This window comes from Peristeroidobacter soli, from assembly GCF_004138485.1.
Taxonomy (GTDB): domain Bacteria; phylum Pseudomonadota; class Gammaproteobacteria; order Steroidobacterales; family Steroidobacteraceae; genus Steroidobacter; species Steroidobacter soli.
This window is the reverse complement of record NZ_RYEV01000005.1, coordinates 516,491-631,833: the sequence shown is the minus strand read 5'-3', so window position 1 is coordinate 631,833 and position 115,343 is coordinate 516,491. Positions and strand designations below refer to the sequence as shown.

The 115,343-nt window shown below is 63.3% G+C and carries 88 protein-coding genes and 1 tRNA gene (1 of these 89 cut by a window edge); 16 read left to right on the top strand and 73 right to left on the bottom strand.

Annotation, left to right across the window (positions count from 1 at the left end; translation table 11 throughout):
* Window positions 1–532, bottom strand: partial view of a VPLPA-CTERM-specific exosortase XrtD gene (gene xrtD, locus EKO19_RS24260; RefSeq protein WP_129779404.1) — the start only. 1,070 nt of this gene lie to the left of the window's left edge; only the first 532 of its 1,602 coding nucleotides appear in the window; the start codon lies at window positions 530–532; its stop codon lies off the left edge, out of view.
* Between the two features lie 149 nt (window positions 533–681).
* Between xrtD and EKO19_RS24255 the strand changes: the two genes are divergently transcribed.
* Window positions 682–1,857 carry an acyltransferase family protein gene (locus EKO19_RS24255; RefSeq protein ID WP_129779402.1) on the top strand — a complete coding sequence of 392 codons (1,176 nt, stop codon included), beginning with the start codon at window positions 682–684 and terminating at the stop codon, window positions 1,855–1,857.
* Window positions 1,854–3,065, top strand: a complete 1,212-nt coding sequence (locus EKO19_RS24250) for an acyltransferase family protein (RefSeq protein ID WP_129779400.1) — start codon at window positions 1,854–1,856, stop codon at window positions 3,063–3,065. Before EKO19_RS24255 ends, EKO19_RS24250 begins: the two co-directional genes overlap by 4 nt.
* Here EKO19_RS24250 and EKO19_RS24245 read toward each other — a convergent pair.
* Window positions 3,013–4,899: an HAD-IIIC family phosphatase gene (locus EKO19_RS24245; protein ID WP_129779398.1), complete on the bottom strand. Its 1,887-nt coding sequence runs from the start codon at window positions 4,897–4,899 to the stop codon at window positions 3,013–3,015. The genes EKO19_RS24250 and EKO19_RS24245 overlap by 53 nt on opposite strands.
* Window positions 4,900–5,008: 109 nt before the next feature.
* Here EKO19_RS24245 and EKO19_RS24240 point away from each other — a divergent pair, with 109 nt between their 5' ends.
* Window positions 5,009–5,764 carry a polysaccharide deacetylase family protein gene (locus EKO19_RS24240; RefSeq protein ID WP_129779396.1) on the top strand — a complete coding sequence of 252 codons (756 nt, stop codon included), beginning with the start codon at window positions 5,009–5,011 and terminating at the stop codon, window positions 5,762–5,764.
* On the opposite strand, the gene EKO19_RS24235 is transcribed toward EKO19_RS24240, so the two are convergent.
* From EKO19_RS24235 to EKO19_RS24210, 6 genes are read right to left on the bottom strand one after another with little or no spacing between them, the layout of a single operon-like run.
* Window positions 5,759–7,249 carry a lipopolysaccharide biosynthesis protein gene (locus EKO19_RS24235; protein WP_129779394.1) on the bottom strand — a complete coding sequence of 497 codons (1,491 nt, stop codon included), beginning with the start codon at window positions 7,247–7,249 and terminating at the stop codon, window positions 5,759–5,761. The two genes, EKO19_RS24240 and EKO19_RS24235, sit on opposite strands and share 6 nt — an antisense overlap.
* Before the next feature lie 5 nt (window positions 7,250–7,254).
* Window positions 7,255–8,454, bottom strand: coding sequence for a glycosyltransferase (locus EKO19_RS24230; RefSeq protein WP_129779392.1), 1,200 nt, complete (start codon window positions 8,452–8,454; stop codon window positions 7,255–7,257).
* Window positions 8,432–9,598 carry a glycosyltransferase family 4 protein gene (locus EKO19_RS24225; protein ID WP_129779391.1) on the bottom strand — a complete coding sequence of 389 codons (1,167 nt, stop codon included), beginning with the start codon at window positions 9,596–9,598 and terminating at the stop codon, window positions 8,432–8,434. The genes EKO19_RS24230 and EKO19_RS24225 overlap by 23 nt, the downstream gene beginning before the upstream one ends.
* A gap of 1 nt (window position 9,599) precedes the next feature.
* Window positions 9,600–11,009: a BNR-4 repeat-containing protein gene (locus EKO19_RS24220; RefSeq protein WP_129779389.1), complete on the bottom strand. Its 1,410-nt coding sequence runs from the start codon at window positions 11,007–11,009 to the stop codon at window positions 9,600–9,602.
* A gap of 8 nt (window positions 11,010–11,017) precedes the next feature.
* Window positions 11,018–12,295 (bottom strand): O-antigen ligase family protein, encoded by a 1,278-nt coding sequence (locus tag EKO19_RS24215; RefSeq protein WP_129779387.1) that lies wholly within the window; start codon window positions 12,293–12,295, stop codon window positions 11,018–11,020.
* Window positions 12,296–12,323: 28 nt separating this feature from the next.
* Window positions 12,324–13,259 (bottom strand): glycosyltransferase family 2 protein, encoded by a 936-nt coding sequence (locus EKO19_RS24210; RefSeq protein WP_129779385.1) that lies wholly within the window; start codon window positions 13,257–13,259, stop codon window positions 12,324–12,326.
* A 178-nt stretch (window positions 13,260–13,437) separates the two neighbouring features.
* On the opposite strand from EKO19_RS24210, the gene EKO19_RS24205 reads away from it, so the two are divergent.
* Window positions 13,438–14,895, top strand: coding sequence for a hypothetical protein (locus EKO19_RS24205; RefSeq protein WP_129779383.1), 1,458 nt, complete (start codon window positions 13,438–13,440; stop codon window positions 14,893–14,895).
* Window positions 14,896–14,907: 12 nt separating this feature from the next.
* On the opposite strand, the gene EKO19_RS24200 is transcribed toward EKO19_RS24205, so the two are convergent.
* The 10 genes from EKO19_RS24200 to EKO19_RS24155 all read right to left on the bottom strand — a co-directional run bounded on the left by EKO19_RS24200 (window position 14,908) and on the right by EKO19_RS24155 (window position 24,329).
* Window positions 14,908–16,185, bottom strand: a complete 1,278-nt coding sequence (locus tag EKO19_RS24200) for a glycosyltransferase family 4 protein (RefSeq protein WP_129779381.1) — start codon at window positions 16,183–16,185, stop codon at window positions 14,908–14,910.
* Between the two features lie 6 nt (window positions 16,186–16,191).
* Window positions 16,192–16,917, bottom strand: coding sequence for an FkbM family methyltransferase (locus EKO19_RS24195; RefSeq protein WP_129779379.1), 726 nt, complete (start codon window positions 16,915–16,917; stop codon window positions 16,192–16,194).
* Window positions 16,914–17,711, bottom strand: a complete 798-nt coding sequence (locus EKO19_RS24190) for a WecB/TagA/CpsF family glycosyltransferase (protein WP_129779377.1) — start codon at window positions 17,709–17,711, stop codon at window positions 16,914–16,916. The genes EKO19_RS24195 and EKO19_RS24190 overlap by 4 nt, the downstream gene beginning before the upstream one ends.
* 97 nt (window positions 17,712–17,808) lie before the next feature.
* On the bottom strand, window positions 17,809–18,639 hold the full coding sequence (locus EKO19_RS24185) for a CpsD/CapB family tyrosine-protein kinase (protein WP_129779375.1): 831 nt from the start codon (window positions 18,637–18,639) through the stop codon (window positions 17,809–17,811).
* A 10-nt stretch (window positions 18,640–18,649) separates the two neighbouring features.
* The gene (locus EKO19_RS24180; protein ID WP_129779373.1) at window positions 18,650–20,332 is read right to left on the bottom strand and encodes a GumC family protein; all 1,683 of its coding nucleotides are present in this window, start codon (window positions 20,330–20,332) and stop codon (window positions 18,650–18,652) included.
* 53 nt (window positions 20,333–20,385) lie between these two features.
* Complete coding sequence (locus EKO19_RS24175) at window positions 20,386–21,525, bottom strand: hypothetical protein (protein WP_129779371.1); 1,140 nt, start codon at window positions 21,523–21,525, stop codon at window positions 20,386–20,388.
* A gap of 35 nt (window positions 21,526–21,560) precedes the next feature.
* Entirely contained in the window at window positions 21,561–22,142 is a 582-nt protein-coding gene (locus tag EKO19_RS24170) for a polysaccharide biosynthesis/export family protein (protein ID WP_129779369.1), read from the bottom strand.
* A 103-nt stretch (window positions 22,143–22,245) separates the two neighbouring features.
* Entirely contained in the window at window positions 22,246–22,785 is a 540-nt protein-coding gene (locus tag EKO19_RS24165; protein ID WP_129779367.1) for a VPLPA-CTERM sorting domain-containing protein, read from the bottom strand.
* A gap of 5 nt (window positions 22,786–22,790) precedes the next feature.
* Window positions 22,791–23,333: a ribbon-helix-helix domain-containing protein gene (locus EKO19_RS24160; protein ID WP_129779365.1), complete on the bottom strand. Its 543-nt coding sequence runs from the start codon at window positions 23,331–23,333 to the stop codon at window positions 22,791–22,793.
* A 243-nt stretch (window positions 23,334–23,576) separates the two neighbouring features.
* Entirely contained in the window at window positions 23,577–24,329 is a 753-nt protein-coding gene (locus tag EKO19_RS24155; RefSeq protein WP_129779363.1) for a DUF4114 domain-containing protein, read from the bottom strand.
* Between the two features lie 350 nt (window positions 24,330–24,679).
* Between EKO19_RS24155 and EKO19_RS24150 the strand changes: the two genes are divergently transcribed.
* Together EKO19_RS24150 and EKO19_RS24145 are read left to right on the top strand one after the other, a co-directional pair.
* Complete coding sequence (locus tag EKO19_RS24150) at window positions 24,680–25,345, top strand: lamin tail domain-containing protein (RefSeq protein ID WP_217705546.1); 666 nt, start codon at window positions 24,680–24,682, stop codon at window positions 25,343–25,345.
* Window positions 25,346–25,372: 27 nt separating this feature from the next.
* Complete coding sequence (locus EKO19_RS24145) at window positions 25,373–26,269, top strand: SdiA-regulated domain-containing protein (protein WP_129779360.1); 897 nt, start codon at window positions 25,373–25,375, stop codon at window positions 26,267–26,269.
* A 107-nt stretch (window positions 26,270–26,376) separates the two neighbouring features.
* Here EKO19_RS24145 and EKO19_RS24140 read toward each other — a convergent pair whose 3' ends face one another.
* The 21 genes from EKO19_RS24140 to EKO19_RS24040 all read right to left on the bottom strand — a co-directional run bounded on the left by EKO19_RS24140 (window position 26,377) and on the right by EKO19_RS24040 (window position 62,244).
* Window positions 26,377–26,637 carry a hypothetical protein gene (locus EKO19_RS24140; protein ID WP_129779358.1) on the bottom strand — a complete coding sequence of 87 codons (261 nt, stop codon included), beginning with the start codon at window positions 26,635–26,637 and terminating at the stop codon, window positions 26,377–26,379.
* 163 nt (window positions 26,638–26,800) lie between these two features.
* A complete protein-coding gene (locus tag EKO19_RS24135; RefSeq protein ID WP_129779356.1) occupies window positions 26,801–28,429 on the bottom strand; it encodes a hypothetical protein in 1,629 nt (542 codons plus the stop codon).
* 94 nt (window positions 28,430–28,523) lie between these two features.
* Window positions 28,524–29,336 carry a VPLPA-CTERM sorting domain-containing protein gene (locus EKO19_RS24130; RefSeq protein ID WP_129779354.1) on the bottom strand — a complete coding sequence of 271 codons (813 nt, stop codon included), beginning with the start codon at window positions 29,334–29,336 and terminating at the stop codon, window positions 28,524–28,526.
* 447 nt (window positions 29,337–29,783) lie between these two features.
* Window positions 29,784–30,515, bottom strand: coding sequence for a DsbC family protein (locus tag EKO19_RS24125; protein ID WP_129779352.1), 732 nt, complete (start codon window positions 30,513–30,515; stop codon window positions 29,784–29,786).
* 5 nt (window positions 30,516–30,520) lie between these two features.
* Window positions 30,521–32,944 (bottom strand): tetratricopeptide repeat protein, encoded by a 2,424-nt coding sequence (locus EKO19_RS24120; RefSeq protein WP_129779350.1) that lies wholly within the window; start codon window positions 32,942–32,944, stop codon window positions 30,521–30,523.
* Between the two features lie 11 nt (window positions 32,945–32,955).
* Entirely contained in the window at window positions 32,956–33,600 is a 645-nt protein-coding gene (locus EKO19_RS24115) for a hypothetical protein (RefSeq protein WP_129779348.1), read from the bottom strand.
* 24 nt (window positions 33,601–33,624) lie between these two features.
* A complete protein-coding gene (locus EKO19_RS24110; protein WP_157995414.1) occupies window positions 33,625–35,292 on the bottom strand; it encodes a putative porin in 1,668 nt (555 codons plus the stop codon).
* Window positions 35,293–35,330: 38 nt separating this feature from the next.
* The gene (locus EKO19_RS24105; RefSeq protein ID WP_129779344.1) at window positions 35,331–35,960 is read right to left on the bottom strand and encodes a TonB C-terminal domain-containing protein; all 630 of its coding nucleotides are present in this window, start codon (window positions 35,958–35,960) and stop codon (window positions 35,331–35,333) included.
* Window positions 35,961–35,973: 13 nt separating this feature from the next.
* Entirely contained in the window at window positions 35,974–36,381 is a 408-nt protein-coding gene (locus EKO19_RS24100) for an ExbD/TolR family protein (protein ID WP_129779342.1), read from the bottom strand.
* Entirely contained in the window at window positions 36,381–38,195 is a 1,815-nt protein-coding gene (locus EKO19_RS24095; protein ID WP_129779340.1) for a DUF2341 domain-containing protein, read from the bottom strand. The genes EKO19_RS24100 and EKO19_RS24095 overlap by 1 nt, the downstream gene beginning before the upstream one ends.
* Window positions 38,196–38,354: 159 nt before the next feature.
* The gene (locus EKO19_RS24090) at window positions 38,355–38,948 is read right to left on the bottom strand and encodes a hypothetical protein (RefSeq protein WP_129779338.1); all 594 of its coding nucleotides are present in this window, start codon (window positions 38,946–38,948) and stop codon (window positions 38,355–38,357) included.
* Complete coding sequence (locus EKO19_RS24085; RefSeq protein ID WP_175597166.1) at window positions 38,921–49,294, bottom strand: filamentous haemagglutinin family protein; 10,374 nt, start codon at window positions 49,292–49,294, stop codon at window positions 38,921–38,923. The genes EKO19_RS24090 and EKO19_RS24085 overlap by 28 nt, the downstream gene beginning before the upstream one ends.
* Before the next feature lie 17 nt (window positions 49,295–49,311).
* The gene (locus EKO19_RS24080) at window positions 49,312–50,916 is read right to left on the bottom strand and encodes a ShlB/FhaC/HecB family hemolysin secretion/activation protein (RefSeq protein WP_175597165.1); all 1,605 of its coding nucleotides are present in this window, start codon (window positions 50,914–50,916) and stop codon (window positions 49,312–49,314) included.
* Window positions 50,917–51,114: 198 nt separating this feature from the next.
* The gene (locus EKO19_RS24075) at window positions 51,115–52,173 is read right to left on the bottom strand and encodes a CorA family divalent cation transporter (protein WP_129779332.1); all 1,059 of its coding nucleotides are present in this window, start codon (window positions 52,171–52,173) and stop codon (window positions 51,115–51,117) included.
* Window positions 52,174–52,300: 127 nt separating this feature from the next.
* Complete coding sequence (locus tag EKO19_RS24070) at window positions 52,301–54,112, bottom strand: bifunctional metallophosphatase/5'-nucleotidase (RefSeq protein ID WP_129779330.1); 1,812 nt, start codon at window positions 54,110–54,112, stop codon at window positions 52,301–52,303.
* Window positions 54,113–54,344: 232 nt separating this feature from the next.
* Window positions 54,345–55,763, bottom strand: coding sequence for an FAD-binding oxidoreductase (locus EKO19_RS24065; RefSeq protein ID WP_129779328.1), 1,419 nt, complete (start codon window positions 55,761–55,763; stop codon window positions 54,345–54,347).
* 50 nt (window positions 55,764–55,813) lie between these two features.
* Window positions 55,814–56,560, bottom strand: coding sequence for a response regulator (locus tag EKO19_RS24060; protein WP_129779326.1), 747 nt, complete (start codon window positions 56,558–56,560; stop codon window positions 55,814–55,816).
* On the bottom strand, window positions 56,557–59,082 hold the full coding sequence (locus tag EKO19_RS24055) for a PAS domain-containing hybrid sensor histidine kinase/response regulator (RefSeq protein ID WP_129779324.1): 2,526 nt from the start codon (window positions 59,080–59,082) through the stop codon (window positions 56,557–56,559). The genes EKO19_RS24060 and EKO19_RS24055 overlap by 4 nt, the downstream gene beginning before the upstream one ends.
* Window positions 59,079–59,885: an ADYC domain-containing protein gene (locus EKO19_RS24050; RefSeq protein ID WP_129779322.1), complete on the bottom strand. Its 807-nt coding sequence runs from the start codon at window positions 59,883–59,885 to the stop codon at window positions 59,079–59,081. The genes EKO19_RS24055 and EKO19_RS24050 overlap by 4 nt, the downstream gene beginning before the upstream one ends.
* A 90-nt stretch (window positions 59,886–59,975) precedes the next feature.
* On the bottom strand, window positions 59,976–60,236 hold the full coding sequence (locus EKO19_RS24045; protein WP_129779320.1) for a hypothetical protein: 261 nt from the start codon (window positions 60,234–60,236) through the stop codon (window positions 59,976–59,978).
* Between the two features lie 121 nt (window positions 60,237–60,357).
* Window positions 60,358–62,244, bottom strand: a complete 1,887-nt coding sequence (locus EKO19_RS24040; protein WP_129779318.1) for a mechanosensitive ion channel family protein — start codon at window positions 62,242–62,244, stop codon at window positions 60,358–60,360.
* A gap of 282 nt (window positions 62,245–62,526) precedes the next feature.
* Between EKO19_RS24040 and EKO19_RS24035 the strand changes: the two genes are divergently transcribed.
* Complete coding sequence (locus tag EKO19_RS24035) at window positions 62,527–63,552, top strand: acyltransferase family protein (RefSeq protein WP_129779316.1); 1,026 nt, start codon at window positions 62,527–62,529, stop codon at window positions 63,550–63,552.
* Window positions 63,553–63,575: 23 nt separating this feature from the next.
* Here EKO19_RS24035 and EKO19_RS24030 read toward each other — a convergent pair.
* Together EKO19_RS24030 and EKO19_RS24025 are read right to left on the bottom strand one after the other, a co-directional pair.
* Window positions 63,576–63,651, bottom strand: a tRNA-Ala gene (locus EKO19_RS24030).
* 44 nt (window positions 63,652–63,695) lie between these two features.
* On the bottom strand, window positions 63,696–64,250 hold the full coding sequence (locus tag EKO19_RS24025) for a SixA phosphatase family protein (RefSeq protein ID WP_129779314.1): 555 nt from the start codon (window positions 64,248–64,250) through the stop codon (window positions 63,696–63,698).
* A gap of 174 nt (window positions 64,251–64,424) precedes the next feature.
* Here EKO19_RS24025 and atzF point away from each other — a divergent pair, with 174 nt between their 5' ends.
* Window positions 64,425–66,236 (top strand): allophanate hydrolase, encoded by a 1,812-nt coding sequence (gene atzF, locus EKO19_RS24020; protein WP_129779312.1) that lies wholly within the window; start codon window positions 64,425–64,427, stop codon window positions 66,234–66,236.
* Here the strand turns inward: atzF and EKO19_RS24015 are convergent.
* The 6 genes from EKO19_RS24015 to EKO19_RS23990 form a co-directional block, all read right to left on the bottom strand.
* Window positions 66,219–66,872, bottom strand: coding sequence for a YkgJ family cysteine cluster protein (locus EKO19_RS24015; protein WP_129779310.1), 654 nt, complete (start codon window positions 66,870–66,872; stop codon window positions 66,219–66,221). The genes atzF and EKO19_RS24015 overlap by 18 nt on opposite strands.
* A gap of 261 nt (window positions 66,873–67,133) precedes the next feature.
* A complete protein-coding gene (locus EKO19_RS24010) occupies window positions 67,134–68,027 on the bottom strand; it encodes a MurR/RpiR family transcriptional regulator (protein WP_129779308.1) in 894 nt (297 codons plus the stop codon).
* A gap of 12 nt (window positions 68,028–68,039) precedes the next feature.
* Window positions 68,040–69,044 carry an N-acetyltransferase DgcN gene (dgcN, locus tag EKO19_RS24005; RefSeq protein ID WP_129780253.1) on the bottom strand — a complete coding sequence of 335 codons (1,005 nt, stop codon included), beginning with the start codon at window positions 69,042–69,044 and terminating at the stop codon, window positions 68,040–68,042.
* Window positions 69,044–70,606, bottom strand: coding sequence for an N-acyl-D-amino-acid deacylase family protein (locus EKO19_RS24000; protein WP_217705545.1), 1,563 nt, complete (start codon window positions 70,604–70,606; stop codon window positions 69,044–69,046). The genes dgcN and EKO19_RS24000 overlap by 1 nt, the downstream gene beginning before the upstream one ends.
* 32 nt (window positions 70,607–70,638) lie before the next feature.
* A complete protein-coding gene (locus tag EKO19_RS23995) occupies window positions 70,639–72,048 on the bottom strand; it encodes a serine hydrolase domain-containing protein (RefSeq protein ID WP_129779306.1) in 1,410 nt (469 codons plus the stop codon).
* A gap of 126 nt (window positions 72,049–72,174) precedes the next feature.
* Window positions 72,175–73,278 (bottom strand): DUF3187 family protein, encoded by a 1,104-nt coding sequence (locus EKO19_RS23990; protein WP_157995413.1) that lies wholly within the window; start codon window positions 73,276–73,278, stop codon window positions 72,175–72,177.
* A 397-nt stretch (window positions 73,279–73,675) separates the two neighbouring features.
* Here EKO19_RS23990 and EKO19_RS23985 point away from each other — a divergent pair, with 397 nt between their 5' ends.
* Entirely contained in the window at window positions 73,676–74,632 is a 957-nt protein-coding gene (locus EKO19_RS23985; RefSeq protein WP_129779302.1) for a hypothetical protein, read from the top strand.
* On the opposite strand, the gene EKO19_RS23980 is transcribed toward EKO19_RS23985, so the two are convergent.
* Window positions 74,626–74,943 carry a DUF6356 family protein gene (locus tag EKO19_RS23980; protein WP_217705544.1) on the bottom strand — a complete coding sequence of 106 codons (318 nt, stop codon included), beginning with the start codon at window positions 74,941–74,943 and terminating at the stop codon, window positions 74,626–74,628. The genes EKO19_RS23985 and EKO19_RS23980 overlap by 7 nt on opposite strands.
* Window positions 74,944–74,969: 26 nt before the next feature.
* Here EKO19_RS23980 and EKO19_RS23975 point away from each other — a divergent pair, with 26 nt between their 5' ends.
* Together EKO19_RS23975 and EKO19_RS23970 are read left to right on the top strand one after the other, a co-directional pair.
* Window positions 74,970–75,440 carry an Lrp/AsnC family transcriptional regulator gene (locus tag EKO19_RS23975; RefSeq protein ID WP_129779300.1) on the top strand — a complete coding sequence of 157 codons (471 nt, stop codon included), beginning with the start codon at window positions 74,970–74,972 and terminating at the stop codon, window positions 75,438–75,440.
* Between the two features lie 9 nt (window positions 75,441–75,449).
* Window positions 75,450–76,904 carry a flavin-containing monooxygenase gene (locus EKO19_RS23970; protein ID WP_129779298.1) on the top strand — a complete coding sequence of 485 codons (1,455 nt, stop codon included), beginning with the start codon at window positions 75,450–75,452 and terminating at the stop codon, window positions 76,902–76,904.
* 265 nt (window positions 76,905–77,169) lie between these two features.
* On the opposite strand, the gene paaZ is transcribed toward EKO19_RS23970, so the two are convergent.
* Genes paaZ through paaA form a run of 7 tightly spaced genes read right to left on the bottom strand, consistent with a single transcriptional unit; the run spans window position 77,170 to window position 83,731 of the window.
* Entirely contained in the window at window positions 77,170–79,197 is a 2,028-nt protein-coding gene (gene paaZ / locus EKO19_RS23965; protein WP_129779296.1) for a phenylacetic acid degradation bifunctional protein PaaZ, read from the bottom strand.
* An 8-nt stretch (window positions 79,198–79,205) separates the two neighbouring features.
* The gene (paaG, locus tag EKO19_RS23960) at window positions 79,206–79,997 is read right to left on the bottom strand and encodes a 2-(1,2-epoxy-1,2-dihydrophenyl)acetyl-CoA isomerase PaaG (RefSeq protein WP_129779294.1); all 792 of its coding nucleotides are present in this window, start codon (window positions 79,995–79,997) and stop codon (window positions 79,206–79,208) included.
* Between the two features lies 1 nt (window position 79,998).
* Window positions 79,999–81,087, bottom strand: a complete 1,089-nt coding sequence (gene paaE / locus EKO19_RS23955; protein WP_129779292.1) for a 1,2-phenylacetyl-CoA epoxidase subunit PaaE — start codon at window positions 81,085–81,087, stop codon at window positions 79,999–80,001.
* A 22-nt stretch (window positions 81,088–81,109) separates the two neighbouring features.
* A complete protein-coding gene (gene paaD / locus EKO19_RS23950; RefSeq protein WP_129779290.1) occupies window positions 81,110–81,634 on the bottom strand; it encodes a 1,2-phenylacetyl-CoA epoxidase subunit PaaD in 525 nt (174 codons plus the stop codon).
* A gap of 2 nt (window positions 81,635–81,636) precedes the next feature.
* Window positions 81,637–82,419, bottom strand: coding sequence for a 1,2-phenylacetyl-CoA epoxidase subunit PaaC (paaC, locus tag EKO19_RS23945; protein ID WP_129779288.1), 783 nt, complete (start codon window positions 82,417–82,419; stop codon window positions 81,637–81,639).
* Window positions 82,416–82,709, bottom strand: a complete 294-nt coding sequence (gene paaB / locus EKO19_RS23940) for a 1,2-phenylacetyl-CoA epoxidase subunit PaaB (protein ID WP_129779286.1) — start codon at window positions 82,707–82,709, stop codon at window positions 82,416–82,418. The genes paaC and paaB overlap by 4 nt, the downstream gene beginning before the upstream one ends.
* Before the next feature lie 26 nt (window positions 82,710–82,735).
* Complete coding sequence (paaA, locus tag EKO19_RS23935; protein ID WP_129779284.1) at window positions 82,736–83,731, bottom strand: 1,2-phenylacetyl-CoA epoxidase subunit PaaA; 996 nt, start codon at window positions 83,729–83,731, stop codon at window positions 82,736–82,738.
* Between the two features lie 104 nt (window positions 83,732–83,835).
* On the opposite strand from paaA, the gene paaX reads away from it, so the two are divergent.
* Window positions 83,836–84,807, top strand: a complete 972-nt coding sequence (gene paaX / locus EKO19_RS23930; protein WP_129779282.1) for a phenylacetic acid degradation operon negative regulatory protein PaaX — start codon at window positions 83,836–83,838, stop codon at window positions 84,805–84,807.
* Here the strand turns inward: paaX and EKO19_RS23925 are convergent.
* Together EKO19_RS23925 and EKO19_RS23920 are read right to left on the bottom strand one after the other, a co-directional pair.
* Entirely contained in the window at window positions 84,804–86,063 is a 1,260-nt protein-coding gene (locus tag EKO19_RS23925; RefSeq protein ID WP_129779280.1) for a dihydrolipoamide acetyltransferase family protein, read from the bottom strand. The genes paaX and EKO19_RS23925 overlap by 4 nt on opposite strands.
* Window positions 86,064–86,077: 14 nt before the next feature.
* Window positions 86,078–88,195 (bottom strand): transketolase C-terminal domain-containing protein, encoded by a 2,118-nt coding sequence (locus EKO19_RS23920; protein WP_129779278.1) that lies wholly within the window; start codon window positions 88,193–88,195, stop codon window positions 86,078–86,080.
* 161 nt (window positions 88,196–88,356) lie between these two features.
* Between EKO19_RS23920 and EKO19_RS23915 the strand changes: the two genes are divergently transcribed.
* From EKO19_RS23915 to EKO19_RS23905, 3 genes are all read left to right on the top strand, one after another.
* The gene (locus EKO19_RS23915; protein WP_129779276.1) at window positions 88,357–88,830 is read left to right on the top strand and encodes an Lrp/AsnC family transcriptional regulator; all 474 of its coding nucleotides are present in this window, start codon (window positions 88,357–88,359) and stop codon (window positions 88,828–88,830) included.
* 7 nt (window positions 88,831–88,837) lie between these two features.
* Window positions 88,838–89,638 (top strand): DUF72 domain-containing protein, encoded by an 801-nt coding sequence (locus tag EKO19_RS23910; protein ID WP_129779274.1) that lies wholly within the window; start codon window positions 88,838–88,840, stop codon window positions 89,636–89,638.
* A 74-nt stretch (window positions 89,639–89,712) separates the two neighbouring features.
* Window positions 89,713–90,474 carry a DUF899 domain-containing protein gene (locus EKO19_RS23905; protein WP_129779272.1) on the top strand — a complete coding sequence of 254 codons (762 nt, stop codon included), beginning with the start codon at window positions 89,713–89,715 and terminating at the stop codon, window positions 90,472–90,474.
* On the opposite strand, the gene EKO19_RS23900 is transcribed toward EKO19_RS23905, so the two are convergent.
* From EKO19_RS23900 to EKO19_RS23860, 9 genes are all read right to left on the bottom strand, one after another.
* Window positions 90,475–91,452 (bottom strand): FHA domain-containing protein, encoded by a 978-nt coding sequence (locus EKO19_RS23900; RefSeq protein ID WP_129779270.1) that lies wholly within the window; start codon window positions 91,450–91,452, stop codon window positions 90,475–90,477.
* Window positions 91,442–92,272, bottom strand: coding sequence for a PP2C family protein-serine/threonine phosphatase (locus EKO19_RS23895; protein ID WP_129779269.1), 831 nt, complete (start codon window positions 92,270–92,272; stop codon window positions 91,442–91,444). The genes EKO19_RS23900 and EKO19_RS23895 overlap by 11 nt, the downstream gene beginning before the upstream one ends.
* A 12-nt stretch (window positions 92,273–92,284) precedes the next feature.
* The gene (locus EKO19_RS23890; RefSeq protein WP_129779267.1) at window positions 92,285–93,583 is read right to left on the bottom strand and encodes a multiheme c-type cytochrome; all 1,299 of its coding nucleotides are present in this window, start codon (window positions 93,581–93,583) and stop codon (window positions 92,285–92,287) included.
* A gap of 118 nt (window positions 93,584–93,701) precedes the next feature.
* Entirely contained in the window at window positions 93,702–97,445 is a 3,744-nt protein-coding gene (locus EKO19_RS23885; RefSeq protein ID WP_157995412.1) for an LVIVD repeat-containing protein, read from the bottom strand.
* Between the two features lie 24 nt (window positions 97,446–97,469).
* A complete protein-coding gene (locus EKO19_RS23880) occupies window positions 97,470–99,389 on the bottom strand; it encodes a hypothetical protein (RefSeq protein WP_129779263.1) in 1,920 nt (639 codons plus the stop codon).
* Between the two features lies 1 nt (window position 99,390).
* A complete protein-coding gene (locus EKO19_RS23875) occupies window positions 99,391–101,445 on the bottom strand; it encodes a heme-binding protein (protein WP_129779261.1) in 2,055 nt (684 codons plus the stop codon).
* The gene (locus EKO19_RS23870; RefSeq protein ID WP_129779259.1) at window positions 101,442–103,283 is read right to left on the bottom strand and encodes an FHA domain-containing protein; all 1,842 of its coding nucleotides are present in this window, start codon (window positions 103,281–103,283) and stop codon (window positions 101,442–101,444) included. Before EKO19_RS23870 ends, EKO19_RS23875 begins: the two co-directional genes overlap by 4 nt.
* Window positions 103,284–103,289: 6 nt before the next feature.
* Window positions 103,290–104,162, bottom strand: coding sequence for a hypothetical protein (locus tag EKO19_RS23865; RefSeq protein ID WP_129779257.1), 873 nt, complete (start codon window positions 104,160–104,162; stop codon window positions 103,290–103,292).
* Window positions 104,159–106,690: a cyclic nucleotide-binding domain-containing protein gene (locus EKO19_RS23860; RefSeq protein ID WP_129779255.1), complete on the bottom strand. Its 2,532-nt coding sequence runs from the start codon at window positions 106,688–106,690 to the stop codon at window positions 104,159–104,161. Before EKO19_RS23860 ends, EKO19_RS23865 begins: the two co-directional genes overlap by 4 nt.
* Window positions 106,691–107,002: 312 nt before the next feature.
* Here EKO19_RS23860 and EKO19_RS23855 point away from each other — a divergent pair, with 312 nt between their 5' ends.
* Window positions 107,003–108,976 carry a S8 family peptidase gene (locus EKO19_RS23855; RefSeq protein WP_157995411.1) on the top strand — a complete coding sequence of 658 codons (1,974 nt, stop codon included), beginning with the start codon at window positions 107,003–107,005 and terminating at the stop codon, window positions 108,974–108,976.
* Here EKO19_RS23855 and gabT read toward each other — a convergent pair.
* The 7 genes from gabT to rpsA form a co-directional block, all read right to left on the bottom strand.
* Window positions 108,926–110,236, bottom strand: a complete 1,311-nt coding sequence (gabT, locus tag EKO19_RS23850) for a 4-aminobutyrate--2-oxoglutarate transaminase (protein ID WP_129779251.1) — start codon at window positions 110,234–110,236, stop codon at window positions 108,926–108,928. The two genes, EKO19_RS23855 and gabT, sit on opposite strands and share 51 nt — an antisense overlap.
* Window positions 110,237–110,257: 21 nt before the next feature.
* Entirely contained in the window at window positions 110,258–111,151 is an 894-nt protein-coding gene (gene galU, locus EKO19_RS23845; protein WP_129779249.1) for a UTP--glucose-1-phosphate uridylyltransferase GalU, read from the bottom strand.
* A gap of 121 nt (window positions 111,152–111,272) precedes the next feature.
* Window positions 111,273–111,572: a ComEA family DNA-binding protein gene (locus EKO19_RS23840; RefSeq protein ID WP_129779247.1), complete on the bottom strand. Its 300-nt coding sequence runs from the start codon at window positions 111,570–111,572 to the stop codon at window positions 111,273–111,275.
* A gap of 126 nt (window positions 111,573–111,698) precedes the next feature.
* Window positions 111,699–112,889, bottom strand: a complete 1,191-nt coding sequence (locus tag EKO19_RS23835) for a tetratricopeptide repeat protein (RefSeq protein WP_129779245.1) — start codon at window positions 112,887–112,889, stop codon at window positions 111,699–111,701.
* Complete coding sequence (locus tag EKO19_RS23830; protein ID WP_129779243.1) at window positions 112,879–113,169, bottom strand: LapA family protein; 291 nt, start codon at window positions 113,167–113,169, stop codon at window positions 112,879–112,881. Before EKO19_RS23830 ends, EKO19_RS23835 begins: the two co-directional genes overlap by 11 nt.
* A gap of 29 nt (window positions 113,170–113,198) precedes the next feature.
* A complete protein-coding gene (locus EKO19_RS23825; RefSeq protein ID WP_281281112.1) occupies window positions 113,199–113,603 on the bottom strand; it encodes an integration host factor subunit beta in 405 nt (134 codons plus the stop codon).
* On the bottom strand, window positions 113,599–115,278 hold the full coding sequence (gene rpsA, locus EKO19_RS23820; RefSeq protein WP_129779241.1) for a 30S ribosomal protein S1: 1,680 nt from the start codon (window positions 115,276–115,278) through the stop codon (window positions 113,599–113,601). Before rpsA ends, EKO19_RS23825 begins: the two co-directional genes overlap by 5 nt.
* Window positions 115,279–115,343: the final 65 nt, after the last annotated feature.

The window sequence follows — 115,343 nt, the reverse complement described above, 5'->3', positions numbered from 1 at the left end:
TGATGCCGAACAGGCGGATGAACCACACGCCGATCTGGGAAGAAATCAACTGCAGTTGCGCGGAGAAGTTGCCCAGCAGGAATTGCGGCAACGGAATCATCAACGCGAGCAGCAACAGCGGCGCCCACAGATCTGCCGACGGACGCACCCCGATCAGCGCGATCACCAGTCCATAGATCGCGATCAGCAAGCCGTACTGCTGCACGACCTCGACCGTGGCCAGGACGCCGACGATCTGCATCAGCGCGCCCACCAGCACGATGGCCACGCCCACCCACGAACCTTTCAGCTCGAGCCGCACCAGCTGCGCCCGCTGTTGCCACAGCAAATAGGCCGAGATCACGGGAATCATCAAGGCATGGCTGTACTCTTCCCGGTGCAGCCACGTGTCGATCATGCTGGCGACGCCGGACTGCATCGCGGCCGCCGCCACCACGGCGGCGACGGCGAGCGCCGCCCAGGCGTACAGCCGGATATTGTTATTGCCGCCGGGCCGCTCCGGTCCCGCCGACGCTCGAAGTACTGTGCTCATCTACCCGCTCGGCCGCCGACTGTTGTGAATCTCCACGGGGAACGCGGAGGTTATGGCGACTGTGTGACAGTGCGAAGACTAAGCAGGCCGGAGTTGCCTGTAACAAAGCTGTGACAGGCTGTCGCGACCCCTCGACAGTGGCCGCCCTCGTGACCGATTCGCATCGCCCGCCGGATGACACTCCGCTCTCGCAAGCGCTGAATGCCATGCGCTGGATGGCGGCGCTCGCGGTGGTCGTGACCCATCTGGACAACCGCATTTTCGAGCCCCACGCCGCCCCGGGTGGCCTGTCGGGCTACTACCTGTGGCTGTTCAGTGTCGGCTTCGCGCACAAGGCCGTCATTCTGTTCTTCGTCATGAGCGGCTGGCTGGTCGGCGGCAAGATTCTCAAGGAAGCGATCAGTGGTGGGAACGTGGATCTGCCGCGCTACTTCTTCGACCGGCTGTCGCGCTTGTGGATCGTGCTGCTGCCCGCGGTTGCGCTCACATACGTGCTGGATGGCTTGGGTTACGGGCTCGCCGCCGGCCCCGCGATATATGAGAACGCCGAGCCGAACCGGACGCCCGCAGTGCTCGCGTGCAATGTTCTGTTCCTGCAGACCGTCACCTGTCCCGAGATCGGAACCAACGGGGCGCTGTGGTCGCTCGCCAATGAATTCTGGTACTACGTGCTGTGGCCGTTGCTGCTCGCGCCGCTCATGAGATTCAAGGGCGCACGGTTTCGATGGGGCCTGTTTCTGGTCGGCGGCGCGCTATGTGCCGCCCTGTTGTTCCAGCGCTTCGGCACTTACAACGTCGTGCCCTACTTCACGATCTGGGCCATCGGCGCGTTCGCTCGCGTGTTGCCCGTGCCGATGATGCGATCGCCTGCGATTCCAGCGGGCCTGCTCGTTGCTTTTCTGGTGGGCACCAGGGTGCTGGTTCGCAGCGAAATGCTGGATACGCCGCTGCGGACTTTCCTGTTCGACCTCGTGACCGCACTGCTCACAGCCAATGTGCTGGTGACATTGAATCATTGGAAAGGAACGTTGCCGCGGATCTTCCGGCTGCGCGTTCATCAGTTCCTCGCGGAACGTTCCTACTCCCTCTACGCGATCCACACGCCGCTCATCATGTTCGCCTGCGCGTTGCTGCAATCTCAGTTCGGCCTGGGTTGGAAGATGGAACAGGACGATCCGCGAGTGTGGGCAGTGCTAGCTGGAGTTCTGATGTTCGTGGTGCTCTCTACGTGGGCATTCGCGGCCATGACCGAGGTACGAACGGCTCAAATCAAACGTTCCCTGAGAGGAATGTGGCCCGCTCCCAGGGAGATCGCGCGAGCATGACGCCTCACTCGACGGAACGCGGCGCGCTTTCCCCCAGCCTGGATGCGATCCGTTGGATAGCCGCTCTGACGGTGATGGTGGCCCATCTGGATGCGCGTCTCATCAAGCCCGAGACGGTGTTCAGCATGCAGGCGCCGGCCGATCACCTCTCGCTGCTGGGCCACTACGGCTGGATATTCTTCGTCGGCTTCGCCCACAAGGCCGTGATGGTGTTCTTCGTGATGAGTGGCTGGCTGGTGGGCGGCAAGGTGCTGAAACAAGTCCTGGAGCACGGCGAGTTGGACCTCGGCCGTTATTATCTCGACCGGCTCTCCCGGCTTTGGATCGTGCTGCTGCCGGCGCTGGCACTGACGTATCTGCTGGATGACATGGGCTCGGCAATGGCGGCCGGCCAGGAGATCTACGTCAGCTTCGAGCCGAATCGAACTCCCGCCGCTCTCGCCTGCAACGCCTTCTTCCTGCAGATGGTCCGGTGCCACGAGCTCGGCTCGAATGTCGCGCTCTGGTCGCTCGCGAATGAGTTCTGGTACTACGTGCTCTGGCCGTTGCTGCTCGCACCGCTGGCGAAGCGCTGGTCACCCGGCAGGCGCTGGACGCTTTTCTCACTGGGCTGCGCGCTCGCCGCTTTGCTGGCATTCCAGCGTTATGGCGATTATCAGGTGCTGCCCTACTTCGCGATATGGGCCGTGGGCGCGGCAGCCCGGCTGTTGTCCGCGCCGCTCGTCAAGTCGCCCCTGCATGCGCTCGTCGTGCTCGCTGCGGTTCTGTTTGCCGCGCGCATCGGCGATGGAACGCAGCTCGTTTCGATCACAGGATGGTTCCTGGTCACGGATCTGTGCGTCGCGCTCAGCCTCGCGAATCTGCTGGTGTCATTGGCCCATTGGAATGGAGCCGTGCCACGCGTACTCGAACTGCCAATGAACCGCTTTCTCGCGGACCGGTCGTATTCGCTCTACGCCGTGCACGTTCCGATCATCATGATCGTCTGCGCACTACTGCAGTCGCGCTTCGGGCTCGGCTGGCAAATGAGCCGGTTTGAGTCCACGACCTGGCTGCTTCTGCCGTGCATCGCCATCTTCACGTGGCTGTGCACGGCCTTGTTCGCTCAGGTCACGGAAATGCGGACTGCCGCCATCAAGCGATGGCTGACCTCCATCATCCCGAGGCCACGTCTGCCGGCCGCGACCGATCCAGATACTCGAGCCTGACGACATCACCATCCGCCACCGGTGTGGCGCAGGTGAGCATCAACTGCTCCCGGGCCTGAGCGCCGCTGCCCGTGAATCCCACCTCATCCAGGCTCTTGCGCATGATGCCGTTGCGCTCCGAAGCAACGAAGTCGAGCGCCAGCTGAGTGACTGCCCGGCGCTTGCAAGCGGTGCGAACGAATTCGAAGATCGCGTTCTCCACTTTCTTCTGCGCCACCCGGCAGGAAAGCACGAAATCGGTGACGGTGGCAGACGTATCGGTCGAGCGGATCGACAGAAATCCCACGATTCCATAGTCGCCGAACTTGTCCGCGCACGAAACCGCCAGGCACCAGCAATCCGGTGCCGCGAGTCGCTCCAGGAATTGTTCCTGCGAGTAACGGATGCCCGACGTATTGAGCTGGTTGGTGCGCTGGATTAGCTCCAGGCAGCGTCCAACCTCATCGGCGCCCTGCGGCTCGAACACCCGCGCGCGCATTTCGCAGCTGCGCAGAAATTCCAGATAGCGACCGCCAAAGGACTGTTCCGACTGACGCCGCTGCTCCTCGGTACGATACATTTCCCGGCGACGCGCGCCCTCCTTGCTGGTCGGCACATCGAGGCACGGCTGATCCAGCAGCGACTCGATTTCGGCCACGTCGAAGACTCGCACCTGAGGCAGCGCGTCGGCGACTTCCTGCCGCTCGAAGGCAGAGTCGTCGATGAAGGCAAACGTATCGACATTGATGTTCAGATTCTCCGCGATGGCGCGCAGGCTGCCGCTCTTCTCCTGCCAATGAATCTGCGGATACAGGAAATACTGGTCGAGGCCGCATTCCTGCAGCTTGCCCCAGGCGTCGGCATGATCGTTCTTGCTGGCCACGCTCTGCAGGATGCCGCGGCGGTCGAGTTCCTTGATCACGTCGATGCAGCGTTGATCGAGCACCACACCGGCATGCCCGAGCTCACCGAGCACGCCCCGCCAAAGCGTATTGTCCAGATCCCACACCACGCATTTGACCTTCGCGGCCGGTGCCGGCGCGGCGACCACGAGCTGAGGTTTCGCGGGTGCAAGCTGCCTGGATCGAACGTCCGGCTTGTAAGCCACCAGCGCGAGCCAGCGAAACACCAGCGTCACTTGCGCATCGCCCGCCGGATACACACGCAGCAACGTCCCGGGACGCAACAGTTCTTCGAGGCGGGTGCCGAGCGCTTCGAAAGGAATTCTCGCGAGCTTGTTGCCGGGCTCGAGGGCCAAGCTGGTGCGATAACGCGCGCTGGCATCGACGATCAGCTCGACGATCAGGCTGCACGACTGTCCCTTGGGGGCGAAGACCTCGATGACCAGCTCATCCGGGGTGCGCGTGCCCTGCGAGCGCCGGCGGCGCCCGTCGAGCTGATGCCGACGCCATTTCCCATGCAGCGCGAACAGATTGAGGCGCGGGCTCGGCAACGCCTTGTTCCAGAGCGGGGCGACCTGACTCACCGCCCGTCCCGAGCGCCGGTCCAACTCGCTGATCCGCACGAACTCGGACAGCGTCGTTTCGAAGCTCCACTTCAGGTTGGCCTCGAGCTTGCCCCAGCGCTTGAACCCGACTTGCGCGCCGTGCGGCAGCTGTCCCGGAAAGGCCGGACTGGGCACGATGCCATTGACGAATCGGGCGCACTGCAGATCGGCACGGCGCGCATAGAGCGAGCACGTCGAATAACAATGAGGCATGGCGCACTCCACACAGTGCTCCTCCCACCTCATGAACCAGATCGCCTCGATCTCATCGCGATCGACGGCCGAAGGCTGGACGTCCTCCGCGGCGCCGAGTCCGGCGTTACCGTCGCTGAATTCCAGTTGGAACATGGCCGTGCCTGAAGTGCATTTCAGCAGGACACGGTAGAACGGCACTATTTCGGCGCGATGACACCGGCATGTTCATCCGGTTGAAACGCGGTGGCGACCATAATTCGGGATGATCATCCTGACTTACCACAACGTGGACGCGGCGCCCGCCGGCGTAGGTCAGCCGTGGCTGTATGTTTCGCCGGAGGCGTTTGCGGAACAGATGCGGCTGCTCGACAAGCTCGGGTTCCGCGGGGTCTCGGTCACCGAAGGGCTGCGACTGCTGCATTCCGGCCAGGCGGATCGCAGCGTGATCATCACGTTCGATGACGGTTATGTAGACAACCTCATCCACGCGGCGCCGGCGCTGGCGCGCCATGGATTCAGCGCCACGTGCTACGTGGTGAGCGGCAGTGTCGGCTCATACAACGCCTGGGACGCCGACGCGCTTGGAGCGAAAAAGCCGCTCATGGACCGTGCACAGCTTGGTGCGTGGCTCGATCATGGCATGGAAATCGGCTCGCACTCGCGCTCCCATTGCCGGCTCGACTTGCTGCCACCGGCGGCGGCACGCGAAGAAATCTCGGTCAGCCGAGACCAGCTGCGTTCGATCACCGGGAGGGAGATCGAGCACTTCTGTTATCCCTATGGCGGCTTCAACGAAACCACCGCGACGCTGGCACGAGAGGCAGGCTACAAATCCGCGGTCACGACCATGCCCGGCCGGGCTCGCAGCGCCAACGATCTGCATACACTGCCGAGAATCGCGCCACGCGGTGATGAATCGAATTGGATATTCGCTCTGCAATCCGTCGTGCCCGGTGGCTGGTTCCTCAACCATTCGATGGGCCGCGTGCGCCGCAGGCTCGCGTCGCTGGCCTCATAGACCCAGCACTCGCCGAGCGATCCGGCCGGCTCGATTCGATGGCATCCGTTCACGGATGACGGTGCGCAGCTCCGGTCCGAACAAAGCCCCGCGCGAGGCGAACACGGCCAGCATCGCCAGGCCACCAACGAAGACCAGCCGCAGCAAGGCGGCGGTCGACACCTCACTGGCCTGAGGCATCCAGGCACTGAATTCCCAGGCGAGCACGACCACGCCCGCCAAGGCGATACCTCCCAGCAGCGCGCGAAATGTTCTTACGTGCGACAGCCCGATGCGACGTGACAACATCAGATAAGTCGCCGCCGCTCGTAGCATATAAACGGCGGGCACGATCCAGATGGCGGTCGCGAGCGGCAATCCGCCCAGCACGACGAAGCCCGCCAGCAGCGCCCCCGCCAGCATCAGCTGCGAAATTGCCTCTCGCCCCGCCGCTCCGGTCGCCAGCAGGAAAGTGCCCGTGCTGGCTGCCATGACATAGAACGGAACAGAGACCGAGCACGCCGTCAGCAGCGGAACCGCCGCGTTCCAACGATCGCCGTAGAGCAGAAGAACGAGTGGCTGCGCGGCGACGGCAAACAACGAGAATAGTGGCAGCAGTATGAGCGCCAGTCCGCCCATGACGATGCAATAGGCACGACGCAATCGTTCCGGATCGTCCTGCAAGCGTGAGGCCATCGGCAGAGCCACCGACTGCACCGAAAAGGTCAGCAGCGTCGCCGGTGCTCGCGCCAGTCCTTGAGCGATGGAGTACGCGCCCAGCGATGCAACTCCCCACACGCGACCGATCACCACGCGCTCCAGATTGTCCGCCGCCCACGCCGCGAGCGCGCTGCCCAGGACTTTCATTCCGAAGCTGCGCAAGTCGGCACTCATCCGGAACAGCGGCCGCAATGGATGTCGAACGAGCCGGTAGGCCGCGAGCCAGGTAATCAACGATTGCGTGGCAAAGCCCGCGACCAGCGACCACACTCCGGCGCCAAGTCCGGCAAGCGCGATGCCGACGCCACCGAACGCCACCACATAGGCCGTGACTTGAATGAAGTACCAGCGCTTCATATCGAACTGACGGCGCATGAGGCTGAAGGAGATGTTGCCCATCACCTGCAGGAAGACCAGCCCCGCGCACGCCCGCAGCGGACCGGTCAGTCCCGGCTCATCGAACAGCGCGGCAAGGTGAGGCGCCCCGAAGAACAGCACCACCGCAACCACCGCGCCTTGCATCAGCACGCCGCCCAGCGCCTGACGAATCACATCGTTGGTGAGTTCTTTCACCTGCACCAGCGCGACGCCCATGCCACTCTCGGCGATGTACCAACCGAGCCCCATCACGGCCAGCACGATCGTGAACTGGCCATAGACATGCGGCCCGAGCATGCGGGCGAGCACGATCTGCACGCCCAATTGAGCGAACGCGCGGGCAAACCCGCCCGCGTAGCTCCACATGACAGCGGCGAAGCTCCGTTCGCTCAGAGAGGCCGCGCTCATCGCACTCAACCCTGAGCGTGCGCGAGCTGTTCGGGCAGCGACGCACGCTGGTAGATCTGTACCAAGGCTTGAAAGCTCGCCTCGGCCGAGTAGCGAGCTTCGAACTCCTCGCGAGCGTTCTTGCGCATTTGTTTCAACGCATCGGGCGCATCGAACATCGCGCGTACCGCGGTACTCAATGCCTGCGGATCTCCGGCAGTGAAAAGTCTGCCGTTGATTCCCTCTCGAACGATCTCCGCGAGCGAACCGAGACGCGAGGCAACGACCGGCGTCCCGCAAGCAAATGCCTCGACGACCACCATGGGAAAGCCTTCGAACCACCGCGACGGCACGATCGCCATCGAAGCCTCGCCGACCACGTTTGCAACGTGCGACCTTTCCAGGCGTCCCAGGAATTCAACATTCAAACCGCGCTGGCTGGCTTTCGCTTCGAGCTCCGCGCGCAGCGGTCCGTCCCCGGCGACTTTCAAACGAACATCTGGGAGCGCTTGCCAGGCTTCCAGCAGCGTATGCACGCCCTTTTCAGTGCTGAGGCGGCCCACGAACACGGCGTATCCGCCCTGCCCCGCGCCTGCTGGCGGCGATACCGTCAATGCATTCGGCTTCACCTCGATGCGATCCGAGGGCAACCCGCCCGCGATGAATCGCTCGCGCGCGAACTCAGTCAGTGCCACATAGCGTTGCACGAGCGACGAATAAGTCCCGCGCCGGCGGTTGTTCCACAGCATGTTCACGACGCTCGCCGTCGCCGGCAAGGAATGCCGATAGCAGCGATGCCGAAGCGCCGGCAGCAGCGATTTGCCAACGCAGTCCTCGCAAGGCACGCCCTCGCGATAGAGCATCGCGCCCGGGCAGATCAGCCGATAGTTATGGAGCGTTTGCACGACCGGAACGCCGGCCGCGACACAGGCGCCATAGGCGCTCGGTGAGATCAACGGAAAGGTGTTGTGGAAATGCGCGACATCCGGCCGCGTGCGTCCGATCAGACCGGACAGCTCACGAGCGGCCGCCACCGACCAGCTTGCATCCAACGCCGAACGCGCGAGCTTCAGTACGCCGGCCGCGTCGAGATCGTCGCTTTGCCGTTCGTACGGAATCACCTCGACGCCATTGCGTTCGAGCAGCGCACGCTCTTCCTTGTAAACCGTGTCTTCACCGCTCGGCGCGGTGGAGCGATAGAAATTATGGGCGAGCAGGACCCGCATCGGCGCGCGCTCCCCGGGTGGATTCTTTCAAACAACGCTCCACGCCGCCGGCGAAATGGGTCACCATCGCCGACAACGAATATTTTCGGGCGCTCTCGTCACAGCCGGCCTTCAATCCGTCGAGGGTCCGCGGCTGTTGCAAATGCTGAGCTACCGAGCGCGCATAGCTGTCCACATCATCGGCCGTCATGCAGCCGTTGTAACCAGAGCGCAGATAGGCAATCTCTGGACCGTGATAAGCAAGCTCGGTCGTGAACAACGGACAGCGGCCGATGAAACTATCGACCGCCACCAGCCCGATCGCTCCAGGCATCAGCAGCAGCTTCGCGGCGTGAAAGTACCGGGCACGGGCTTCTCCCATCTGTGCGCCGGCATAGTGAATCCAGGGCAGGCGCTGCCTCGCCTCCTCGACACGCGCTCGTTCCGGCCCGTCGCCGACGATCAGCAGCTCGAAATCCGGCACCAGTGCACGCACGCGTTGGGCCGCGCTCAGTACGAAGTCGATGCGCTTTTCGCGGTTCAGCCCACCGCAGAAGAGCGCCACGTTGCCTCCCTTGCAACCGAGCGTGCGCGCCATCTCCAGCGGCTCGATGCCACCGCAAGCGTGCATGCCCCGGCGCAGCTCTTCGTCGTCGACCGCGTTGTTGACGACGGTGACACGCTCGTCCGGAAAGCCGCTGCGCAGGACGGTATCGCGAGACAGCTCCGTGTAGGCGAACCACCAGTCGACATGACGTGCGAGCGAGCTCTTGAAACGTTCGCGCAGACCCCGCGGACTTCTGCTCTGCATGTTTCGACCGTGTCCCCAGAAGGCGAACAACGGCCGCGACACCGTGCGCCGGAGCTGCAACCAATAGTTGAGCAGGAGTCGGTTCGATTGCTCGACGATGACGAGATCGCTGTCGTGCAGTTTGGAAAGGCACGGCTGCCACACCACCTCCGTGCCACCGACGGTGAGGTAGCGATTGTCGATCTGGTGTGCCCAGGGCGTTTGCAATGGGCTCGTACGCGGCACCGTTCCCGGCAACTCCTGTCCGTACACGAGCTCGAGCTCGATACCACGCATCGCGAGCTGCTCATGCAGCTGCTGCGCGAAGGAGCTTCGGTAGTGCGGCAAGATCCGCTGGACGATCGTGACTTTCATATTATCGATCGACCAGCTCGATCACCCGCGAGGTGCGCCAGTCGCAGCGGGTGACATGCAGGAAGCGGCGCTTCACGCCGAGCACGTGCAACGGCTTGGGATCGCAATAACCCTCCTGCTCGAACACCAGCTTCCAGCGGGTCTCCAGATTCTTGCGCCTGAAAACGCGCGGCCCCGACGCGTAGGCCCAGCAGGTGCCGTCGTCTTCGCAAATCACCGAGGGCGCTCCATAGGGAGAGCGTTCCGCGACCCGCCAGCGCTTGGCTTTCGTGTCATAGGTCACGATCGTGCGAGGCGTCTTGTCATTGGATTCCAGCACCACCAGCGGCGTGCCGCGCGCGTCAGTAGTAATGGATGTGCCGGCCTGATATGCATGGCCAGGCTCGAACGCGTCGATCTCACCTACGGTGGAGAGCCGGATGGGCAGCTCGTAGGAAGAGCCGTCCGCGCGCTGGAACGGAGCTTGCGGATCGGGTCGCATGGCGAAGCTCGGATGTGCCGTATCGAGGCCGGCTTGTTCCTTTCGCCACATCCACGTTACATACATCGCATTGTTACGATCGAACCACAGGCGCGAATGGTAGACCGTCCAGCCCGGCTCCCAGGCAAAGGGACGGGAAGCCGTATCGGCAGCGGCGGGCTGCGCGTCGCGGCTGGTCAGTGGTACCTCGCCACCAACGGCGGACCATTGTTGTGTGCCGGTGTCGAAACGGGCGATGCCGCTGCCGAAAGCGCGCTCCAGCCACGTGCGAGCCGGTCGAACCGCGAATCGATACGTGACATACAGCTCCCCATTGCGATCGTTGAAGAACCCCGGATAGGTGATCTGATTGCCGGGAATGGCGGCCGCGCCGGCGTCACCCCAGGGCGAACGGTTCTCCTCGAAGGCCGTGTGCAGGTCCGCGTCGCTCATCGGCCTGCCCCGAAACTCGAAGTCGTCGATGCTGCAAGGCATGCGAGACAGACCGTACTGCCACGGCATGTTGTGCATGTTGTAAGCAACGTGGACATGCTGCCTGGAGTCGATGCCCACCGAGGGCTGCGTGTGCCAGGTGTCGGGCAACGTTCTTTCCTCGAGCACGGTGCGCTGCCATTGCCAGCGCCCGTCCTGCGGTTCGCCGAGCCGGACCACGGTCGTCAGGCGATTGGCGAAGCGCGATCCGTCCTCGACCGCGGCGACGACGAGCTTGTCGCCGCACAGCCCGACCGGAGTAGAAAACAAATTGCGCGCCTGTGGCGAGACGGGAACGTCGGGCAGCACCACGACCGCTTCGAGGCGGGCGCCCGGCGTCACTCTGCCTTCGGTGATGATGACAGGCGCCGACGGCGTGGCGGCGGCAAGCACCGGGATCGGTGCAACCATGCCCGTTGCGACCAGCAATCCTCCAAAGACGCCCGCATGATTCGACATGGCTTCGCTCAACGCATCAGGTTGGGAAACGCGACGCGACCGCCAATGGGATGACCGCGAGAGCGAACCCTTGCGTCGTCCGGCCTCGCCGCCTGCTGAAGAACTCCATCCTTTTCCGCCACGATGGCTGAGATCAGAAACAGCAGCCACACGATGTTCACGGGCCGCATGAGCGTCGCTTCAGCCACTTCGAATGCCATGTCGCCCACGAGGAACATCAGCCAGAAGGCAGCTTGCGGCATACGCGCCGTCAACTTCATGAGCCGATAGATCGCGCGCACCAGCACGACCAGATACAGAGCGACCGCGACGATGCCGCCGCGTACCAGCAGATCGAGATAGCCATCGTGCATGTGGCCCAGCTTGCCGAACTCGCCGATGACGGACGCGAGCGAATCGAATCCGTAGCCGAACCAGGGGCGCTGCTGAAACAGATTCCAGCCGTAGGCCCAGATATAGGTGCGACCGGTCAACGTGCCGTCTTTGCCGAGCATGCCCAGCCAGGTGCCCGCCTCGAACGCCTGCGGCATGAACGTGATCGCGACGATCGCGATCAGGAACACGATGACCACTGCGGTGGCCACGCGGGTCGCTATGCCGGTGTTGGTGATGTTTCTGCCGAATTGGAACCACACGACACCCGCCGTCAGCACCAGCCCGAAGATCAGCGACGTGGCGCTGCCACTGCCCCGCAATGCCAGCGCTGCGGCAACGCCAAGCACAGCGCTGCCGAGCCGGACGAACCATGCGCCGGGCGCGAGGAAGATATTTGCAGCGGCGCCGAGGACGATGGCACTCGTGAAGCCTAGAGCGTTGGCGTTGCCGGCAATCCCCGCCCACCGACCGGATTCAGCATCCAGAGAATTCGGCCAGCCGAGCCTGACGGCGATCACTGAGACCACGACAGTGCTGCCGAGTACGGTAACCAGCAACATCACCAGTCGGCGCAGGTCATCTCGTACGGCGCACACGGCTGCGAGCGCGACCAGTGTTTCGCCGGCGTAGTGACCGCAATTGATGAAGACCTTGAAGGGAATCGGCGACCACAGCATGGAGGCCGCCGCATAGGCCACCAGCACCCATAGCAACCAGATGCGTTGCGCGAGCTTTACGACATCCGAGAACCGGGACAGCAACCACACCAGCGCCCAGACATAGGCGAGTCCGAAAATGATCAGGCGCCGCGGATCTTCGGTGAAGCCACGACCGGACGCAGCAGCGCCGCCGCTGATTGCAACCTCGCCGAACATTCCGGCGAGACCGCACGCGACAACGAATATGGCCATGGGCCCGAGGCCCCACCAGCTGCGTAGGTCATCCCGCATGAGCCACCCGCCTTTGCTGTTTGCCGCTGGCCGAGCCAGCAAACAAACCCCAAAGCCCGACGCTGCGCCCCCAATGCCGGGAGCTGCGACAGAGCGTGCGTGCGATGCCGGTCATTCCGCCAAAGGCACTCACAGGAACGAGCAGCAGAAAGCTCGCCGAAATGCCCGCGTACTTCAGCGCTCGCGTGGCGTGCCACCACGAGTTCTGCTCCTTATCGAAGATGCGCGCGAAACAATGCCCACCGATGAACGAGCGACGCATCAGCCAGCGGATCTTCAACCGATGCGGCTGCACGTATTCGTGCGCCTCTGCCTCATCACACCAGACAGCATTGACGCCCGCGGCGGCGAGACGCTGGAAGAAGTCCGTGTCTTCACCGCCCCAGATCCCATACGAGGCATCGAACAGCACGCGAGTCCGACTCACTTCGTGCAGATCCAGAAGCACATTGCCGGTGCCGCCGGCCCCAGGATTCGCGATGGTTCCGGTCACACGCCGGGGCCGGTCGAAAAAGCGGCCGGCAATCACCCAGCGAGGCGTGTCCACCGGCAGCAACGGCATTACGGGCCCCACTACGACCGATGCCCGGTACTGCTCCCGAGCGCGGAGCAACGTCGCCAGCCATTGCGGACTGGCCACTTCATCGTCGTCGATGAAAGCGGCATAGCGCGAGCGAGCTTCCGCAAGCGCCCGGTTGCGGGCCTTGGCGATGTTCGCTTCGGTTTCGCACACATAGCGGACCGCGCCGAACTCGGCCTGGAATCGACTCACCGTCGCCCGCGCCGATTGCGCGGCATCGTTGTCGATCACGATTATGTTCATCCCATACCCGGGCGGCAGCTGCTGCCGGGCCAGGCTGTCGAGCGTGTCGGCAAGCAGCGCGGGCCGCTTGTAGGTCAGTACCAACACGTCGACGTCGATCATGATGAACAGGCAGAAAGGGTGTTGGCGGCACTGTATGGCGTGTTTGTTACAGTGGCGCGTTGGTTGGAGATATTACGAAGCGATGACATCCGGCTGACGGCTGTCGGCTGCCCTCTTAACGGCCGCGCAATACCTGCCGGCGATGCTGGCGATCGGATGTGTTACTAAGGAAGGTAACGTGCGAGCTGTTTGCTATCGGATTATTGCGCTCATCCTGGGATTGACGATCTACGCCGTCGCGTCGGCCGCGGACTTCCACGTTCGACCGGCGACTGAATGCGCCAACAATGGCGACGGCACCACCGCCGCCTGTGCGGCTGACGGAGGCATGGCCGGCGCATTCAGGGGCTTCACGTCGATCAACTGGTCCGCTCTCCAGCCCGGCGACTCGCTGTACATCGTCGGGCAACACAATGCCGGCCTGGTCGTCGGCCGCAGCGGCACCTCGGCACGACGCATCACGATTCGAGGCGACAAGGCCGGCGCGGAACGAGGCATCATCGATGGCGGCGGCACGCTCGACGTGTGTCTGACCGACAACAACCATAGTTACCTGTCGATCCTGAACCTCGAGGTGGGTCACTGCCTCAATCGCGGCCTGCAGTTCGACAACGGCCGTGGCGTGGATCGGGCGCCGATGGGCGGCGCCTTCGTCAACAACGTGTTCGTGCACGACATCGCCGGCGGCGGCAGCTATCCGACCTGCATCTGGGGCTACGGCCACCAGGCCGTCATCGAAAACTCCAGGATCCAGAACTGCGGCGACGATGGCCTCTGGTGGGTGGGCGATTCGGTCGGTATCCGCAACAACGCCATCGCCGGGGTCGGCATCGGGCCGGTGGAGACCGGCGATTGTATTCAGCTGGCCGGCGTCTCCCGACAGTTCAATATTTCCAGGAATCGCTGCGATCACCTCGCCGCCAATGAGAAACATTGCATCATCGTCGCGCCTCCCGACGGCACCGTGTTCGACGCCACGGCCGGCGGCCGCATCGAGGAGAACACCTGCTTCATGCCGCCGTATGACGGCCTGGATACCAAAGGCATCACCGTCGCCGAGCCCAACGTGCTCATAGCCAGAAACTTCGTCACCGGTGCCCGCATCGGCATCGCCGCCGCCGGCCCTTATATCGTCGCCAACGTGGTGACCCAGTTTCACGACGTCGGCATTCTGGCCACCGGACAGCCCGGCCCCTGGGCCCTGGTGGCGAGCAATACCATCGTGGCGGTCGCGGGAGAGAACGGCCAGGTCGCGCCGGCCTACTGCCTGGCTGCGTACGAAACGAGCGGTGAATTCGTCAACAACATCGTGTCCGGCTGCAACGTCGGCATGGCGGGGTATGGCTACCATCCCAACAACGTCTGGGACACCAACCTGAGCTGGCGCAATGCCAGCACATATGAGTTCGGACAGCCGGCGCTGAACACGACCCTCAACACCTTGACCGCGAATCCCAACTTCGCAGGCACCGATCCGCGCAGCGCCCGATCATGGGCGGTATTGACGGCGGTCGCCGGCAAGAGTCTCTCGGGCTACATCGAACCGAACGTCGGCACGCCTTTCGTCTTCGATTTCCTCAAGAATCTCCGGCCCGAAACACCCGCCGTGGGAGCCTACGAACCCGATAGCAAATAAACCTCGAGTCGATCAGCCCGCAGATACCCGGTTCACACGTGACTGCCGACTCTCGATCGCCTCGCGATACCAGGCATCCGCCGCGTCGCCCTTGGCAGACCACGCGAGTCGTGGCGCGCCTTGGGCCGCGGCGATCGAACAGGCCCGCAGCCGTTCGGGCTCGCGCGATAAAGAGACGAGCGCCTCCGCGAATGCCTCGACGCTTCGTGGCGGATCTGTGACTGGCACACCAACCCCCACCTCCTCCGTCACGATGTCGCCGTGTCCACAGGTGTCGTGACAGAGCACCGGCAAACCGGTTGCCAACGCTTCCGGCACGGTCGCCGACGTTGCTTCCTTCAGGCTCGGGAACAACAGCACGTGGGAAGAGCGCATCCGATCGATGACCGCGACGCGTGGCACCTGCCCATGAAAATGACAAAGCCCGTCGATGCCGAGCTGCTGTGCCAACGCGCGAGCGAACGGTTGTTGAGGCCCATCGCCGCACAGATGAAATTCGATCGGAATCGTCCGGCTGGCACGCGCGACGGCACGCACCGCCACGCCCACCGCCTTGCTCGGAACCATGCGTCCGCACCAGAGGACCCGCAGCGGCTCGCCCTGCGCAATCGTGCGGACGATCGGCTCGGGGTCCGGGGCCGTGCCGGTCTCATGCACGACCGGCGCCTGCCGACCATACAACTTCGCGATCGCGACCCGATCCACGGACGTTGCGGCAATCAATACATCGCTGGCCTGCATCGCCGTGCGCACTCGCTGACTGAGCCGCATCTGCATTTCATTGGCCACGTTACGCAGGCCGAGCGATACCGCGCCCGACGTCCCCATTGCATGCAGGTATCGCCAGGGCATCTGCGCAAAGCCGCCGATCGGCCCCCAGACAAACGGCACATCCAGCGACCCCAGGAACCCGGGCTCGCGATAGCCGATCATGTTCAGCTGATGGACCACGTCGAAGCCCACCTGACGATGCAGCTCGCGGGCGCGCGCGAGCGCGGCGCGCTGCCATTTCTCGTACGTGTGGTAATAAGCGAGCGCTTTCAACCAGCGCTCGGCGCGCCGTTCGCGTGGCACACCGATCACCTTCACGGCGTCGCGCAGTTGTGGATCCGTCTGAATGGCGCTCTCAGTGGCGGGCGCGAATCGCTGCGCTTCGGTCAGCAGCCACACGTCGTGATGACGAGCGATCTCTTTCAGCCAGTTCCAACCGACGCCCGGCTCGGAGCCCTGCTCAGGATGACAGGCATAAGCGGACACCAGCACTTTCAAGCGCCGTGTAGTGCTGACCACGAGCGCTCACTCCCCGTGCAGGAACGTATAGTTGCTGCGTCCTTCCTGCGCGACCAGCTGGTACCCCTGGCTGAGCAACGCTTCGGCCGTCGCGGCAATTCGCTGCTTTCTTTCCGGCGTCCATTCCAGAGTCGCCTCATCGAACTCGACACAGAGCACTTTGACGATCAAGCCATCCTTCAGCATGGCCGCGAGCACGTGCTGCTCGGCGCCCTCGATGTCGAGCTTCAGCAGATCGATGCGCGCATGGCCGAACTCATTCATCAGCGATGGCAGGGAACGACACGGCGCTTCGAAGAAAGAATCCGTCTGCTGCAGATTCATCACGGAATGCGACACGTGCGTGGGATCGCTCGGCGCGTAGAAACGCAGTTGCTCATCCCGTTCCCAGAGACCGACCGGATGGAAATGGAAGCCGCGCACATCGGCGACGGTCCGGCGCACGAACTCGATGGCCCGCGGCGTGGGATCGAACGCGTGCACTTCACATCCAAAACGTTCCATCAGCGCGAGGTCGAAAGAAATATCCTCGCCCACGCCCGCGCAGTAGCACACCGAATGCGGATTGATCGCCGACGACGGCACGATCCAGCCACCGTAGCCCGAGCCGAGTCGCACCAGATCGTGACGGGATTGAATCCGCAGCCCGGTGAGCGCATCCCGGCCCATGGCCCGACTGGTATCGCGCTGGAGTCGATGCAGGGCCCGTTTCATCGTGGAGGCGGCATTCATTCGCACGCTACCCTTTCTTTTTGTCCACCCGCCTGCAACCGTTCGCGCAACAGCAGCCAGGCGAACTGCGGCCCCGAAACCAGGGTTCGACGCCACAGCCGGCGCGGCTCCCCCAGCAATCGATACAGCCACTCGAAACCGAGCTTGCAGATCCACTGCGGCGCCCGACGCACCGTGCCCGCGTAGTAGTCGAACACCGCGCCGATCGCGCCGACCACCGGCACGCCGCATTCTTCGACATGCGCGTGGATCCACTTTTCCTGTTTGGGCGCAGTCATGCCCACCCAGAGCACGCCGGGCTTCGCAGCACGAATCCGCTGCATGACCTCGGCCTGCTGCTCGGCCGACCAGATGCCGAACGGCGGCGACAATGTTTCCACCGTCACGCGAGGAAACTCTCGCGCCACGCGTTGTTTGACCAGCTCCAGCACGGGATCCACCGATCCCAGAAAGAAAGCCTTGCCGCCGACCCGATCGAGCCGTTGCATCGTGCCCAGGAAAAAATCCGTCCCGGTGATGCGCGGCCCCACTTCCAGCTTCAGCAAGCGGGCGGCCAATGTCACACCCGAGCCGTCGGCCACTACCGCCGAGCACGCCTGCAGCGCGCGGCGAAATGTTTCATCCTGTTGTGCGACCACCAGCGAATGCGGATTGGCGCAAGCGACGGTGAACGGGCCCGTGCCGGTCTGCACGGCATGACTCACCGAATCCAGCAGCGAGTCCAGGCTGTCGACGCCGATGGAGATGCCCAGCATCCGCCGCGCGGGCAATCGCGTTTCAGAAACGACAGCCATCGTGATCTTCCGGCACCGTGAGGCCCGTCACGGTATCCAGGCGGAATGACGCTGATGTGACGTGTATGTCATACGCGTGAATGGCATCGTCGCTCGGTCAGTAAGGCGTGCGCACCGGCTCGCGCGATCCGTTGAGGACCGTGCCGACGAACGGCAGATCGTGCAGCAACTGGAACGTGCGAGTAACGTCGTCACGGCGCGTCTTGCCCTCACCGATCACCAGCAGCCCCGCCTGCATGTAGCGCGCGAACGCCAGCGCATCGTCGGCCATCAACACCGGCGGCACATCGAAAATGATGATGCGATTGGCGTAGCGCATCCGCATCTCGTTGATGACATCGGCCATCGCCGGCGACGACAGCAGCTCCGAGGAATGCTCGACCCGCTCGCGCGCCGGCAGGATGGTCAAGCGATCGTAGCCCGCAACCTTGAACATCGCTTCCTGCACCGGACGGCGCTGACGCAGGCAATCATCCACGCCCACCGCGGGCTCATAACAGAAGCGCCGGGCCACGTTGGGATTGCGCAGATCGAAATCCACCAGCAACACGGTGCGTGCCGGATCCGCCGAGATGGCGATCGCGAGATTGATCGCGGTCAACGTCTTGCCTTCGGAGGACTGCGCGCTCATCACCCCGAGCGAGTTCGCGCCTAATTGATCCAGCTTGCGCAGCACCTGGGTGCGCAGCATCTTATAAGCGGCGCCATGCGGCCCGGTCGCTCCGGGCGGCAGAATGCGTGCGTTCTCGCGGTCTTGCCCGTCGAACTGGACGAGCGGCGAGCTGAATTTGATGGTATCGGTGAAGTCGACGTTGTTCTCGGTCGCGACCGCGCGCGGCGGCACGACCGACACCGGCGCTTCGGCGCGCGCTTCGCGGTGAGCGAACGTCGTCAGATCAACAGCTCGGGGAGTAGTCGTACGTTCCACGTCATCACCTTCAACCGAAAAAGCGGCGCCAGGCCACGGCCCAGAGCACGTCCAGCGGACGATATAAGAAGTGCACCATCACCACCGCAGCCACGACGCTGGTCGCCGCGCCCGCCAGCGACAGACGACGGATCCTGGATCTGGCGGCACGATCCGCCGGCGTTTCGATCCAGGGCAGCACCGCCAGCGGCGGCACCGAGACCAGGGCCTCGATGTCACGCCGGCCACGGATGCTGGTATCGAGAGCTTCGAGCAACAACACCATGCCGAGCGCCGCGCCCAATGACAGCACCACGCCGAGCGCGACGATGGCCTTGCGATTCGGGCTGGCCGGCTGCTCAGGCGCCATCGGCGGCTCGATCAAGGTGAAGCGCTCGCCCTTGCGCTCGGTCTCCAGATTCTTGGCCAGTGTGGCTTCCATTTGTTTCTGGCGTACTTCGCTGTACTTCAATTGCGCGTTCTCGAGCTCTCGCATGATGCTGCTGTACTCGCGTGCAACTTCCGGGGAGGCCGACAGCCGGCGCTCGTAGTCGGCGATCCGTTCGCGCAACAACCCGGTTTTTTTCTGTAGCGCCGCGCGCTCGTTGGCCGACGCCTCACGCTGAGCGCTCACTTGTATGTAAGCGGGATTGTCCGGATCGGCACGCACCGCCTCGGAGGTCAGCGGCGCATTGCGCATCGTCGTTTCCAGCGAAGCCACCAGACGCTCCAGTTGCTGAACGTCCGGATGGTCCGATGCATATTTCTCGCGAGCCGCGGCGAGCTGGCTCTTGGCATCGTCCAGCTGCCGAACCAGATCGTTGGCGGTATCGACGCGGCCCACCTGCTTCTCCAAACCGTCGATCTCACGCTTCATGCGCAGGATGTCGGGGTGCGTCGGCGCGTAGATCGCCGTCGCGCGCGCGTATTCCGACTTCAGCGTCTTGAGACGGTCGGCCGGCGACAGGATGCGCTGCCCGGTTTCCGTGTAGAGCTGCTCCGTCGGTGTCAGTTGCGCCAGCTGCGCATCGAGATAGACGATCTGCTGATCCAGCGAGCGCACGCGCGTGTCGGTCTCGCGCAATTCCTCTTCGGCGCGATTCATCAGTTGCATGTTGAGCTGCGACAGCTCGGGCAGATTGTTGATGTTCTGTTCCTTGAAGACCGCGAGCTTGCCGCCCAGCTCGTCGATCTGTTTGCTCAGCCGGTCGCCTTCGGCGGTCAGGAACGTGGCGGTGTCGTCGGCGGTCTGCCGCCGGCTGGTGAGGTTTTCGTTCAAATACAACGTGGCGAGCTCGTTCGCGACCTTGGCGGCCAGCACCGGCGAGGGGCTGTCGTAGCTCACCGAGAACGCGATGGTCGCCTTGGTGGGACGGCCCATGCGAGGGTCGACGACGTCGGCGCTGATCATCGAGAAATGCACGTCGTCGCGCATGCGACTGAGCAGCACTTCGCGCGGATCCTTGCGTCGACGATCCGGATACAGCTCATAGCGATCGATGATGCGCATCAGGTTTTCGGAGGTCATGACGCGTTGACTGATCACCTGCAGACGCTGGTCGGCATAGCTCGACACCATCGAGCGCACCAGATCGACCGGCACTTCCTGCTGTTCGATCAGGATGGTGCCGGTGGAGCGATAGGTCGCCGGCCACAGCATCGCCGCCGCCACCGCGACCATCAATATCGATGCCGCCGCGATGATCGCGGGCACACGCCGGCGCCGGACCGCCAGGAGATAGTCCGCCAGCGACCGCGACGGCGGATTCACAGGGATTGAGGTTGACCGTTCCATAGGACGTTGAATGAAGCTCGATAGCCATTGGCCCGCTCGGTAGCGAGCTCGAAATCTTGTGTGTTACCCGTCAGCTGCAACGACAGGCTCCAGTCCCGCGACAGACGCCAGCTCGTGGCCATGCTCAGTTGGGCGAAATCCGCTTGATACGCCTTGACCCTGCCCTGCTGCGGCAGCAAGTCCTCGCTGCGAATCCAGCGCGCCGCGATGCTCGCACTCAAGCGCTCGGTCAGCGCGCGATCGAAACTCAACTTCGCTTCGTCACGACGCGTGAGTACGCCGCGACCGGTCGGCGATTGGTTGCGACTCGCTGCCGCCGTCAGCGACCAGCGATCGCCCAGTCGTTTGATTTCGCCATCGAACACCCAGCCGGTATCGTTGGCGAGAGCCGTTTCGACGGTCGACGGACCGGCCGACAGCGACGCCGACCACAGCAGCCAGGGCTGAAAACTCCAGCCCAGCCGCAAGGTGCCGTCCCGCGTCTCCTGTGCGAAAAGGCCCTCGGTCGTCAGCCGGCCGGCTTGCGCGGTGACCGTCAGGGAGCTGCCCGCGTCAGTCAAGACGATCGAGGAGAACAGCGACAGCGCGCCGTACCGGTAATTGACCAGGCCGGTGGCATCGGCGTCGATATACCGGTTGTCGGCCAGATACATTTGCAGGCCGCCGCTGACCCGCTCGGTGAACATCACTTTCGGCGCGACCGTGAAGGTGCCGGTTTGATGGCGGCGGTTGGAATCCACCAGGCCGGTCGAGCCCAGCTCGCTGGTCAGCGTCGTGTCGCGGGTCAGGCCGAGCTCGATGTTGTATTCGGAGCGCTCACCCATCCAGCGATAGCCGCCGGTGACGAATTGATCGTCGCTGTCGAGCGATTCATCGTCGCTGTAGCGGGCAGCAACGAAGCGAGGCCGCAAGCTCAGCTCCGATCGCTCAGTCACGCGTTGCAGGCTCGCCTTCAACTCGCCGATGGCGCCCGACACGGAATCGTTGTCATCGACACGCAAGCGCGGATTTTCGGCATACGACGTGCCGACGTAGGCGGACGGCATCACGCGCCACTCAGCGGCTGAAGCCTGCTGAGCGAACAGCGCCGCGCTCGCCGAGCACAGCGCCATACACGTCAGTTGCGTCCCCGCTCGCAGCATGTCCGTTACGGCACCACGACGGTGTCGCCGCTCTTCAGCAGAATGTTCTGATCCAGACTGCGGCCACGCTCGACCTCGCTGTAGCGGAAGCGCCGCGCCGACTGTTTGCCATTGTCGTCACGACGCAGGATCTGGATGTCGTCGAGCGAAGCAAATGAAGTCGCACCGCCCGCCATGCTCAGCGCCTGCATTACATCGAGCGGCCGGCTGAAGGTGAATTCCCCGGGCCGATTGACCTTGCCGATCACATAAACCCGGTTGCCGCCGATCTGCTTGACCGCGATCGTGACCGACGGATCGGGAATGAACTTGCTCAGGCGCTCGTTGACCTGAGCGCGCACTTCTTCGACGGTGCGGCCAGACGCACGCACATCGCCGACCAGCGGAAAGGACATGCCGCCGTCGGGGCGCACCAGCACCTCCGCCATCAGCGCCTCTTCCTTCCACACCGAAACCATCAAGACATCTCCGGGCTGAATGCGATACGGCTCGGGCTCGTCGGCTTGCACCAGACCGATGTGCGCGCAGAGCGTGAGTAACAGCGCGAGAGCGTATCGATGGAAGATGACAGTATTGGGGCGACGCATTCGTATGACCGCTGAATTTCAAAAGCAAGACAGACCAGGCACAAGAAAGCGCGGTACGGCCACCGGGTCGGCCGCCCGCGCTTTTCACTCTTATATATGTGAGTTATCGATCGAGCAGACGCTTGCGGCGGAACGCGGCGAGACCACCCAGGCCGGAGAGCAGCAGCCACGCGGCGGCCGGCAACGGCACCGGCGAGAAGCTCGCCTGCAGGTTGTAGACACCCGGCGTGTACTTGTCGGTGGTCTGCGCGAACACGGCGACGAACAGGTTCGCCGGGCCGGTCAGATCGAAGATCAGGCCATCGGCACCGGTGCCGCCGTCGATCTTCTTCCAGAAGCCGTTCAAATCCGTCACCAGCAGCGACAACGACTGCAGCGGGCTCGGAAACTCGAAATCGGTGAGTTTCACGGTGACCTGGCCGGCACTCGGCGCGCTCAATGCATTGACCGACAGGCTCGTGCCCCACAGCACCAGGGTCGAGTTGATCGAGTCCCCGATCGGACCTTTGACCAGCGACTCCAGCGGCACGCCGGAGAACCACGGCGTTTCGGCCTGCACGTGCTCGGCACGCGCGGCCATCGACATCGTGAACAGACCCAGCACCAGCGAGGCGATGGCGGCAAACTTGAATACACCCTTCATATGCTTCACTCCAGTTCGACCGGCGAGCGCAGCCCGCCGTTGTTGTTTCGGTAGACGTACTTTTCGTACAGATACTTGCGCAAGCTGTTGCCCAGCTCGTCTTCTTCTCCGGGCTTGCCGGCCCGGCCCGCTTTATCGATGACGGGGCTGGCGGCGCTCCTGGCCTGCCCCTGGTTGTAGTTGTGGCTGATGCTCGACAGGCGCAGCTTGGCGTACGACTGCTGGATGCCGCTCATCGCGATGAGTTGAATGTCGTCCGAGTCGACGCGCGCGTCCGGATCGGCGCCTTGATTGATGATCGAGTCCAGACGCAGGGCGTCGAGCTCGAAATGACGGAAGATGTCGGTGCCCGATTCGACGAACACCGGCACCAGGCTCTTGCCTCGCACGCCCAGGTCATGCAACGGCGCCAGCCGCCCCAGCATCACCTTGACCGCGAAACGTATGACATCTGAATCACGAACTCCGAGCCGCTCAGCCAGCCGCTTGACGCTGCGGATATCAGCTGCGCTCATGCGAATCGAGACGGCCTGCTTGCGGCTGTCCATGGTTGTTGTCCCCTGCGCTACACGTTAGGTGCGACCGGCGTGGCCGCGGTCGGGAATACTCCGGTAGGCAAGTGACAGGACTTTGAACAAATGATGAAAGCGTGACGCAAGCACTGGCGGCGGAGTGCCAGGCCTGGCCTCCGCTTTCCCGTTGACCGGGTAGTTTGTTTTTACCGCGGCATCCTGATCTCCTTAAAGAGAATCAGAACGCCTCGGGGCTATCCAGCAAACTCCATTTGCTCTTCAAGCGGTCCGGCGCGACACCCCCGCCAGGCCGACCAGCCCGGAAATCAGCAGCCACACCGCCGTCGGCAGCGGCACCGGAGTGATGTCCTGCACGACCGCGACGAAGTCCTGATAGTCGCGATCGCCGCCGCCGAGCAGGTCTTCCCACGCGAGGATGTAATCCTGGCGGCTGAAGAACTCGCCCGCGAGCGGGCCACTCAGGAACGGTGTGCCCGTGCCCTGATAGGCATACATGTGATCGACGCCGTCGGCGTTGTGCGCGGTCTGGCTATAGAACGTGCCTTCACCCTGCACGCTCAGATAGAAACCGAAAGCCGACGTGGAAATGAACTGGTGCGCCCAGGTGGTCGCGCCGACTTCCTGCACGCTGACCCGCCAGCCGTTGACCGTCTGGCGCAACCGCAGGATGGCCTGATCGCCCGCCGAGGCGGCGCCGTCGAAAATCGACAGACGTGCGTTCGGATTGTTCAGATCGTAGACACCGAACACGTTGGTGTCGGCGTTGCCGGCGAGCTCCAGCATGATGTCGATCTGTCCGATCGAGCCCACCGTGGTCCACGCCGCATCGTCACCATCGTCCAGGCATGAAGCCGTGGCGCTCAGCGTGTTGGCGCCGAGCAAAGAGTTGAAGCTTCCCTGCAGGGACGGCTCAGCGGAGCCATCGAAGGTACACAGCGCATTCGCCTGAGCGGCCGCCAATCCCAGGGCGGCCAGCGAAACGAGCTGCAATCTGGAAAACCTGTTCGTCACACCCGCTCTCCACCCGATTGTTACTTATCGATGGCGGCAGCATGCGTTTTGTGAATTAAACCGACGTTATGCCAGGTTGAAACCTTTACGGCAATCTTGCAGTACCGTTGCGCCACGATAGTCGCGCGAAAGTACAAACATCGTCAGACAAGGACTTGCGAGCGTCTGCTGCGTCATCCCTGGAGCTTCTGCAACGCGAGTGACATACGACGGTGTCGCGCTTGTCGTTCGTATTCTTAATTGTCACGCAACAGCGGTTTCGTACGGTCGTCTCGCGGCGGTGTGTTCAGCGCCGCATGACACTTTTCAATACGAATATATGACGAGGCTCGACCATGAATGTTTCTTGCTTGCGTAAGTTTATTTTCACCGGCGCCGCGCTGAGCGCCGCCGCTTTCGCCCCGCTCGCCTCCGCCCAGGTCTACATCACCGAATGGATGTACAACGGCAACGGCACCACCGGCGAGTACATCGAGTTCACCAACCTCGGCACCAGCGCCGTCGATTTCACCGGCTGGAGCTTCGATGACGACTCGAACAATCCCCGCACCGTTAATCTGAGCGCCTTCGGCCTGGTGAATCCGGGTGAATCCGTGATCCTCACCGAGGCCAGCGCCGCCTCCTTCCGTTCGGTGTGGAACCTCGACAGCTCAGTCAAGGTGATCGGCAACAACACCACCAACCTCGGCCGCAACGACCAGATCAATCTCTATGACGGCGCCGGCCTGCTGGTCGACCGCCTCAGCTACGGCGATCAGAACATCCCCGGCTCGATCCGCGCCCAGAACGTCAGCGGCAATCCGCTGAGCCTGGACGTGCTCGGCACCAACAGCGCGCTCGGCTGGGTCTTCTCGTCGCTCGGCGACGTGTACGGCTCGTACGTGGACCTCAACAACGTGGACGTCGGCAACCCCGGCACATTCGCGCTCGCCCCCGCTCCGGTGCCGCTGCCGGCCGCCGCGTGGCTGTTGTTGTCCGGTGTCGCCGGTCTGGCCGGTTTCCGCCGTCGCGCCTGATTCAAGCCGTCTCGGGAGGAGATACTCATGAAGATTCGTTCTTTGATCGCGTCGGCCGTGCTGCTGGCACCGGCGCTCGCCGGCGCGCAGGTCGCGTCGATCGATCTCGCCAACTATCAACTCACTCGCACGGTCGGCCTGCCGGCCGGTCCGGCCTCCGAGGCCTCCGCGGTGACGTGGAACTGGGACCGTGACTCGCTGTTCGTGGTCGGCGACGAAGGCGACGCCATCGTCGAAGTCGATCGCAACGGCACACTGCTCAGCTCCATGTCGCTGGTCGGCTTCGACGACACCGAAGGTCTCACATACATCGGCGGTGGCCGCTTCGTGGTCGTCGAAGAGCGTCTGCAGGACGCTTATGTGCTGACGTACAACGCCGGTGGCGCCGTCTCTCGCGCCAGCCTCGCCTCCGCGTCGCTCGGCGTGACCGTCGGCAACGTCGGTCTCGAGGGCATTTCGTACGATCCGAGCACCGGCCAGTACGTCGTCGTCAAGGAAAAGACCCCGCAGCAAGTGAATGCCGCGACCCTCAACTTCGGCACCGGCACTTCCGGCACCGCCAATGTGACTTCGCTGTTCGATCCCGCCAGCCTCGGCCTGTCCGATCTGTCGGACGTGCAGGTGCTGTCGACGGTGCTGGATCCTTCGTCGGCGGACTACGGCAATCTGCTGATCTACAGCCAGGAGTCGGCGCGCCTGCTCGAAGTGAGCCGCACCGGTACCGTGCTCAGCATGTACAGCCTGGCCGGCATCACCGACTCCGCCGAAGGCGTGACCATCGACCGTAACGGCGTGATCTACATCGTCGACGAAACCCCGAACATGTATATCCTCACGCCGACGCCGGTACCGCTGCCGGCCGCCGCGTGGCTGTTGCTGTCGGGCATCGCCGGCGTGGCCGGTTTCGGCCGCCGCAAAAAATAATCCGTGAATCGATAAAACAAAAAAACTCCGGCCTCCGCCAATCCTGGTGGGGGCCGGAGTAAGCGATGTCCAACCGATCGGGATCGGGGGACACCGTGGGGACCGGCTCAGGTAGTGGAATCGACCGAGGTCTCGGCGATCCGGCAATGATTCAGGAACGTTCCCAATTTCAACAGCGCCTCGACCGCAGCCGCCGAGATGGCGCGATGCTCGTCGAGCATGATCCGCTGCGTGGCGTTGTCACAACCCAGCAGCGCGCCGATCAGCAGACTATGGTGCTGATTCAACTCCTGCATGGCGACGTTGGCGGCACGATGCAACTCGATGAGCCGCTGCTGGCTGCGGCCGCTGAGCAAAGATCGGTTCACGTCGGGCTCTTGTTGGATTTGGACGCGGGCATAACGTAACCAACGATCATTGCGACATCATTGCCGCGCGCTAAATAAAAAAGAGATGTCAAAAAAGAAGCGGCGCCACCGAAGTGGCGCCGCCTGCTTGCAGCTCAACTGTTCCGTCTGCAGCCGATCCGGATTACGGATAAGCCTGGTACGGAGGATTGCAGTTGTTGGCCTGGCCGCTCAACGTCTGACGAGTCTGGCTGTTGATCGGCGTAGCACGCACTTCGCCGCCAGTGATCGTGTGATCGTTGAACATCGTGTTGATGGCCACGGCATTGGCCGAAGAGGCCGTATCCAGAATGCCGGTGTCGGCTTCGCCAGTATCCGAAGCGCCAGGCAGCGTCAGCGCCGCCGAGGTGCGCCACGGACGGTTCAGCTCGGAGATCGCCGTCGGGTTGCCGATGGAGGCGTACAGCTTGTCCCACAGAGTCTGCGAGCCGCTGGCCGAGGTGCTCGGGAAGCGGTCGTTGAAAGTGTTCTCGGTGAAGAAGCTGTAACGGCCCTCGATCGTGGCCTTCAGGGTCGGCTCCGCGCCGTCCACCTTGATGTAACGGAAGCGGGTGTTCTGAGTCGTGCCCGGCTTGGACTCGGTGCTGGCGATGCCGATCGCCAGACGGCCCTGCGTGGTGTGATAGTCGATGCACTGGCGCACATCGCCCGAGCCCGCACCGGCGAACACGTAGTCGTTGCCATACGTGGTGCTGTTCCAGGTGCAGCCCGAGGTCTGGCAGCTGGCGGTGTCCGGAGCGACGAACAGAACGGTGGTGGACGGCGTCTTGCTGCAGCCCTGGTTCAGGAAGTGCAGCTTGAAGCTGGTCATCGTGCCCGAGGTATCGCCGCGACGGCAGATATAGATATCACCGCTGTCATCGAAGCCGCCGACCGAGCCGATGTGATCAGCCAGGTTCTGGCCGTTCAGGTTGATCTCGTTGGCATTCAGCACCGACGTGCCGTTGAACACCGCACGCAGCACCGAGCTCGGCAGCGACGGAATCGAGGCCAGGCTGCTGGTCGATTCGAGGTCGTTGTCCGTGATCGTGCCGTAGGCGCGCTGAAGAACGGTGAACAGCGGCACGCTGACGATCGGGTTGAACGTCACGGCGACCGACGTGCGCTTGCGGGTCAGCGCGGCGTCATGAGCAGCGGTCACGCCACCGGTGCCGACGAAGGTGGTCGGATCGACGTCCGAGATACCGGCCTGAGAAGTGCGGGCGGTGCGAACGACGGTCGACGCGGTGGTGCTGGTCGCGCCGCAATCACGGGTGTTGAAATGGCCCGTGCCGGTCGGCAGCGTCAAGCCGGAGCTGGTGGTGACCGTCGCGCAAGCGGTCGGGAGGGTCGCGGCGGACAGGTCGATGAACTGCAGCTGCGGGGTGCCCGGCAGGTTCGCCGGCTGCACGATGCCGTTGGCCGAACCACCCGCCGACTCCTTCAGGAGCGCGAGCTTGGTCGTGCCGGAAACGATGCCAGTGCCGCTGAAAGCAGCCGTGCAGGTCAGCGCGCGCTGAGACGGCGTGCCCGAGCTGGTGGAGCGGTAGTAGTAGATGTCGAGCGTGTCGGGCACGCAGACGCGGACGTTCGGGTCGTCGAGCTTGAACAGATTTTCGAGCGCGCCGTCGGTCGCGGTGGCGCCGCTGACGTACAGCGTCACCAGCGTGCCGTTGGCAGCGGCGGCCTGGATGTCGGCCGGGGACGTTGCGAGGGCGTTGGCGCCAGCCAGCGCCAAGGCGCCGGCGACAGCAACCTTGAGGGAAGTTTTCATCACGATTCTCCGTGGATCGATGTGGACAGAGAGAAGAGAGAGGATTCGGAGGGGAGCGCCGCGGCTGCGGTCGCTCCCCGATTCGACAGATCGATCAGGCAGCGACGCGACGGCGGCTAACCGCGCCCAGGCCACCGAGGGCCGAGAGCAGCAACCAGGCAGCAGCCGGCAGCGGGACCGGAGCGGCAGCGACGGAGTAGTTCAGCACGCCCGTGGCGGCATCGAACGACCACACGCCTGCATACTGCGTCTGGATGGTCGGGTTGTTACCCTGGTTACGACCACCGTTCTGGGCGTACAGGTACATCGCCAACGTGGCATCGGCATCGCTCGCGTCCGCCGTCCAGTCGAAGCCGGCGATACCGAAGTTGCCGAGCACGGCGCGGGTGTCGCGCGTGCCAGCGAGCGTGTTGCGATCGAGCGGGCTGTCGTCTTCGTTGGCGCCGTTGTACGAGTTGTCGACCAGCGCGGCCGCCGTGATGATGTTGGTGTTGATCAGGTTGGTCACGGAGCCGTTGGCCACGGTGCTCAGCAAGCGGGTCGAACCAGCGGTGTTCTGGCTGCCGTTATCGCCAGCAACCACGCCCCACTGCATCTGCGACAGATCGGCTCCGGCATACGTTGCCGGGTTGATCGTCCAGCTGAGCGACAGACCCGCCTGATTGGTCTCGTCGAACGTGAACTCGGACAGATCCAGACCCAGGTAGTAGCTCACCGAGAGGATGGTGTCGCCCGTGTTGAACAGATGGAACACCACGCCGCCATCGGTGTCCGTATTGGTGGTGAAACCCGCCGGAGCCGTGGCGGAGTTGCCGTAGCCCGCCGGCACCGTCACGTCGGCGAGTGCCGCGGTCGAGGCCGCCAGCAGCGTGCTCGCCGCAACAATCTGCTTCAAAGAAAATTTCATGAGATAAGTCCCCTAGCCTAGTGAGAAATGGATCTTGCGATCCGCCTGAAAACAACACGCGCCCTTGCAGTCCCTGGCATGCCCTACGCACGCCGCCAAAGCGCGCCACCCGATTCAAAGACGGCTTCCTGCCTGCCTCGCCTGCGTTGAGGCGGATCGACCTCGTGTTCTTTCGATACTGGAAATCTAACGATGCGCCATGTCTCGCCTTTGAACGCCGCTTTAACGTTTTGCGACTTCAGCCACGTTCATCGACCCTGGTGTGTGACACACGTGCTTGACCGCACGTCGCGCACCACGCCTGAGCAATCTAGGAATTGTTTGTTACTGCGTAGTGAACAATTTGTATAACGCGCGCATCGCGTATGACAAACGCGGCAGGATGGAGAACAAACGTATGACACACGCGTCGCGAGCGTAAAGACTCCCGACGCGCGCCGGCATTTACTACCGTTTGTTGGTCGCGGCGATCTTTGTTTCTAATTTATCGAGCGCGATCGCGCCGGGGACGCGCGAGCCGTCCGGAAAGAACAGGGTCGGCGTGGAGTTGATGCGCAGCTTCTCGCCCAGCGCCACCAGGTTCGCGACCGGCGTGTCCTTGCAATTCGCCGCCTCGGGCGGTGCTTTCTTGTTCAACATCCAGTTGCTCCACGCCGCCGCGCGGTCGCTCGCGCACCAGATGTCGCGTGCCGCATCCGAGGCGCCCGGATGCAAGCCTTCCAGCGGGTACAGGAAGATATAAACGGTCACGTCGTCGAGGCTCTCCAGCGTTCTCTCGAGCTCCTGACAGAACGGACAGAACGGATCCTCGAAGATCGCGAACTTGCGCCGCCCCTGCCCCTTGACCAGTTTGATGGCCTGCTCGAACGGCAGCGCATTGAAGTCCACTTTGTTGAGCTCGTTCCAGCGCGTCTGCGTCAGGTTCTCGCGCGTCTTCACATCCATGATCTGGCCGAGCACCAGATGGTCGCCCCTGGCGTCGGAATAAACGATCTCGCTCGGGGTGACGATTTCGTACAGGCCGGGCAACACCGACGGCCCGACGCGCTCGACCTTGATGTCGGGAAAGCGCTCCGCCAGCGTTTTCCGCAGTGTCGTGGCCACATCGTCGGCCGCGGGCAGCACAGCCGAATACATCGCGCCCAGCACTGTGAGCGCGATCGGAAAAATCTTGTTCATGATCTTCAACCGGATTGTTTGAGCTGATCGAGCGTGGCGCGCGCCTCGTCGATACCGAAGAACGGCTTGCCGTGGTCGAGCGCGGCTTGCAGGCTTTCCCGCGCGCCGGCCTTGTCGCCCGCTCGCAGCTGCGCCATGCCGAGGTGATAGCGAACCGTCGCGGACTCCTTGCTGTTGGACGCAGCGTCACGCAGCAGGTTCACCGCGCCCTGGAAATCGCCGTTCTTGTACTTGGCCCAGCCGCGAATCTCGAGCGCGGCCGGATCGTTGGAATTCGCCAGACTCTCCGCCAGCTGGGTCGCGCGCTGCACGCTGGTGCGGTCTTCGCGATAGTTCAACAACAGCATCGCCAGGTTTCTGTTGGCGAGCGACGACTTGGGCTCGCGGCTCACCCATTGCTCATAAACTTTGATCGCGTCATCGGGCTTGCCGGCACGCTCATATAGCGCCGCAAGATCGATGGACAGAGCGCCTGCCTTGGTGCGCTCGATACCGCGCTGGAACGCAGCGACCGCCGCGTCGTTCTGTTTCTGTGACAACTGCGCCAACGCCAGCCCCCGATACGGCATCCACCACTCCGGGGCATGCTCGATCGCCGTTTCGAACGCGCCGATCGCTGCATCCGGCTGGCGTTCGGCGATGAGCAGCTCGCCGCGCAGATTGTGTGCCACGGCGTTGTTCGGTGTGCGCTCGATGGCGGTCGCGAGGCGTGCGAGTGCTCGCTTGTTGTCTTTCGCGACTGCATCCAGACGCACCAGCGCGGTCAGCGGCTCGTTGACTTGCGGTTGCAGTTCCAACGCCTTTTCATAGTTCTGGCGCGCGAGCTCGGCATTCTTCTGCGTTTCCGCCACCAGACCCGCGTAATACCAGCCCATCGCTGCCTTGGGTCGCAACTGCTGGGCCTTCTCCGCTGTTTGCTGAGCGGCAGCGAAATCCCTGGTCGCCAGTTGCGCCTTGAACTGCGCGTCCAGAATCTCCGGATCGTCGCTCAGTCCTTGCATGCCGGCGACCGGATCCAGGATGAGTCGCGCCTGGTCCGCCTTGCCTTGTTGCAACAGCAGCTGAGCCAGCGCCTTGCGCGTCGGCGCCTCGCTCGGATTGCTTTGCAGGGCGCTGCGCAATGTTTCTTCCGCGAGCGCGACTTCATTGTTCTTCAGATGGGCCTGCGCCAGCGCCCGCATTACCGGCGTCGAATTCGGCTGGTCGCGCAACACGGCGCGCAGATCGGTGATGGCCGTGCTGGTATCGCCTTTTTGTAATGCGAGGTTAGCACGCAGAGCCAGTGCATCGTTGTCACGCGGATTCTCTTCGAGCACCTGATTGATCAAGGACTGGGCACGTTCGATGTCATTGCGCTTCAGGTACAGCGAGGCCAGGCGAGTGCGCGCATTCAATCCCTGCGCATCCTTGTCGTCGGCCTTCGACACCTCCTGATACAGCTTTTCGGCTTCGTCGGCCTTGCCCTGCTTTTCCAGATAGCCGCCGATGGCCAGCTTCAGCTCGGCATCCTTGGGGTCCTTGGCCATCATGGCCTGCATCTCCTGCAAGCCCGCCTCCTCGCCCCGCTGCGACCAGAGCAGATCGATCAGCGCGAGCCTGGGCGCGATATCGCTGCCCTTGCGCTCGCTCTTGCCGTCGGCCACCGCGGCAATGGCGTCGCGCCAGGTAGCCTCGGCCTTCGGCAGATCCTTGCGGGACAGATAGAACCGCGCCAGACGGGCGTGGTGCGAGAAACTCTTCGGCTCCAGTGTCACGACTTGCTTGAGCTGCTGCTCCACGGCGGCATAGTTCTCACGGCTCGCTTCCAGATCGGCCAGCACGATGCGCAGCTCGACATTCTTCGGCAGCTGTTCGAGCCCGCGATTGATCACTTCGATGGCCTTGTCCAGACGAGCGCTCTGCTTGTACAGCGACGCCAGCAGCGAGATGGTGAACTCATCGTTGGGCGCGACCTTGATGGCGGTCTCGGCATCTTCAAGCGCCGCGGGGATGAGTCCCCGCTGTGCCTGCACGGCGCCGCGCACGGTCAACAGCGCGGCGTTCTGCGGATCGTCTTTGAGGCCGGCCTCGACCAGCTCCAGGCTCTTGTCGGGCATGCCACCGAACAGCAGCAACCGGGCCAGCGCCGCGCGTGCCGGACTGAACTTCGGATTCACGTCGAGCACGGCCTGGTAGTTACCCGCCGCTTCACGAATCTCGGCCTTTTTCTCCGCCACGCGACCGGCGAGATAACGCGCCTCGACGTAGTTCGGATCGATCTGCAACGCGTTGCGTGCTTCGATACGAGCCTTGTCGTAATTCGCTGCGGCGAAATATTTCTCGCCGCGCTCCAGATAACCGACCTTGCGCGCTTCGCCATTGCTGCAGGCTGCGGATGCGACGACCGTGGCAACGATCGCCGTCCATCGGACCAGGCGTGAAATCGTCATGGCAACCTCTCTCAATTCGCCGGAGCCACCGCGGTCTTGTCCTTGACCCGCAGCTCGTCGACCCGATAGCGGTAATCGTCGATCAGATTTTCCAGGCGGGTGCGGCTGATCCTGGTGAACGGCTCCTTGTCGGTCAGCGAGCTCCACACGCCACGGTCTTCGACTTTGCGCAGAATCTCATCGGTCAGCAGATACATGCCGGCGTTGCGATCGACGCAGGTCTTGAGGTCGCGCTGCTGAGTCGAGGTCTCCGCGCGCAACTTGTCGCGCTCGGTTTCGACCGTCTTCAGCGTCTCGCCAGTCTCGCGATACCGGGTCACGAGTTCCTGCATCTGCGAGCGATTGCGAGTCAACGCGTCGTTGAGCTCCTGCGCGGCCGCCGATTCCTTGGCCGTTGCTCCGGCTGCAACCTTCTTCGCACGCTGCTCCGAAGCGGACAACGCCGCAGCGGCACTGGCCAGCTGCGCCTTCAGGTTGTCCACATCCGTCTTGAGCTTGGTGTTCTCGGCCTGCATCGCGGCCTTCTCCGCCGTGAGCTGCTGAAGCTGCTGCATGACGCGAGCATTGTCGTTGCCGCTGCGCTGTACCTGCGCCATGGCGCCGGATGCCAGCAGCAAGCTCAAAGCGCCCAGCGTCAGTCGTGACAGAACGGTCATGATCGGTCTCTCCTAACGCAAGTCCTAGAACGAACCGTTGATGTCGAGCATCGCGGTGTCCACGTTCACCGGCACCGCGTCGATGGACTTGGTGCTGATGTAACGCAACGACAGCGCGGCTCGATTTCGGAACCACCAGTCGGCGCGCAACACATAACCCTTGGCGTCGGTGCCGCCGAGATTGAAGTCGGAGTCCGTGAACGCGTCGACCACCGCGTCGCGCTCGAGATGTTTGTAAGCGACGTACGCACGCCAGTCGCCGCGGCTGCCGGTGCGAGCCGTACCGAAACCGATCTCGCCCTGATAGCCCGTGCTACGCTCCCGGCCATCCGTCGTGCGATCCACCGCTGCGATCGCCAGCACCTGGCTCTCGTCATAACCGAGGTTGCGCACGTAGTCGCCGGTCACGAACAACTTGTAACTTCCCATCGGCACTTCGAGCATCGCGGTGGCATTCGCCAGGTGATACTCGGTGGCCAGCGCAAAGAGATAAGTGGACGTGTTGTTGTCGTTGCGGATGTCGAACAGCGTGTTGCCCTTCTGCATGAACTTGGGCGCGGTGTAATCGAACACCCGGCTGTCGAGCACCGGATTACGGATGCCGGTGATGTTCTCGAAGTAGTAATAAGCCGCGGCGAACTTGAAGCGCGCACGATCCGCCCACGACCAATCCACGCCCAGCTGTCCGGCGTACAGCCACTTGTCATCGGTGCTCAGCTCGATTTCCTGAAGCGGGAACGCGCCCGCGGTGATGAATGCATAGCTGGGCTCGGCGCCTGCGCCGCCGAAGCCGAGTCGCCACGTGCCGGCGACGCCGTCGAAGTTCAGATCGGCATCCCATACCAGATCGGTGGACACGAACGGGTTCGGATTGCGACCGCCATACACCGTCATCCATGGCAGCTCCGAATGAGCGCCGGCGTCGAAGCGCAGATAAGCCTGATCGACCGCGATGTCGAAGCGGCTGCCGTACTGACCGAGCGTTTGATTGGTCGACACCGGATCGCCGGGATTGCCCGTGGCCAGACGCACGACGGCGGTGATGCCATCGCTGACCTGAGCCTTCAGCCCGGCGCGCAAGCGAACGCGCGTGCGGACCCGCTCGGTGGTGATATTTCGATAGATGCTGCTCAGGTCATTGACCGCGATGCCGCCGGCCTCATTGATGGCCTGGTAGTCGAGCACACAGAAATCCGGCCCCAGCCCGCAGTCCGACGGCACGGTCGGCATTTCCTGGTCATAGCGCTCCTCACGCAGCCGGATGTCGCCAAACAGCTGCATGCCACTGACCCAGTCCGGCAGCGCGCCCGGCACGCCCCACTTCTCTTCCTTGGCCTGGGCGAGCACTTCCTTGGTGACTTCCGGCTTCAACTCGGCGCGCACTTGTTTGCTGATTTCATCGCGCACGATCTGCGGGACGTAAGTGACGCGCACGGCATCTTTCTCCGCCGCGTCGACGTCGGCCTTCGCCTTGGCATCGGTCTCAGCCTTCGACTGCGCGTCGGCGACCATCTGCTCCGCCTGCTCGCGCGTGATCACGCCGCGCTTCACCAGGCCGTCCAGCAGATTGATGACGGTGTTACGCAGCTCCTGCAGCGATTGCGTTTCGCTGGTCTGCGCGGACGCGGTGCTGTGAGCGGCGCACGCCAGGATGGCGGCGATCGTCACGCTCAATCGGGTTCGGTTCGACATTCCCATTCTCTTGTAATGCCAATTCGCAAATATGTTTGTCAGCGCGAGGTGACCCGCACCGTCGCCAGCGCCGGCACTTCCACCGGCCGGCCCTGACCGATGTTGCAGCCCTTGCGGTTACGGATCGCCGTATCGATCGCGGTGTTACCCGAGCTGCCGACCAGGTCGAGCACGTGCATGGTGCCGTCCTTGTCGACCTGCACTTTCACGTCGACCTTGTAACTGCCGCGCCGGACCGCTTCGTCTTCAGAGAAGCAGCCTTCCAGACTCTTCGCGACCAGATCGGTGTACCAGCGAAACGGCGCCGTGCCCGTGCCGACCAGATCGCGACCGCCCTTGCGAGCGGCGAGACCGAAGCCGTCGCCGCCGGCGCTACCCTCGGCATCCACGCCCAGACTCTCGGCAGGCGCAGCTTCTTCAGGGGCCTGGTCCGGCTCCTGCTGTTCGAGCGGCTCCTCGATCTTCTCTTCCGGTGGCGGCGGCGGCGGCGGCGGTTGATCCTCGGGCGGTCGCACGATCTTCACCACCTGCGCCACCTGACGCTGCGGCCCCTCTGGCTTCTGCGCCATCAGGTTCATCACGAACTTGATCAGCAGCACACCGACCACGAGCACAATGACCGTGCCGGCGGCGAGCGGCACGTAGCGTTGCCAGCGGTGTTTGTTCACAACACGCCTTCCGCTACTTGACCAGTCGCTGCGTCACGAGGCCGAGTTGGGTGATCTCCAGCCGTCCCACCAGGTCGAGCACGTCGACCACCTTCTGATACTGAATCGTGGAGTCGGCTTTGATGATCACCGGCAGCTCCGGATCCTGGGCCTTATACTGACGCAGCAGATTCTCGAGCTCCGGCAGCGTGACTGGATACGTGTCGAGATAGACCGTGCCGTCGGCGGTGATGGAAATCGCCTTGGTTTTAGGCTTCGCCAGCGCCGGCGTCTCGCTCGCCTTGGGCAGGTTCACCTTGATGCCCTGAACCGACGCGGTGGTCATGATGATGAAGATCACCAGCAGCACATACGCGAGATCGAGCATCGGGGTGATGTTGATCTCGTCGTATACGTCTTTCTCTTCGGCTGATGCAGACATTAGCTGTAGTGCTCCGCGACTCGCGTAACGAACTCGTCGACGAACACGCGCATGTCGGCGTTCACTTCCTTGATCTGCGTGTTCAACCAGTTGTAGCCGAACAAGGCCGGGATCGCGACGCCGAGGCCGGCGACGGTCGCGGCCAGCGCTGCGGCGATACCAGGTGCGATCGCGTTGACGTTAACGTCGCCGCTGGCCGCGATGGCCGCGAACGTGATCATCACGCCGACGACCGTGCCGAGCAGACCCAGGAACGGACCGCCGGCGATGGCGATGGAGAGCAACACCATCTGCGACTGTAGTTTCTGTGTCATGCGCACCATGGTGGCGTCCATGGTGGCGCGGATCGCTTCGATCGACTGCGGCGTGAGCGTCGTCGCCGCGCGGGCGCCCGCCGACTTCAAGCCGACGCGTCCGACCATCTGCTGCACGCCGTGGTGATACAGACGATACAGAGTGGAGAACTTGAACTTCGCTTCGCCCTTCTCGCCGAAGTGCGGCATGAACGGCGATTCATCCAGCGCGGCATCGCCCGCCTCGTCCTTGCTCTCTTCGTGATCCAGCGCAGTCGGATCGCCGTGCATGGCCTGATATTCCTTCAGGAACGCGGCGTTCTGTTTCTTGATCTTGGACAGGTACAGCGCCTTGGCGATCATGACCAGCAACGCGATCACGAACATGATGGCCAGAATGATGATGACCACCCAGCCGTCGACGGTGACGTTCTGCATCGTCACCTTGAAATAGGAAACATCGCCGCCTTCTTTCTGTGCGTCGGCGCCGTACACCACCAGCGGCGATTCCTGGCCTTGTGCCTTCGCCGAGGCCGCGATCCATTCCGGTGCACGCGCACTGTTGGCGACCTGCACTTCGTCGACTTCACCGACCAGGCCGCTGTTGCCCGCGGTGCTGTTGCCGATGTTCAACGTACCAGCGACCTCGACCGGCTGCGCAGCCACGTTCGCTGCTTCCTTGCCGTCGACGAACAGAATCAATTTGCCGCCGCCCACCGTCGCGGCGACGTGATGCCAGGCACCGGTCGCGATCTGCTCCGGGCTCAGCGCCTCGACCTCTCCACTCGCGCCGGTCAGCGCGGAATAAACCTGCGCGCCACGAATGCCGATGACCCAACGCTTGCCCTGATCATCCAGGCCGACCACTTGAGCATTGCCTTGCGGCTGGTCGATGCGCACCCAGGCGGACAGCGTGCCGCCCTTGGCGGGAATCAGGCGCAGCGACGCAGTCGACGGCTTGCTGATGACCGAGCTGCCCGCGAACTTCGCGCCGCCCCCGATCAAGGAAGCCGGTGTCATTTCAGCAGTCGACGAGGCCGCGTCGTTGTCGTTGGCCGTGCTGTCGGCGAGCGCCGCGTCGTCCGGACCGAAGTGATAAACCGCCGCCTGCGTGGCGTCGTAGGTATCGGCAGCCGGCGGCGCCGTCGTGGCCTTCTGATTGCCGTAGTAGAGATAGATCTTTTCGGCGTTGCTGGCGCCGGCGATGCGCGGCACGCGTACCCAGATGAACGCCATCTGATTGGTGGGATCGTAACGCTCGATGTGGAATTTCAGCGGCGTCTTGTCATCGCCCGCCACCACGCGCATGTCGCTGCCGTCGGGCTGCGTGTCGCCGAAATAGCCGAAGTTGCCGAGGTGCAGGCGAATCAGCACCGGCACATCCACCGGCGTCGCCGCGATGTCGGCGGCCGCGGGGGTCGAATCAAAGGTGATTTCCTTGCGGAAATTCCACTCGTCATTCCACCAGGCGTGACTCGCCATCGGCAGACAACAGAACAGCACTGCAAGTAACTTGCGCACGGGATTGGGCGTCTCGGCTTGGTCTAAACGACGATGTATTTAGTGATGTGCGCTTCGCAGCCAGCGAACCGCGGCCGGAATTATTTCGATCCGACGTGATGATTTCGTGACAAATACACTATGAATTTCGGGCGTCATGCACCTGTATGACACTCGCAATCATTCGCTCGCCGCTGTTTGCTCGGTGAGCTCACGAATGACTTCGTTGGCACGCGACGCCACGCCGGTGTTGGCATCCGACGTCGCCAGCTGCACGATCGAGAGAACGGCGTCCTTCGCGCCTTCCTGCTCGGCAAGGGCGCGCAATGAATTGAGCGCGCGAACGCGATTGCGCACGACGGAGTCGGAAGTCACGACTGTTTGCAGTGCCTGTAACGCCTCGGGTGTGGCCGAGCTCAGCTGGTCGATGGCCGCCGCCCGCTCCTGTGGTGCCTCGGCGCGAATCGCCTGCTGACTCACTTCGCTCAGACGCACACGCTCCTGCTGTCGCTCGGTGTCTTCCGGGCTCGCCACCGGCTCGCCGGAAACATTTCTGCTGACGGGCTTCGACACGACCGACGGTGGCGGCGCGAACGCGACGGCAGCCGCGTGCTCGACTGTCTGGGAGTTTTCCCCGAACAACGCGGCGACCGGATCGCGTGGATCCGTCAACGCAGAGTACCCCAGCAACCCGAGGTAGGCGCACACGAACAACAGCGCGTGCGCCCGATAGAGTCGCCCCATGATCACATCGTCGACTGGCGCTTCAAGCATTCCACATCGTCGCCCTTACAGCCCTCTTCGCCCAGCCCGATCACGAATACATCCAGCCACGACAGCGCGGCCTGTGACATCGGCGCGCTGGACTGTTCGCGAGAGCCGGTATCGTCGACCGCGGTCGCCGCCGAGTTGCTGGCGCTGCTCGCCGCCGATGCGACACCCGCGAGGCTCGCACCCAAACCGCCGGTATCGACTGGCACGCCGACCGCGATGCCGCTGACTGAGATGTTGTCGGCACCGAGCACGGCGGTTGCCGCGATCGTGAGATTGCCCGCCACGATGCCCGCATCGCCTGCGTTGACGACGCCCCGAGGCGCCGCGAGCACCACATCCCCCGGCTTGTGATCGGCCGTGGTGGCACGCGTTTGGATGCCGCTGCCCGACAGCGCGGCGTCGTAAGTAACGTGCGCGCGTCCGTCGAGGTCGTAGGCGACCGCAAACGTCGGTGCCGAGATAGCCGTTTTCGCGCCTCGGCCGGCATCGACGTCGCCGTTCGAGGACCACACCACGATGTCGCTGTCGTTGATCGCGAAGATGCGCGACTCGTTCACCAGCACGTCGCCGTCGGTGACGATGCCGATGTCGCCGCCACGGCGAGTCACCAGGCCCAGCTCGCTGGAATCCTTGGTGATACGGAATCTTTCCAGCGTCGCGGCGGACAGGCCAGCATTCACGCCGCCACCCGGCGTCAGCAAATTGATATCGCCGCCGTCGAGCGTATAGATGCGGCTGAAGTAGAGACTGATATCGCCGCTGTAGGGATTGTCTTCGGTATCCGTGCTGCCAGGGAACAACGTCTCGAGCGCCGCGAAGCCGCGCGAATAGTCATCCTTCATCTCTACCGACGCGGCTTCTTCGGCCGACTCACGCACTTCCGAGAGCAGCACGCGATACAGGAACGCGCGCTGTTGCTTGGAATTCAGAGCCGTGAACGCAGCGCGAGCCTCGGTCGCATTGGCGGGACGATCGCCGGTCAGCGTCTCGATGTAGGCCGTGAGCGCGGCGATGTAGTCATCACTCTGTGCCACGTAGTCTTCGGCGAACGCTGCATAGTCCGGGCTTTCGCCATTCAAGCCGGCAAGTGCCGTGATGCTGGCACCTCCCTCCGGCAGCGCGAGATTCACTTCGTTGCCGCGAGTGATCACACCCTGTGAGGTCGCCAGATCGATGTCGCCACCGGCGATGAGAAACAGCTGGCCGGGGCCGTCGACCCTGATGCCCGCGTTATTGGGCGCCAGTCCGCCCGAGGCGCTCGACGTCGTGTAGCGGATGTCGCCGCCCGCAGTAATGGCGCTCACGTCGGCAGCCACCAGGTTCTGGATGACCACATCCAGATCGACGATGTCGCCGCCGGCCTGAATGTCGACCGGCGCGCCGAAATAGCCGGAGCCCTTGACGTCGCCGTTGGCGGAAACGATGCGCGAGGAGAGCAGCGTGCCCGCCTCCGCGGCCCGCTGCCTCACCGGCGTCTGCGCGTTGAAGATCTGTTTGATGTTGCCATTCCATTGAGTCAGCGCCGTGTACAGGTCGGAGCCGAATCGATCGAACGCACCGCTGGCCGCCGGCCGGTCCTGGTCGGGCAATGCGTCGACATCGACATCGGACACGATGACGTCGAAATCCACATCCCGATAGGCATGCACGCTCAGAGCGCCGTTCTCGTTCGGCAACAGCGTGCCCGTCACTCTCGCGCCGCCCCGCAGAGCGAGCATGTCGACGGTACCTGGCAACAGCGTGAATGCCAGCTCGCTCTGGTTGGCGTTGTTGCCGCTCCACGCGTAGTAGTCGTTGATCGCGCCTTTATCGGGAACCAGCGATACGTCGCCTGCCGTGGACTCGACCGTCAACGAGCTCTGCGCCGAGTAGGTGGAGAACATGCTATCCGTCGATGCCAGCGATCCTTGTGTGGTTCCCTGCGGCAACAGAGTCGGCGTCGCCACGCCGCCGAGACTCACATCCTGCCGCGCGGCGACCTTGGCCTGGGTATCGCCGAGCAGCAGCATCGGCCCGAAGCTGGTCTGCTGGCTCTTGCCCACCTCACCACCCGCCTGCAACTCGATCTGGCCGCGGCCGGAGTAGTGAGTGCCGCCGAGCACGTCGCCACCCGATGCGACCCTGACATTGCCGCCACCGATCACTTCGAGATCGTTGGCCGCGGCGGTCTTGTCGTTGGTGGGATTGGTTCGCTGCCGGCCGATCGTGGTGCTCGCCACGGACAAGTCGCGAACGTCGTTGCCCGCGGTCACGCTGACATCGCCGCCGGCGAGCGCGCCGATCCCCTGGTGGAATTTCGCGAAGTTGACGGTCCAGGCGGTGGAGCGGCTCGGATTGCCGGTGGTTTCCGAATCCTTGCCGATGCGCCACAGCCATTCGGTGAGCAGCTGACGGGTCGGCGCACCGATCACGTCGCGCCCCGCGGTGAGCGTGATGTCGCCGCCGTTGGCCGGATAGTAGAACCCGCCGAGCTGATTGCCCTGGCCTCGCACGGTGCCGTAGATCATTCCGTTGCTGGCTTCGCCCGCGGTATAAATCATCGCCGCGTCGTTGCTCAACACGATGTCCGAAGCCGCAGCCACGTCGATGCTGCCGGTGCCGGTGCGCACGACGGTGTAGCCAGCTTCCGAAGAACTGTCGACGCCGTTGATGAGAACGCTGCCGACAGCATTCGACGCTTGCGTCGCCATGACATTGGCGCTGGCGGTATCCGCGCCGGCGACCAGGTTGTAGGACCAGCTGTCGCCGAAGTTCGGGTCGAGGTCGAGCGTGAAGTCGTTCTGGTCGCTGAAGCCGTCGCTGAGCGACTCGTTGAAAGTGAGATTGCCCGCGGCGCGTAGCGTGAGCACGCCGGACTTCGGAGCCCCGCCCGAAGCGTCGGCGAAGCGCCACGCGGCCATGTTCCAATCCGCGTTCAAGGACAGGCTGCCGTCGCTGGCGCCGGATTGAATTTCGATGCCGGTGAGGACGTCGAGCCCGGTCAGGCTCGGATTGCTCAGGGCCGTCGCGATCTCATCGGTGCGCGCGGCAAAGGCAACAGCGGCGTCATAAATGGCATTCCCAGCCATGGCGACAGTGTCGTTGCCATCGAGGATGCCGTCGGCATCGACATGCACCGCGAAGCCCTCGACACTCACGTCGGCCGTTCTGCTCCAGTCGCCGCCAAGATGCACGGCGTCGTTGGCAGTATCGGCATCGATGACAGTCAGCAACGACGACTGCGGCAGACGAATGGAAACATCGCCGTCCCCGCTCGAGCCTTGCTTGGCGCCCGAGGCAACCGTGGCGATTACCGCGCCGTTGGTCACATTCAGGCCGCCGTTGGTCACATTCAGATCGATGCGACCGTTACGCTCCGTAGTGCCGGTCGCGCGCGCATCGAGCGTGCCACTGATCGTCATGCCATTGCGGGCCGACAGATTGATGCGACCACCGTCGTCGTCGTGAGCAACGATGCCGCCGGCGACCACGACGCTGCCCTGATCGGCCGTCATCGACACCGACGTGCCGCGCACAGTGGCACCACTTGCCACCGTCAGATCACCAGCGCCGCGCTGACGGAAACTCAAATCGCCCGCGAAGCCGCTGCTGGCGAGCTGTTGTGTCAGCGCGCTGAAATCACCGAGTTGCTGCGCATCGCCGCTGAAGCTGCCAGCGGAGCCCGCGCCCTCCGCGCTGCCATCGAGCGTGCCAGCCAGTTGCAGATTGCCATTGGCGGCCGTCAGCTCGATGCTGCCGGCGTTCGCGCCGCCGTTCGCGGAAACATCGATGCTCGAACCTGCGGCCAGCGCCAGATTGCCGCTGACGGTTTCCAGATTCACCTTGCCACCGTGGCTGTAAGCCACCTGGTCGCCCAGTTGCGTGCTTCGACCGCTGACATCGATCGCCGCATTACCGCTCAGCGTGATGCCGCCTTGGGTGGCGTCGGTCGCGTTCAACGTCACCAGACCCGAGGGCAACTCGATCCGGGTGGCCAATTCGATCGCATTGGCATTCAACGTGAACGAGCCGCCAAGATCGTTGACCGCGGCGAGCGCCTGCGTCGAAGCGCTGTTCGAGAGCGTGGCCGTACCACCGGCGGTGATCGACAGATCCACGCCCGACCGGGTTGTAATACGCTGCGCGCCGAGCTGCAGACCGCCGCCAACGATACTGACCGTCGTCGTTTGCTCGGCGCGCACTTCGCGAGCAGCCAACAGCGCGACCGAATCGAAGCCGGACAGCTCGAGCGCGCCGTCGTCGAAAATCACATTGTTCGCAGTGAGATGGAATTGACCGCCGGCGACGGAATCGACTGGATCGATCAGCGCCCCGCCGCCACGGAAAGCGACGTCGCCACTCGCGGCAATCGACACTGCTCCATCGTCATAACCTCGGATCGCCCGAGCGCTCAGACTCAGATTGGTGAGTGCGAGTGAGACGTTGCCGTACCAGTCGATGGTGCTGCGACTGTTCAGGCTCAATGTACCCGCGTCGAGTTGCGACAACTGCGCCGCATCCAGCACCCAGCCGCTGACCGAGGGATCCACGTTGCCCAGGCTGATCACGTTACCCGTCATGGACACTTCGCCGCCGACCGCCGACAACGCACCGGCGAGCTGCGCATCGCCCGCGGATTCCAGGCTGATGGAGCCGGATGTAGCGGTCAGCGTCGAGCCATCAGCGAGGACCACGCGACCATTGTTGGTGGAGTTGGTGCGTGCGACGTTCGCCGCTTCGCCCGTAGCCACGCGCACAAAGGCGCCGTCGCCACTCAAGTGGATATCCTGCGAGCGCACTTCCACACCGGTCGCGGTGACGCTCGCATTCTGCTGGACCGTGACTGTATCGGTCGCGACCAGCATCACTTCCGGCGCCTGCAGCGCTGCGCCTGCCGCGATCGATACATTCGAGGACCTGGTATCGATATCCAGTCCCTGCCCGTCTTCCTGGCGCACGCCGCCCAACAGAATCGACTCGGCACCGAGCGCATTCAAATCCGCTGCGTCCAGAACGAGCGCGCCACCGGCGTTACCGGCATTGCCGGCGTCGGCGACCACTTGAATGGCACTGCTCGCGATATCCAGAGCCGCGCCGCGGCCGCCCTGAGCGACGTCGGCCTGCAATGTTCCTTGGAGGATCAGCGACTCAGTGGCGGTAATCGCCACGGTGCCGGCGTCCTTCGGCAGACGCTGAGTGAGCAGCTCACCGTCCGGCGGGGCGAAAAACTCGTTGGCGTTGGCCAGCGTGTACCTGGCTTTGTTCTGAACCTGCGTGCCTTTGAGGACCGCGAATCCCGAGGTGCGCGCGCCGTCGCGCAGACCGCTGCCGGTGTAGGTGTAATAACCGGAAACGACGTTGCTGCCGTCGGCCAGGCTGTACGACTCAGCCGCGGTGATATCTCCATACCCAGAGACCGGCCGCACCAGATACGCGCCCGGCAAGAGTGCGTACTTGGCCGGCAGCACGATGTATTCACCAGCCGGCAGATCCTTCGTGCCTGAGAGATAAACACTCTTGCCGCCCTCGAACTCCGCCACGGTGTAGATGGTCTCGTCATAGGCCGCGGCCGCCAGACTGTTCGCCGGCAGAATGGCGAAGTTGCCAGCGGTGTTGTCCTTGCCCAAAACATCCTGCTTGCCGGTGGTTCCGGAATTGAATTCGGTGGCGAGCAAATTGCCACCGCCGCTCACGTCCAGTACCGCGCCCTCCTCCAGAGCGACGTTGTCGCCGTTGAGCTCGATGCGCTGAGTGGAGATCTGCCGGCCGTTCGCGCCGTAGACGATTTTGTCGCCGCCCAGCACATACACCCAGTTGAGACCGCCTTCGGTCTCGCCGTACAGCACGTCCAAGCCCGCGCCGCTGGTGGATGTCACGCTGCCATCGGCGAGCGTGATACTCGGCGAATCGATCGTGATGGTGCCGAAGGGTGCCCGTACCGTGCCCGATTGCACGACATTGGGCGCCGACAGCGTCAATGCGCCGCCCGCGGACAGCGCATCGCCCGCGACGCCGTTCTGTTCGATACGCAATGTTCCATCGGTGCCACCGACGCCGGCGGCCACCGTGAACTCGGACATCGTCGTCGGATACACCTGAGCTGCGCTCAAAGTGAGATCGCCTGCGGTGCGCAGCGAACCTTGCAGCACCTTCAATCCCTGATCGCCGAGCGGATCGATCAGCACGCCGGTCAGCCGCAAGTCTCCGCTGGATCGAAGAGTGGTCGAGGCAAAGCCTTGCAGAACGCTGCTGCCGATAACGTCGATCTGCCCGGCGTCGACGCGCAACGTTCCAGTACCCGCCAGCGTCGGCGGCTGATACTGAACGTTGTTCAGATCGATTTTCGAGTTGCCCAAGGCCACTCGCGGCGCACTCAACACCGCGTTGCCACCGTCCGACGCGATGATCGCGGCATTCAGCACCGCGCTACGAGCGAGCGCGAGAGAAACATCGCCATCGAACTCGATGCGTCCCGTGTGCACCACATTCGGCGACAGGCCGCCTTCGTTCACCCACACCGTCGTGGCATCGAGCTCGAGCGCATCGAAACCGCCCTCGGCAATCTGATCCGCCGCCACCACGGCCCGACCCTGGTAGCCCACCAGCGTCGAGTCGCCAAAACTGATGTCGAGCGGGCGTTGGGTGATTTCGATGGTGCGGTCACCGCCCGGGAACAGCGGCAGGTTGGCGGGAAAGGCACGCGACAGTCCTGGATCGTTACGCAGCGACATGTCCAGCGCGATGCGCAGCGTGCCGGCCGCGAGCCTGCCCGGCTCTCCCGATTCGCCCCGGATGTCGCCGCCGATCACAATGGCTTCGGCAGCTTCGATGTCCAGCCGGCCACCGGCCGACGCGACTTGCCGGACCTGATAATGCCCTTGTTTGTCCGACTTCACGGACAGCGCCGCCGACGTGCCGGAAACATCGATGAGCGAGCCGGAGGAAGTGATCACGTGACCACGATCGGCATCGATGGCGATGGTGCCGCCATTGCGGACTTCGCCGATGACGCGCCCTTGGCTGTCCACCTCCGTGACCGCCGCGCCACGCGCCAGCAACTGTGCGTTGTTGCCGAGCCAGATGCCCTGGTCGGCGAAATACGGATTGGCGCTGGTCGGCTCGATCGCCAGGCCGCCACTCAAGCCCAGCTTGATGGTGCCGGCCGCCGCGGAAACCGTGCCATCGATGAGCAAGCGACTGGTCGAGCTCAGATCGATGGTCGCACCGACTTCTCCTTCGATGCGTGCGCCGGTGCGGATGATCAGATCGGGAGCATCGGCGAAAGTTATATCCGTGTATCTGCCGTCCGAGCCCGGCCGCGTGGGCTCGGCCCACAGCTTCAGATCCACCGCCTGGCGCTCGATGTCCTCGAGCAACCTTGTCGTTGCGATACGATCGATCGACGTGCCGGTCGCGAAACGGCTCAAATCGCCGGACAGCGGCACGAGCCAGTTCTGTTGACGCAATGTCACGGTCGTGTCCGCGGCGACTTCGATGCCGCCGCGGTTGCTCAGGATGGAATAGCCGCTGAAGCCGCCCGATGCAAAGAACTCCGGCCTGAGCCACAACGTCCCCGCGGAGGTTTGTTCACAGCCGGTGACCGTCGCCGCGATGCATGCTCCGGCCGTCGTCAACGACAGACTGCCGCCGTTCTCGAATCCATAGCCGCGCAGCTCGCCATCCAGGGTCAGAGAGGTGACCGCACCATTCGAGGCCAGCGACTGGGTGTTGGTCAATTCAATCGACCCCGCCTCGCCGGCGATCAGCTTGCCATCGCCGGTGAGCTGCGCGCCGCCCGACACGTCGATGACGCTGCCGGTCTCCAACGCGAGCGAGCTGCGTTGTGCTTGCAACTGTACACTGCCGCCATCGATGGACATTGGCGCCATGCCGACGCTGCCACCATTGGCGTTGGCGGCATCGTTGACCCACGTGCCGCTGGTATCCAGCCGGGCACCGCTTCTCACCACCAGCCCATCGTCCAGCTCAGGCGTGGTGAAAGTGGGTCGCGCCGTGAGCGCGATCTGGCCACCGTGACTCGTCACCGAGCCGCCGACGTCAATGGCGCCGGCCGTTACGTTCATCGCGCCGCCGGACGACAGAGTCACATTCGCATCCGGGGCAATCGTGACAGCGCCATTGGCCCGCAAGGTCAGGTTGCCGACACGGTCGGCACCGAACAAGTCGCTCCTCAGCACCACCGTGCTGCCAATATCGCCGAGCGAATCGGTGAGTGGATCGAAGTCCGCCGCCAGCGCCGAGAACGCACCGTTCGCAATTGTCACATCGCCGACCGCGAAGTCGGCTTGGTCGCCACTGGCGGAGGTCTTGCCGAGAATGAGCGTGCCGCTGAGCGCGAGCTCATCGTACGGCCGGTACAACGCCGAAGCGTTGACGGTACCGCTCAGCTCGCGCTGATAGCGTCCCGCCACTGTTTCCGCCCGGATCGCACCATCCAGCACCGTCTGGCTACCGATGATCTGCACGGTGCCGGCATCTTTGCCTTCGACATAGCCTTGCTCGTAACGGCCCTGCGTGCCACCGGTGAAATAGGTGCGCGTCACGCCCCAACGCCGGTCGAACACGGTATGAGTGCCGCTGTTGGTCACGCCGACATAGCTGCGATCGGCGATCGCCCTGGAGATGTCGTAGACCTTGCCGTCGGCGCCGATCACGTTGGACGTGTTGATGTGGCCGCCGGCGAAATTGATCGAGCCGCCGGAGATGTCGATGGTGGAGCCGCGCTCGAGAATCGCATCGCCTCGGGACAGCAGATTGACGGTGCCGCCGGTCAGGCTGCGCTCCTGAACATTTCTTTGGATGCCGCCTACCCAGCCGCCGAGATCGCCCACGGGGCTGCCGACCCAGGTCGAGCCGTCCGCACGCGTGCCGGTCTGACGGATGTCGATATAAACGGTTTCGCCGCGCAATGCGCCGTCTCGCTGCAGCTCGCTGTCGGCCAGTTCGTCGCCGCGCAGCTCGACCCTGAGCACGTTGCTCTCCATGGTCTTGTCGATGTGCGCGCCGGACACATCGATCAACGCGCCAGCGGCAATGAACAGTCTCGATCCGTCGGATGAGGAACTGGTTTCGTCGGCCAGCTCGTGCACCTTGGCCAAGGAAACATCGGTGAGGCTGCTGCAATCGGCACATGCAGCCAGGGTCACATCGCCATGGGGCGTGATGATGCTCGCATTGTCCTGCATGACGATCTGACGGCCGATGCCCACGACCCGCGACACGGGCTGCGGATTGCTGTCCACAGTGGTCGCAGTGCTGTTGTCGAGCCCCACTTCCGTGACGCTGTTGCTGCCCAGAACCAACGTGCCGCCAGTGCGAGCGGTCAGCGTGACCGATGTGCCCGCTGCGGCCTGCACGAAGCCGTCCTCGCGCGCCACCAAGCGGATCGAGCCGCCCTCGTTCACCGACGTGGTCGCGGTGAGCCGTCCCAACTGATTGACCGCCGCGCCAGCCAACGTGATGTTGCCGCGCTCGGCGATGATCTGGCCGACCAGCTGTGTTTTATCAGTAACGCCCGAATTGGCTTCGACGCCGTTGACCACGGTACCGCCGGTGCCGACTTCCACCCAGATGCCGCGCAGATTGTTGTCCGCGCTGCTCGCCAGATAGACCGAATCGCCGGCGGCGAGCACGGTCTGCCCGTCCGGAGTGGCAATCTTGCCGTAGTTGTAAACGTTCGGCGCGAACATGAATACCTGACCGCCGTCCCTGGTGGTAATGGTGGCGCCCTGCCCGACCGTCACATCGCCGCTGGTCAATGCGTTGCCGCCCGCATCCCGGTACAACTGGAACGCTGCCTCGTTGCGCTGCCCGGCCGCGAGCAGATTGGTGCTGCCATCGGCATTGAGCGCCAGGCTGGAAATATCCAGCGAGCTGGCGATCAGGCCGGCGACGTTCACCACTGCGCCGTTGCCGAACATGATGCCGTTCTGATTGAGCAGATAGATGCGGCCGTTGGCGGACAGGTTGCCCATGATCTGCGACGCACCGTTCTGATAGATGCGGTTGAGCGCCACCGAATTGCTGTCGGGCTGGACGAAAGTGACGCTGGCGCCACGCTCGATATCGAAACTGCGCCAATGCAGGACCGCATTGGCGGCGTTTTGATTGATGGTCATCGAGTTGCCGGCGATGGCAATGCCCGACACGCCTTGCAAGGCGTTGTTGATGACGCTGTTGCTGTTGCCGCAAGTCGCACCGGAGACACAGATCACCGGCAGCGGGTCGGCATGCACCGTCGATACAAACAAACTGGCCGTGGCGGACAGCGACACTCCACGCAGCACGGCGCGCACCGCCTGAGTCAGCACACGAACCCTCGTTCCCTGCGTCACCGAGTCAACCATGCCCATCTCCAGAAACCTCAAAACGCGTAGCGCACCCGGAAATGAATGCGCGAATCGCCCTTCTCAACGTCTTCCCAATCACGCAGTGGATAGGCCCAGTCGAGCGCGGCCTCGAGGCCGCCGAATCCGGTCAGGCGCAAGCCGGCGCCGGCGCTGTACAAATTGATGCCGCGGGCGACCAGATTGCCGTCGTCGTCGACCTGCGCGAGCTGAGTGACGTGCGCGGCATCGTAGAAAATGAACGTCGTGAGCTGACGAACCACGTTGCCGAACCACGCATGCATCGACGGCGAGCGCAGCTCGATGGTGCCGCCGATACCCCGGTCGCCCATCAACGCCGATTCGACATAGCCGCGCACGCCCTCGGCACCGCCGCTCGCGAATTGCTCGTTGCTGATCAGCGGATCCGGCGCCCACTGCGCCACGGCCTTCACGTAGATCGCCGAACCCGACCACAGGCTCTGCAGATGCGAGGCGTCGCCGCGCAGATAAAAGAAGCTCGCGTTGGCGTCGGCGCGCTTGTAGGTGAATTCGGCCTGATTGTTGATCACGCCGCGCATGCCGAAGTTGGCATTCAGATTGAACCCCGTGGTACTGCCATCGCGGCCGAGCACGCCGCTATAGCCGGCGGTCCAGCTCATGTAACGAATCGGCGTGGTGTCGTTCTTGCCGTCCGACAGCACGATGTCGTCTTTGAAATCCTTGTAGTCGGCGCCCAGCGTGACGTTCTGCGAATAGCCGCCGAGCAGCGGCAGACGCGCGATGTAACGCAGGCCATAAATGTTTCCCGTGCCAAGCACGGACAGATCGCCGCCCGTGTTCACGACCGCGAAATCGCTGTTGGTGTCGACCGCGTACACCGCGAGCAGGTTGCCGTTGGACAGCGGCATGAGATACGTGCCGGCGATCACGCGTGTCTCATCCAGATCCTCGGGCGAGGTCTGGTATTGCAACGACAGGCTATGGAACTTCTGCCACAGATTGTCGTAGCTGAGATTGACGCTGGCGCGCGTGTGCGTGGTGTTGGCGCTGTAACGATCGTTGACTTCGACGCTGCCGTGAACCGGCAGGCTGTCCTGCACTTTGAGCTCGATATCGACCGTGCCGGGCGAGCGCCCCGCCTTCAACACCGGCGTGATGCTCCGGTCGCGCGACTGCTGATTCACTTCGCCCAACTGATTCTGCAGCTCCGGCAGGCTCAACACAGTGCCGGGCTGCAACGATGTGAGCTCACTGCGAATGGCGCCGTTGGCGAAATAGCGCGCGCCGGTGATACGCACGCGATCCAGACGACCCTCGGTCACTTTCAGGCGCACGATGCCTTCGTTGACGGTCTGCTCGGGAATGTCCACGAACACCGTGCCGAAGCCCCGGTCCTTATAGAGCTTCTCCAACGCCTGGCGAACCACTTCGACGTCCGCGATGGTCTTGCCTTCGCCCAGGAATGGATAGACGACCGTTTCGATCGCCGTCGCCGGCAGCACGGTGTTGCCGAGCACGCGGTATTCGGTGATGGCGAACTTGTCTTGCGGAGTGTCGGCGTTGACTTCCTGAGCCAGCAGCCGCGGGCTGGCGATGACGGATAACGACAGGAATGCAACGGTGGCTGAGCGCAATGTCACGATGACCCTTCTGGTACGCGGCTCCTTCGCGTCGACTGAGGTCGATACGGGAATCGTCGCTGTGAATTCGCGACTTGATACTGGAAGCGGATGACATAGCAGTGACAACGTGCGCATTCATTTCACGCACGAATGTATGACACGACCAGGCGCCGTGTTCTGGCCGCGAAATGCGACCGAAAGATCAGATCGGAAGGGTTATAGCAACCGCCGCCAGAAGAACGCGGCAAGCGTGACGCCGCCGCTGGCGAGGATCAGCAGCATCACCCACCAGAACGCGTGACCGCCGTGCAAGCCCGGCAGGCCTCCGACGTTCATGCCGAAGATGCCGGTGACCAGCGTCATAGGCAGCATCACCGCCGTGACGATGGACAATACATACAAGTTGCGGCCGGTGTTCTCGGCGAGGCGCGATGCCAGCTCTTCCTGCAAGAGCTTGGAGCGCTCGTACAGCTCGGAGACTTCTTCGAGCGCGAACGCCAATGTATCGGTGGACGACTGCAACGCTTCGCGATCGGCTTCGGCCAGGGTGCCGGTCGGCCGATGCAGGAAACGATTCAAATCCGAGCGTTCGGGCGCGAACTCACGACGCAGCCGGGCGCACAAGCGTCGATTGCGACCCAGCAGCTCACGTTGCTGCTCGATGTTACCGGCCAGAATCCGATCCTCGATGGTGTCGAGCTGATCGGTCATTTCATTGGCCAGCCGCTTCACCCGACTGGTGCGGATGTCGAGCAGTTGCGCCGCCAGGTCGATACCCGAAGCCGCTGTGAGATTCGAGCGCATCTGCAGGCGCAGCTCGTCGGCGCTCCTGAGCGGATGCAGCCGGGCCGTGATCAGCAAATGCTGGCTGGCAAAACACCACAGCGGCGCGACCTCGGAGGGATCGGAGGCGTCGTCATAAGAGAAGTCGCTGACCACCAGCAACAGGCCGTCATCGACGATCTCGACCCGGCGATTGCCATCGTGCTCTCGCCACAGCTCTCGCAGTGCGTCCGGCAGAAACGCCGCATCGAGCAGCCATCGCCGGGCACGCGCATCGCTCAGATTGAAATGCAGCCAGAGCAGCGCATCGGACCCCGCCTGGACCTGTAACAAAGCCGGCGCGATCTCTTCGGACGGGATTTCCTGGGGCGCGGCGTGGGGCCGCAGCCGAAAGCCGCAGATCAGACCGCGGTCCGCGCCCAGGCTCTCGCTGAGCACAGCGGGCATCGGCTTGGGCCGCGCGTCCGTGATTTCCGACGGCGAATGTGACACTGGCGGGTCATTGATGTGACAGGTGCACCAAGGATACCCCAGCCGTCCAGCCCGTCATCGTTACTTTTTCGTGTGGCGCGGGCGGGAACCTCCTTGTTCCCTCCTCATCATCCCTGCTGGCACCTGCTCAGTTGGTTCGGAGGATCCGGCCTTCGATCGCCGCGCTGAACGGCTGCGGCAACGATTCGACATACTGGACCAGCGCCGCCAGATCGACCGGACCGATCACCCGGTTCGTGCCCGAGGGCAGTACCAGGAATCCGTCGCCGCCGGCGGCCATGAAGCTGTTGACCGTCACGCGATAGGTCGCCGCCGGATCGAGCGGCGTGCTGTCGGCCCGGAGAATCTGCGTGACACGATCGCCGACCGGGCGGGCGTTATCCCAGGTGTAGGTCAGACCCGAGCTCTTCAGGATCTTCGGGAAGCTCTGCCCCTGCCACTGCTGTTCCAGCAGCGTCTTGATCTGCGCCCCGCTCAGATCCATGGACACCAGGTCGTTGGCGAACGGCTGGATCGTGAACAGCTCGCCCCAGGTCACTTCGCCCGCATTCAAATCGGCACGAATGCCGCCCGGGTTCATGAACGCGAACTCGGCATTGGTCGTGACACGCTGCGCGTCGGCGATCAGATTGCCGAGCGACGATTCGCCCGCGCTGCTTTCGGTCCGGGTCAACGCCGTCGTCGCGGTGCCGACCACGCGATTCACCAGCGGCGCGACCCGCTCATCGGCCTGCGCCACGATCTCAGCAACTTTCACATCCGGCACCAGGCCCGGGCCTTCATCGCCCCAGGTCGTGACGATGGCGGCGGACTTCTCCACCACATCGGCGCTGTTGCGGCTGATGGCGAGATCGATATCGCCGTACGCCGTGCTGGCCGAGAATGCTTGCGTCAACAGAATCTGTTTGCCCGCGGCATTCGGCACCAACGCATTGGTGAAACCGTGCGCGTGACCGGAAACGACCACGTCCACTTCGCTGTCCAGACGCTTCACGATGTCCGCGATCGGACCGGTCGGCGGCAATACTTCCGGATCGGTCGGACCGGTGTAGCTGGTCTGACCCGTGCCCTGGTGGATGGTGACGATGAGGGTCTTCACGCCCTGACGCTTGAGCTGTTTCACCGAAGCATTGATGGCGTCGGCCTCATCGATGAACTTCAGGCCGGCCACGCCCGTGGGCGTCACGATGGTCGGCGTTTCCTTCAGCACCGCGCCGATGAAACCGATGGCGACGCCGTCCACCAGCTTGATGGTGTAAGGCGGCAGCACCGGCCGACCGGTGGACTGATCGATGACGTTGGCGCTGATGTACGGGAACTCCGCCCCCTGCCAGCGTTTCTCGAGGAACGGACCGTCTTCGTGATTGCCGCCATACACCAGGCGCAGCGCTTCGCCGATGCCTTCGTCGAACTCATGATTGCCGAACGTGCCGACGATGTTGCAACGAGGTTGGGTGTAAGCCTGCAGCTCATAGGGCAGCTTGCGGAACAGACGCACCGGCAAACATTGCTTGTTCGCCAGCTGATTCAACACGCTGATCGCCGGCTCGTCCTGCAGGAGCGCCGAATTCGGCGGCGAGGCGCCGACGTGATCGCCGGCATGAACGATGATCGCGCCATCCTTCGCCGCTGCCGAGGCCACTCGCAGATAGGAGGCGAGCACGGCGGCACCACCGGCCGGACGCGTGCCGACCGCGCGAGGCGACAGCTGGCCGTGGAAATCGTTGATACCGAGGAGCTTGATGTTCACGACCGGGTCGTGCTTCCAGCGAGAGTCGCGCCACGTGAGCCGCTGCGCCGCCTTGTTGCGAACCCCGATCCCTTCCAGCCGCTCCTCGAATTGATCCGATTCGTTGGAGTGGGACTGATCGTGCGCCTGAGCGGCGACAGAAACCGTGGCCGCGACCGCCGCGACCAACAACACGGACCGTGAACGCATGGCAACTCCTCTGCAATGACGCTACTGGCCCGGCACTATGCCGGCGGCGTTTTACAGAATCGTCGCGGAAAGATTGCAGCTTTATGGCGCCACGACCGCTCTTCAATATTCTTGGGCCGAAGCGCACTTGTTACATGTGCCGGCCGGCTCGCTCTTAGTCAGCGCGGGCCGCCGCCAGGCGGCCCATATATAAGTCATCTGTATGGGCCCCGCCCGCCGAAGGCGGCCAGGGCTAATCGAAGATTTTGCCTGGGTTCAAGATATTGTTCGGGTCCAGGGTCCGCTTCAGCGCCCGCATGATATCGACCGCCGGCTTGCCATGCTCCGCCTCCAGGAAACGTTTCTTGTGCAGACCGACGCCGTGCTCGCCCGTGCAGGTCCCGCCCATCGCGATCGCCCGATGCACCAGCCGTTCATTGAAAAGCTCACACGCCTGCCATTCCTTTTCATCGGTCGGATCGATGACCAAGGAAACATGGAAGTTACCGTCGCCCACATGACCCAACACGGTCGCCAGCAGCCCCGACGCGGACAGGTCCGCTCTGGACTCGGCGATACATTGCGCCAGCTTTGAAATCGGCACACAGGCATCGGTCGAGAACACCCGACATCCCGGCCGCAGCTGCAGCGTCGCGAAGTACGCGTTATGCCGCGCGCTCCACAACTTCGTGCGCTCCTCCGGCAACTTGGTCCAGCGAAACTCCTCGCCGCCGTTCTGTTTCGCGATCTCCTCCGCCACCGCCGCCTGCTCGGCCACCGACGTTTCACTGCCATGAAACTCCATCAACAGCATCGGGCGCTCGAGCAAGGTGAGCTTGCTGTAGCGATTCAGCGCCATCACCGTCATCTCATCGAGTAACTCACAGCGCGCGATCGGCAAGCCATACTGAATGATCTCGCTGGCCGTGCGCACCGCCGCGTCCACATCGGGAAAGTGACCGACCGCCACACTCGAGGCCTCCGGCACCGGCCGCAGCTTGACCACCGCCTGAGTCACGATCGCGAGCGTCCCTTCACTGCCGATCAACAGATGCGTCAGGTCATAACCGGCGGAGGATTTTCTGGCGCGCGTGCCCGTATGAATGATCTCACCGGCCGCAGTAACCGCGGTAAGCGATAAAACATTCTCACGCATCGTGCCGTAACGAACGGCGTTCGTGCCGCTGGCACGCGTGGCAATCATTCCGCCGATGGTTGCATCCGCGCCGGGATCGACGGAGAAGAACACCCCTTCCTGACGAATATGTTCGTTCAGCTGCTTCCGCGTAACGCCCGCCTCGACGACAGCGACGCCTTCGGCCGCGTTGACTTCGAGAATGTCGTTCATGCGGGAAAGGTCGAGACAGAGGCCGCCCTGAACGGCGAGCAAGTGCCCTTCGAGCGATGACCCCGCACCGTAGGCAATCACTGGCACGCTGTGTTGATTCGCCAGCGCGAGCGTAAAGGCGACGTCTTCGGTGGAAAGCGCGAAGATGACGGCGTCCGGCGGAGTGATGTCGTACGCGGACTCGTCGCGACCGTGATGCTCGCGAACCGATTCGGAGGTGACATAGCGATCACCAAACCGCTCACGCAACGCAGCCGCCACCACCGGCCCTACCGGCCGCTTCACCCCGGCTACGATCGCTCCAGCCACGCTGCCCGACGCCATCGATCCTCTCCACCGCCACCCTGCCGGGATCATACCGCAGACACTGCGATCTAGGCCGAAGGCACGTACTCGTAGCCACCGCCGTGGCCGCGCACGGTGCGAATCACGGTGGGATTGGCCGGCGCCGGCTCGATCTTACGGCGCAGCCGCGTGATGCGGAGATCGATCGCGCGATCGAAGATCTCTCCCGGATCGGTGCCGGACAGCGTCAACAGCTTCTCGCGCGACAGCACCACGCCGGGATGATCGGCGAATGCACATAACAATCCGAACTCCGCGCCGGTCAGCGCGAGAATTTCTCCTTCGCGATCGACCAGGCGCCGGCGGGCGCGATCCAGACGCCAGCGTCCGAACCAGCCTTCTCGCGCACCGGGCACTGCTGTAGAAGTATTGGAAACAGCGGCCCCAGTCAGCGGCGTCGGCCGGGGCATGCCCGTTCTTCGCCTCAGCACGCTGCGCACACGGGCTAGCAACTCACGCAGATCCGCCGGCTTCGCCACGTAATCGTCGGCACCCAGCTCGAGTCCGACCACACGGTCGGCAGTCGCGTCGTTCACAGTGAGCATGATCACCGGCACGTCCGACTGCGCTCGCAGCCAGCGCAACACCGTCAGGCCATCCTCGTCGGGCATCACCAGATCGAGAATCACACAATCCGGCGGCCGGGCGCGGTAAGCCGCACGCAAGGCCGGTCCACTCTCGAGGCTCAGGACTTCGTATCCTTGTTTGGACAGATATTCAACGACCACTTCGCGCGTCAATGCATCGTCGTCCACGATCGCGATACAGGATTTCAAGAAGCATTCCTCTCCTGATCCATATGCCGTGCGATCCTGCGCCGCGCGGCTTCATCCATTCCGGCGAGCACAGTCAACTCGCTTTCCACATCCTCGGGCACCTCGCCCAACCCTGCCTCGACATCCGTGGCCGCTCGTTGCAGCGCGAGCAATCCGAGCATGGCAGCGATGCCCTTGAGTGTGTGCGCTTCGCGACACGCAGCCTCATGCCGACCGGCTCTGCAAGCGTCGACTATTCGCTCGAACGCGGGCGGCGACATCAGATATCGGCGCGCAGCACTCTCCCATAGGCCGCGATTACCGCCCATGCGACGGATCGCACTTTCGAAGTCATAATCGACTCGTTCCGTCGACGGCGCCGATGTGCGCTCTCGTGCGATGCCTGAATTCGTTTCGGCGGGCGCGATCCACCTGAGCAGCACTTCGTTCAACAACTGCACGTCCACCGGCTTGCCCAGATAGTCGTTCATGCCGGCATCGAGGTAGCGCTGACGATCTTCGGCCATGACGTTGGCGGTCATCGCGATGATGGGAACGCAGGCGCGCGGTGAATCGAGTGCTCGAATCCGGCGCGTCGCCTCGACGCCGTCCATCACCGGCATTTGCACATCCATCAGCACGGCCTCGTAGTCGACCTCCGCCACCCGAGCCACCGCTTCGTGTCCGTTGACCGCGACATCCACGATCAGACCGGCGCGCTGCAGGAGCTCACGCGCCACCTCCTGGTTGATCTCGTTGTCCTCCACCAGCAGCACGTGTCGATTCGCGAGCAGCGCCGGTTCTGCCGCCGGATGCGGTTCGAACGCGGGAAATGTCCCGGTCGCATTGAAGGCGCTCAAGCCGAAGGATTCGAGGTGAGTCTCCAGAATCGACACGGCCGGAGAATTGTCATCCACCACCAGCACGTGCATGCCTCGCTGCGACTTCAGCGTCGCGGTATGACTACTGGCTGCGAGCGCCAGACCGAAACGCGCGGAGAACGAAAATGTGCTGCCCTGTCCGGGCTCGCTCTTTACAGCGATTTCCCCGTCCATGAGATCGACCAGCCGCTGCGAAATGGCCAGGCCGAGGCCGGTGCCGCCATAGCGGCGCGTCGTCGAGGTATCGGCCTGTGAGAACGATTCGAACAGATGGGCAATCTGCTCCGGCGTCAGGCCGATGCCGGTATCCGCCACTTCGAAGCACAACCGGACGAAATCGCGGCCCCGCTTGGCCGTCTTCACTCGCACCACGACCTGACCGGCTTCGGTGAACTTGATGGCGTTGCCGGCGAGGTTGAGCAGCACCTGGCCGAGCCGCAGCGGATCGCCGATGAATTGCGACGGCAGTCCCGGCTCGACGGCGAACAGCAGTTGCAACCCTTTGTTGGCCGCCGGCAGGTTCATGAGGTCGCCGAGATGGTCGAGCACCGCGTACAGATCGAAAGGCATGGACTCCAGCTGCAGCTTGCCCGCTTCGATCTTCGAGAAATCGAGGATGTCGTTGACGATCTGCAATAGCGTCCGCGCCGCGCCGTCGATCTTGCCCAGATAGTCGCGCCAGCGCTCCGGCTCCTTCGAAGTCACGCCCAGATGAGTCAGCCCGACGATGGCGTTCAACGGCGTGCGGATCTCATGGCTCATATTGGCCAGGAACTCGCTCTTGGCCTTCGATGCCGCGTGCGCCTCCTCGGTCGCCTTGCGCAGTTCGTGCTCGTGGCGCACGCGCTCGCGCAGATCGGTCATCGTCGCGAAGATCTGCGCCTTGCCGCCGAGCTGCACACGGGTCAGCGCGACTTCGCAAGGCCGAAGCTGGCCGTCGCGCGTCTTGTGCATCCAGTCGAAGCGGTTGTAACCGCGCTCGAACGCGAGCGAGATCATTTCCCTGGCCTTGTCCATCGACGCACTTCCGTCGGGCTGGAACGGTGGCGAGAAGGACGGAAAGTCGCGGGTGAACTCCTGCTCGTCTTCGATCTCCAGCAGTTCGCGCAGCGAGGGATTGGCCCCCGAGAACGTATATTCCTCATCGATCATCACCAGGCCGATCCGAGTGTGATCGAAGATCGCCCGCAGGCGCTGCTGTGCCGCCTCGGCACTGTCGCGTGCCGCCGCCAACGCGGCATCCAGCTCGCGACGTTCCGTCACATCCTGCCAGAAACCGTTGAAGATGGTGCTGCCATCGTCCTGCCGTTGTGGTGTGCCCATACTGAGAATCCAACGCAATTCACCGGTCGTGGCGTGCCGGATGCGGAACTCCGTACGCAGCGGCGCCAGTTCGCGCGCGGCACGCAATGTTTCCTCGTGGATTTCGGTGGGATCGTCCGCCACCAACGACAAGACCGTCCTGGCCAGCTGTTCGCTGTCGTCCATGTGCGCTATTCCCGCGAGTGCCAGCGCGCCGGGGCTCATGTAGGTCGCCTCGTATCCACCGTCGGGCCGCACGCGAAACTGATACACGGCGCCGGGGATGCTGGCGATGATGTCCTGGAGCCGCTTTTGATCGAAGTCGGAGACCGGGCCGCGTCCGGCGTCTGCAACGTTCATTTTTCAACCTGAGGTGCGGGCAACAGTCGTGAGGTATTGAAAATGCGGGCACCGAGCGCACGAGCGTTGGTCTCGTCGCAGACCGGTATCTTCGCCAGCGACGGGCATCGCTCCAGCAACTGCTCGCGCGACAACAGATCGGCCCAGCGCGTGTGATGCACGCAGACGGCTCCCTGCTCCGTCCAACCCGCCTCGAACATATAACTCACGTCGTTTGTTAAGCCGCGCGTCTGTACGCCGTAATCGTCGTAGGTATCGATCGTGGTGCGCTCTTTGGTATGGGGCATGCCATCGCCGCAGTAATCGGCACGGACCATACGAACGCAGGCCGCGTGCAGCGGCATGAGATCCTCGCCTTGCGCCGCCCTCGCCCAGGGACGATACCCGAAAGTCGCACATTTTCCGACCGCGCCCGAGGAACAGGTAATGGTGATGGCATGTTCGCGCCCAGGGTGTCCCTCCGGCAGCACCACGGGAAAACCCCAGCGTCCACCGTGGGCATCGGGCCCACAGGCCGGCTTCCAGCCGCCGAGCTCATCCATCACCTGGAAGTCGTGCCGGAGCAGGTCTGGATATTTCTCATCGGCAACGATGGCTGCCAGCTTCAGCGCTATTGTTTGGTTCGCTCCGAAGGCAAGGTGGACCACCGCACCCGCCAGCTCAGTACCGCGCAACACGCGGCCATCGGCCAGCTCGAGCACAAAGGCGCTGCCCTCGACTCTCAAGGTGGGTTCGGCGTGAGCACGAAACATCAGCAGCGATAACGCGGCGGCGGCGACAAGCACGCACTGCTTGAACTTCATGGGCAAGATTCGGAATGTGACGATGGGTCGAGCGACGGCAGACGCCCGACGGGTGTCAGGACCCGTCGGGCGCAGGCGCCGCTAACGGGTTCAGCGGACGGCGATCGTCTCGCCGTTCGGTAGCGTGACCGCGACCGGACGGCCGATGGTCTGGCTGTTGAGCGCCGGTCCTTGCAACACCGGCCCCTGCAACACCGGCCCCTGCAGTACCGGCCCTTGCAACACTGGTCCTTGCAGCACCGGGCCGTTGAGCACCGGCCCTTGCAGGACCGGACCGGCGTGCGCGACGACGCCGCAGGCCAGAGCGGCGGCGGTCGCGATCATTCCGAAAATTCGCTTGAGGCTGAGCATTTGTCAGAGTTCTCCGTAGTCGAAGAGCGGATCTCTTCGTCGACTACAGCCTAGACGCCGCCTGTTTCCCGCGGACTTCCGCCGCTTGAAACATGATGTCAGCGGCTAAAGATCCTCGCGATTACGCCGCCGGCCTCGTCTCCGACGAAATCACCTGCAACACTTCGCGCGAGACACGCTCGTCGATCTCGGCGGCGTGCAGCAGCTCGACAGGGTAGCGCACGATGGCATCGACGCCTTCCGCCGAGAATCGCAGCTGAACCTGCGGCCGCGCGTCGGTGCTGCCGTGGACCTGCGCCGTGCGCTGGATTTCCTGAGTCTGGCGCAGGATGTCGTCGCGATAATCCTGCAGCCCGCTGCTGACCGCTTCGATGAGCCGGGTCTTCAACGCCGCGGCATCGGCCCCGCTCGGCAACCGCACCGTGATCTCATGCCAGGCCAGGTTGATGCCCGGGATCTGTTTGAACAGACCGCCCGAGGACTGGAACACGATGGAGTTCGCGAACGCCACGACGCGTCCGGTCGGACTCATCGCGCCGTCCTGCCCGCCCAGTTCCATCAAGTGCAGGCGAACCAGACCCAGATCGATCACCTCGCCCGTAACGCTGCCGACCTGCACCCGATCGCCGACGCGAATGCCGTACTTGCCGATCAGGAAGAAATAACCGACCACCGACACCAGCACACTCTGCATGGCCACCGCCAGACCGGCGGTAATCAGACCGGCGAACGTGGCGAGCGATCCCAGCTCGGTTGCAAACGTCGCCGCCGCAATCGCGACGACCAGCGCCCACAATAGAATCTTCCTCAACAGCAACAAGCGCGACCGACGGCGCACGTCCTGCACGTATCGGAACACCGCGCGCCGATACACTTCAGCGGCAGTGAATACCAGCGCCAGCAAGCCTGCAAAGATCGCGAGTCGAATGCCGAGCGCGCGCCACGCGTCCCGATATTGACGCTGCGTGGCATCCCGCCAGTTGTTGAGATTGTTTCGATACTGAGTGAGCAGGACTTCGGCCTTGCTCAGCGGCGTCACGATCGAGGAGGTTTGCTGGAACAGCCAGGCGATCGTGTCGTACTGATCGCGCACGTACTTCAACTTGGAGCTGTCCTGCTCCGCCTCTGCCGCCAACTCGTCGCCTCGCGTGGTCAGCGCCTTGAGCTGTTCCAGCGGTTTCTCGCGGATCTGGGTGAAGACTTCCTGCAAGTCCTCGGTGCGCCGGTCGATCGTCTCGATGGTGCGTGCCTTCGCCGACAGACGCAGCACCGTCGCCGTCAAATCCCAAATGCCGAACTGACTGAGTGACGTACTCACCGCGGAGCTCACCGACGTTGAACCGGCCGCCGGCGTGGTCGTAGTCATCGTGGTGACAGGCCCCATGCTGGCGGGAATCGACGCCGCGATGGCATCGATGTGAGCCTTGAGCGCGTTGGCACCGGTGTTCTCGCTCGCGTACTGCGTCATGTTCGAGAACAGATTGCGACGCGCGTTGATCAGATCCAGCTCGCCCTGCAAGACCGACAGCCTGGCCTGCAGCTCGTTCTTTGCCGTACCCGACGCCGCCGCGATTTGTCGGCGCACGCCTTCAATGTCCGCCTGCAGTTCGGTGCGTTGCTCCTCGAGCTTCTGTCTGATGCGCGTCAGCGACTGCGCTTCCGGGGTGCTGGCTTCCTGCTGCGCTTCCTTGACGCCGGCTTCGCTGCTGATCAGCTCGGCATTGGCCCGGGCGATCTCGAACGCGAGCGCCATGACTTTGTCCGCGGTCTGGCGATTGGCATAGAGAATGAGCAAATCGCTGGGCTGGGTCGCGGCCTGTTGCTGGGTGCCGAGCGTGCGGTACCAGTCGACGGTCTCGTCCAGGATCTGCACCACCTGCTCGCCCGTCATCACGGCGCGCTGGGCGACGGGATCGGCCGCGGCCTTCGCGGGGGCCTGTTCAGCCGCCTGGGCCGCCATGCCGAAGGGCAGCGTCAGCGCGGCGAGCAACGCGATTTTTGCGAGCATGAACGGTCTCTTGCGTCCGTGGATCGGGACGCCGCGAGACTATAGAGGACCAGCCCGTCCGCCAAGAGGGTCGCGGTTCGACGACAGCAAACATCGGCCGGCGTCGCCGGTCAGCCGGCGGACCGGGTCGGCAGCGCGGGCAATGCCCTTAAGAGCATTGGTGACACCGGCGTGAGACCCTGGAATATTCCATAATTCCTGTGAACTGCCGCCCTCCTAATAATGGGGGGCGTGGGCTAGACTGCTGGCAGCTGAAAAACAACGCCGAGGACGGGACGGGGCATGCACGACGCCGAGCCGAATCTAGACATTCTGCGAGCGTTGGCTGTGTTGATGGTTCTGGCGGATCACGTCACCGAAATGCTGGCGTTGCAAAACGCCGCGCTGTCGATCCATCCATACAATCTGATTCTGGGCCGCCTCGGTGTGCTGCTGTTCTTCGTGCACACCGCGCTGGTACTGAATCATTCGATGGCGCGCGCCGGGCTGACGGACTGGAACGATATCAAGTCGTTCTATATCCGCCGCGCATTCCGCATCTATCCTCTTGCCATCGCAACAGTGGCGCTGGTGGTCGCGCTCAACATCCCGACCATGCCCTGGCGCGAATACAACGCCAGCCTCACGTCCATCGTCACCAGCCTGACGCTGACCAGCAACCTGCTGTACGCCGAGCCGGTGCTGCAACCGATGTGGTCGTTGCCCATCGAAGTGCAGATGTATATCGCCCTGCCGATCATTTATCTGATCGTGCGCAAGCGGCCGTCCTGGGTGCTGGCGCTGTGGCTGCTGTCGCTGCCGGTCGCGTGGCTGCAGCCGACCTATCTCGGCCGGTTCAGTGTGTTCGCGTTCGTGCCCTGCTTCCTGGGCGGCATCCTGGCGTTCACGCTGGCGGATCGGGCGAAATTCAAGCTGCCGGGCTGGATGTGGTTGCCCACCTTGCTGCTGATCAGCGCCGCTTACCTCGTCCTGCAGCGGCAAAGCATCCACTTTCCACCGACCCAATGGCTGACCTGCCTGCTGGTGGGCGCCATCATTCCGTCCTTCGCCCACTCCACCGCCGCCAGGCTCAACGCCGCCGGTGCCTTCATCGCGAAGTACTCGTACGGCATCTATCTGTTTCACGTGATCGCGATCTGGGTCGGCTGCATCGTGCTCGCCGACGCGCCCCACTGGCTGCAATGGACGGTGGCAGCGGTCACGCTCTGTGCGTTGTCGGGGCTGGGGTACCACTGGATCGAGCATCCAGCGATCAAGCTCGGAGCGCGCCTGGCGACGCGTCGGACGGCGGCGCTTCAGCCGGCGTAACTATTTGAACAAGAAAGGGAAGTTGGTGGACCCGAGGAGGATCGAACTCCTGACCTCCTCATTGCGAACGAGGCGCTCTCCCAGCTGAGCTACGGGCCCACCGAAGGGCGCGAATTGTAGCACCGGCCCTGCGGCTGGCAAGCTCAATAATTCAGCCGCACGACCTTGGTCTTCGAGACCTGCGGCACGAACACCACGAACATGGTGCTGTAGTCGTCCTCGCTCACCGTCACGGTTTCGCCGCTCAATGCGTGCACCAGCTGCGGGATGTTGTTGGTGTTGCCGGCGACCAGCACATACTCGCCGCGATGCTCGCGAGTGATGCGCTTGGCCAGATCGGCCCAGGTCGCCGACGGCACCACATTCACCGGCAAAGCCAGCGTTTCGGACAGCGGCGTGACGGTCTGGTGAGCCCGACGAAACTCGGAGGCAAAGATCGCATCGAGGCCGCGCACCGGGCGCGCCTTGGAAAGCATGGTCGCCAGATGGGCCGCGCGCTCGCGGCCCTGAACACTCAACGGCGGATCCGGATCGTTGCCCGCTTCCACTTCGGCATGACGGACCACGAACACGACCGTGGTCGCACGGGCATCGAACAGCCACGCCGCGGCCGCCACCAAAGCGATGAACAACAGTACCGGGAGCACCAGCGGGAAAAAGAACGGCCGCCGGCGCATCTTGTCGAGATCTCGTTGCATGGGGCCGGATGATAACACTCAAGCCGAACCGCCCCGGGCTGGCGGTCACAGGCGGTGCAAATGGGCGCGCCGCGGACCCGTTGTAGTGCAGGAACACGGCAATCCGCGCCCCAATGGGCGGCACCAGGATTGCATTCAGCCTCTCGAGGCTGCTCGCGACCCTGGAAGAAAGTCATGCCCTTTGCATCGCCCGCCCGGACCGGCTGGACCCTCACCGACTGGCGCGCCGCCTATCGCAGCGGCCAACTGAAACTGAACGATGTTTACGACGCCGTACATTTCGCTGAGCCGGACACAGCGTGGATCGCCCGAATCGACGACACCCGGTTGCGCACTCAGCTCCAGCAATTGGAACGACGCCTGGCCGACGTCGGCGGCGACCTCGCGCGATTGCCGTTGTATGGGATTCCATTCGCCGCCAAAGACAACATCGACGCCGCGGGCTGGCCGACGACGGCCGCGTGCCCCGCCTTCGGCTACACCGCTCATGCAGACGCGACGACGATTCGACGCTTGCGTGAAGCCGGCGCGATTCTGATCGGCAAGACCAATCTGGATCAGTTCGCCACCGGCCTGGTCGGCACGCGCTCGCCCTACGGCGCAGTGAGCAACGCATTTCGTAGCGAATACATCAGCGGCGGATCGAGCGCCGGCTCCGCCACCGTCGTCGCGCGTGGGCTCGTGCCCTTCTCGCTCGGCACGGACACCGCAGGGTCCGGGCGCGTTCCGGCCGCATTCAACAACATCGTCGGGCTGAAGCCCACGCGCGGCTGGTTGAGCACGAGCGGTGTCGTGCCCGCCTGTCGCACGCTCGATTGCGTATCCGTGTTCGCACTGAGCGTCGAGGATGCCGAAGAGATAGCCACGATCGCGGGCGGCTATGACGCGAGCGATCCCTACTCGCGAACGTTTCCTGCGATGCCCGTCGAGCGCGCGCCCTTGCGACTGGCCGTGCCAGAGTCGCTGGAGTTCTTTGGCGACACGCGTGCCCAGCATGCATTCGAACAGGCCGTGCAAACCTGGCGGGCGCTGGATGCCGAGATCGTGCCCATCGATTTCTCGCCCTTTCAGCAGCTCGCGACGCTGTTGTACGAAGGGCCCTGGGTCGCGGAACGCTACACCGTCGCCGAATCTTTGTTGAAAAGCGATCCCGCCGCGCTACAGCCGGTGCTGCGCTCCATTCTGGCGACGGCGACGAGCTTCAACGCGATCGATACATTCAGATACGAATATCGACGCGCGGCGCTCGCCCGCCGCATCAACGAGGCGCTCGATGCATTCACTGCGCTGCTGGTCCCGACGACGCCCAGCATCTACACCATTGCCGAGGTGATGGCGGATCCGGTGCGCCTCAACTCACGCCTGGGCACCTACACCAACTTCACCAATCTCGCCGATCTCTCGGCGCTCGCGCTGCCCGCAGTCTTTCGCGACGACGGGCTCCCCGCCGGAATCACGTTGATCGCGCCGGCCTGGCACGATCGGGCTCTCGCCGGACTCGGCAAGCGCTGGCAACAGCACCTGGCTTTACCGCTCGGCGCCACTCATCGCGCCTTGACGTCGATGGCGAAAGAAACAAAACCGGCCCTGCCGACATCGACGGTGCGACTCGCCGTCGTCGGTGCGCATCTCACCGGCATGCCGCTCAATCATCAGCTCACGTCGCGCAGCGCCGTATTCGTCGAGCGATGCAGAACTGCCTCGACCTATCAGTTGTACGCGCTCGCGAACACGACGCCGCCGAAGCCCGGCCTGGTCAAGGCAATGACTACCGGCGCGCCCATCGAAGTCGAGCTGTGGGATGTGCCCGTCGAATCCTTCGGATGGTTCGTGGCGGAGATTCCCGCACCGCTGGGCATCGGCTCGCTGGAGCTGGAAGACGGACGAATCGTGAAAGGATTCATCTGCGAGCCCATCGGATTGCAGGGCGCGCGCGACATCACGTCGTTCGGCGGCTGGCGCGCTTATCTAGCCAGTTTGAAGTGAATCGAAAGCGCGCACGGCCTCGATGATGGCGCGCGCAACGTCGGCGTCGCTCTGGTCGCCGATCTCAACATCGAGAAATACTTCGTACGACTTGATCGCGAACACCGCGATGCCCATCGGCCCCGCCGGCACGCGAACCGTGAAGCTCTCTCGCCGATCGCGAATGAACGTCGCCGCCGCCCGCACGGCGGCGTGCTCCTGTTCATCGGCGCGCCCGGGGTATGAAAAGCGCCACTCGTGCACGCGCTTGTTGATGACGTCCTTACCCTCGCCCGCATCGATGCCCGCCGCCGCGAAGATCCGGCAATCGTAGTCGAGACAGGTCTGCGGTCGGACGGAATAGATCGAGCATTTGCCATCATCGAGCATGGGACACGAGCCATTCGACAAGGGCCGCACCGTGAGATGCCCCTTGGTGAATCCAGGTGCGCTCACGATGAAGGTCGCGGGAATGCGTGCCGCCGCCTGGCGATCCTCGGGCCGCAACTGCACCGAGTAACCGGACACGCAGCAGCCGACGCAACTTCCACAAGGCACGTCCATACCTTCGTTGCCCAGGAGCGAGCGGCGCATTGCTCGCAGCCAGGCACTGAACGGGCCGGCGGCGACGATGGATTCAGAAGCGAGCGCAGTCATGAGGGGCCGCTAGATAACATCGCCCCGCCACTCTCGCAAGCCTTACCGGCTTGCGCCCCGCCCACTTGTGAGTGCTACGCTGACAGCCTGTCACGCGAGTCGCAATGAAAGGGGGCGTGAAAGTGTGGAAGCACGATCTCGACTGGCGCCAGTCGCTGGCCAAGACCGTCTCTCAGCCGACGCTGACCATCGAAGATCGGCGGCATGGCCACCGCGACGCGCTCGTTCGTCGATTACCTGTTTGCGCTGGCGTGAGCAACGCTAGCGCGGGCTCTTGCGTGGCTTGCCCGGGCTGACGAAACCGGTGAAGTGCTCGTACAGCTCGGAGAGCTGTTCGAGATGTTTCTCGACCGTCTTGCCCGAGCGCGCCACGACGCTGGCGACCAGCAGGTGGATGAAACAGTTCATCGCCACGGACGAGCTCCAGAACTGGCCGCTTTCCGAAGGCAACGCGAACAGGTGCTGGGTATAGCGCCGGCCCCAGTCGCAGTATTTGTCGGTGATCAGGATCAGCGGAATCGACTGGCTCGCGGCCCGCTCGGCCAGCAGCAGCGACTGGCGCGAATAGCGCCGCATGTCGAGCAGGATCAGGCAACGCGACTTCGGCTGGCTGGCGAACACGTCACCGTAGTTGCCGGCCGCCATGTCGACCAGTTGCACGCCTTCCCGCACGTACTGCAGCAGGTTCGCGAGCAATAGCGCCAGACCGCGCTCGGTCTGAAAGCCCGCGATCTGCACCTGCTCCGATTTCACGATCAGATGGGTCGCGGCCTTCCAGGCCGGCGTGTCCACCATGCCGTACACCTCGACCAGCGCCGCCATCTCCATCTCGAGACTGCGACGCAGCTGATCCTGGTCGCCGAAGCGATCCATGTACTGCGCCAGCTGATCGCCGACCAGCCACGGCGCGCTGGCCGTGCCGACCTTGCGCATCTCCTCCTTGAGAGCGCGGAAATGCTTGTACCCCAGCAACCGGCAGAAGCGGCCAACCGTCACCGCACTCACGCCCAGCTTCTTGGCCAGCGAGTCCGCCGTCTCGAACGGCAGCTCGTTGCGATTGCCGAGCATGTGATTGGCGATCTGTCGCTCGGCCGGCGTGAATTGCTCCAGCCGGGCTTCGAGCTTCGAGAACAGGTCCTGTCTGGGGGCGGCCATGAACTGCTGGGATCAACTTTGACGCAGCAGATTATCCACGATCTCGCCCACCCCGAAACGAATTGGATCGCAGCAGGGCAGCGACGTCTCCTGCGCCGTCTTTTCCAGCAACTGACGAGCCTCGCGATCGTCCTTGAGATGCGACGTGTTCAAGCTGATGCCGACCACTCGCGCCCGCGGATTCGTGAGCCGCGCGGCGGCGACGTACGTATCGATGCAGGTGTGGAAGTTTGGGATGGGAAAGTTGTAATCCCCCATGAGCGTCGAGCGACGCGCGTCGTGACAGACGACCATCGCATCGGGCTGCGTGCCATGAACCAGGCCCAGCGTCACGCCCGCGTAGGAGGGATGAAACAACGAGCCCTGCCCTTCGACCACGTCCCAATGATCGGGCGTGTTCTCCGGCGACAGCCATTCGGCGGCCCCCGAAATGAAATCCGCGACCACCGAATCGATCGCCACGCCTCGGCCGGAAATGAAAATGCCGGTCTGGCCCGTGGCACGAAAATCGGCATTCACGCCGCGCTTTCGCAGCTCTTTCTCGATGGCGAGCGCGGTGTACTTCTTGCCGACGGCGCAGTCGGTGCCGACGGTGAGCAGGCGCTTGCCCGAACGTTTACGACCGCTGCCCGGCTTGAAGATGTTTTCCGGCTGACGCACTTCGATGAGCTCTCGCCCCGTGCGCCTGGCCGCGGCGGCAATTGCAGGCACGTCGCCCAAACGCTCGTGCAATCCCGAAGCGACATCCAACCCGGCTTCCAGCGCGCCGACGATCGAGGTGATCCAGTGCTCCGCGATGAAACCGCCATCGTTGGCGATGCCGATGACCATCGTCTTGATGCCACGCTCCGCCGCTTGCGCGAGCGTGAGATCCGGCAGACCCAGATCGACCGTGCCGCCCGGCAGGCGTAACTGACCGCCACACAACTCACCACGCCATTGCTTGATGCCCGCCGCCGTCTTGGCATCGGTGATATCGGTGACGTCCCCTAGAAACAGCAGATAAGGCGCTTGCATCAATGAGTCGCTCGTGCACAGGTGAAAGGTTTCGCGCTCGCGGCGCGCTTGATCAATTTTCCGGGATGAGCCGCGGTGGTCTTGCCTTGCTGCCAGACCGGCTGGCCGTTGACCCACACGCGCTCGATGCCCACCGACAGCTGCGACGGATCTTTCAGCGTCGCGCGGTCCGCCACCGTATCGGGATTCAGCAGCACCAGATCGGCAGCGGCGCCGACCCGAATCGTGCCTCGATCCTGGATGCCGACGTGCTGGGCCGTGAGACCGCTCATCTTATGAATGGCCTGCTCCAGGGTCAGCGTCTTTTTCTCACGCACTTGCTGACGCAGCACGCGTGGGAAGGCGCCCGCACCGCGCGGATGCGCATCGCCCATGGCGCCGTCGGAGCTGATGTTGGTGTGCTGCCAGGCCATGAGCGTGGCGATGTCGTCTTCGCTCATCGATTTGCCGATCACGCCCTCGCGACCGCCCTTGCCCCCGTTGAACTTGAGGGACTCGTCGATCAACGCCATCAGCGTGCTCGCCGGATCGCTCTTACGCGCGACCGCGACCTCGCCGATGCTCTTGCCGACCAGCGCCGGCTCGGCCTCGAAATCGGCCAGGATCAGGCCTTCGGGCGAGGCGATTTCCGTCATCACCTTCTCGGCCTGCCGGCGATCCTGGTAATTGCGGTCCGGGAACAGGATGGTGAGCGTCGACTGCCAGTATTCATAAGGATAGATATCGGCGGTCACGTCGATGCCGCGAGCCCGTGCCGCGTCCAGCTTCTTCAATACGTCCTGCGCATCGCCCCAGCGATTGCGAATGGCCAGCTTGAAATGCGAGATCTGCACCGGCATGCAGGCCTGCGCGCCGATATTGATCAGCTCGTCGATGGCCGGATCGAGCGCGACGTCCTCGCTACGCATGTGACTGATGTAGCGACCGCCGAAGCTGGCCGCGGTCTTCGCCAGCGTGATCACCTCGCTCGGCGCTGAATACACGCTCGGCTCGTACTCCAGGCCCGTCGACAAACCGAGTGCGCCCGCGCCCATGTCGCGCTTCAGCAGCTCGACCATCTTTTTCATTTCGGCCTCGGTGGCGGCGCGCTTGTAGTCCTGCCCCATCACTTCGTCGCGCAGGCTGTTGTGTCCCACGTAGGACGCGACGTTCACCGCCGCCGGCGTTGCTTGCAGCTTGCTGAAAAAATCTCCGAGCGGCAGGCGCGAACCGCCATCCTGGCCGACGACGATCGTGGTGATGCCCTGACTGACGACCTCCGGGGTATCACGCCGCTCGAAGATGCCACCATCGTGATGGCTGTGTGAATCGATGAAACCGGGCGCGAGCACCAGGCCTTTGGCATCGACCACGGTCTCTTTCTCGAGCGGCTCGAGGTCGCCGACCGCGGTGATTTTCTCGCCGCTGATGCGCACCGACACGCGCTGCGCGGGCGTGCCCGTGCCGTCGATGACTCGTGCATTCGTGATCAACGTCGAGCTCTGCGCCATGCTCGCGGTGGACGCGAGCAACATCAGCACGCTGCTGGCGAGAAGACTTCTGGATCGGGTGACGACGCTCATGACACTCCCGGGTTCGTTATCGTGACCGCGGCTCACAGCGGCGAAAGCGGCTGATTCCACTGATCGAGCGCCTTGAGACGCAGCTGCGAAACCTTGTTAGCCGGGTCGAGCACGAGTCCGATATCCATCAAACCGTTTTCGAAGCGGGCCCGGTAGGCATAAACGATGTCGTTGCCCAGCTCGTTGCGGCGGAACAGACGCAGCTCCTGCAACTTGCCTTTGCCGCGCAGCCGCTCGCCGTAGTACTCACTGTAGCGGGCCAGCGATTCCGGCGGCATCGCATAGTCCTTCGCGGACGGCTTGCCCGCGAGCAACTCGTCGATCATGCGTCGCAGCCGCTGCGAGATCGTCGGATCGCTCTCGTCGATGGGCGAGGCATTGGGCAATTGCAGCTTCGGCTCGAAACGAGCCGCGACACCACGCGCGATGGCTTCCGGATCGGCGTTGGTGCTGTTGGCCAACACCACCACCGAAATCTCAGCGTCGAGATAACGAATATAAAACGTCCGGAAGCCCTGCCACGAGCCACCGTGCTGATACGCGCCACGCGGGCCCGGCGTTTTTTCCAGCGACCAGCCGAAGCCATACGGATAGGTCTTGCCGCTGTTCAACTTCACCGGCTTGTAAACCTCGTCCCAGGAGGCCGGCTTCAGCAGCTTGCGTTCACGCAGAGCCGCGTCCCATTTCGCATAGTCGAGCACCGTGAGATACAGCGAGCCGTCGGCCGTCGAGTTGCCGGTCGGTGCGACCCACTCCTGATTCTTGATGCCTTCCTTGGTCATCTCGTAACCCGCCGAGCGATTCGGCACGATGTCACGATCGCTGATGACGCGCGCGGTCGTCATGTGCAGCGGACCGAACACCCGCTTGGCCAACACGTCGCCGTAGGTCTGATCGCCAGTGACCTGGTGAACCATCAGGCCCAGCGTCGCATACGCCGTGTTGCTGTAACTCCAGCGCTCGCCCGGCACGAAATCCAGCTTCACCTTGTAGATCACGTCCAGCAACTCGTCGTCGCTGTAGTCCTTGCGCAGATCGAAGCCGGGATCGCCGCCGATGCCCGAGGTGTGATTGAGCATGTTGCGGACGGTGATGGGCTGCCAGCTCTTCGGCGCCTTGGGCAGATAGGTGCGGATGGATTCGTCGAGCTTGATCTTGCCCTCGTCGACCAGCGTCATCACCGCCACCGCGGTGAACTGCTTGCCGATGGAGCCGGTCTGGAACACCGTGTCCGCGTGCACCGGCACGCCGTGCTCGATATTGGCGAGCCCATAACCGGCCGCTCGCGCCAGCTGGCCGTGTTCCATGATGCCGATCGCTACGCCCGGCACCTTCTGCCTGGCCAGCTCCTGATTCACGAAGTCGTCGATGGCGTCGGCCGAGGCGCCCGAGGCGCCCAGCACCGCCATCCCCAACAGCCCGGCCATCCACTTCGACCCCACGCCCGTCTCCCGGTTGTCAGTAAGCTAACATCACCCTAAGGTTCAGTTATAAATCTGACATAGGCGACAAAAAAACGCCAGCGTCAGACGACGCCGGGGTTCGCGAGGATGGCTAGGGGAGCGGAATCAGCGGGACAGGGAGGACAGCGGCACCCAGGCGAGGCCCAGCTGGAAACCGATGTCCGGCGTGTTGTTGACGTTCTGCAGATTCTCGGTGATGCCAAACGTGAACAGGAAGTTGTTGCGCCGATGACGAATGCCGATGCTGTACTGGTACTTCAGCCCTAGCAACTCCTCCAGATCGGTCTCCTGGTGCGAGTACACACTCTGGCTCAGATAGGCCTGCAGGTTGACGTTGGTGCGCGCGGTCAGCATCCGCTCGTAGCCGACGATCAGGGTCGGGATCCATTGGGGTTCCTGGGCCGCGACCTGAGTCGAACCATCGTAGTAAACGGCGGCCGCATCCACATAGAACCCATGATGATCGCCCTTGCGCTGTAACGACATTTGCACGCCATAGTCGGTACGCCCGGTCGACAGCAGCGCGCGACGGCCCGCGATCGGCACCTTCACCGCCACCTCGGTCGACAGATGCCAGCGGCCGGGCAACGTCCAACCCGTGTAGCGCAAGCCAAACGTGGGATCGAGCAGGCCGCCATCCGTCGGCGTACCGAGGCTGGTGTATTGGCTCGACTTCAAGTCATAGATCAGGTTGACCTGATTCTTCGAGACCGCCGGCCGGCCGAACGAGCTGAAACCGAACGTGTCGTGAAAGCCTTCGATGGTGCTGTCGAGAAAACCGCCCTGGAACGACACGCCGCTGGCGATGACGTAACCGGTGAAGACGTTGGAGAACTTGTAGTGGAAGGTCACGTCGAGCAGCGCCAGCTCCAGATCCAGCAGATAGTTCTCGCCCGGCAGATCGCGAATGGCCTGCACGTCGGCCGCCGTGAGATCGTGCCGGCCGAGCGATTCCCTCGACGTGAGGTACTTCTCCACTTCGGGGCTCAGCGCCCAGGTGTTCTGATAGGCCAGTTCGGTCTCGAACGCCCAGTTGCCGGGCTCGATCGACACCGCGTGCGCCGGCCGCATGTCCAGGCGCAGGAAGCCGAAGGGGGTGAGGTCGCGAGAGCGCAGCAGGCCGTACAGTTGGCCGTCCTCGGCGTGCGCGATTGGCATGCCGAAGGCGAGGCCGGCGAGCATCAGCGTCGCGGCTGGCAGTTTTTTCACGTTGGTTCCCTTATCTCGATGGCAGATGGAGCGTGCACTATCAGGGTGACGCGGGTCTTGGATCGCAGTGCGAGACATTTTATATAGTTGGTTTCCCGGATGGGAACCTTCGAGTCGGTGGCGCCCTTTCCCGCGACATGCGTAGGAGTACTTATCTGGTGAAAACTGACGCGAGGCCGCGGTGATTCCCAGCATGGCCGCATCGGCGCAACTCGCAAAAAAAGCGCTGCAAGGCGCGCTGATTTCCGAGTCGATCACATTTTTTCCCCGCGCGCGTTGTACATTTCTCCCGCTCGCTTACAACGCTGGTTGCTTCGGATCACAGTCCCATTTCGCGATGACCGCGCGGCAGTTGACACTCACCACGATAGGCTTATCGATCCGCGACGAGATGCGCGTGAAATCGATGCTCCAGCTCGTGGAAGGCAAAACCGCCGCGACCTGGACCTACAGCGAAGAGCCCGCCGCGGATCTCGCGATTTGCGAGCCCGAGTCCGCCCTCGCCCGCGCCGTGATGAGGCAGGCCATTGAACGCGGCCGGCCTCGCTGCGTCTCGTTGGTGCGTCAAGGCGGCACCGCGCCCGAAGACACTCAAGCGGTGTACGCGCCGCTGCGAGTGAGCGACTTCATCTCGATGCTCGATGCCACGCTCGCCGCACAGGACGTCGACCCCTCCCTCACGACTCAGGAGCTCGTCGCTGCATCTCGCGCGGAGGCGGTCGCTCAGAATGAAGGCTTCGTACTCGCGCATGTCTTGCGCGACATCATCGCCAAGGACAATCAACGAACGCATCTCATCACGCGGGGTGACGTTTCGATTTATGTGCAGCCTTCGCAGGCAACTGTGCTTGCGAGTAAGGATCTGTCGCCGGAAGTGATTGCCGAGCTGGCACAAACATCGGGCGCGATTGAAGTGCGTGAGCTTGGCTCGAATGATTCAGTGCCCGCCGCAGGCGAGCTGCGTCGTCACTCGCTGCAGTACCTGCTGTGGAATTGCGGTCAGCTGGGAACGACGACGGATCTGCTGCCCTGGCTGCCGCGCATGGCGCGCTTCCGTCTGCAACGCTGGCCCGATTTCGGCAGGCTGGGACACAAGACCTGGCAGGTGCGGCTCACCTCCATTCTGATGAACAACGCCTACACTGCGCAGCAGATGACCCATCTGGCCGCGCAGCCCATTGCAAACATTCGGGGATTCTTGAACGCCTGTGCGCTGTGCGGCCTGTTGACTCATGAATCCTTAGCCATCGAGGCCGAACCGGCGGCCGCCGCGGCGCCGTTGGCCAAGCCCGCCAGCCGCTGGTCGGGTATCCTGCGCTCCATCCGGAACGCCCTGCATATCGGCGATCAGTGACCGCTTTCGGCGCGGCGTCGGCGGGCGTGCATGCGCTCGTGCAAGCGACCGATGCAATCGCTGCCGGTGCGCACAAACAAGAACGGCAATAACGCGTGCACCAGGCACGCGAGGCCCGCAACTACCATCTGAAAGCCGAAGCCGGCGGCGTTCCGCAAATGAGCGAGGTACGTTTCCCCGACGGATGCGGGGTGGTCGGTGAATGGATTGGCACGCACAGTGTTCATGCGTAACAGGCTACCGAAGCCGGCCGGCGACACGATTGCGAAATCGTGGACAGCGGCCGCGCCGGACGCAACAATGTTGCGCAACCTCCTTTCGACGCGCATCGCCCGCCATGGATCGCCTGGACCGCCGCATTCTCGACCTCTTGCAACACGACGGCTCGCTCACCGCCGCCGACATCGCCGAGCGCGTCGGTTTGTCCAAGGCGCCGTGCTGGCGGCGAATCCAGCGTCTGCAGGAAACCGGCGTGATCGCACGCACCGTGGCATTGCTCGACGCCAGGTCGGTGAATGTCGGTACCACGGTATTCGTGACGGTGAAGACCTCGAATCACAGCGCGGCCTGGTTCGAACAGTTCGTGCGCACCGTGCGCGATATTCCTGAAGTCACCGAGATTCACCGTGTCAGTGGCGAAGTGGATTATCTGTTGCGCATCGTGGTGCCGAACATCGACGCCTACGACGTGGTCTACAAGAAACTGATCGCCGGCTGTGCGTTCCTGGACGTGAGCGCCAGCTTCTCCCTGGAAACCATCAAGCACACCACCGCCCTGCCCTTGAACTACGCCAAGACGGACGACTGAGGAGCCCTCATGGAACACGTCGACGTACTGGTCGTGGGCGCGGGCCTGTCCGGCATCGGCGCGGGATATCACCTGCAACGTCATTGCCCGAACAAGAGTTACGTCATTCTGGAAGGGCGCGACTGCATCGGCGGGACGTGGGATCTGTTCCGCTATCCGGGCATTCGCTCCGATTCGGACATGTATACCTTGGGCTACTCGTTCCGCCCCTGGCGCGATGCCAAGGCGATCGCGGACGGGCCATCGATTCTCAACTACGTGCGGGACACGGCGCGCGATTACTGCATCGATCGAAAGATCCGCTTCAATCACCGCGTGCAGCGCGCGTCGTGGAGTTCCGATCAGGCATTGTGGACCGTCGAGGCCACGTTGCCCTCGGGCCAGATCGCACGCTTCACCTGCAATTTCCTGTTCATGTGCAGCGGCTACTACAACTACGAAGCCGGCTACACACCGGCGTTCCAGGGAACCGAACGATTCCGGGGCCGCATCGTGCATCCTCAGAAATGGACCGAGGACATCGACTACGCCGGCAAGCGCGTCGTCGTCATCGGCAGCGGTGCCACGGCGGTCACATTGGTGCCGGAGCTGGCGAAGTCCGCCGCACACGTCACGATGTTGCAGCGGTCGCCGACCTACATCGTCGCGCGTCCGGAACAGGACTCGATCGCCAACTGGCTGCGCCGCCATTTCCCGGCGAAGTTCGCTTATGGCGTGACGCGCTGGAAGAACGTGCTGCTCGGCATGATGTTCTTCAACATGTGCCGCCGCACGCCGGAGCGGATGAAACAACGCCTGCTTCAACTGGTGAAGAATCAGCTGGGCGATACCTGCGATGTGGATCGTCACTTCACGCCGCGCTACAACCCGTGGGATCAGCGGTTGTGTCTGGTGCCGAACGGCGATTTGTTTCAGACCCTGAGACGAGGCCAGGCGTCGGTCGTCACCGATCATATCGAGACGTTTACCGAAGACGGCTTGCGGTTGCGTTCAGGCGCCGAGCTGGCGGCCGACCTGATCGTCACTGCCACCGGTTTGAATCTGCAGGTGCTGGGCAACCTGGCGCTGACCGTCGATGGCCAGCCGGTCGATCCGCCTCGGACCCTGAGCTACAAGGGCATGATGTACAGCGATGTGCCGAACCTGGCCACCGCGTTCGGCTACACCAACGCGTCCTGGACGCTGAAATGCGATCTCACCTGCGAGTACGTCTGTCGCCTGCTGAAATACATGGACAAACACGGCTATCGGCAGTGCACGCCACGTAACGACGATCCATCGATCACCGCGACGCCGTGGATCGACTTCTCATCGGGTTACGTACAGCGATCGATCGACCAATTCCCCAAACAGAGCTCCAAGGCGCCGTGGCGCCTGTATCAGAACTACGCGCTCGACCTGATGAACCTGCGCTTCGCCGCCGTGGACGACGGCGTGATGCGCTTCAGTTCACCCAGGGCCTGATAGCACTCATTTGATGGGCTGCGTTGCGCCTCCAATCGCCTGCAGCAAGGCGCAAAGCGCAGCCCATATGTCGATATGGGCAAGCTTTGTAACGCAGCGGCGGGCGATTCGAGGCGCAACCCATATAATGAATATCCTTAGATGGGACGAGCTATTGCGGTTCAGGCCGTCGTTGCTCCTCCCTTATGTACTGCAGAGTACACGGCGGTCGTCGCGCCTAGCCCTGAACCGCAATAGCTCGTCGCAGCCCATCAAATGAGTGCTATCAGGCCCTTTGCTCACTCACCATCGTGAGTACGTCGTAGCTCGCCACGATCTCGCCGTTCTGATTGGTGATCTCGGTGTCCCACGCCACTTCGCCGTAGCCCTTCTCGGCGCGCAGCGACTTGGATTTGCAGGTGAGCCGCACCTTGATGCGATCGCCCGGCTTCACCGGCTTCACGAAACGCAACCGATCGAGGCCGTAGTTCGCCAGCACCGGACCATACGGCGGATCGACAAACAATCCGGCCGCGGCGGAGACCAGGAAGTAGCCATGCGCCACGCGACCGCCGAACAATGGATTGCGGGCCGCAGCCTCCTCATCCATGTGCGCGTAGAACGTATCACCTGAGAGCGCGGCGAACTTCTCGATGTCCTCTAGCGTCACTTCACGTTCGGCGGAGTTGAGGCTGTCACCAATCTGCAGTTCGTGGAATGCCTTGCGGAACGGATGACGGCCCGGATCCTTCTGCACGGCGCCGCGCAGCCAACGTCCGGTCACCGCAGCGATGGTCTGCGGGCTGCCCTGAATCGCCGTGCGCTGCATGTAATGCATTACGCCGCGAATGCCGCCCATTTCTTCGCCACCGCCCGCGCGCCCCGGGCCACCGTGCACCAGTGCCGGCATCGGCGAACCATGACCCGTCGACTCCTTCGCACAATCACGATTCACGACGAGCAAACGACCGTGCAGCGGCGCGAGGCCGAGCACCAACTCGGTCGCGAGTGCGTCGTCGGCAGTGAACACCGAGGCAACCAGGCTGCCCTCGCCCAAGCGAGCAAAGGTGATCGCTTCGGGCGTGGACTCGTAAGGCACGACGCTGCAGACCGGACCGAACGCTTCGATGTGATGAAGCGCCTTGGCCTTGCGAGGTTCGCGACAATAGAGCAGCGACGGCGCGACGAACGCACCATGCTCGAGATCGCCGCCGACGATGTCGACGCGCTCGCCGGTAATCAGCTCAGCTTCGCGTCGCAGCTCGCTGATCCGACCCAGCACTTCGCGACGCTGAGACAACGCGGCCAGCGGTCCCATCCGAACATTCTCGAGTCGCGGATCGCCCACGACGATTTTTCCCAGCGAGGCCTTCAGCGCTTCCACCACCGCATCGGCATGCGCCGCGGGCACGATCGCTTTACGAATGGCCGTGCACTTCTGGCCCGCCTTCGTCGTCATCTCACGCGTGACTTCGCGCACGAACAGATCGAACTCAGGCTGCCCCGGCCGGGCATCTTCCGCCAGCACACAGCTGTTGATCGAATCCGTCTCGCTGATGAAACGCACCGAATGCGCGACGATGCTGGGATGCGTGCGCAGCTTCTGCGCCGTACCCGCCGAGCCCGTGAACGACACGACATCCTGGCAGGTCAAATGATCGAACAGATCGCCCAGGCTGCCGCAGACCAGTTGCAGCGAGCCTTCCGGCAGGATGCCGGACTCGATGATGCGTCGGACCACCAGCTCGGTGAGATACGAGGTCGCGGTCGCCGGTTTCACGATGGCAGGCACACCGGCCAGCAGCGTCGGTGACAGCTTTTCCAACATGCCCCACACGGGGAAGTTGAACGCATTGATGTGCACGGCCGCGCCTTCCAGCGGCACGCAAATGTGCTGACCGACGAACGTGCCACCCTTCGACAAGCCTTCCACATCGCCATCGATGTAGACCTTGCTGTTCGGCAACTCGCGCGTGCCGCGGCTTGCATACGCGAACAGCGTGCCGAAACCGCCGTCGATATCGATCCACGAATCGGTCTTGGTCGCGCCCGTGGCATACGACAGTGCGTAGAACTCTTCTTTGAACTCACCGAGCTTCTTGGCGAGCTGCTTCAACAATGACGCACGCTCATGGAACGTCAGCTTGCGGAGCGCCGGACCGCCGACTTCGCGCGCATGACGCAGCGTCGCCTTGAAATCGATGCCCGTCGACGAGGCCGAGGCAATCACCTGACCGGTCGTGGCATCGCGCAGCTGCTGGGCTTCGCCCTCGCCGGCAAACCAGCGGCCCTGAACGTAACTTTTGAGTTGCATGACGTTGATTACCGGCCGGTGAACTTCGGTGTGCGTTTGTCAGTGAAGGCGGCGACGCCTTCGGCGTAGTCCTGCGACCGGCCCAGCTCGCGCTGGAAGTCGCGCTCCTGATCGAGCTGTTGCTCGAGCGAGTGACTCCACGATTCGTAGATCGCTTGCTTGGTGCGTGCGAGCCCGCGCGTCGGCGCGGCGGCCAACTGCGTGGCCAGCTGATCGACCGTTGTCTTGAAGTCCGCGTCCTCGACACAGCGCCAGATCAAACCCCACTGGGCCGCTTGCTCGGCCGGCAACTTGTCGCCCAACAACGCGAGCCCCATGGCCCGTGCATTGCCGAGGAGTCGGGGCAAGAACCAAGTGCCGCCCGAATCCGGCACCAGGCCGAGCTTGCTGAACGCCTGCACGAAGCTCGCAGACTTCGCGGCGATGACCAGATCGCACGCCAGCGCGATGTTTGCTCCGGCACCGGCGGCAACGCCGTTGACCGCGCCGATCACCGGCATGGGCAGATTGCGAAGCGCGAGCACCAGGGGCTTGTAGTAGTTCTCGATGGAATCACCGAGATCGACCCCCTGCCCGCCCGGCGCGACGGCTCGATCGCCCAAATCCTGCCCGGCGCAGAAGCCACGGCCCGCACCGGTGAACACCAGCACGCGCGCGCCACTGTCATTCGTGAGCTGCGCAAGCGCGTCGCGCACCTCGCCATGCATCTGCACGTTGAAACTGTTGAGACGATCCGGCCGGTTCAAAGTGAGCCGCGCCACGCCGTCCGTCACCTCGAACAAAATCGTTTGATAGCTCATATCAGCGCTCGTCGTAAGTGATTTCGAGATCGCCACTGGTGGGCTTGGCCTGACAGCACAGCACGAAGCCGGCTTCGACTTCCCAAGGCTCCAGGGCGTAGTTCACTTCCATCTCGGCCGTGCCCTTGGTGACCTTGCAGCGGCAGGTCGAGCACACGCCGGCACGACACGAGTACGGCAGCTCCATGCCGACGCGCTCGGCGGCGTCGAGCACGGTGGCATCGTCGTCCAGCATCGCGAACGTGCGCTGACGACCGTCCATCGTGATTGTGATCTGCGCTATTTCTTCCGCCTTCGCGCGCGTCGGCTTCGCCGTCACTGGTGCCGCGGATTGAGCTCCCACCGGCATGTCGCTGGCGAAGCGCTCGGTATGAATACGAGTGGGCTCGACGCCCAGACCGGTGAGCGTGTCGCGCACGCTTTCTATCATGTCGCCCGGGCCGCACAGGAAGAACGCGTCGGTCTCGAGCGGATCGAACACTTCCTTGCTGAGCAAGGTGACTTTCTCGCGATCGAGCCGGCCGTTGAACAGTTCCACATCCTGCGGCTCGCGGCTCAACAGGAAATACAACGAAAGTCGCGTCGGATAACGATCCTTCAGCGCCAGCAACTCCTCGGCGAACATGATGGTCGAGGTGGTGCGATTGCTATAGAACAGCATGAATCGGCTGTTCGGCTCGCGAGTCAACAGGTTCTTCACGATGCCCAGGATGGGCGTGATGCCACTGCCGCCGGCGAACGCGCAATACGTCCGCTGCGTGGTCGGCTGCGGCTCGGCGAAGAAGCGACCGGTCGGTGTCAGCACCTCGATGCTGTCACCCGAGCGCAACTGATTGGCGAGGTACTGCGACATGCTGCCGTTATCGTGGACCCGCACGCCGATGCGCAAGTGACTATCGTCGGCCGCGCTGCAGATCGAATAGGTGCGCCGGACTTCCTGCCCGCCGATCTGCGCACGCACGCCCACGTGCTGCCCAGGGATAAAGCGAAAGGTCTCGCGCAACGAGTCGGGCACTTCGAATGAAATGCACAGCGCGTCGCTCCCCTCGGGACGCACGTCGGCCACTTTGAGCGGATGAAAGGTCAGCATGATCTTATTGAATACAGTTTTATTAGATGCACTTGAAGTATTCGAAAGGCTCGAGACAGCTCTCGCACCGATACAGCGCCTTGCAGGGCGTCGAGGCGAACTCGCTCACCTTGCGGGTCTGCATGGATGAGCAGCGTGGGCACGCCACCTTGGGTTCGCGAAACAGATGTTTCGGATTGCTCACCGACTGTGCCGGCGGTGCGATGCCGTATTCCTTGAGCTTGGCGCGACCGCTCTCGGTCACCCAGTCGCTGCTCCAGGGCGGCGACAGCACCGACTCGACCTTGGGATCTTCATATCCTTCCGCTTCCAGTCGGGTTTGAATGGAGCGGGCGATCACCTCAGTCGCTGGACAACCGGTGTAAGTCGGCGACACCCCCACGGTCACGCGGCGATCATCCGCCACGCGAACATGGCGAACGATGCCGAGCTCGACCACGCTGAGCACCGGAATTTCCGGGTCCGGCACGTCCGCCAGAATGCGCCAGATCTCGCGCTCCGCGGGAGCGAGGAATCTGTCGGCACTAGTGGCGGGTGCCTGGTTCATGGCTACCACTGCACGCCGGGATAAGTCCGCTGCATGATCTGCATCTCGGCCAGCAAATGGCTCAGATGCTCGGTGTGCTGGTGGCGCTTGCCGAACCAGCGATAGGAAACATCGGCCGGCTTCTTCAGGGTCGCTTCCGTCAGCACCTGTTCCACATTGGCAGTCCACGCGGCACGAAGCGATGCGGGATCCGGACCCAGACCGGCAGCCGCGGCTTGCTCATCGACCGCCCCGGGCGCGAACAACTCGCCCGTGAATTTCCACAACGCATTCAGGCCGTCCTGCACGCGCTGGTGACTTTCTTCGGTGCCATCGCCCAGCCGCACCATCCAGCCCGAGCTGAAACGATAGTGATAGCGGGTTTCCTTGAGCGCCTTGGCCGCAAGCTCGGCGAAGCGCGGATCGGAGGAGCCTTGCAGGCACTCGAACAACTCCAGCTGCCAGGCATCGATCAGGAACTGACGCACGATGGTATGGCCGAAGTCCACGTTGGGCTGCTCGACCAGCGCGAGATTGATGAAGTCCGACGGGTCGCGCAGGAACGCGAGATCGTCTTCACTGCGCCCCTTGCCTTCGATCTCACCGGCATACGACAGCAGATGACGCGCCTGCCCCAGCAGATCGAGCGCGGTGTTGGCCAGCGCCAGATCTTCCTCGAGCGCGGGCGCATGACCGACCCACTCACCCAGTCGCTGCGCGAGGATCAGGCTGGTGTCGCCCAAGTAGAGGGCGTAGCGAAACCGCAGCTGCGCCGAAGCGGCCACGATGGCGGGCGAGGCGCTCATAGATTCTTCACCTCATCCGGAATCGAATAGAACGTCGGATGGCGATAGATCTTGTCCTTCGCCGGCTCGAACAGCGCCTCGGCGTCGCCCGGATCGGACGCGACGATATCGGACGAGCGCACCACCCAGATGCTCACGCCCTCCTGGCGGCGCGTGTACAGATCACGCGCATGCTCGACCGCCTGACGCGCATCGACGGCGTGGATGCTGCCGACGTGCTTGTGTTCCAGACCCGAACGCGCACGAATGAAGACTTCGTACAGCGGCCACTGTTTGCGTTGCTCACTCATGTTTCCCAATTCCTGATTAAGAGGCCTCAAGCCGCCTGCGTTTCGCGAGCGCGCTGTTTCTCTGCGTACGCGAGCGCGGCCTCACGCACCCAGCGCCCCTCATCATGGGCGCGACGACGGGTTTCGAGCCGCTCGCGATTGCATGGACCGTTGCCCTTGAGCACTTCTTCGAATTCCTTCCAGTCGATGGGACCATGCACGTAGTGCTGAGTCGCCTCGTCCCAGCGCATGTCCGGATCCGGCACCGTCAGGCCCAGGAATTCGGCTTGCGGCACGGTGATGTCGATGAACTTCTGGCGCAGCTCGTCGTTGCTGAAACGTTTGATCTTCCAGCGCATGGACTGCGCGGTGTGCTTGGACGTGGCATCGTTCGGGCCGAACATCATGATCGACGGCCACCACCAGCGATTGAGCGCGTCCTGCGCCATGCGGTGCTGCTCGGGCGTGCCGCGAGCCAGCGTCATCATGATTTCGAAGCCCTGGCGTTGATGGAAACTTTCTTCCTTGCAGATGCGCACCATGGCGCGCGCATACGGGCCGTACGAACAACGGCAGATCGGAATCTGATTCATGATGGCCGCGCCATCGACCAGCCAGCCGATCGCGCCCACGTCGGCCCAGGTCGGGGTCGGATAGTTGAAGATGCTCGAATACTTCGCGGTGCCGGCGAGCAACTGCTCCAGCAGCTCATCGCGTGAAATGCCGAGCGTTTCAGCGGCGCTGTACAGATACATGCCGTGACCGCCCTCGTCCTGCACCTTCGCGATCAGCACGGCCTTACGACGCAGCGACGGCGCGCGCGTGATCCAGTTGCCTTCGGGAAGCATGCCGACGATCTCGGAATGAGCATGCTGTGAGATCTGACGAATCAGCGTCTGACGATAGGCGTCAGGCATCCAGTCCTTGGGCTCGATGCGATCGTCGGCATCCACCTTGCTCTGAAAACGCTGCTCGAGCGTCACGGCATCCGTCGCCTGGTGCAGGCAATCGGCGCCCAGGGAATCCAAACCTTGCGTGTACATAAAGCCCCCACAGTCCAGCCCGGACAATGTGACACAGTTTTTGAGATAGATCAATTATTTCTGTGTCAGATTAAGCAACGCCGCCTGCGCTACCATGCGCATCCATGTCAGCAAAATCGAACTCGGCTTTCGTCACTCGCACCAACGCCCTCGTCGCCCGTTTCCGGCGGCAACGCCCGCTTCGCGGCGGCTCGTTGCTGGTCACGATCCTGGGCGATGCCATCGCGCCTCGCGGCGGCACCATCGCGTTGGCCAGCCTGATCAAGCTGGCCATGCCCTTCGGCTTGACCGAGCGGCTGGTGCGCACCTCGATCGGTCGACTGGCGAATGAGGAATGGGTGAGCTTCGAGCGCAGCGGCCGCGCCAGCTTCTACAGCCTCACCACCAACGGCCGTGCCCGCTTCGCCGAAGCGACTCAACGAATCTATGGCGCGCCTCCGCAGGATTGGGACGGCCTGTGGACCCTGGCGATCGTGCCGCCGACGCTGAAGACCCGACGCGACGATCTGCGCGATGAACTGTCCTGGCTGGGCTTTGGTCAGATCACGCCCGGGGTCTTTGCTCACCCCACCGACCAGGCCTCGGCGATCAATGCGCGTCTGGAGGAGTTGCAAGCGGCCGGGCAGCTGATCGTGATGAAAGGCTCCATCCTGTCGCAGGCGGCGAGCGCCAACCTGGTCGCGATGGGTTGGGACCTGGACGATCTGGGCCGTCGCTACAAACGTTTCATCGACATGTTCTCGCCGGTCGCGACGTCGCTGGACGAGGCGCCGATGGCAGGCGACGTGGCCTTCCTCCTTCGCACCCTGCTCCTGCACGAATACCGCAAGATTCATTTGCGTGATCCTTTGCTGCCCGCGGCGCTGCTGCCGGAGGACTGGGCTGGCACAGATGCGCAGAAGCTCTGCCGCGATCTGTACGCGAAAGTGTTTCCGGCGTCGGAACAATATCTGTCCGCGACAGTGCAAACGCAGGCCGGCGCCCTGCCGGCACCGGCCGCGGAGATCTTCCAACGCTTCGGCGGATTGCCCGCGGTCGACGCCACCATCGGCGGCGGCGACACGCAGCTGGCCTAGTCTTTCCAGTTCTCCAGACGCTCCACCAGCACCTGCAGGAACCGGTTCGCACGATGGCCGTCCATCACGCGATGATCCAGCGTCAGCGTGATGAAACAACGCGGCTGGATCACGATGCGATCTTCGCCATTCTCGGTGACGACGACTGCCCGCTTCTCCAGCTTGCCGACGCCCAGAATCGCCGACTGCGGCTGATTGATGATGATGGGCGTCGCGACCAGGCTGCCACTCACGCCGTGATTCGAGATCGTGAACGTGCCATCGCGGACATCGCCCGGCGTGAGCTTGTCGTTACGGGCACGATCGACCAGCTCACCCAGCTCGCGAGCGATGCTGAGCAGGTCCAGCCCCTGCACGTTGCGAACCACCGGCACCACCAGCCCCTTGCCTTCGAGCGCCGTGCCGACACCGATGTTGATGGTGTCCGGAACGATCAGCGCATCGTCGGTCCAGCGACTGTTCGCCTCGGGCACTTCGCGAATCGCATCCACGCACGCCGCGAGGAAATACGCCGTAAAAGTCAGCGCAACGCCCTGCTTTTGAAACTCATCCTTGTGAGCCGCGCGATGCGCGATCACCGCGGACATGTTGGCCTCGAACACCGTCGTGACGTGCGGCGCCGTCTGCAACAGGCTCTCGACCATGCGCTCGGCAATGCGCTTGCGCATCGTCGAATGCGGAATCCGGCGACCGGCAACGGCAGCTTCCGCTTCCGTCGGCAACGACGCTTTCTGCTTCGGGGCCGCTCCGCTGTTTGTTCGCCGGTCAGCGACGTATGCGAGCACATCGTCAACAGTGACTCGTCCGCCCGCCCCTGTGCCACGAATCGGCGCAGATTCGAGCCCATGCTCGGCGATCAATCGACGCACGGCCGGGCTGCTACGACCGGTCGACAATGCTTCGGCGTGAGCAGCCAGCGCCGCCATCCGAATCTCCGCACCCGGTGCGGCCGGCCGAGTCGAAGCAGCGGCCTCACTTGCCGCTGCTGGCGCTGGCGCTTCTTCAGCAGCCGCTTGGGCTGACGCAATCCAACCCAGCAATTCGCCCGGCTCGATCTCTTCCTGTTCGTGCTTAACAATTTCGCGCAGCACGCCGCCGGCGGGTGCCGGAATTTCGATGGTGACCTTGTCGGTCTCCACTTCGATGAGCGGTTCGTTCTCCACGACCGTCTCGCCGATGTTCTTCAACCAGCGCTGAACCTGCGAACGCGTGCCTTCGGACTGCTCGCTCGGTGCGCGCACTTCGATTGTTGTCATTGTGAGTCTCTCGATCAGATGCTGGCGAGCTGACGGATGGTGTCAGTGATGCGGGCGACACTCGGGACCACCGAGTCGAGCAACAGCGGGCTGTGCGGGCTCGGCACGTCCGGCATGGTGACGCGTTCGATGGGCGCGTCGAGATCGAAGAACGCATCTTTCGCCAGCGTGGCGGCGATCTCGGCACCGAAGCCGGCGGTGAGATTGTCCTCGTGAACGATCAGGCAACGACGCGTCTTGCGCACCGACGCCAGCACGGCCTCGCGATCCCACGGCATCAGCGTGCGCAGGTCGAGCAGTTCAACATCGACGCTCGATTCCTCCGCCGCCTGCTCGCAACGCTCGACCATGGCGCCCCAGCTGATAACCGTGAGCTCGGAGCCCGCACGCAACTGCTTGGCTTTGCCGAAAGGCACGATGAAATCATCGCCCGGATACGGACGACGCGCCCAGGCACCATCGAGCATCGCGCGGTGCTCGAAGAAGATCGTCGGATCGTTGGCACGCAGCGCGCTTCTCAACAGGCCCACGGCGTCTTCGGCATTCGAAGGCATCGCAACCCGCCAGCCGATCGCGTGCACGAACTGCACTTCGTTGCTCTGACTGTGCCACGGATCGCCGCACTTGAAGAAGCCGCCCGGCATGCGCACCACCATCGGTGCGGCGAAACGATTCGCCGTGCGCCAACGCATGGTGCCGCAGTCATTCAACTGCTCGACGGCCGGATCGGCGTACTTACGGAACTGAATCTCCGGCACCGGCATCAGGCCCGACAGCGCCATGCCCACCGCGCGACCGATGATGCCCTCTTCCGACAAGCTCGTATCGAACACGCGCGATGCGCCGAACTTCTCCTGCAATCCCAGCGTCGCGGCATGCACGCCACCCTTGCGACCAACGTCTTCGCCAAACACGACGACGCGCGGATTGACGCTCAACTCATGCTCCAACGTGCGACGAATCGCCGTGACCATGTTGATGCGCGGTCCTTCCGAGCGCGGCGTCTCGTTGCCTTCGGGGTGCTTCACACCCGCATTCAACAAGCCGCCCTGCTGCTGCAGATCGACACTGCCATCCGCCTTGTTTTCGGAGAAGACGTGGCTCGTCGAACGCGTGACATCGGGCACCGCGCTCGCCTCGACGGCGGCCAGCGCGGCCTGCACATCGTCATGAGCCCGCTGTTCGAGCGCCTTCCACGCATCTTCGGAAATCACGCTCGGCACGAGCTGCGCACGCAACTTGACCAGCGGATCGCGAGCTCGCTCGGCGCTGATTTCCTCGGGCGATTTGTAGGTCTGCGTGTCCTGACCCGAATGGCCCGACAGGCGCGGCACCAGCATTCGCATCAGCACCGGTCCTTCGCCGGCGCGCACGGCGGTCACCGCTTCGGCGAGCAGGTTCGCGGCTTCGACCGGCCTGGCGCTGTCGCCTTCGATGATGCGCAGATTCTTGAAGCCCGAGAGATTGGCGGCGATGTTGCCACCGGGCGTCTGAAAGTCGGACTTCACCGAGATGCCGTAACCGTTGTCTTCGATGAAGAACAGGATGGGCAGACGCTGCGTGGTCGCAATCGTCAACGCGGCCCAGAAACCATTGGTCGCGACCGAGGCGTCGCCACCATGAGCCACGGCGATGCTGCCATTGGCCTCGGCTTCCTTCAGAACCTGCGCTCGATACTGCAGCGACTGCGCCCAACCGATCGCCGGCGTGTACTGCGCGCCCACGCCACCACAGGCTGGCAACACGCAGACTCCATCGCGCTTCGGCAAATTGAACACCACACCGATATCGCGACCATCGCTCACGCTGCCCGAACGCATCATGGTCGATGCCAACGCGTCCTTGAGCGACAGACCGACCGAGAGCAGCAACGGCCGCGAGCGGTAATACACACCCATGCCATCGCGGGCACCGGTCATCAATTGCCCGAGTAACACCTGCGTCACGTCGTGGCCACGCGCCGTAAACTGATAGAGGATCTTGCGCGCCGGCAGCAACTGCGTCTCTTCCAGCTCATCGAGGGCACGCGACAACAGAATTGTATGCACTACCCGCTGCCAGTCAGGCTGCGGATGCTGCCGGGTCCCACTGCCAACGCCGGTGCCGAATAGCGAATGTCGTTCTGCGCTCATGTACTGGAGTCTTGCATCAAGCGGCAGTTCTGGCCGCGGGCGCCAGCCTACGCCTGAGCCCTGAGCGGAAATCAACAAAGTCACCCAGGATTTACCCCCCGGATTGGTGATAGTCTCCACGCCAACCCGCCGAATTAGGCGATTCCACTCCGAGCTGTAAAATGGACCTGGACCGCTACGACGCCGCCATCCTCACCGAGCTGCAAAGCGACGGCCGTTTATCCATCGTCGACCTGGCCGAAGAGGTCGGACTTTCGAGTACGCCCTGCGCCCGCCGGGTGAAGCTCATGGAACAAGACGGCATCATCCAGGGATACACGGCCGTCATCGATCCGAGCCGGCTCGGCTTGAAGGTGCAGGCGTTCGTGCAGGTCCGTCTGACGCGTCACACCGATGAGAACATCGAACAGTTCCGCCGCGCCGTCGACAGCATGGAAGAAGTGGTGAGCTGTCACGCCATGACCGGCGCCTACGACCTGCTGCTGCAAGTGGTCGTCCCGGATCTGGAGCAGCTCAGCAACGTCGTGCTGAAGAAGCTCATGGCCATTCGCGCGGTCCGCGACGTGCATTCGAGCATCGTGCTCAATACCATCAAGCGTTCGTCGCGCCTCCCGGTCCGTCATCTGGTGCGTTGAGGTTTTCATGAGCAACAAGAGGGGAAGCATCCGCGCCGGCATCGGCGGCTGGACCTACGAGCCCTGGGAAGAGACCTTCTACCCTGCCGACCTGCCCAAGAAATCCCAGCTCCACTACGCGAGCCGGCAGGTCACGGCCATCGAGATCAACGGCACGTTCTACCGGCTGCAGAAGCCGGAGGTGTTCGCCAAGTGGCGCGACGATGCACCCGATGACTTCGTGTTCTCCATCAAGGCGCCACGCTATCTCACGTATCGCAAGGTGCTGTCGGAGGCTGTGCCGTCGATGCCTCGTTTTCTCGCGAGCGGCCTGTCGTCGCTCGGGCCGAAGCTCGGGCCCATCCTGTGGCAATGCCCGCCCAGCCTGCACTTCAACGCCGAGGACATCGAGAGATTTCTCGCAGCCCTGCCCCACACACTCGACGATCTGCCGCTGCGGCACGTGCTCGAGGTACGGCACAAGACCTTCATGGATCCAGCCTATGTGGAACTGGCCCGGAAGTACTCGGTCGCGACGGTGTACGCCCACACCGACGAGTTTCCGAACTTCGCCGACGTGACCGCTGATTTCGTTTACGCGCGACTTCGCAAGACGGAAGAGACGGAGCCGACTGGCTACTCCAAACCCGATCTACAGGCGTGGAGTGAGCGCGCGAAGTTGTGGGCGGAAGGTGGCACTCCGTCGGATCTGCCGTATGTAACGACCGCAAAGCCGCCGAAGAAACCCCGCGACGTCTTTATCTTCTTCATCAGCGGCGCCAAACAGCACAATCCGGCCGCCGCCAAGCATTTATTGACACTGCTCTAGCCCGCCGTATTTGTTACTCCCGCGTTGTGCTCCGTAAGGGCGACACTTCCCCCGAATCGCCCTCGGAGGTTTCGATGAGCACGACCCAATTACCCCCCAATACGCCCTCAATCGTGTCGGCCCAGGAGTGGGAAGCGGCCCGCGAGCGGATGCTCGCCAAGGAAAAGGCCCACACTCGCGCCCGCGACGCTCTCATGGCGGAGCGCCGGCAGATGCCTTGGGTCGCGGTTGAAAACAAATACTTCTTCGATGGGCCCAAGGGCCGCGTGAGCCTGCTCGATTTATTCGAAGGCCGTCGGCAGCTGATTGTCTATCGCGCATTCTTCGAGCCCGGCGTACACGGCTGGCCGCAACACGCGTGCATCGGTTGCTCCATGGTCGCGGACCAGGTCTCACACCTCTCCCACCTCCACGCCCGCGACACGACGCTCGCGTATGCGTCTCGAGCACCGCAAGCTGACATCAAGCGGCTGAAGTCACAAATGGGGTGGCAGCACATTCCCTGGTACACCATCACCGACCGCTTCGATGCCGACTTCGGCGTGGCGGAGTGGCACGGCCACAATGCGTTCATTCGCGACGGCGATCGGATCTTCCGCACGTACTTCATCAACAGCCGCGGCGATGAGTCGATCGGTACGGTGTGGAGCTTCTTGGATATGACGGCGCTGGGGCGGCAGGAGGAATGGGAGAAATCGCCGCAGGGTTATCCGCAGAGCCGGCCTTACAAGTGGTGGAACTGGCACGACAGCTACGTCGCGGAGGCGCCGCCGGATCCGAAGTGGGTTGAGGTGTCGGATGCCGGAGAGGCGGCGATGCGCAGCCGCGATACCTGACTACTTCGCCAGCAAGAATTTATAGACAACGAACAGCACGGCGATGGTCGCAAGGAACGCGACCGTCGCGACCACGAGGTTCCGGCCTTTGGTCTCCTCGCCTACGCTCGCATCGGCGATGCGCTGAGTGGCGGTGATGGGGGCGCTGCTGGCATCGGTGCGGAACACGCATTCGACCGGGCCGAAGCGCACGCGATCGCCGGAGGCGAGATAACTCACATTGGCCCGCTTGCCATTGACGAACGTGCCGTTCGCCGACATCTGATCGAGCACTTTCCAGCGCTCGCCTTCATTGACGATCTTGGCGTGCAGCGCCGACACGCCGCTATCCATGAACTGCACTTCGCGATCCGTCTGACTGCCGATGGTCCACTCGGCATTGCCCGAGTCGCCGACCGCCAGGCGAATGTTCAATCCGGTGCGGCTCCCGGACACCACTTGCAGATGCGGTCCATCGACCGAGCTGGGCGCCGCCGCGACCGGCGCGGTGCTGCTGGCCATTTGTTTCATCTGGGCGGGATCGATGAACTTGGTCTTGTGGATGCCGGCATCGCCCATCGCATCCGGATCCGCCCACGCGCCCGGCCGTTTGAACACACCGCTGCTCTCAGCCACGACCGCCGCCGACTCCGGCGCCCGATACACCGTCTTGCTCTCATCGAGCGCCACCGGTGCAGCTCCCTGCGACGGAATACGGAAGTCGAACTCTTCGACGTCGAAACGCAGCCGGTCGCCCGAGGCGATTTTCACCCGACCCGAGATTCGATTGCCGTTGATGAACGTGCCGTTGGAGGAGCCCAGGTCCTCCAGCCAATAGCCATCCTCGGCTTGCACCAGTCTGGCGTGCCGCCGGGACGTATGACCTTCGGTGAGCAGCACGTCGCACTCGGCCTGCCGGCCCAGTACGGTTTCCTGCTTCACCTGGATCTCGCGGCTGTTGCCGACCTTGATCAGGACTGCGTTGGATTCAGCGACCATAGAACCACCACCACAAGACCGCCACAAGCGTGGCGGCGGCCATACCGCCAATAATAGGTAACATCGGCCTGAGTTTCTGCGACATCCCGCTCGAAACCTCGACCGCGTCCGGCCCGTCGTACTCGACGACCACCGCGCTCACATTGTCCCGCCCGCCTTTGGCGAGCGCCGCATCGATCAGCGCCTCCGTGGCCTCCTCCAGCTCCGTATGGGTACGCAACACTTCGGCGATCTCACGATCCTCCAGCTCGTCATTGAGCCCGTCACTGCACAGAAGCAGCCAGTCCCGCCGTTTCAGAGGCAGTTTCGCGGTCGACGGCTCCGGCGTACCGATGCCCAGCGTCCGGGTGACCAGGTTGCGGTTGGGATGACCGCGCAGTTGCTCTTCGGAAAGATTCTCCTGGACTCGCAGGACTTCCAGATAGGAGTGATCGCGCGTCAGCGCACTCAACGAACCGGCACGCCACAGATACGCGCGGCTGTCGCCGACCCAGGCAATCTCCGCCTCGCGCTCAACGATGCGCGTCGCCACGACGGTCGAACCCATGTTGTCGTAAGCAGTATTCGTCTTTGCGGTTGCCAGCACCGTTTCATGCGCCTTCTTCAGGGCATCCACCAGCGGCAGCGTCAACGCCTCGCCCAGCAATGTTTCTTTCACGACGCGGCTGGCCACGTCGCCGCTGGCATGCCCGCCCATGCCGTCGGCGACGAACCAGAAGTGGCTGGCCTCGTCCCAACCGATCACGTCTTCATTCGGACCGCCGCGACGGCCCGGGTGAGTCCGTCCGGAGAATCGTTTGCTGGCGGCTGGGAAGCGCACGGTGGGGCTCGTTCAGAATGATTTTTGCGCGTTGGCCGCGGCAGCGGCGAATTGTTGCGGGCTGAACGTCGTGTCGTTCTTGACCGCGTTGTACAGCGCATCCAGCGCCGCCTTCTTGCTGTTGCGATCGCCGATCGTGTAACTCAGGCTCTCCAGCCCCAGCACGATCTGCTCCGCAGCCGCATAGTCGCCTGCTTTGTCGGTCGCCGCCCAACGAGCGAGCGTCTTGCGCATCTTAATTACATCGGCGCTCGAATATTGTTTACGAGCGAGCGCATCGCGCGGGCCCAGCCAGTTCAGCAACGCCTTCGCCGCCTCGCTCACCGCGGCACGATCGCGCTGCCCGGCGCGAATGAGCGCGTTCGTCAGATCGGCGAGCTGCGCGGTCGCGGAGGGTTCGAAAGCATCGGTGAGGGCCTGCAACACGATGAGATTCTGGGTCTGCAAACGCACCGTTCCCGGCTTGATGCCGGCGCCCGCGCGCGCCGAATTCCAGCGGATCTTGTCCATCGGATGATGGCAGCTGTGGCAATCGTAGAACGCCAGCTCCGGAAACATGTCGCCCGCATGGAACATGTTTGTTTGCAACAGCGACAGGTAGCGACGCGTGGTTTCGATCTGGCCGGTGACCCACAGGTTCATGCCGGGGATCTCGCCCTTGCGTTCGTTGTAGTCCTCATCGACGATGAAATGCGCCGGCTGATTGGTGGTGTAAGCCTCGAGCTCGAAGCTCAGGCGCGGATGACCGGCGCCCATGATGGCGTGCGTCGCGAATTGATCCTTGGTGCCGAGATGACATCCCAGGCACACCTGAACCCGTTTCAGCGGCTGCTCCGTTGGATACATGCCGCGCGCCACGTTGTCCTTATGCGTGGCGGTTTCGGTCGCGTGGCTTTCGAGCCATTTCTCCGAGCCACCGTGGCACGCTTCGCAGCCCACGCCGTCGCTCATCTGAAACTTCGGGCCGCGCTTGTCGGACGGCACATTGTCGGCGTGGCAGTCGAGACAAATCCTGGCCGCGGTCGCATTCGGCAGTCCGAGATTGGTGGCGATGCGTTTGGACTCGGCCAGCTCCAGCGTTCGGAACGCCTGCGCGTGCCGGTCTTCCTGTTGCCAGATCCGGTACTCGTTCAACGCCACGTCCTTGTCTGACTGCGGCGCGAGCTTGCCGTGACACACGCTGGTGGCACAGCTCGCCACCCCCATATGTTTGTAATCGGCAATACCCGGCTCGATGGCGAGCGCGCGCACGCTCACCCCCACTAACGCCGCGACCATCCACGGCGTGCGACGAGTTACGGAACCTTGCACATGGCACCCCCAGGCACATGGACGTGCCCGACGCCGCAGGCGGCGAGCGCCGGGGAAAAGTCGCGCCTTTTCTCCGGCGCCACAGCGCGAGTGGCAGGATGCCCGCGTCGCTGTTTTATCATTGTCGCGAGACCCTCTGTTCTACCTGGTCGGTGACATACCACGGCTGCCCGTTGTCATCCAGGAACAGCTTGCGCATTTCTTCCAGGTTGAGCGGTCGCGAGCCGCGGCGACCGAAGACGGCGATCTGACCGCCCGTCTCGTCCACGCCGCGATCGCGCTCGAGGCCCTTGGAAAGGCTCAGCGCCGGCTTGCTGGTCGAATACATCGCAATCAGCTCCGGCTTGGGATCGGGGCTGAAGCCATAGAACTTCGGCTGTGAGGCTGGCGACGTGAGTTGCACCACCTTGAGGCCGCCCTCGCCGTCCGCCACGTACATGAACAACGAAGCATTGGTCGTCGCGACGATCACATCACGGGCATCGGTGATCTTGCCGCCGGCCGTGAAGCGTTGATACTCGAACATTCGCTCCGGCCGCTCTGCATCGACGATCACGACACCATCGCTGCCCGCCGCGACGTACGCGTACGTTCTCGCGACGAACACGCGCTGCGCGTTCTTGATACGAATGGTGTTGTCCGGCACGAGCCGCGGCGCCTTCGGATCTGTCACATCGACGGTCTTCAAGCCCTCGGCGTCGGTGACGAACAGATAACGGAACTGCAAGGCCGTCGAACGCGCATCCTTCAGCGGAATCTCCGCGATCAGCACCGGGTTCTTCGGCGTATCGACACTGACGATGGCCACGCCCTTCGCCGTCGTGATGTACAAGTAATAGCCGCCGACGGTGATGTGACGCGCGCCGTTGAGCACACCGCCCGGATTCCAGGTCACCGCACGCTTCAGGAAGTTGTTGCGCGGCTCGCCGTCAGCCATCGTGTTCACGTCGACCAGGATCAGTCCTTCCTTCGAGTCCGTCACGTACGCGTAGTTGTAGAGCGGATGAATCGGCTGCTCGAGGTTTGCCACCCGCATCTTCTCGCCGTTGTTACGCGGCGGATGAATCGGCTGATTGGTCGGCAGCGCCACGCACGTCGCGTCCTTCGTATTGACCTGGGTATCGTGACCCAACGGGCTGAACGGTGCCGTGATCAATCGTTGTGACACGCCCTTGTTACCCTGGCTCGCCACGTCGTACACCTGCAGGCCGCCGCGTCCCTCGGCGACATACAGATATTCGCCACGCAACTGCAGACACCTCACCTCGCCCGCGCTGTGACTGTAGCCATTCTTCAGCTCGCGATCGTTCTTGTTGTGAGCGGCGAACCAGTCCGGATAGGCATAGCGATGCAGATAGCTGCCGATGACGGCCTGAGGCTCATCCCACTCGGTCACGTTCACCGCGCTGATCTGCCCCTGACCGCCCACGTACGCGTTGTAGCCGACGAAGTTGATGAAGTTGGTTCCCTGCGCCAACAGCTGCGCCATGATGGCGTTGTTGTCGTTCTCCTTCGACAGGTGACAATCGGTACAAGTCTTGGTCTCGGTCTTGCGCTCCGTATGCGGGTAATGCGGGTTGAACGCCTGCGAGCTGTAGCCGCTGGCCGCGATCGGCGGCTGCTGGATATAGATCTTCTCGCGGTTCGCGTTGGTCGACGACAGTACCAGCGCCGAACTCGATCTCACGGGCGCGATCTTGCCGCCGGCGGCAGGCTCGCGACGACCGAGCAGGAACATGTCGTCACGCGCGACCTGCGGATTGTACGTCGCGTAGTTGCGCGTCTCGCCGCCTTCGTAGTGATGACGCTCGGTCTTGGCGTTCGCCTCGATCGGCAAGTGACAGCCGCCACAGCTCGTGGTCCACGACGTGTGGCACGTATAACACTCGACGTTCTCATCGGTGTGCGCGAGGTTGTTCGGCGCGACGCCCTTGCCCCACTCCAGCGACGACGTGTTCTTGCTCATGAGCTTGGCACGCGCCGCCTTCGGGTTGTACTCCGCGCTGTTGGGATCCACCGAGCGCTTCACCAGGCTCATGCGCCATTCGACGCCCGCCTCCATCATCGAGCGCTGATACAGCGTGTCACCGACCCACTCGAAGCGCCGGCGGCCATCCGGCGTGCGCAGCGTCGTCATGTCCACGCCGCCACCCAACGCGGCCGGACCCGACGTGTACAAGTTCGGCAGCTGCAGTGCCGTGCCATGGCAGTCTTTGCAGTCGATCTCGACGGCGGCGGCAACCTCACCATAGATGTAGCCGTTGCCGTGATTGTCCTGCGAGAAGTGGCAGTCCACGCACTGCATGCCCACGTCGACGTGAATGGACGACATGTGGACCGCCTTCTTGAACTTCTGCGGATCCTCGTCGCTCACCACCTTGTTGTTGGCGTCGAGCAGATTGCCCTTGCGATCTCGCTTGAACACTGCGCGGAAGTTCCAGCCGTGGCCGTGATAGTCCGCGAACTGCGTGTCCTTGAGCTGCGGATTGAGCTCCGACACCTGCTTCAGGAAGTTCACGTCCGCCCATTTGCCCCGCGTCGCCGCGCCTTCCGGATTGCGATCCAGGACTTTGCGGATCTGCTCGCTGGTCGGGTACTGCTGTTGCTCGGGCCACATGAACGGCGCGTCGGACTCGTAGTCCCACATCGTGTAGCCGAGGAAGCTGTTCATGAACATGTTCGGCTGATGCATGTGACAGACCATGCACTGGCTGGTCGGTACCGAGCGCGTCAACGAATGCGTCAGCGGATGACCGGGCTCGCTCTTGCTGATGGTCGGATCGACGGTGCGCGTCAGGCCTTCATGACCGAACTTCGCGTAGATGCTCGAATGACGCTTGTCGCGATCGTTCGCATACACGACGTGGCAGGACGCGCAGCCCGAATGCCGGAAGTCGCCCGGCTGGTCGTTCGTGCCCATGAACCACGGCAGCGGATCGTTCAACCGCGTCTTGGTGATATTGATGACCGGCACCGCGATGCGAGCACCCGTGCCCGGGCCGCGATTGGATTGACGGAAATCGGGCCGCCCCGGCTCTTCGATTCGTTGCAGCTGACCGGCGGCATTGGGCAGACCGGTTTCGGGAAACAGGTTCGCGATGTTCCGTCCGCCACGCTCGAACACACGGAAGATGTCACCGGGGTAAATCGTTTCCCACGACGGCAGCGGATATAGCTGCGGCAGAATGCCGGCGACCGCCGCCTGATTGATCAGATGATCCGGGATCTTCGGTCCCTTCAACAGCACGCCCTGGCCATTGCGGTCGTAGGCCTCACCGAGGATGTACTGTTTGAAATCCAGAATGCCATTGTTATAAGCCGCGCCACCCCACAGCATCGCGCCCGTCGTGTGCATACTGCGCGCGGAAGCCTCGATGATCTCCATGTGACAGGCGCCGCACGACTCGCGAACGATGCGGTAGTCGGACGGATTGATGAAACGAATGAACTCGGGGCTCTCCCGATTCAACAGCGTGTAGGTGCGCCGCGGGTTGGCACTGGACGGATAATTCCACTCCTCCGGAAACTTCGGCAGTACGTGCGCGAGCTCCTGCTGCTTCATGTACTCCTTGGTGCCGCGTTGAACGCCGGGCACGAGGCGCACATTCGCATCGCCCCCGTGACAGTCCGTGCAACCCAGCTTCACCGCCGGGTTCATATGCATCGTCGCCTGATCGGTTTGCGTGTGACAGGTCTGGCAGCCCTCGGTCTTCGCCCGCATCATCTCGTCGGTCTGGCTCTTGGGTGCGGACGACGCGGTCACATACTTCGGCTCGTCGCCGAACAGGCTGGCCGAAGCCACGCTGTTGAGCGCGCACATCACAAGCACGGTTGCGAGCTTGCTGAGGAGGGTTGTTGGCATCTTTGGCATGTCCGAGCACAACCCTCAGTAAGCGAAGACCGCGTTGAGCAGGAAGTAGCCCGGATCCTCGTCCGGGAACAACGCGTCGAAGCCGTCACCGGCAATCAGCGTTGCGTATGAAGCGCGTATCACGATGTTCTGAGACATCATCGGGCGATACACCAGCGACGCCGACACGTCATAGCCGATGTGCTTGTCGATCGGTCCTTGATTGCGCGCCACTTCGAGCACCGCCGTGTCGTCGAAGTACAGCGTGTTCGCGTTGAAGGACAGGCGCAGCTCCGGCATCAGATCCATGTCGACCCCGAGGCCCGCCATCACGATGCCGGGATTGGTGAAATTGGACTGACCCTCTTCCTTGGACGAGCGCAGGTTGTTCAACACCCCGTTACGTGTCGCGAGGTTCACGCGACCGCCACCAATCAGCGGCACGGCCTGACGGATGAAGTAACTGGTATCCGCGCCGGCGAACTGCGGGTTCTCGAACACCGCATCGAAGCCGTGCGCCTCGTCGTCGAACGGATCGTCGTCGCCACTGCCGTACAACAGCGAGATGCGCGGGCGGATCCAGTCGAAGTCCATCGACAGCTCCGCCGCCGCGAACAGCGCACTGATGTCGACCTTCTGATTGACGAACACGCTCGGCGTCTCGTCGCCGAACGCGTAATACACCGAGGTCGTGAGATTCAACCGACCGAAATGGCCGTCGCCGTTGTAGCCCACATAAGTCACGTCGTACTCACGAAGCTGCTCCAGGCCCAACGACGTCGGCCGCTCGATGAAGCCATTGGCGTTGTAACGCAGCTCATCTTCGCGGTTGCGGTTGTAGAGCACCGTCGCCTGCGATGTGAAGCCGAGCACCGGGAAATCCTGTCGATACAGGTTCGCGACGAACACGTCGTCCTTGCGCGGCGCCTCGCTGACATCGTTCAAGCCGCTGTTCGTGTCCTTCTCCAAGCGGCGGAAGTACGCGAGGTTGTACTGCCATTTGTTGTTGCCACGGGTACCGAACAGGCGCGCGCCCAGTTGGTTGTCCTGGAACAGAAAGCCACGGAAGTCCGACGAGAACGGCTGAATGCCGATGCGGAAGCTGTCGAAGTCGAAGTTGTCGGAAACGTTGCGCAGATGTTTGTCCACGAACGCGGCCTGCAAGCCGACGAACGTATCGTCGCGCGTCAGTCCCTTGCGCGCATCGGCGTTCACGCCCTGGATTTCTTCCAGCTCGGTGTAGTTGTACGACACCACCGGCGTCAGGCGGAACTCCCAATCGGGTGGCTTGAAGACGGTGTTGCCTTTGTAATAGACAAACTCGGCGCTGATGTTCTGGGACACCGACCACTGATCGGAGCTGCCGAACACATCGATGCCACCGGGCTGGTCGGTGGAGATCGCGCCGATGCCGGTGGGCACTTCGCGCATCTCGTACACCGTGTCGGAGATCAATCCCAGGTTGAAGAACCAATCGTCGCCGACCACCGGCTTGTCCGCCTTGAGCACGTTGCGGTTGTACGGATCCCACCAACGTTCCTTGTAGCCCAGCGTGTCGACGATGCGCCACCGATCGGGCATGGGCACGGAGTCGACGAAATCCGTGAGACCCGGCCGCGGGATCGGCGAGATCGACGCGGGTGGTGTTCGTTCCATCACCCGGCGTCTCGGCGCGCGGCCCGTGTCCTCAACGGACGGCACCGGCAGGACTCGTTGAGCTTCCGGCGGTTGCGGCGGCACGCCTTCGCCCGTCGGCGTCGTCGGCTGCTGCGCGCTGCCCTCCTGCGGACACGGCACTTCGGTGTAGCCCGGCCGGCGTCGCTTCACGATGCGGCCGATGTCGTCCTGATAACAAACTTCAGCGGAGTTCGCGCTCGTCGACCATGCGGTCGCGGTAACGACAAACGTACTGATCGTGAGTAACGAAGCAGTCAGTGGTTGACGTTTCTTGCTCACGTCACTTCCCTCCACACACGTTGTCGTCCGTGCCGTCGATGAACGGCGCCTGCGGACACTGCACATAGCGCAGGCGCACGCCTTGCGGCAGCAGATTGTCGGAGCGCATTTCCGCCGGGGCGTTGTTGATCGCGCCGCTCAACGTCTGGCCGGCATTGTGCAGGCCCATGAACGCGACCATGTCGTCCTGATCGACGCCGTCGCCGGACACACCGACCGCGCCGATCAACACATTGCCTCGGTAAACCGGCACGCTGCCCGGGAAGATCTGCAGCCCATTCGCCAGACGCACGCCCGTGATCGTCTGCCCCACGCTGGTCAGGTCGGTGGCGAGTTGCACGCCCGCGCAGCCCGTCGCGACATCGGGAATTCCGGGCACGCCGGCCACGAACAACACGTGCTGAAGTGTCGCGTTCATCACCAGATCGAGCTGCAGGCCGGTGGAGAACGGGCTCCACTCGCCGGCCGGCTTGCTCAACGGGCCCGGAGTCGCGCCGTTGATGCCATCGGGAAAGAACGGTCGCGACAGATTGCCGTTGGCGCGATCGGTGAATGCGATCTGACCGTCGGCAAGCGCGGTGGGACTGCCAATGAAGGTTCGCAACGCATCCACGTAGCTGCTCAATTGAATCGAGCGCACGACACTGACGGAGGCGTCCGTCGTGCTGAGATATCGCGCGTCAGGCAAGGTCGCGATGAAGCTCGCCGCCGTGCTCGATGACATGAAGGCGGCAGTGCGCGCCTTCTGCAACGACACGTCCGTGCCGAACAGAGGCGCATCACGCGTGCGAGCAACGCCCAGAATCACGCCTTGCGAGTCGACCACCGAGATCGTCACGCGCGCTTGTGATCCCACCGGGCGGCGGATCTGCGCACGGGCGCGGTTCGCGACATCGAGCGCCGATTGGAGCAACGTGCGAACTTCGCTTTCAGTCAGCGCCGACGCTCCATCGGTGCCGGCGCGTGGCGGATAACGCAGGTTGTTGGTTTCATCGACCAGGACGAACGCATCCCGCCCCGGAAAATTCATATCGCCGTCCGGTCGCACACCCGACCCGGGCTGGCCGAACACCGTGCCGTCGCGAATCACACCGTCCGTATAGCCGGGCACCATGATCAGCGCACCCACGGCCGCGGTGAGTGTGCTGAAGTCTGCGGCCGACTGCGGGTTGGTGCTGAGATCGGCGAACTCCACATCGGTGAAGCGCAGCACTTTGCCGTCGACGGTGATGCGATCCGCGCGTCGATCGACCGGCGCGCTATAACTGAACGTCGCGGCGAGCGCGATCGCTTCGTCCACGTCGATGTCACGATCCAGAATGTTTTTGTCGATGCTGTAGAAGCCATCGGCCAGCACACCGACACCGCCCACCACGGTGCCGTTCTTGTAGAGCGGGAAACCACCAGGGTCTGCCGATAATCCAAGCGGCGTCCGCTGCGGCCCCGGGCCCGGTGTTCCGGTGAACGAGCGAACCAGATCGGAGCAGGCGAGCGAACTGAACTGCACCCCGAACAACGGGCCGGCGGGCTGGAAGTCCTCCCCCGGATTGAAATGTTCCTGCACGATCTGGCTGGCGACCCGCGTGGAGAACGCGTTGCCTTCCGAAGACAGATACGCGCCGGTCACCGCCTTCGCGATGGCCGCCGCTTGATCGATGTTCACCATCGCCGCCTGCACCGGCAGACGAATGCCTTCCAACCCACCGGAGATCGGCGCGCTGCCGTCCGGCGACGTCGTCACCGTGACCGAGCGCGTGCTCGCGTCGCCCATGCGGTACACGGCGAGCACGTTGCCGACGCGATCGACGACCGCGATCGTTGCATTCGTGCCGCGTGCCTGCGCTTCGGCGACGCCCTGCGCGATCACCCGTTGCACATCGGCGACGGTTAGATTCGATAGCGACGTGCCAAGGCAAGTGCCAGTGCAATTCGGATTGCTGGTATCGGTGCCTGTCGTCGGCGTGGTGGGCGAGCCGCCTGAGCATGCCGCCAGCACGACCGCCGAAAACGGCAATAGCAAGCCCCGCCACCAGCGAATCTGTGAAGTCTGTCTCATGATCCAGCGAGTTCGCCCGCAGGCGCCGGTTTGGTTTCGCCCATTCGCTCTGCCGCGGAATTCCCCAGGCCGCGCTCCTGCGGTCGCGCAGCCTTTGGGATCAATTGCGTCGTGATGCGCGGACTCGGGCTGCTGCTGAAGATGTCCCGCAGCGATGGATCGCGGGGGTGATATTCGTGACAGCTCACGCATTGCACGGTGACTCGCTCGGCCGCGGCCTTATCGCCATGACACTCGGTGCATTTCGTAATGCCCGGCACCATCAGATCACTGGCGTCCTCGGATTTTTTGGCTGCGTGGCAGGACAGGCACGCGTCGTCGCCGGTCAGCTTGCCCTGGATCTGGTGGCTGCGATGATCGAAGCGATTCGAGGGGAAATAGTCGCGCGCGAACTTGATCGGAATGACCTGGAAGCGATCGAACACATTGGGCGCTTGCGTGTCGATCACGGCGTGACAGCCGATGCAGCCGCGCCGGGTAAACTGACTTTCGATTTCCTTGCGAGCACTGCGCATGGCGCAATCGAACGGCGCGCCGGTGCAGGTCTCCTCCTCCTCTTCATGCCCCGGCAGGCGACGACGCTCGCGGGTCACCTTGCCGGCGTTTGGATCGGAGAACTTGCGGGTGAAATAATCCTGCAGCGTGAGCACGACTTCGCGCGGCTTGCCGTGAGGCAGCTGACGATCCGGCGCGCCGGGATCGAACGTGAGCTCATGACACGACGAACATTGCCCTTCCATCCGGATCGGCGCGAAGTGCTCGCCATCCGGCTCCAGGCGATGACAGTCGGCGCAGTTCATCGGCTTGCTGTCGCCGCGACGGAGCACCTGATCCGGATCCAGATGCTGCTGGTGAGAGAACTTCAGGTTCGACTGTTCCTTCGCCTGGTCCAGCTCGGCGACCAGCGTCTTCCATTCATACGTGAGGCCTGAGCCCGCCGGCGCCGTCGTCGAGACCAGCAGGTGAGGCTTGAACTCGGGATGACGCTGCAAGCCGAAGCCCAGCACCCGATCCAGCTTGATCTCGCCGAAACCGTGCTCGGGATCGCCGTGACAAGCGACGCACATCCCGTCGCCGCTGTTGACCAGGAAGGTCTGGGGCTCGTTGTGCTCGCGATGACAGGTCGCACAGCGCGGCGTCGGTCCGAGCTCGGTGAGCGCCAGGCGCGCGGGCATGATGTGATCGTGCGTCGTGCGATGACATTCGGTGCACGCCGCGTCCTGCACGCGCTGGAACAGCTTCTGATGACACGTCTCGCAGCGATCGCCAGTCGCCTGTTGATGCACTTGATGCAGCGGTCCGGTGTTCCAGAACTTGTCGCCCGGCACCCATGAAGGCGTCGCCGTGCCGGCGTGATGCAACTTCATGACGAAGAACGGCAGCATCAATCCGAACAACAGCACCAGCACCACGCCGGTCCACGCCATGGCGCGCTTGCCGAGCCAGGTCTGGGACAGGTCGGTGCGGAAGGCGCTTTCGAACGCGCTGGCGTCGATGCGATCGTTCGGTTGCAGCTCGATGGCGGCATTGAACCCCGGCGGCGGCTGAGCGATGCGCAGCCGATGTCCGGCCAGCTCGATCACATCGCCGACGTTGAGCCGCGCCGTCGCCTTCTTCCTGCCGTTGAGTCGAACGACCTCGCCGCGCCGGCACTCCAGCATCAGCTGCGAGCCGGCCAGCACGATGACCGCATGCTCGGGCGCGATGCCTCGACCCAACAATTGAATGTTGCGATCGGCGGCACTGCCGATCGACAGCGCTTTGCTGCTGATCTCGGTATCGTAGTACTCGGCGATACCGTCTGGCCCTTCCCGTAGCTCGCGTAGTAATGCATCCATGCGCGGCTACCAGTAGAAGAACGTCACGACGATGTGCAACACCAGCGCCACGAGCAGCGCGATGGTGATGGGCACATGAAAGTACAGCCAGATCTTGAGCCAGCCGTACAAACGAATGTCACGACGGATTCGTCGTAGCACGGCCTGGCGACGACAGAGCAGGACGATGAGCTGCTGGAGATTGGCGGCCTCGGCACCCTTGGCCGCCCGCGGCAGGCGGGCGCCGACGAAATCGATGACTCGCTGCTGGTCGGTGTTTCGAACCGGCTTGCCCTCGCCGCGAACGAAATACGAGTCGTCGCGACTGAACAGCTGCGAATACATGCCGCCGCCCAGCGTCGTGCGCTCGATGCTGCTGTCGACGGAAATGGCGACGTCCGGCGCGCAACGGCTCGCCACCGAGCGAGCATTTCGATCCAGCTCGAACAATTCAGCAAACAATTCCGCGCGTGCCCCACCCTCGCGGTTCTTGGAAATGAGCTGCGGGTAGCTCATGTACGTGTACAGGCCGAAGAAGCCACTCAGAATCACCACACACATGAGCACATACGCAAGCGTGTGCAGATTCCAGCCAACCTGGATGCCGGAATGCAACGTCGCGATGACGATCAGCGCCGAACCGAGATACACATGGGCCGACGTCCAGCCTTGCACGGTGCCCGTGGTCGAGCTGTAGCGACGCTTGCGAACACCGAGCATGGTCAGCCAGACGATCAGCAGCGCGCCGACCGTGCCGAGCACATACCCCTGCCAGGTGCCGCCGTTGGGCGGCTGCGAGTCGCCCTGTGTGACATATAGAGCACAGGACGCGATGATCAGCCCCAGCGACCACCAGAGGTAACGAGCGCCGCGATACGAGAGCAGATTGCGGTGGATCACCGCTTGCGCTCCTCGACCAGGTCGATGAATTGCTCCGGTCCGATGCGAATGGCCGCACCGGTCGGACAGGCTCGCACACAGGCCGGTCCGCCCTTCAGGCCGACGCAGGCGTCGCACTTGGTGGCTTTCTTGCCTTTGTCCTTGGCCTTGGCGGAGGGCGTGTAATCGGGCTCTTCGCCGGGGCCGCTGCCGATCGCGAACAGCATCCAGGACACCAGGCCCGGCTTCTTCGGCGCGTCGTAGACCATGCGGATCACGCCGTACGGGCAGTTCGCCTCGCAGTTGCCGCAGCCGATGCAGGTCTCGTTGATATAGACCTCGCCGCTCTCCGAGCGGCGCAATGCATTCGGCGGGCAGTCCTTCATGCAATGGGGCTGCTCGCAGTGACGGCAGGAGATCGGGATGTGAATGTTGGCGAACGTCGCGCCGGCTTCGCGATCCAGTCGCGACACGCCTTCGTGAGTTTCGGCGCAGGCCTTTTCGCAGTTGTCACAACCGACGCACAGCGCTTCGTCGATCACCAGCACGTTGGTGGCCTCGCCGAGCCCTTCGTCCATCAGGAAGTTCATCAGCGTGCCCGCTTCCGGCCGCACCTGCATGCGCGCGTTGTCCACGACGCGCCGGCTCACGTCCTTCTGCAGCGGATCGAGCCGCGCGTCGTCACGACGCGTCAGCTCGAGAAATTCCTTGCGTTTGATCTCGATGAGCTCGGCGGCAACGTTGGCAGTCGCGGTCTCGCGTCGCACCGGATCGCCCATCAGTGCCATCTCACCGATCAGCTGACCGGAGCGAACCTGCGACACCAGCTTGTCCTCGTCACCTTGCCGACGTAACAACGTGATCGCGCCCGAGCGCAAGACGAACAACGAGTCGCCGGGTTCTTTCTCGCTGAACAGCACTTCGCCGGCCTTGAGCTTGCGCAGCGTCACGCGCGTGGCGATGTTTCTTAGCTCCCTGAGCGTGGCGAACGGCGCGAAGTGTCGCTGCAGCTCGCGCACGATGAAGATCCAATCGATGCCGCTGCGCACCTCCTCGTTGGAGTTGATCAGCTTCACCATGGTCCGTCGAGGTGTCTCCACCAGGATGCAGCCCGGACCCGCGACCGCTTTCTCCAGGCGCGGCCGGCCCGACAGCAGACTCATCTCGCCGAAGAACTCACCGCGCCCCAACCGGGTGCGGATCCTCTGCGGCCCGGTGGCTTCGAGCAGCACCTCGCCATCGACGATGGTGAAGAACGACGTGCCGAACTCGCCGGGCTCGTAGATCACCTCGCCCTCACGAATGACGCGGGTCATGCGCGGCTGCGGATCTTTCAACGCCAGCTTCTTCTGCAACACCCCCATCCGCTTGCGGGCATCGTCGAACTCGGCACCGGCTGGAAACGCGACCAGCAGGTCGCTCTCGATCACCAGCTCACGAAACGCCAGCGGGTTCATCTGGCGGAACATCGGAATCAGGGTCTGGAAGCGTTCGATGATCTCATCCACCGGGCGCTCGAACGGCAGGCCGAAGAATTGATATTCGAGGAGCGCGTGGTCGGCCGGCTTCACGTCGTTGCCGTTGATGAACTCGACCACGTCGTAGCCCTGGTTCATGGCCTGTTTGATCAGCGGATAGCCCGCCAGCGAGCCGATGATGTAGACGCCGGGCACGTTGCTTTCGTAGTGACGGCTCAGCTCGGGAATGGCGTCGGCGCGCTCGTTCGGAAACTTGATGCCGATGGACTCGACGAACTTGCGGGGCGGAATGGCGCCCAGACGCGCGATGATGCGGTGACACTGCACCGTCTTCTCGCCCGTCGCGGTCTGCATGACGACCGACAGAGGCATGGCACCGTTGGTCTGGGTGACGCTCTTGATGCTGGTCTCGTAATGACAGTTCAACCGGCGGCGCGGATCGGTGATGGCCGCGACCACGGCGTTGAGGTTGGCGTCCTTGGCGCGGCTGAATTCCTTGCCGCGATTCAAGATCCAGACCTCGTTCTGTTCGGCCAGGGCCAGTGCGTTTTCGATGGCCGAATCGCCGGCGCCGACCACCAGGATGGTTTCGTTGCTGAATTCCTTGGGATCGTCGAGCTGATATTGAACCCGCTCCAGGTCCTCGCCGGGCGCGCCCAGCTTGCGCGGATTGCCTTCCAGGCCGATCGCGAGCACGACGCAGGCGGCCTGCAGGGTCTCGCCGCTGGTGAGCTGGATCGAGAACGCGCCCTTGCCGCCGCCGATCTTCCGGACTTCAGCGTTGTGCCGGATGTTGACGCTGAGCTGACGCAGACCGTCGCCCCACGACGACAGAATTTTCTCGCGGCTGCCGGCGCCGAAGCCCAGATCGCTGCGCAGATCCAGGAAGCCGGGCTCGGCCATCACATGCTTACCCTTCTGGTAACGCTGGATGGTCTTGGCGTGCGCGCTGAAGCCTTCTAGCAGTATGTAGCTGGGGCTCGAGCGCCTCGCCTGTTGATCACGCGCCGCTGCGCGTGCGGCTGCGCTGAGGCCCGCGGGGCCCGCGCCGATGATTGCGATTTGGTACATGCAGAAACAAATGCGCCAGCACTTGCTCCTCCCTGCGATTGCTTGCGACCCGCTGCCATCCCGAACGATTTTATTTGTTAAATTCGCGACGGATGCTACCGACCCGGCTACGACCCTCGCAAGGTGTCGACCGTGCGCTACGTCACGGAATCCAGGACGTTTGTGGCAGCGAATACCCTCGGTGATTGACCTGGAATGGATTCGCCCGCCGTCGCGGATCGGATGCAATATTCATCCACCGTACACCCTGGCGATGGTTTGATCGCCGCTCGCGCAGACGTACACTCGTCGAGGGATCTAAAGGAATCGCAGATGAAGATGTTCGCCGCCGTCGTGCTGTCCGCGTTGGTCGCCTTGCCGGCCTTCGCCCAAACGCGGGACTACACCGGTCCCCGGTTGCGGGCACCCGATGCCACCGATCAGATCATCGTGCGTTGGCGCAGCGGTGCCAAAACGACGCTCGCCGCTTCCCCCGTGCAACGCGCGAGCAAGCTCACCGCGAGCTCGGGTCTGTCGATCCAGCACAAGCGGCGCAGTAGCTCGAATACCGACGTATACAAGCTCGATCGCGCCATGAGCGGCAACGAACTGCAGGCCGTGCTCGACAAGCTCAATGCCGATCCGGACGTGGCCTTCGCGGTCGCCGACAAACGCCGCCAGATCCAGCAGATCCCGTCCGACCCGCTGATCGCCAATCAGTGGTACCTGCTCGGCACTCAACCGGCCGCCACTCATACGAGTGAGGCCTGGGACGTCACCACCGACAGCACGGGCACCACTGCGGTGGTCGCCGTGGTGGATACCGGCATCCGTCCCGATCATCCCGATCTCACGGCCAAGATACTGCCCGGCTACGACTTCATCTCCGATGCCCGCGTCGCCAACGACGGCGATGTGCGGGACGCGGATGCCACCGATCCCGGCGACTGGGTCGACGCGGCCGATCGTACCTCGGCGCCCTTCACCAATTGCGCGACGGGCAACAGCTCCTGGCATGGCACGCGCGTCGCGAGCTTGATCGGCGCATCGAGCAACGATGGCGTCGGCATGGCGGGCACCGGCTGGGGCACTCGGATCCTGCCAGTACGAGTTCTCGGCAAATGCGGCGGCTTCGACTCGGACATCATCGATGGCATGCGCTGGGCCGCGGGCCTGATCGTCGACGGCGCGCCCGCGAACCAGAACCCCGCCGACATCATCAACCTGAGCCTCGGCGGTGACGACGACTGCAATGCCGCCTATCAATCCGCCGTCGATGAGATCACGGGGCGTGGCACCTTGATCGTCGCCTCGGTTGGCAATGACGGCATTCCTCCGGGCACGCCTGCGAACTGCTCGAACGTGCTCGGCGTCGGTGGCATTCGCCACATCGGCACCAAGATCGGCTTCAGCAATCTCGGCCCCGGCACCGATATCTCCGCCCCTGGCGGCAATTGCGTGAATCCGGGCCCGCCGTTCACCGACGCCGCGCCTTGCCAGTTCGCGTTGCAGGTGGCGGTCGACACGGGCGAGAAGGCCCCTGCGGCCCCGAGTTATACGGATTTCGTGACTCGGCCGAACTTCGGTACCAGCTTCTCGGCGCCTTTGGTAGCTGGAGCCGCGGCGTTGATGCACGCGGTGAACCCGCGCCTCACCCCGGATCAGTACACGACGCTGTTACAGGAATCGGCGTCGCCCTTCCCCACCTCGAGCGCGACGACCAACGCGATCTGCCGCGTGCCGACCAATTTCGTGCAAGGGGGCGAATGTATCTGCACGACGGTCACCTGCGGCGCCGGCATGCTCAATACCAAGGCCGCGGTGGATGCAGCCCGTAAACCGTTCGGCATCGTGCAGTCGACCGCAACCATCAATCCCAACGTCGCCGTAAACATCAGCGGCAGCACCAGCTTCGCGGCGGATCCGCGCACGGTGACGAGTTATCAGTGGAGCATAGTCAACGTCACGGGCGCGGCGCCGACCATCGCCGACGCGGCGGCCGCGTCGACCACATTGCAAGTGAGTGGAAACAGCCGCTTCACGTTGCGGCTGCGAGTGACGGACGACGCGGGCGCGACCGATGACACCGATTTCGCGATGGTCACCAGCACGCCGCCCGAGACCCAGGTTCCGCCGGCCTCCTCGCCGATCGGTCAGAGCAACGGGGGCGGCGGCAGCTTCGACTGGTTGCTGCTGTTCCTTGGCCTGTTGCCGCTGGCGTTGCCCGCCTTCGGCCGCCGCAAGGTTCCGAGCGGCTCAGCCGGTCGCAGCCACCGGCGCCGTCGCCGCCAGCACCTCGCGGAGTGATTTCTCGATGATGTCGAGGCCTTCGTTGATGATCGCGTCGGACGCGGTCAGCGGCACCAGCAAACGAATCACGTTGGCATAGAGCCCGCACGAGAGCAGCACCAGGCCATTGGCCGCCGCGCGCTGGACCAGCGCCTTGGCCAGATCCGCATCGGGCGCATGCGCATCGCGATTACGCACCAGCTCCATCGCGACCATCGCGCCCAGCCCGCGCACTTCACCCACGCAGGTGAACTCGCCCTGGAACTTGCGCAGACGCTGCATCAGGATGTCGCCGACCTGATTGGCACGCGCCGGCAACTTCTCCTTCTCCATCACTTCGATCACGGCGAGCGCAGCGGCACAGCTCACAGCCGAGCCTGCATACGTACCGCCGAGCCCGCCGGTGATCGGCGCATCCATGATCTGCTGCTTGCCGACGACCGCCGCCAGCGGGAAGCCGCCCGCGAGGCTCTTCGCCATGGTCATCAGATCCGGTTCGACGCCGTAGTGCTCGATAGCAAACATCTTGCCGGTGCGGGCAAAACCGGTCTGGATCTCATCGACGATGAGCACGATGCCATGCTTGTCACACAGCGCGCGCAGCGCCTTCATGAACTCCACCGGCGCCGCATAGAAACCACCCTCGCCGAGCACTGGCTCGATGATGATGGCGGCAACGCGCGACGGCTCGACGGCGACTTTGAACAGCTGTTCGAGCGCGGCGAGGCTGTCGTCCGAGGTCACACCGTGATACGTCACCGGATACGGCACGTGATAAACGTCGCCAGGGAACGGACCGAAGCCCACCTTGTAAGGTGATACTTTGCCGGTCAGCGCCATCGCCATATAAGTGCGGCCATGGAAGCTGCCGCCGAATGCGATCACCGCGGAGCGCCCCGTGTGAGCACGCGCGATCTTCACCGCGTTCTCCACGGCTTCGGCACCGGTGGTAACCAGCATGGTCTTCTTCGGCGTCGGCCCCGGCGCCAGTGCATTGAGCTTCTCGGCCAATTCAACCGCCACACGATACGGCGTGATCATCACACAGGTATGCGTGAAGCCCGCGTCGAGCTGCTTCACCACAGCGGCCTTCACATGCGGATGCAAGTGACCGGTATTCAACACGGCGATACCGCCGGCGAAGTCGACGTAACGACGCCCGTCCGCGTCCCAAACTTCCGCGTTCTGCCCCTTCTCGATATAGACGGGCAGCATGGTGGACATGCCCTTGGTGAGCGCAGCGTTGCGCCGGGCGTGCAGATCTGAGTTGGCTGACATCTTGGGTCTCTGAAACAAAAGTTACTTCGGCGGCAGCGTCGCCGCGAGGTTGCGCAGATAGTCCTGGAACTTGGTGCCCAGGGCTTCGTGCTTCAATCCGTATTCGACGGTGGCTTGCAGATACCCGAGTTTGCTGCCGCAGTCGTAGCGTTTGCCTTCGAACTCATAAGCAAACACGCTCTCCTCGTCGAGCAGATCGGCGATCGCGTCGGTGAGCTGAATCTCGCCGCCGGCGCCGCGGCCGGTGTTTTCGAGCTTCGCGAAAATGGTGGGTGACAACAGATAACGGCCGACCACCGCGAGCGTCGACGGCGCGTTCTGCGGACGCGGCTTCTCGACGATCTGTTTCACTTTGCTGACCCGGCCATCGCGCTCTTCGGTCGCGACGATGCCGTACTTGTCGGTTTCGGTACGCGGCACGGTTTCCACACCGAGCACGCTGCCGCCACGCTCTGCGTACACTTCGGCCATCTGACGCAGGCACGGCGTCGGCGCATCGATCAAGTCGTCGGCGAGATGCACGAAGAAAGGTTCATCGCCGACCACCGGCTTGGCACACCACACGGCGTGACCCAGACCGAGCGGCGAGGGCTGGCGAATGTAAATACAGCTGGCCCACGACGGCACGATGTCCTTGAGTGCCTTGAGCAGGTCGTGCTTATTCTGCGCCTCCAGCGCTTCTTCCAGCTCGTGGTCGGAATCGAAATGATCTTCGATGGCGCGCTTGGAGCTGCCGGTGATGAACACGAGCTTGCGCGCGCCGGCGGCGAGCGCCTCTTCGGCGGCATACTGGATCAGCGGCTTGTCGACGATCGGCAACATCTCCTTGGGGCTCGCCTTGGTGGCCGGCAAGAAGCGCGTGCCGCGCCCCGCCACCGGAAATACTGCCGTTCTGATCTCGTTCGTCTTCGCCACTGCACATCTCCGCGTTGGGTACTTAGGTGCGGCCCCGATGATATCGCAAGCGGCCGACGCGGGAGGGGTGACAAAAGGCCCGGTCGCTGGTGACCGGGCACAGTTCACGCTACTGCCCTGCTCAGCTGCCCTTGCGGGGGCCGGTTGTCGCCGAATCCATACGGATATTGACGCGGTTTCGTTCCAACGTTTTGGCACCGATGCCCTTGATCTTGCGCAGCTCGTCGGCGCTCTTGAAGGCGCCGTTCTTCTCTCGGTACTCGACGATGTCCTGCGCCTTGCTGAGCCCGATGCCCTGCAGCTCCTTGGCGATGGTGGCGGCATCGGCGGTATTGATATCCACCGGTCCGGCCCAGACCGCCGCCGGTAACAGACTGCAGATCAGCACCTGCACCGAGCGCCTCACGAAATGACTCGACATGATTCTCTCCTTGAATGGTTTGCCGTTGTCGGCGGCGGAGAGTGTCGGCCGGAAGGGGTGGCGAAAGGTGCTCGATATCTGGGGAAAACGCCCCGCAATCGGTCGATTATGGGTACGGAAATGTGCTCAGCGGCGATACATGCCGGGCGCCAGGTCCAGCAATGCCACGGGCGCGAACGCGTCCCAGCTGCGGCAGCCGGGGCATTGCCAGAAATGCGCCGCGCTCGCGAAGCCGCAGTCCACGCAGCGATAGCGTTGGGTGCGCCGGAGAATCCGGCCGAGCGCGGTTGCCAGCGCGGTGCATTGCTCCGCCGTCAACTGTGAGGGATCGCCGCTCGTGGCGCTCACAATTTCGCCCAGCGTGGGATCCTCCCGCAGCAGGTCGGGCAAACACTCGCGGACGAAGGGTTCCTGTTCCAAGCCGGCCACGATGGCGGCGTATGCAAGCTCTGCACGGGCCACCGGATCAGGTCGCATCCACGCGCGAAAACGACGCTCGATCTCAACCGCATCCGTTCCGCGCATCGCACGCATCACTCGCGGCAGCGCCAATGTCAGCAGCTTCGGATGCAACTCGACCGCGCGCTGACACAGCAAAGCCGCCAGCTCCGGCTGATTCATATCGAGCGCGATGTCGGCGCGAATCAATGCGCCGCGAGGAAAGTTACGTTGGGCATCCCGGGCGTGATGCAGTTGTTCGCGAGCGCCGGTGAAATCGCCCTTGGCACGCATTTGCTCCGCGAGCTCACAGTGGTAGTGAGCGATCGCGGTCGGATGCTCGGCAGAGGCGACCGCGACGAGCTTGCGATACGCCACGATGGCCTGCTCCCAATCGCGCTGCTGCTCGTAGATCCGTAACAGATATCGCAATGCCTGCACGTGACGGCCGCCGCCGTCGGCGAGCTGTAGAAACAAACGTTCGGCGCGATCGAACAGGCCGGCGCGAAAGTAATCCTCGCCCAGAGCAAACATCGCGTGCAGACGATGGTCGTCGCTCAACGACGGCCGCGCCATGATGCTTTCGTGCACGCGAATCGCCCGTTCCACTTCCCCCCGGCGGCGATACAGATTGCCCAGCGCGAAGTGAGTTTCGACGGTGTCGTTGTCGACATCGGCCATGCGCAGGAATACTTCCAATGCCTTGTCCGGCTCTTCATCGAGCAGGAAGCTCAGGCCCCGGAAATATTCTTCGGAGAGCCGGTTCGGTTCGGGAGGGGTCGCGCCGGCGCTGGCACGGTAGCGTCCGAATAGCCAGCCGGCAGCCGCGGCGACGAACAGCGCGACGATCAGCAATAGGGACGGCGGGTCAGCCGGCATTTTCCCCGGTCGCGGCGGCGGCCCGGGCGCGCTGCTCGGCCAGGCGCAAAGCGCGTCGCAGCCGGCCACGCTCGTTCAGCAGCTCGGCCACCCAGTAGACGCGCCAGATCAGCCCCGCCACCAGCCCGGCGACGAAGGCCACCACCAGCGCCAGTCCCAGCGGAGTTGCGATCTTGAGGAACGCCAGCTCCACTTCGACACGATCGATGTTCATGGCGCTGACGAACAGCGCCACCAGCGCGGCCAGCGCAACGGTGAAATAGAAAACGACGCGGGACATGGTCCCTAGTCTAAGGGAATCGACAAAAATTAGTCGCGGATCGGACTGTCGGCGCCGTCGTTCACGCGCTCGCGCAGGTCCTTGCCGGGCTTGAAGTGCGGCACGTACTTGCCGGATAGCGCCACGGTCTCGCCGGTCTTGGGATTGCGACCCTGGCGAGGCGGACGGAAATGCAATGAAAAGCTGCCGAAGCCGCGGATCTCGATACGACCGCCCTGCGCGAGGGCATCGCTCATGATCTCCAGCACCTGCTTCACCGCCAGCTCCACATCCTTGGCTGGCAGATGTTTCTGCTTGGCTGCAATGAGCTCGATGAGTTCCGATTTGGTCATGCTCGGGCCCGTTGTTGTTCTTCCACAGAACCTGAGGCGACATACACGGCGGTGGGATGCCCCACCGCCGTGCCGCTGACTGTCGCGGAGGACAAAATCAATTGTCCTGGTTGCCGCCGATGTGCTCCTTCAGCAGGTCGCCCAGGCTGGTGCCGGCCGAGGTCTCGCTGGTGCGGTAGTTGGATACCACTTCGGCTTCCTCGTGAATCTCCTTCGCCTTGATCGACAGAGCGATGGTGCGGCTCTTGCGATCGACGTTGGTGAAGCGGGCTTCCACTTCCTGATCGACCTTCAGCACGGTACGCGCATCTTCCACGCGGTCACGCGACAGCTCGGACGCACGCAGGTGGCCGTCCACGCCGCCGCCGAGGTCGATGATCGCGCCCTTGGCGTCGACTTCGCGGACCTTGCCCTTGACGATGCTGCCCTTCGGATGATCGGCGATCCAGGCCGAGAACGGGTCCTTCGCCAGCTGCTTGATGCCCAGCGAAATGCGTTCGCGCTCCGGATCGATCGACAGCACCATGGCTTCGACCTGCTGACCCTTCTGGTAGTTGCGCACCGCCTCTTCGCCCGGGATGTCCCAGGAGATATCGGACAGGTGCACCAGACCGTCGATGCCGCCGGAAAGGCCAATAAAGATGCCAAAGTCCGTGATCGACTTGATCTGACCGCTGACCTTGTCGCCGCGGTTGAAGTTGTCGCCGAAGTCCTTCCACGGATTGCTCTGGCACTGCTTGATGCCCAGAGAGATACGACGACGCTCCTCGTCGATGTCCAGCACCATGACTTCCACTTCCTGGCCGATGTGCACGACCTTGGAGGGATTCACGTTCTTGTTGGTCCAGTCCATTTCGGACACGTGCACCAGGCCTTCGACGCCTTCTTCGATTTCCACGAAGCAGCCGTAATCGGCGATGTTGGTGACCTTACCGAACAGACGCGTGCCGGTCGGGTAGCGGCGGCCGATGGCCTGCCACGGATCGTTGCCCAGCTGCTTGATGCCGAGGCTGACGCGCTGACGCTCGCGGTCGAACTTCAGGATGCGCACGTCGATCTCGTCGCCGACGGTGACCACTTCCGAGGGATGCTTGACGCGCTTCCACGCCATGTCCGTGATGTGCAACAGGCCGTCGATGCCGCCCAGGTCCACGAACGCACCGTAGTCGGTGAGGTTCTTGACCGTGCCCTTGACGACCGCGCCTTCCTGCAGCTTCTCCAGCAGCTCCGAACGCTCGGCGCTGTATTCCTGCTCGACCACCGCACGACGCGACACGACCACGTTGTTGCGCTTCTGGTCCAGCTTGATGACTTTGAATTCGAGGGTCTTGCCTTCGAGATACGAGGGATCGCGCACCGGACGCACATCGACCAGCGAGCCCGGCAGGAACGCGCGGACGAAGTCGATTTCGACGGTGAAGCCGCCCTTGACGCGGCCATTGATGATGCCCTTGACGATCTCCTGCTTCTCGAACGCCTGTTCGAGACGCGACCAGGTGCGGGCGCGCTTGGCTTTTTCGCGCGACAGACGCGTTTCGCCATTGCCGTCTTCGACGCTGTCGAGTGCGACTTCGACGTCATCGCCGACTTGGACTTCGATTTCGCCGCGGTCGTTCTTGAACTGCTCGACCGGGATGACGGCCTCACTCTTCAGGCCGGCGTTGACGAGCACCACGTCGGGCCCGACTTCGACCACTCGGCCGGTGAGGATGGCGCCTGGCTTGATCCGTTGGGATGCCAGACTCTCTTCGAACATCGACGCAAAACTTTCGGTCATGAGTATTTCCAGGGCCACGTGGGCCCGCGTGTTTGTCCTGCCGGCATCCGGTCCGACGAGGGGTT

Excerpts from the sequence above, each read along its gene's own strand:
- EKO19_RS23870 (WP_129779259.1), bottom strand. The coding sequence starts at position 103,283 with ATGGATGCATTACTACGCGAGCTACGGGAAGGGCCAGACGGTATCGCC.
- EKO19_RS23910 (WP_129779274.1), top strand. The coding sequence starts at position 88,838 with ATGAGCAACAAGAGGGGAAGCATCCGCGCCGGCATCGGCGGCTGGACC.
- EKO19_RS24225 (WP_129779391.1), bottom strand. The coding sequence starts at position 9,598 with ATGAAAGTCACGATCGTCCAGCGGATCTTGCCGCACTACCGAAGCTCC.
- EKO19_RS24055 (WP_129779324.1), bottom strand. The coding sequence starts at position 59,082 with ATGAACGTTGCAGACGCCGGACGCGGCCCGGTCTCCGACTTCGATCAA.
- EKO19_RS24090 (WP_129779338.1), bottom strand. The coding sequence starts at position 38,948 with ATGCTTGAAGCGCCAGTCGACGATGTGATCATGGGGCGACTCTATCGG.
- EKO19_RS23840 (WP_129779247.1), bottom strand. The coding sequence starts at position 111,572 with ATGTCGAGTCATTTCGTGAGGCGCTCGGTGCAGGTGCTGATCTGCAGT.
- EKO19_RS24025 (WP_129779314.1), bottom strand. The coding sequence starts at position 64,250 with ATGCAACGAGATCTCGACAAGATGCGCCGGCGGCCGTTCTTTTTCCCG.
- dgcN (WP_129780253.1), bottom strand. The coding sequence starts at position 69,044 with ATGCAAGCGCCTTATCTGCTGTTTCTAGGGGACGTCACCGATATCACC.
- EKO19_RS24070 (WP_129779330.1), bottom strand. The coding sequence starts at position 54,112 with ATGCGTTCACGGTCCGTGTTGTTGGTCGCGGCGGTCGCGGCCACGGTT.
- EKO19_RS24250 (WP_129779400.1), top strand. The coding sequence starts at position 1,854 with ATGACGCCTCACTCGACGGAACGCGGCGCGCTTTCCCCCAGCCTGGAT.
- EKO19_RS23970 (WP_129779298.1), top strand. The coding sequence starts at position 75,450 with ATGGAACACGTCGACGTACTGGTCGTGGGCGCGGGCCTGTCCGGCATC.
- EKO19_RS24045 (WP_129779320.1), bottom strand. The coding sequence starts at position 60,236 with ATGCTCAGCCTCAAGCGAATTTTCGGAATGATCGCGACCGCCGCCGCT.
- paaB (WP_129779286.1), bottom strand. The coding sequence starts at position 82,709 with ATGAGTGAGCAACGCAAACAGTGGCCGCTGTACGAAGTCTTCATTCGT.
- paaX (WP_129779282.1), top strand. The coding sequence starts at position 83,836 with ATGTCAGCAAAATCGAACTCGGCTTTCGTCACTCGCACCAACGCCCTC.
- EKO19_RS24175 (WP_129779371.1), bottom strand. The coding sequence starts at position 21,525 with ATGGCGCTGTGCTCGGCGAGCGCGGCGCTGTTCGCTCAGCAGGCTTCA.
- EKO19_RS24220 (WP_129779389.1), bottom strand. The coding sequence starts at position 11,009 with ATGTCGAATCATGCGGGCGTCTTTGGAGGATTGCTGGTCGCAACGGGC.
- EKO19_RS23855 (WP_157995411.1), top strand. The coding sequence starts at position 107,003 with ATGAAGATGTTCGCCGCCGTCGTGCTGTCCGCGTTGGTCGCCTTGCCG.
- EKO19_RS23925 (WP_129779280.1), bottom strand. The coding sequence starts at position 86,063 with ATGACAACAATCGAAGTGCGCGCACCGAGCGAGCAGTCCGAAGGCACG.
- EKO19_RS24065 (WP_129779328.1), bottom strand. The coding sequence starts at position 55,763 with ATGGCGTCGGGCAGCGTGGCTGGAGCGATCGTAGCCGGGGTGAAGCGG.
- EKO19_RS24100 (WP_129779342.1), bottom strand. The coding sequence starts at position 36,381 with ATGTCTGCATCAGCCGAAGAGAAAGACGTATACGACGAGATCAACATC.
- EKO19_RS24195 (WP_129779379.1), bottom strand. The coding sequence starts at position 16,917 with ATGAATGCCGCCTCCACGATGAAACGGGCCCTGCATCGACTCCAGCGC.
- EKO19_RS24085 (WP_175597166.1), bottom strand. The coding sequence starts at position 49,294 with ATGGTTGACTCGGTGACGCAGGGAACGAGGGTTCGTGTGCTGACTCAG.
- EKO19_RS23875 (WP_129779261.1), bottom strand. The coding sequence starts at position 101,445 with ATGAGACAGACTTCACAGATTCGCTGGTGGCGGGGCTTGCTATTGCCG.
- paaE (WP_129779292.1), bottom strand. The coding sequence starts at position 81,087 with ATGCTGACCTTTCATCCGCTCAAAGTGGCCGACGTGCGTCCCGAGGGG.
- EKO19_RS24110 (WP_157995414.1), bottom strand. The coding sequence starts at position 35,292 with ATGTCGAACCGAACCCGATTGAGCGTGACGATCGCCGCCATCCTGGCG.
- EKO19_RS23900 (WP_129779270.1), bottom strand. The coding sequence starts at position 91,452 with ATGGTCGCTGAATCCAACGCAGTCCTGATCAAGGTCGGCAACAGCCGC.
- rpsA (WP_129779241.1), bottom strand. The coding sequence starts at position 115,278 with ATGACCGAAAGTTTTGCGTCGATGTTCGAAGAGAGTCTGGCATCCCAA.
- EKO19_RS23905 (WP_129779272.1), top strand. The coding sequence starts at position 89,713 with ATGAGCACGACCCAATTACCCCCCAATACGCCCTCAATCGTGTCGGCC.
- EKO19_RS24130 (WP_129779354.1), bottom strand. The coding sequence starts at position 29,336 with ATGAAATTTTCTTTGAAGCAGATTGTTGCGGCGAGCACGCTGCTGGCG.
- EKO19_RS24145 (WP_129779360.1), top strand. The coding sequence starts at position 25,373 with ATGAAGATTCGTTCTTTGATCGCGTCGGCCGTGCTGCTGGCACCGGCG.
- EKO19_RS23920 (WP_129779278.1), bottom strand. The coding sequence starts at position 88,195 with ATGAGCGCAGAACGACATTCGCTATTCGGCACCGGCGTTGGCAGTGGG.
- EKO19_RS23835 (WP_129779245.1), bottom strand. The coding sequence starts at position 112,889 with ATGCCGGCTGACCCGCCGTCCCTATTGCTGATCGTCGCGCTGTTCGTC.
- EKO19_RS24240 (WP_129779396.1), top strand. The coding sequence starts at position 5,009 with ATGATCATCCTGACTTACCACAACGTGGACGCGGCGCCCGCCGGCGTA.
- EKO19_RS24035 (WP_129779316.1), top strand. The coding sequence starts at position 62,527 with ATGCACGACGCCGAGCCGAATCTAGACATTCTGCGAGCGTTGGCTGTG.
- EKO19_RS24125 (WP_129779352.1), bottom strand. The coding sequence starts at position 30,515 with ATGAACAAGATTTTTCCGATCGCGCTCACAGTGCTGGGCGCGATGTAT.
- EKO19_RS24120 (WP_129779350.1), bottom strand. The coding sequence starts at position 32,944 with ATGACGATTTCACGCCTGGTCCGATGGACGGCGATCGTTGCCACGGTC.
- EKO19_RS24160 (WP_129779365.1), bottom strand. The coding sequence starts at position 23,333 with ATGGACAGCCGCAAGCAGGCCGTCTCGATTCGCATGAGCGCAGCTGAT.
- EKO19_RS23975 (WP_129779300.1), top strand. The coding sequence starts at position 74,970 with ATGGATCGCCTGGACCGCCGCATTCTCGACCTCTTGCAACACGACGGC.
- EKO19_RS24040 (WP_129779318.1), bottom strand. The coding sequence starts at position 62,244 with ATGCTCGCAAAAATCGCGTTGCTCGCCGCGCTGACGCTGCCCTTCGGC.
- EKO19_RS23830 (WP_129779243.1), bottom strand. The coding sequence starts at position 113,169 with ATGTCCCGCGTCGTTTTCTATTTCACCGTTGCGCTGGCCGCGCTGGTG.
- EKO19_RS24000 (WP_217705545.1), bottom strand. The coding sequence starts at position 70,606 with ATGAGCGTCGTCACCCGATCCAGAAGTCTTCTCGCCAGCAGCGTGCTG.
- atzF (WP_129779312.1), top strand. The coding sequence starts at position 64,425 with ATGCCCTTTGCATCGCCCGCCCGGACCGGCTGGACCCTCACCGACTGG.
- paaC (WP_129779288.1), bottom strand. The coding sequence starts at position 82,419 with ATGAGCGCCTCGCCCGCCATCGTGGCCGCTTCGGCGCAGCTGCGGTTT.
- EKO19_RS24135 (WP_129779356.1), bottom strand. The coding sequence starts at position 28,429 with ATGAAAACTTCCCTCAAGGTTGCTGTCGCCGGCGCCTTGGCGCTGGCT.
- EKO19_RS24245 (WP_129779398.1), bottom strand. The coding sequence starts at position 4,899 with ATGTTCCAACTGGAATTCAGCGACGGTAACGCCGGACTCGGCGCCGCG.
- EKO19_RS23860 (WP_129779255.1), bottom strand. The coding sequence starts at position 106,690 with ATGTACCAAATCGCAATCATCGGCGCGGGCCCCGCGGGCCTCAGCGCA.
- EKO19_RS24230 (WP_129779392.1), bottom strand. The coding sequence starts at position 8,454 with ATGCGGGTCCTGCTCGCCCATAATTTCTATCGCTCCACCGCGCCGAGC.
- EKO19_RS24190 (WP_129779377.1), bottom strand. The coding sequence starts at position 17,711 with ATGGCTGTCGTTTCTGAAACGCGATTGCCCGCGCGGCGGATGCTGGGC.
- paaZ (WP_129779296.1), bottom strand. The coding sequence starts at position 79,197 with ATGCAACTCAAAAGTTACGTTCAGGGCCGCTGGTTTGCCGGCGAGGGC.
- paaD (WP_129779290.1), bottom strand. The coding sequence starts at position 81,634 with ATGAACCAGGCACCCGCCACTAGTGCCGACAGATTCCTCGCTCCCGCG.
- gabT (WP_129779251.1), bottom strand. The coding sequence starts at position 110,236 with ATGTCAGCCAACTCAGATCTGCACGCCCGGCGCAACGCTGCGCTCACC.
- paaG (WP_129779294.1), bottom strand. The coding sequence starts at position 79,997 with ATGAGCTATCAAACGATTTTGTTCGAGGTGACGGACGGCGTGGCGCGG.
- EKO19_RS24215 (WP_129779387.1), bottom strand. The coding sequence starts at position 12,295 with ATGGCCATATTCGTTGTCGCGTGCGGTCTCGCCGGAATGTTCGGCGAG.
- EKO19_RS24170 (WP_129779369.1), bottom strand. The coding sequence starts at position 22,142 with ATGCGTCGCCCCAATACTGTCATCTTCCATCGATACGCTCTCGCGCTG.
- EKO19_RS24235 (WP_129779394.1), bottom strand. The coding sequence starts at position 7,249 with ATGAGCGCGGCCTCTCTGAGCGAACGGAGCTTCGCCGCTGTCATGTGG.
- EKO19_RS24210 (WP_129779385.1), bottom strand. The coding sequence starts at position 13,259 with ATGATCGACGTCGACGTGTTGGTACTGACCTACAAGCGGCCCGCGCTG.
- EKO19_RS24015 (WP_129779310.1), bottom strand. The coding sequence starts at position 66,872 with ATGACTGCGCTCGCTTCTGAATCCATCGTCGCCGCCGGCCCGTTCAGT.
- EKO19_RS24050 (WP_129779322.1), bottom strand. The coding sequence starts at position 59,885 with ATGAAGTTCAAGCAGTGCGTGCTTGTCGCCGCCGCCGCGTTATCGCTG.
- EKO19_RS24115 (WP_129779348.1), bottom strand. The coding sequence starts at position 33,600 with ATGACCGTTCTGTCACGACTGACGCTGGGCGCTTTGAGCTTGCTGCTG.
- EKO19_RS24010 (WP_129779308.1), bottom strand. The coding sequence starts at position 68,027 with ATGGCCGCCCCCAGACAGGACCTGTTCTCGAAGCTCGAAGCCCGGCTG.
- EKO19_RS23885 (WP_157995412.1), bottom strand. The coding sequence starts at position 97,445 with ATGCCAACAACCCTCCTCAGCAAGCTCGCAACCGTGCTTGTGATGTGC.
- paaA (WP_129779284.1), bottom strand. The coding sequence starts at position 83,731 with ATGTACACGCAAGGTTTGGATTCCCTGGGCGCCGATTGCCTGCACCAG.
- EKO19_RS23915 (WP_129779276.1), top strand. The coding sequence starts at position 88,357 with ATGGACCTGGACCGCTACGACGCCGCCATCCTCACCGAGCTGCAAAGC.
- EKO19_RS24165 (WP_129779367.1), bottom strand. The coding sequence starts at position 22,785 with ATGAAGGGTGTATTCAAGTTTGCCGCCATCGCCTCGCTGGTGCTGGGT.